The organism is Spirillospora sp. NPDC048824, from assembly GCF_043198455.1.
Taxonomy (GTDB): Bacteria; Actinomycetota; Actinomycetes; order Streptosporangiales; family Streptosporangiaceae; genus Spirillospora.
In genome coordinates this window covers 661,395-761,070 of the sequence record NZ_JBICUS010000001.1, presented here as the reverse complement: position 1 = coordinate 761,070, position 99,676 = coordinate 661,395, and the positions used below count along the sequence as shown (strand labels likewise).

Below are 99,676 nucleotides of genomic sequence, written 5' to 3'. Positions count from 1 at the left end.
TCACGTAGAAAGTGCTCCTTGAACTGGACTGATACGGACTTCGACACTCCACATCATCCCAGTTCAGGAGCATTTTTCTGTTTAGGCGCGCCACTCAACAGCCAGGCTTCGTGAAAGACCAGGGCTGGGTTCGACCTGCTGCTCGATGCCGGGAGGCTCCTGCCGCTGCTTGGGGTAGGGCGGCGTGGGCTCCGAGAGGGCCTGCGAATCCGTGGCTGGTTCTTTCCGGTCGTGCTCCACGTACGACAACCTCCTGGAATCTGCGGCGAAACTTGGCCCACTCGCTGGCTGGGACCAGGTTTCCCCTATGGCCTCGCACCAAACAGGCCGCGATTCACACGTCGTGGCAAATGTCGCCCTCCAGGTTGTTAACCGCTTACGAGGACTTGTGGGGCGGTGACCTTGATGCGGGTGCGGAGCCATTTTCCGCGTGTTTCAGCGGTCTCGCGGCATGTGCTGGCGAGGTTGAGAAGGTCGCGGTCGCGGGCGGCTTGAGCGGCCTGGACGAGGATCACCCAGGCGATCTCTGCTTCTTGCGCGCCGAGGTAGAGGTTGCGCAGGTCGCGGAGCAGCAGCATGCCGACCGGCTCGGAGCGGTCGGCCATCCGGGCGCTGGCTTTCCGGATGGGGTCCAGGAGCCCGGGGGGTCCGGCGACCTTCTGGCCGGAGGCTCCGTACCGGTCGGCGAACGGGGCGAGGCTCTCGACATGCTCGGCGCACTGCTGGGCGAGGGTGAGGCCGAGGTGGTAGAGGTCGTGCTCGACCGCGTGCCTGTCTGCGAGGCTGCGCAGCTCTTTGGCGAGATCGGCCTCGGCGTCCTGGACCTGCTCGATCGCCTTGTCGAGCTTCATGACACGCCGTCCTTGAAGGTCTCGGTGACGCCGTGGCCGCCGGTGGTCGCCGGGCCTGCTCCGGGTGGTGGCTCGGCTCCCGCGGTAGTCGGCGCGGGGGATGGCTCACCACCGCCATCTGCGATCTTCTCGACCCGTACGGCGGCCGTTTTGAACACCGGCTGTTTGGAGACCGGGTCCCAGTCGGTGATCGTCAGGTCGTTCGCTGCGCGCGGCCGTCCATCGGGCTCGGCGGCTTGGTCGCGGTCCCAGTGACCGTAGTGGAACGGGAGGAAGACGACGCCGTCGCGGATCCCGCTGACGCGCGCCCTGGCCTCGACCTGGCCCCGGGGTGACCGGATCCGTACCAGGTCGCCTTCGGCGATGTCGAGTCTCTGGGCGTCCGCCGGTGAGATCTCGGTCCACACGTCGGGAGCGGCGGCATCGAGTTGGCGGGCCCGCCCGGTCTTGGTGCGGGTGTGCCAGTGGTAGACCGAGCGTCCGGTGTTCAGCAGGAACGGGTACTCGTCGCCGGGCGGCTCATGCGGCGGTAGGTAATGCGCTGTCTTGAGGACGGCACGGCCGGCCGTCGTCATCGCCGCGTGGTCTTTGTACTCGTAGGCGGCGCCGGTGAGCATGGCGTGGCCGTAGTCTTCACAGAAGTCGCTACTGGTGTTGAACTGGTGGTCGGTGTAGAGGCGTTCGGTGCCTTCGGGAGCTTTGTCGTTGCACGGCCAAGGGATGCCGCTGCCGCCGCGGAGTTTGTCGTAGGACAGACCTGTGTAGTCGCAGGGACGGCCACGGGTCATCTCCTTGAACGCATCGAAGCATTCTTCGGGTGTGCGCCACTTCAGCAACGGTGCGCCGTCCTTGTCGGTCAACTCCAGGCGGCGCGCGTAGTCCAGGAAGACCTCCATGTCCGCGCGGGCCTCGCCTGGCGGCTGGACGGCCTTGTCCGACAGATGCACCGTCCGGTCGTGGTTGGTGTAGGTGCCGGTCTTCTCCCCCCACATCGCGGCGGGCAGGACGACATCGGCGAACTCGGCCGTCTCGGTCAAGAACGCGTCGCTGACCACGACGAACAGCCGTTCCTGCTTCAGGATCGAGCGGATCCGGTGCAGCTCCGGCAAGGAGACAGCCGGATTGGTTCCGACGATCCACAGGAAGCGGATCGAACCCTCTTCGGCATACCGGAACATCTGCATGACGTGCGTGGGCGGCGCCCAGCTCGGGATCTGGATGTCGTCGACGTTCCAGATCCGGGCGAGTTCCTGGACGTGCTCGGGATTCTGCCAATTGCGCATCCCGGCCAGATCGCCGTTGGCGCCGGTCTCCCGGGTGTTCTGCGCGGTCGGCTGACCGTTCATCTGGAAGACCGTGCAGCCGGGCCTGCCGATCATCCCGCGCAGCAGGTTGACGTTGTTGACCTGGCAGGCGGACGCGGTCGCCTGGTGCGACTGGTACACGCCCTGCAAACACGTGGAGACCAGACGCCGACCGGTGCCGATGACCCGGGCCGCTTCCCGGATGTCGTCTGCGGGGACACCGCATATCTCGGCGGCACGCTCGGGCGGATACTGCTTCACGACCCCTTCGAGCCCGCTGATACCGGTCGTGTGGTTCTCGATGAAGTCCCGGTCGACCCAGCCGTTGGCCAGCAGTTCGTGCTGGATCCCGTTCAGCAGCGCCAGGTTCGTGCCGCTGCGGATCGGCAGGTGGACATCCGCCTCTTGGGCGACCTTCGTCCGGCGCGGATCGACCACCACCAGCCGCGGCCGGTCGGGGCCCTGGAGCCGGTCGAGGATCCGGGTCCACAGGACGGTGTGCGTCTCGGCGATGTTGTGGCCGATGGCGAAGATCGTGTCGCATTCGTCGAAGTCGGCCATCGAGCCGGGATCGCCGTCGGTGCCGAAGGTCTCCTTCAATGCGAAATCGGCGGTTGCCGTGCACAGCCGTGTGTTCCCGTCCAGGTGCGGTGTCCCGATACCCGCCCGGACGATCAGCGAAAGCGTGTAGTAGTCCTCCAGGAACAGCTGCCCGGAGTTGTAGAACCCCATCCCGAGCGGACCTCGCTCGTCCAGGACCTCCCGCGTGCGGTCGACGACCAGGCCCATCGCCTCGTCCCAGCTCGCCGGACGCAACTCTCCGTCCCGCCGCACCAGCGGGTGCGTCAGCCGGTCTGGTGAGCTACCGGCCTGCCACCCGAACAGGCCCTTGGGCCCGAGCCGGCCGTGGTTGGCACGGTCCGTGCCGCGTCCCCGCACACCGACCATACGGCCCCCGTGAACACCGATGTCCATGCCGCAACCGTTCGAGCACAGCACACAGGCCGACTGGACCCACTCGACCTCGTCCTCGGAAACCCCCTCTTCGAGGTACTGGTCAACGCGGACGGGCCACGGCTCCCCCGCGCCATACGGCGTCCGCGCCCCCCAGATCTCGGCGACCCTGTCGGCCATTCCTGCTCTCCTCCGAGTCGATCCCGAACACCGAGCCCGGTGAGGACGTCACGCCCCGGGCAGCCACACATCGGAGGCGCAACTTCCCCGCTGCACGCCGGTCAAACGGCCGGTACCACTTCCCTCCCGAGCACATCGCGAAGTCGAGAGACGGCACGTGCCCAACCCTGCAGCCTCCGCCCACACCAACGCCGGTCCACTACCGGCAGCGAACAAGCCCGTCCCAAGGCCGCGAGCCCGTCGGTGACCAGCATGGGGATCTCAATGTCCTACGTGGGCTTGGCGGTTTCCCCCGCCGGACGACCGGTTGCTCCACTGGAGTCAGTCGGAGGGCGCCCCGGCCGGTTATGTGGTTGCAGCCGCACGGAGCAGGCGAGGGACGAGATCAGCGGCCAGGGGCAGGACTGAACTCTTCTGGCCCGGGAACCACTGGCCCTACGCGTGCCGGGCATCCGCAACCGCCAATCCGCTGAAGAGCCGATCCGCTGAAGGACAGAGATGCTCTGGCAGCCGCGATGGAGTTCACCAAGAGGAGAAGACGATGAAGACCCAAGACGCGACCGCGATCATCGACGACTGGCCCGAGGATTCGCGGGAAGCGGCACAGATCGTCCTCGACACCTACGGTGAGCCGGACGAAGCGGCCGAATCATTGCTTATCTGGCACCAGCCCGGCCCATGGAAGCGGGTGGAGGCGTCCCGGACCTTCCATGAGCACCAGTTCCCCGTACCCCACATCGACTCGGTGCTGTCGGTTCTCGACTACCGGGTTCCACCAGAGAAGTTCACCGCAATCGCCGAGTTCGACGGCAGCGTGATCGCCGAGCGTACGGCGGGGGAACTGTCCGCCCGCTGCCATGACGAACAGGCCAACTTCCTGGCGCTAAACCTGGTGCACGACATCGTGACCGGCGACAAGACCGTCGAGGAGGCCCGCCGCTACTACGCCAAGGAGTTCCTCGACGTCCGCCGCGGCCAGCCCACGCCCTACATGGACGGCCTACGCTTCACCCCGAGCACCGAACCCACCACTGACGCCGACGAGCGAATGCTGTCGGACCAGGACCTCGAGCAGGCCGCCGCGGAAGGGCAGTAGGCAGCACAACAGGCCTAGATCAGCTCCGGGCCCGGTGGGGACGTGCTCATCGCCGAAGCACCCGAGGCACGCGACGGCCTGCGGTCAGGATGATCTCCCGTCGTGACCATCCGGTTTCTCGTCGGTGGCTGAACGGCCACGCAGACCGTGCGGCACCTTCGGACAGCTCTCTGCGCCGAGCCCATGCGCGGCCGGCTGACCACCGACGGGTCCGAGCTCAACGGGATCGGTGGCCTGGTCGCTGTCGGTCTGCCCATGGAATGAGATGTAACGCAAGGTCCTCTCCTACGTCTGGCGCACCTCCACGCCGACCGGAGCAATGACGCCGCGGCCAGCGGCTCGTTGGCCAGTGCCCGCGATCTCACCGAACATTCGCGATCTCAACGCGCCGTTCAGAAAGGGTTGCGTGGCAGGTACACCACCTCGGCCTCTTCGGGAAACGTCTGTCACTTGGCGAGTGTCCCTAGTCGCTTCGGCAGGTGCCGCCGGGCCCAAAGGCGGTAGACGTGGTGGGTTTGCCGCTGCCGCGGCCGGGGAGCGTCCGGCACGATGACCAATCCCGCATCTCGACCTTCGGTCACCGTGAACCAGGTGGCCGCCGGAGATGTGCTGGTCGGCGACCTGCTGGGGCTGCCCGGGCACCCCTCCCCGACGGTGCTCGTGCGGCACATCGGTCCCATCAGCGAACCGATCACTGTCCATCACCGCGGGACCGCACTCAGGATCATCCCGGTCATGCTGACCTGGGAAATTGCCGGTTTGGAGCGGAGGGAAGGCGAGGGGGAGCCGGTGGTGGGACGGGTCTGGTTGACCATGCAGACCCGTGTCACCCGCCTAGCTGCGCCCTACGCCGGACACGGCGACTCTTAATTCCGCTGAGTGGCGGGGCTACTGTTCCCGGGGATGCTCGTTCTCGTCAGCGCCTTCACGGATGTCATCGGCTACAAGGTCCTTGAAGGGGCGAAGCTTGTCGTAAAGGCGCTTTGGCGGTACGGCCTTGTCCGCCTCGGGCTTGCCCAGGAGCCAGGTCGCGGCCTCGACGGCGGTGTCCCAGCCGACCTCGTCCGGGTTCTTTTCGTGATGGTGCTCGGCGTGCTCCTCGGCGGCTTCGGAAGCGGCCGGCGCGATCCTGTCGAGATAGACGTTGTGGAAGCCGCCGCGGTCTTCTTCGTGGTAGCTGATCTGGGCGCGATGGCCCTCGTACCTGTGGGCCTCCCGTCCTATCTGCGGGCGGAAGGTCGTGTACTCCGCACCATCGTCGTCCCGGACGACGTACCGGGTGTTGCCCGAGCGGCTCCGCACCTCCTCGACCTCTTTGACAAGAATTTCGGCTTTCATATACGCCGCCTACCCGAGCCGTTGAAGGCCATTCGCGCTTCTGAGGCTTGTCGACTACGGCCGGCACTCCCTGCTGGATGGCGACGTGGCGGGTGAACAGACATCGACCAGACGGGCATCACAGTGCTCTCCGCATCACCCGGCCGGGCCGCCGGTGTGGTCAGCCCTTGTCGCGGGCGTCGCGGATCATGTCGCGGACGCGGTCCATCATCGCGGCGGGCGGGCCGGCGAGCAGATTCTTGGTGGCGCTCTCGGTCCCGGGATGAGGGTGGGTGGGGGCGGTCGCCTCGGCGGCGCGGACGGCGGCGGCGAAGCCCTTGAGCTGAACCGGGCTGAACTGGCCGGCCAGCCGGTCGAACTCGTAGCGCTCCTCGGCGCGGGCGTGGGTCAGCACGTCGATGCGGAGCTTGTCGATCGACTTCAGGAACGCGGGGTCGTCGGTGTCCATGCCGTCCAGCTCGGACAGCAGTTCCTTGGCCTCGCGCTCTTCGGCCAGGCGGTCGTCCACGATCCCGTCGCCGCCGGGCAGTCTCCGGGCCACCGGGTGGACGATCTCCTCCTCGGCGGTCTCGTGCACGGCCAGCAGCCGGACCAGCGCCCGGAACGCCTCCTTGCGCTCCCGCCCTTCGGAGTGCATCACCTCGTCGAACAGGTCCCGGATCCGGCCGTGCTGCGCCTTCAGCAGGTCGACCAGGTCGGTCGTGGACGAGACGTCCGTCGTCTTGGTGCTCACAGGTTTCCCTCGCTTCGTCGATCGGTCCGCTACTGGTAGCGGTTCTGGCGCATGCTCGGGACGGGGTGCGGCCCCTCGGTCTCCAGCCGGTACTCCTCGCCGAACTTGTGCTGGTGGTCCTCCATGACCTGGTCGCTGGGCGGCCGCTCGGCGTTGATCTTGTCCTGGTACTCCTCGAACCGGCGGTGGGCCTCCTGGACGTAGCCGGTGCCCAGCGTCGTCCAGTCGATCTGGGTGGCCAGCAGCTCGCGGACGAGTTGCTTGTTCGGCTCGAAGGTGACCGGCTCGGGCAGCGACGGCGCCAGGACCTGTTCGGGGTCGCGGCCGTCGTGGCGGCGCATCAGGTCGCACGCGATGCGCAGGTGCTCCAGCTCCATGTTCAGGTGCAGTTCCCAGATGCCCTTGATGCGCGGGTCGGTCTCGGTCTGCATGAACGAGTAGTACAGGTAGCACTCGTTGTACTCGTGGTTGACCAGCCGTTCCCACCAGGTCTCCCCTGGGTCCACCAGCGACTCGTAGTGGGTGACGTGCTCCTCTTCGACCAGCCCGATCTCCTGGTAGAGCTGCCGGGCGATGGGCTCCATGTACATGGGGCCGACGTTCATGTAAAAGTTCATCGTCTGCTGCTCGGCCGCCATGATCGTCAGCGCGTGCAGCCTCGAGATCGGCGCGGCCGCCTCCCGATCGTAGGGCTCGCGGACGTTGTCGATCGGGTGGCGGTGATGCAGCCGCGTCGGCCGTCCCGGAATCGCCTCGGTGAGCTGATCGATGATCTTCTCGGCCTTGCGGTGCTCGATCATCTCGTACAGGTTGGCGTACCGGTACAGGTGGTCGAAGTCCTCCAGCAGCCCGAACTGGTAGGCCTGCTTGAGGTGGGGATCGGGCTCCTGCCGGGCGACCCAGCCGGTCAGGTCGACCGCGACCTGCTCGTAGGAGATCGTGGTCTCCAGCACCGACGCCTGGCCGGGCAGCAGCCAGTTGACGACCTTCTGCTGCTGCTGCTCGATGTTGCGGACCTGCGCGAGCTGCTGCTTGACCTCCAGATCCGGGCAGACCCGGTTGAAGTGGTGACTGAACATGATCGCCTCCACCTCGATGCCGTTCATCGCGATGATGCGGCACTTGGTGTAGGGATCGGAGGTGTCGGGATCGACGGGCGCGACGTCCAGCTGGCCCCAGTTACGCAGCTGGTCGTTCAGCGGGATACCGCGGTGTTCGAGCGGGTTGAACGCCACCAGGCTCACCCCTTCTGTGAGAGCGGATCGGCATGACGCTCGGGTGCGCCTACCCGGCACCACCCGTTCCGCACCTCCACAGCCGAACGACTTCAAGGTTTTGTCGCCTCCGTCCAACGGCTGAGGTCCGGCCTGCGAACCGGCCTCCCGCGACTCGTCGGCTACCCCTGGGGCACGGTGACCCTTCTGGTTCGAAGGCGGCGTGGGCCAGGCGACCTGGTTTGAAAGCCGGTCAATGGGAACCGGTGTTCGGTGCGATTCCCGGGGCTGCGAAGCCGTCTGAAACCTGTTGCCGGACGCCGATACCGGGGAGAGCGCCTCAAGCTGACGTTGAAGGCCGTCGTGGCGGCCTCCGTCGCATGGCTGGTGGCCAGATACCTTGTCGGTCACCCCCAGCCTTATTTCGCTCCACTGGCGGCGCTGCTCGGCGTGTATCCGACGGTGGCGTGGTCCCTCACAGAAAGCCTTGCCTACGGTGCCGGATTCGCCGTCGGTGCGGGCATCGCGATACCCGTCGGATTGTTGATCGGACCGAACACGTTCGGGATCGCCGTCGTCCTCTTCGTCGGGATGATGATCGCGGGCTGGCGCAGGCTCGGCGACCAGTCGCCGCAAGTCGCGTTCATCGCGCTGTTCGCGCTGCTGTTCGGGGGCCACCAGGTCGTCGATTATGTCTGGCCTCGTCTCGGCGATGTCGGGATCGGGCTTGCCATCGGACTGGCAGTGAACGTCTTGATCTTCCCCCCGCTGTACGTGCGGCGAGGCGAGTACGCCATCGCGGAAGCGCGGCACCCTGATCGACGCCATGGAGGCACTTGCCGAATACGTCGTCGAGCCCGACGAGTGGGGGCCGGTCTGGGATGAGCGCCAGTCGTGGCTGGTCACCGTCCAAGAGCAGGCACGGTATTCGGTCGAGCGAGGTAAGACGAGCCTGCGCGCCAATCCACGCGCGATGTGGTGGGGCTACCGGCTTCGCTGGCGCGAAGACTCGGATCAATGGTCTGCTCCCAGCCAGTTGAACAAGCTCGAACGCGATGTCGTACACACGCTCGATCGCCTGGACCTTTGCGTCTGGCTGCGGACGCGGACGAAGAACGCCTGCAGATCGACGTAGAGTTCCGGCGCGGCTACGCTGCCCTCCTCCGCAGGATCGCCGATCTCACGCGGATGCTCCCCGAGCCGCCGGACGAGGAGAAACTCGCCGAGGCCGAACGGATACAGGACGCGGTGGCGGGGCCCCGTCTCGGCCCGGGGGCGGATGTGTCCGGCCTCTGGGATCCGTACAGGAACTCTTGCGGCTCAGCCGCCAGCTGCTGGACCTGTTCCCCACTCACCAGCCCTGAGCCCGTTTTGTTCCGGTGCAGCCCGGCCATGCCCGCCGTCATCCGCACCGTGTGCCTCGGGCGCGAATCACCTGACACTTCGTCTACCGGCGACTTTGCAGTGACCCCTTTTCATCCTCGGGTGACCTCGTAGTTCTGTAGGACTGCGATTGCCTTGACGAGGTGGCCGGCCTTGCCAGGGCTGCAGCGGAGCTTGCGGAGCAGCTTCCATGACTTCAGTTGGGCGTTCGCGCGTTCACCGGGTCCGCGGAGCTTGGCGTGCGAGCGATTCGCCTGTTTCTGGGAGAGGGGCTTGTCCCGGCCCTTGTACGGGGTGATGACAACCTGGGCCTCGGCGCCTTGATATCCCTTGTCGGCCAGCGTGAGGACCCCGGCCTTGTCCAACTCGCGCAATATCCCCCACACGCGGGCGGCGGTCAGGTCGTGGGTGCGGCCGGGCAGCGCTCCCGAGGTCCACAGGATCGTCCCTTCGGGACCCGCGATGACCTGCACATTCATCCCATGGCAGCGGTGCTTGGCCGAGTAGTACGGCCGGTCGGCCCGCACCCGGTCGCACGCGATGAGCGTCCCGTCCAGTACCAGCAGGTGCAGCCCGTCCTTGGTCGCCTTTCGCAACGCCGCCGTCAGTTTCGGCGACCGCGCCGACAGCAGCGCCACCGCCTCCTCGACATACCGCCAGGCCGTGCTCGTCGACACCGCGAACCCGGCCCCGAGTTGGGCGAGGGGGTCCCCTTTGCGCAGGTGGACCATGACCAGCAGAGCCTGCTGCCCGGGGTTCAGTAGCCGCCAGGCCGACCCGATCGTCTTGCGGCGCCGCCGGATCAGCCCCGCCAGGTAGTTCAGCGTTGAACGCGACAAATCGACGGCGGCACGGTAAAACAGCATGCAGAGCCCCTGGTCCGGACGCGGTGGTTGTGGTGATCAACCCGTCTACCAGGGGTTTCTTTGCGTCATCGACCGAACGCCCACATCGCGATCATGCCGTGATCGGCGCTCGCCCAGACGGATGAAAAAGGGTCAGTCTTCGTTGTTTAGGCCCTCGGTTCTCGGCAATGTGTCGAAACACCTATAGGGGATTTCGTTCCCGTTGAACCGCAAGGCCGGTGTCTACGAAGAGGACGCCGCCGCACCCCCTGACGCTGCGCCGAAAGGTGCTTATATGCGTGTGCTCGGAATCAATGCGATCTTTCATGATCCGGCCACCGCGCCGTAGTCGCACTGACCGCGACCGAGGCGGTGCCGCCGGAGGCCGGGGTGCTGTCCACGCGCGTCGCCACGCTGGCGGACGCCGCGCGGACCCTGGCCGCCGACCCGCCGCGCGCCCGCCAGATGGGCAAGGAGGCGCGGGCCCACGCCGCCAAGCGGTACGGCCTGACCCGGTTCCTTCGCGACTGGCGGCGGACTCTCCAGGAGGTAACGCGATGAGGATAGCCATGATCTCCGAGCACGCCAGCCCGCTGGCCGCCAGGGGCGGCCCCGCGGACAAGGGGCTGGGCGGAGCCGACGGCGGCGGGCAGAACGTGTTCGTCGCGGAACTGGCCGCCGAGCTCGGCAGGCAGGGGCACTACGTCACCGTCTACACGCGGCGGGACGCGCCCGTCCCGTCCGGCCGGGTGCGGTTCGCCCCCGGCGTGAGCGTCGAGCGCGTCCCGGCGGGCCCGCCCGAGCGGATCGCCAAGGACGACCTGCTGCCGTGGATGCACGACTTCGGGCGCTACCTGGAGGAGCGCTGGGCCGCCGACCCGCCCGACGTCGCGCACGCCCACTTCTGGATGAGCGGCCTCGCGGCGATCCAGGCCGCGCAGCCGGCGGGGCCGCGGCGGGTGCCGGTGGTGCAGACCTACCACGCGCTCGGCACCGTCAAGCGCCGCCACCAGGGCGACAAGGACACCAGCCCCGCCTCCCGCGTCCGGCTGGAACGCGCGATCGGGCGGGCCGCCGACACGGTGATCGCGACCTGCTCGGACGAGATCGCCGAGCTGAGCGCGATGGGCGTCCCCCGCGACCACGTCCGGGTGGTGCCGTGCGGCGTCGACCTGAGCCTGTTCGCACCCGGCGGCGGCCCCGCCGGCCCGGCCGCGGGCCGGCACCGGCTCGTGGTGCTGTCGCGGCTCGTCGAGCGCAAGGGCGTCGACACCGCCATCCGGGCCCTGGCCCACCTCCCCGACGCCGAACTGGCCGTCGCGGGCGGGCCGCCGCACGGCGACCTGGACGGCGAGCCCGAGGTGCGCCGGCTCCGCCGGGTGGCGCGGGACGCGGGCGTCGCCGACCGCGTGGAGTTCCTCGGGCGGCTCGGCCGCGACGAGGTTCCCGCCCTGCTGCGGTCGGCGAGCCTGGTGCTCACCCTCCCCTGGTACGAGCCGTTCGGCATGGTGCCGCTGGAGGCGATGGCCTGCGGCGTGCCCGTGGTGGCCAGCGCCGTCGGCGGCCACCTCGACACGGTCGTGGACGGCGTCACCGGGACGCTCGGCCCCCCGCGCGACCCGGAGGCCGCCGCCGGGGCGGTCCGGGCGCTGCTGGACGACCCGGCCGGGCGTGCCGCGATGGGCGCGGCGGGCGGCGACCGGGCGCGCGGCCGGTACTCGTGGGCCCGCGTCGCGGAAGGCACCGCCGAGGTCTACCGGCACGCCGCCGCGCTGAGCGAGGTGGCGGCATGACGGCCCCGGCCGCGCACACCGGCACCGCGCGGACCAGGACCGCGACCGCGCAGGACCGGCGGCTGGAGGCCCTCGCCGAGGCCGCGCTGCGGTTCCGCGAGCACGTCCCCGCGATCGAGGAGTGGGGCCGCCACCTCGTCGGCGTGCTGCGCGGCGGCGGGCGGCTGCTGGCGTGCGGGAACGGCGGCAGCGCCGCCGAGGCGCAGCACCTGACCGCCGAGCTCGTCGGCCGGTTCGAGGACGAGCGGCGGCCGCTGTCGGCGATCCCGCTGCACGCCGACACCTCGTCGGTGACCGCGATCGGCAACGACTACGGCCCGGTCAACGTGTTCGCGCGGCAGGTGCAGGCGCACGGGCGGCCCGGCGACGTGCTGGTGTGCCTGTCGACCAGCGGCCGCAGCCCGAACGTGATCGCCGCGGCGCACCGCGCCCGGCAGCTCGGCATCACCGCGTGGGCCGTCACCGGGCCGGGGCCCAACGCCCTCGGCGGCGCGTGCGACGACGCGATCACCGTGCGGGCCTCCGCCACCGCGACCGTCCAGGAGATCCACCTCGCCGCGATCCACCTGCTGTGCGGCGTGGTCGACGAGGCCCTGGGGGTGAGACCATGACCGGCCCGCTGGTGGTCGCCGGCGACGTCCTGCTCGACATCGACATCGTCGGCAGCAGCAGCCGGCTCTGCCCGGACGCGCCCGTGCCCGTCGTCGAGCAGGCCGAGGAGCGGCCCCGCCCCGGCGGCGCGGACGCCAAGCTCAACCGCCCCGAGGACATGGCGGCGACCGTCGCGTTGGTGCTTTCCCAGACCCCCGGTGCGAGGTGCGGGAGATGGTCGTTTGCCCGTCACAGGAAAGGTCGTGGCCGTAGCGGTCCATGCGTCGGCAGACTGGGCGCTCCACCTCGGCGACCCGCTGACCGCCCCCTGCCTTACGGGCGCTGCGGCGCGGAATGCCCGACATGCGGATCACGCTCGCTGCACCGGCCCTCCTCAGCCCCACTCGCCCTCGATATCCGCACGGTCGATGACGTCCTGCCCACAGTCGGCCCGTGAGGCCCGCTTCCGCTCAGCGGGCCCTTGGACCTCGCGATCAACCTACTTGGAAAGAATAGGCTCAGGTCGTCCGGTCAGCGCGGCCTGCTCCCGATCCATGCGGCACGCTGGCGGAGCTACCTCGTCCCCCGGATCGCGCCGCACGGCTCAGGAGCTCATTCCGGCGCCCGCTTCATCGATGGCCTCGTCCAGTCGGGAGGCGAGTTCGACGTCCAGAGCGGTGACGGCTTCCACGGAGGCGGTGCGGACGGCAAGTTGGACGCCGTCGGCGCCGCGGCGTACTTCAGGTCCGCGGCCCATCTCCTCGCGGAGCAGGTCGATTCTGCGCAGCACCCGGTCGAGGTTGCCGGGTGGGAGTACGAGGGTCCGCCGTAGTTCGCCGGTATCGCCCGACCAGTCCGGGAGGGCACCCAGTGCGGCGTCCACCTCCTCGGGGGTAAGCGGCGCCTCCTGTCCGGCGGGGCCGGTGACACCGCCGCCCACCGCGGGAGGAGCGAACATCTCGCGGAGCTGTTCGGGCACGTCCAGCTCCGCGATCAGGTCGGGTTCCTGTTCGGCCAGCGCGGCGAGGACCGCCCGCACCCGAAGCCGCGCCTCGTCGGGCGGCCGATGCGCCAGCAGCGAGACGGCGCGGACGAAATCCGCCTCATCACCCTTGCGCACCTGCTCCTCGACGGGTAGGCGTCCCTTCAGCTGACCTGGCATCGCATCCATGAAGCGGTCCCGGTCGGGTTCATCGAGCGTGCGGGCCAGCACGGTCACGGTCGCCTCCGCGGCCGCTCGCGCAACCCCTGAGTCCAGCCCGGTCTTCTCCGAGACCTACTCCAGAAGATCCTGATACTTGACGGCCATACTCGGTCCCCCAACTCGGTAGGCCCTGGTCAGGTCCCTCAGCGATACCCGCCACCCCTGCTCCTACGCCCCAGCTCCCACTCGGCGACTTCGACCTGAAAGCAGTCCCAAGGCTCACGCCAGGAGATCCGGACCCAGGCATGTGCGCCGGGAGCACTGGCGCCGCCTCCGAAAGAGAGACGACTTTCAGGTCCGCTTCACCCGCGGGGCCACAAGAACTCGAAGCTTTGCCTGGTCAGTCGCTGCCGCGGCCGGACAAGCGGTCGCGGACCCGGTCGACGAGTCCGGCACCGGGAGCCAGCAGCTTGTTCAGCGGCGGCGTGTTCGGCGCCGAGGGGTGCGGGCGGGTCGGCGCCACACGCTTGGCGGACTGGACCTTGTCGCCCAGTTCCAGCAGCTGGTCGGCATCGGCGTGCTCGGCGAGCTTGGGAAACAGATTCCCTTCCTCGTCCTCGACGTGGGCGGACACGTCCTCGATGAGCCGGTTGACCAGCGTATTGAAGCTTTCGTGTGCGGCGTCGGCCTTTTCGAGCTCCTTGAGGATCCGCTCCACTTCGGCGTGCTCGGAGATCTCCCTGTCGGCGATCTGATCGCCGTCCGGCACGACTTTGCGGACCGCGGGATACAGGTAAGCCTCCTCGGCGATCGAGTGCCGGACCAGCTCGATGGTGACGTCATCGATGATTCGCCGCCGCTCGTCCGCGTCCGTCGCGGCCGACAGTTCGTCGAACATCTCCTCGACTTCACGGTGATCGTGCTTGAGAACCTCGATCACATCGCGCTTCTCGTCTCCCATGAGACCTCTCCCTCTGGTGTTCGCGCTCGGGCCGGGAGAACACCGCGTGCCGCGCCGTAGGGCCGGCAGGCGGCAATGACCTGCGGTGATCCACCGACACGGCACCTGGTACCCGAGCGAGCGAGCCCCACTCGCCTTCAGAAGACACGGATTCGTCGGTGAGCCAGGGGTACCAACGGGAAGGACGCAAGCACTACTGAGGGGGGATCATGGCGGACAACCCGTCGTTCATCGAGGTGCAGAAGTCCTTGGCCGGGATTGACTACCCGGCGTCCAAGGACGACCTCGTCAAATACGCGCAGCAGCACGGCGCCGAAGAGGGCATCGTGCAAGCGCTTCAGGCGATGCCCGACCGGGAATACGACGGGCCCAGCGGCGTCAGCAAGGAGATCACCAAAACCTCCTGACGCCCGACGTATCTCAAGCGGCCGGGGCCGGTTAGGTAGGCTCGACCGGCCCCGGGCACGGTCGCTGGACGGTCCCGTTACGGCGAGGAAGCCGCGGGTAGAGGCACCGGCATGGCTGATATCGGAGACAGCTTCAAGCCCGGAGAACGCGCACCGGAAAGCGGCTTCTACCAATGCGACTGCCCCAACTCCCACCGCTGGAGCACCGACGTGGCAGGCCACCCACTTCCACCGCTTCCACAAGGATGCAGCGGAAGCCAATGGACCCTGAAGGAACGCCGCCCCGTCGCATGACCATCACCGGCGGGCGACCACGTCCGCGAGGAGCCGAGGAGCCGCCGTGAACGCCGAGGGGGCCGACACAGCCGCGAAGGAGATTGACCAGCGGGATGCCACCCGGTCGTCGGCCTCAAGAACGAGGGCCTCGCCAGCGCACTAAGTGAGTGGCGGCCGTGGCCGGTCAGGTGGATGCGGGCCGAATCCACAGCCAGCCCGCACCCCGGACGGTCACCGTCAAGACGGGGCAACGCCTATGCCGTATCCGCTGATGGACCGAGTTCGTATCCGTCGAATGGCCTTCAGCAGATGATCGAGGCCTCGTCTTAGCCCGACACCGCCGTGCCGACGAGCGAGGCGCCGGCGCTGGGAGAAGCCGACCGGACCCCGTGAGCCGCTCTCCCGCAAGGGTATGCGGCTTCCCCGACTCCGACCACCCGCTCAAGGCGGGCCCGCGGGCGTGACGATACTGCGCTTGCCCACCCGACCCCCCGCCGTCCCGAACAGGCCGTCTCTTGCAAACCGGTGACTGCTTCTTGAGCTTCGTCGGTCCGGTACGCCGGGCACTGTATGCGGCCGGATCCACTACGGGACGGGCTCCCACGTCCCGCAGGCCAGTCCTCGTCTCAGCCCTCAACCAGCGCCTCGATCGTTAGATGCGCCGAATCTGGGGCATACGGTCCGTTTCGGCCCCGAAGAAGGACGACATGAACGCCGAGGCTCAGAGCCTCGGCCGGGCGCCTCGGCGCGCCGTCCGGCGAGCCGGGGACGAAACCCGAGACGAGGCACCAGATGCACAAGACCGACCCGGACGCGGACCGGGCCAGGAGGCGGTTCGAACGGGACGCGTTGCCCTACCTCGACCAACTCTACGCTGCGGCATTGCGGATGACACGCAACTCCGCGGACGCCGAGGACCTCGTCCAAGAGGCCTATGCCAAGGCCTACGCCTCGTTCCATCAGTTCAAGGAAGGAACCAACCTGCGGGCCTGGCTCTACCGCATCCTGACCAACACCTTCATCAACGAGTACCGCAAGAAGCAGCGGCGGCCCGCCGAGGCGACGGGCGAGACGATCGAGGACTGGCAGCAGGCGGAAGCGGCATCGCACAGTCCCGGCGGACTCAAATCGGCCGAGACCACCGCGCTCGAACACCTCCCCGACTCGGAGGTGAAACAAGCCCTCGGCGACCTGCCGGAGGAGTTCCGTATGCCCGTCTATCTCGCTGACGTGGAGGGGTTCTCCTACAAGGAGATCGCGAACATCATCGCGGTCCCCATCGGGACGGTCATGTCCCGGCTGCACCGGGGTCGCCGCCGGCTGCGCGCGCAATTGGAGGACTACGCCCGCCACCACGGCTTCGCCGCCTCCGCCTGATCCCCTTTCTGTCAGACCGCTGAGATGATCTTCTCCGGCCCACCGCTCTCGGGCGACAGCGGCCGGGCGTGCGCCGGGAGGGCGGTTACCCAAGTTCCGCCGCCCAGCCGCCCGCCGCCATATCGAGACAACCCACAAAAAAGACCTTCAGGTACGCCGGTGGCTGGCCACTCCGAGGAAGACCGCGGTCGGAGCTGTCAGCCTTCGCCGACCTGCACGGCCTTGGCGTACTGGGCAACACCTCTTTGAACTTCAAGGGCACAAGTTTCATCAACACGATGTCGGACCTGGTGGAGTTTAGCTAGACACACGGTCTCGACGGGATGGTCGTGGGCGACACCTGGTACGAACGGCGCCGCCTATCACCGCGTGGACCAGGCTGAGCCGCATCAGCCGACCGACCTGGTCGCTCTGTCGCCATCACCATGCGGCTTGCTCCTCGTATAGGTGAAGCGTGGAGTCACGCCCAGCCACCGCGCACGACGGCGCCCACACCGGCCTGGAACGGCTGGCCCGCCAAGGCACCGGGCGCCTGTTCGCGGCGATGGACTGGGCCGTCACTCCGGGACGCCCGCCCGCGCGCGGAGCGCGGCCGGGTCGAGCTCGGGTCTGCCTCCGGGACGGCCGACGGTGTCGGCGGCCGCCGCGACGGCGAGGCGGGCCGCGCGTTCCGGGTGGTCACCGCCGGCCAGAGACGCGATCAGCGCGGCGGTGAGGGCATCGCCGGCACCGGTCGTGTCGGCCACCGGCGTGTTCTCCAGCGGCAGGACCAGGTGACCGCCCCGCCAGACGAAGACGTTCCCCGACTCGATGGCCAGGGCCGCCAGCGACGGGCCGCGCCGGACGATGTCCGCCCCCAGGCGCACCGCCGCGTCGGCGTCGGTGAGGCGGTCCCCGGCCAGCATCTCTGCCTCCCGGGCGTCGGCGCGAACGAGATGGGCGGTGGCCAGCACCGCATCACGGTCCGCGCCCGACGGCGCCCCATCCAGCGCGACCCGCGCGTCTGCCGCGTGTTCCAGCGCCGCCTGCACCGCCTCCGGAGGTTGCTGCAGCTGGACGCTCACCCAGGCGGCCTCACGCAGGGGGTGTCCGGCCGCCGCGACGTCGGCGCCGGTGAGCAGGACGGGCTCCGGCAGGTCCTCCAGGTAGCGCCACCGGCCCGAACCGTCGACGACGTCCACGATCAGGCCAGTCTCCGCGTCCTCGCGCCGGACGACGTGCGACACGTCGATCCCGTCGCGCCGTGCTTGACCGAGCAGGCTCGCGCCGACGGCGTCGTCCCCGGCGACCCCGACCAGACCGGGCCGGACGCCCAGTTGCGCGAGAGCGACCGCCTGGTTCGCGCCCTTGCCGCCGAGCATCTCCCGGCGCCGCCGGACGTTCGCCGACTCCCCTGGGCCCGGGACATCATCGACGACAAGGACGAGGTCGCGGGCGATCTGCCCGACCACCGCGACGTCGATCATTGGCCCGGTCACGTGCCCGCCGACGGTGGGGCCTCGATCGTGAGGGCTTCGCAACGTCCGCCTTGAGCGGGCAGCGCGGTGTGGCCGGTCTTCTCCAGTCGCTGCTGCCCGTCCTGTATGTCCCGGAGGAGGACGTGCGCACGGGCGTCCCCGATCCAGTCCAGGACCGGATCGAGATCCTCCTCGTACTCCAGCGGGAGCGCCGCCCCACGGATGCCGTCGGCATCGCTCACCGCGATTCCTTCCGCTCCCCCTTCGGGCCCTCACCCCGCTCACTGGCACGCCGGGGTCTGCGCTTCTCGTCCATCTGGAGCTCGTCGTTCGCGCGCTCGCCGGCCTCGGAGTCGGCGGCGAACCCCTCGTTCTCCATCCGCTTGCGGATCTTCGCGCGCTTGATGTCGTACTTGTGACTTCCTGGGCGTGGCATGACGTCGCCCCCTTTCCCCTCGTCCTCCTCGCCTTCCCCGGATCCGGGAATCGATGCAGCCGGACGGGCCACCAGCATCAGCTTTCGTTCCCCGATCGTCTTTATCCCAGTCACCGCGATGCCTCCGATCGGCCGTCGTCCAGGTTGAACGAGCCGGTCGCCCGACCTCAGGCGCCAAGGTCTCTGGCCCTGTTGTCGAGGCGGTGCGCAATCGCATCGAGCCTGTCCTCGGAAACGGCGCCCCCGAAGAGTTCCGCCTCGATCTCGTGACGGCGGGCAATCAATACTCCGGCGTTGGGGACGGCACTTCCAACAGAAACGATGACACACTCACCGTTAGTAAAGACCAGCGCAGCTTCAGGATCCGGGGACTTCGCCAACTCCCGGACAATCTCCCGGTCAACGAGTTTCATGAGCGCCCCCTCGATGTCACCCGTCTATCGACGGGTATCCCTTCCCTCCACACGCAGACATTCCCGAACGGCCGTCTGCCTAAAATTCAAACGCCAAGGGCAGCGGGCCTTCAGTGCGACCACTCCAAGCGGGGGCACGAGGCCGTAATGAATACTATTGCCCTGATGGCTAATGCCAGCGGCCGCATCGGTCACCTGGGGATTCCCGGCGGTGGCCACCGTAGTAACGCGCAGAAACCGCCGGGACCCCCGGTAGGAAACGGTGCTGATGTGCGATTCGGACTCAGTCCTCGCGGCGTCGCTTGGAGCCGGGGACGCCGTACCCGGGCTTGGGCTCGGGAGAACTCTCCTGCTGCTTGCCCTTGTGGATGTCCTCCAGCCGCTCGGCGTGATGGTGCGGCTCATGCTTGGGCCTGGTATGCGGCTGCTTGGACGCACCTGTGGTCACGTGCTCAGCACTCGGCGTCGAGCCGTCGGCCCGTGCCTCGCGAGCCTTCGCCCGCCGCTGAGCGTCGTTCCCCTCCATCTTCTTGCCTGGCATGTGTGCTCACCTCCATTCGTTGGACGCGGCCCAAAACGCCCCCTACCCATGAATCCCCAGGTCTATCGGTGCCCGCAGGCTGTTGGGATGGCGGCGCGACGGCTGTGGACGACCTCGATCTACGACCGGCTTGTGTGTGATCCAGCCCGCCGGGGGTAGGCCGCCGGACGTGTCTCAGGTCGGCCGCCTTGCCCATCGGGTGCCGCCGTGTGGGCTGGTCCTGGCCATCGATACACCGCGCAGGCATCGGACTGGCGCCGGGGAAGGAGGAGTGATCATGGCAGGCGACGGACGCGATGTGATCAAAATTCTTACCCACGAGCATCGTGAGGTCGAGGACATGTTCGATGAACTGTCGGCCGCGACCGAGCCGGCCGAGCGGCGGCGGATCACCGATGACGTCACCATCGAGCTGGTGCGGCATTCGGTCGCCGAGAAGATGTATCTGTATCCGGCGGTGCGCCGGTTCGTGCCCGGCGGCGAGGAGCTGGCCGATAAGGAGATCTCCGACCACGCCGAGGTCGAGCGAATCCTCAAGGAGCTCGAACAGGTCGACACCGAGCACCAGAGCTTCACCACGCTGGTGCGGCGGCTCATCGACGACGTCTCCGCGCATGTCCAGGACGAGGAGGGCAACCTGTTCCCCCGGCTGACCGACAAGGCCACCGGCGATGAGCTGCGGGTGCTCGGAGAGCAGGTGCAGTCCGCCAAGCGCATCGCACCCACCCGGCCACACCCGTCAGCGCCGAACACGCCGCCGCTGAACAAGCTGCTGGCGCCCGGCGCCGGCCTGGTGGATCGCGTCCGCGATCACCTGTCCGGACGCGGACGTGGCTGACGCCGCCGTCCACGACACCGCCGTCCACGACACCGCCTTGCGCGACACCGCCTTGCGCGACACCGCCTTGCGCGACACCGACCCCAACGACCTCACCGCAAGCAGCAGGACTCGGGACGACACCATGACCGCCACGCCCACCGACCAGGTGAACCACACGGCGGCCGCTCCGAGGGCGGAGTGGCCCGCCAACCGGTTCGAGGATGCAGACGCACCTACCCATACGCTGCTGGAGGAACTTCACCGCTTGGGGCCGGACGATCCCCGCCGAGAGCAGCTGCGCACGGAGATCATCACGCTCAACGCCACCTTCGTGCGGGGCATCGCGCGCCGCTATGCCGGCCGCGGCGAACCCTTGGAAGATCTGGAGCAGGTCGCGTTCATGGGGCTGGTCCAAGCCATCAACCGGTTCGACCCGACCCGGGGCATCCGTTTCTGGGGGTATGCCTACTCGGTCGTGCTCGGTGAGGTCCGCCGCCACTTCCGGGACAAAACCTGGGGGGTGCGGGTCCCGCGCCGCCTCCAGGAGTTGCGGCCGCTGCTGCAGCGCGCCATCGCCGCCCTCACCGCCGAACTCGGCCGCTCGCCCACCACCACCGAACTCGCCGACCGGATCGGCATCGACCAGGAAGAGACCGTCGAGGCGCTGCTGGCCGCCGAAGGCTACCGGCCGCTGTCGCTGGACGCACCGGCCGGTGGACCCGCCGACACCGACCCCGGCACGGTCGGTGAACACATGGGCACCGACGACCCAGACCTGGAAGACATCATCGACGAGCACGCACTGCGCCCCCTACTGGCCCGGCTGCCTGAACGCGAACGCACCATCGTGCTGCTGCGGTTCTACGGCAACCAGACCCAGACACAGATCGCCACCCAACTGGGCATCTCCCAGATGCACGTCTCCCGGCTCTTGGCCACCACCCTGCAACAACTCCGCCACGGCCTGCTGGCCGGACCGTGACGCCGGTCCGGGAGTTGGCACAAGGGACCGGACCGGCGGGCGGGCGCCCGGAGACAGACACAGGCAGCACAACCCGGGCTTGTCGTGCGAACCCCCGATCAACCTGTTGACTCCCTGAATTATGTGGTGCGTCCCGTGGTCGTCCGGGGTGATCAGGTTTACGGTGCGGGCATGGGTGATCTTCCTATTCCGTCACCGGAGATGGTGCACGCCGCGCGCGCCCATCTGACCCGCCGCTTCGGGAAGGGAGTCGATGCCCTGTTGTGGCAGGAACACGATCACCCGCTGCCGGACGTGGACGCCGTCGCCAAGACGATCGCCGCGATCCGCGCTGTGCACGCCGACGGGCAGCAACCACCGGACCCCACCGACCTGGGCGCGGCCCTCCTGGTGCTACAGGCCGCGCGACTGGACATGGACCGGCTGGAGGCCGATCTGCTCGCCGCCGTGCACGAGGCCGGTTTGAACTGGGCGCAGATCGCCGCGGTGCTGGAGCTTCCCGACGCTGCGGCAGCCCAGGAGCGGTTCGAGAAACTGCGGCCGCGACTGGATGCGCCGGTCGACCAGGTCGAGCCGCCCAAGCCCGGTGCCGATTCCCCGGCGCCCAGTCAGCCGCAGGACGATACCCCCGACTGATCAGCGATCACGAGGAAACCACGTCCGGTGCTGGGCCAGCCCGACGCAGCTCCGCTCCCTGCGAGGGTGACGGCGGTACTTCGGGCTGAGGCGAACGGGCGGGTTAGACGGGTTGCGGTCTTGTGGTTCTGGTGGGCCGCGAGCGGGCGGCCCTGCTGGTGGCACTGCCGGTTGCCGGGGTGCTTACGGTTGGTCTTGGTCGCCGAGTCAGACCGGATCAGGATCAGGCTCAGGCGCGGCGTCGGAAACAGCAGGTAATGCTGAGCAGATGCGCAGATGGCGGTCCAGTCCGACCCTGTCCAGCAACTCGGCCAGCCAGGCACGCGGACGCAGCAGCACCAGTTACCCGCCGTCGGCGGCGGCGCGTTTCCACAGCCGGACGAAGGCGTTGATCCCCGAGGAGTCACAAAAGTCCACCTGCGACACCTCCAGCGCGACATGCGGCGGTGTGTCCTGCGCGATCAGCACGCCGACCTGGTCGAGCAACGCCGGAGCGGTGGCCCGTCCGCAAGCCGCTATCTCCGCCGGCCGTTCGCGTGCTGTCCGCAGACTCCCACACGCGGTGTCCATCGGCCGCGGTCCGACTGGACCCCTCGCAAGCCCTACTTTGGGGCTGGAATCAACTTCGGGATCAAGACGCCTACACCGAACGCAGCCCGCCACCGCCAGAATCCGATCCTCCTCGCGGGCCAGTGCGACACGACTCGGCACAGTCCCCGAACGCGGCGATGTCCGGCGGGGGGGCACTCACCCTCCCAGGAGTCACCCAATGTGGTGGAGTATTCTCACTTAGTGATGTGTGACGTCGGTGCCCCGGACACCGGCCATGAACGGCGCGAGGCCGCCGAGCTGGCCGCCATCGCCCGCGACATCCTGGCCGCGCTGACCCGTCCGCCCGCCGGGGCCAGTCCCGCCGTCCTGGCCGTTGTATGGCGGCAGGCCGCGCCCGCCTGCCGTCGGCTGGCCCAACGTGAAGTGCTGCGCGACACTCTCGACGCCCCGGGGGCGGCCGACCGCCGCCGGCGACTGGCGGAGATGGCGGTCCGCCTGGCGGTCAACGCCGAATGGGCGGCGGTTGTCTGCGATGGCCACACCACCCCGATCACCTCCCTGCCCTTCGCCGCGGCCCGTGACTGGGCTCGCGCCCGTGACGCGCTGCGCCACACCACCCTGGGCATCCTGCTGCATCTCCCGATCAGCCACGGCATCACGACCTGAACGCCTCTACCCGCGCGGTCATGATCAGGTTTATGGTGCGGGCCATGAACGATCTTCCTGTTTCTCGCCGGAGGCGGTGCAGGCCGCGCGGGCACACCTAGAACCGTTGGGTGGGGCCTACTGGGCAATGTCAGGCGCGTGACGTGGGTCTGCGGTGTCAGCCATATCCGTCCCGTTAGCACCGGTGTTGCGGTTGTCGGGTGTGGCGCCGGGTGAGGGGAGCCGCAGGGCCAGCAGTGCGACGTCGTCGGTGGACTCGGCGGCCATGCTGTCCAGGAGTTGATCGCACAGATTCTCCAGGGGATGGCGGGCCAGTGCGGTGGCGTGCTGGCGCAGCCGGGTCAGGCCTTGGTACAGGGGTTCGCTACGGCGTTCGATGAGCCCGTCGGTGTAGAGCAGGATGGTGCTGCCTGCGGGCAGTGCGCGGGTGGTGCTGACTCGTGGGCCGGCGTCGACGCCGAGGAGGGGACCGAGGGCGTCGTCGAGGTAGGAGGTATCGCCCTCGGGTGTGATCAGGAGCGGTGGAGGGTGGCCGGCAAGTGCCCAGTGCATTTCCCAGGGGCCGCCCTGTGGGCCGCTGATCAGGGCGTATACGCAGGTGGCGGTGATTTCGTCGTACAGAGCGTTGATCGCGGCGTCCAGGCGTCGGAGGATGTGGCCGGGTGGTTCCTGGCGGTCGCAGGCGATTCCGCGCAGCATGTTCCGCAAGTGGCTCATGGTGACGGCAGCACGGAGGTCGTGGCCGGTGACGTCTCCAATGATGAGGGTGGTGTCGCCTTGGGGCAGTAGGAAGCTGTCGTACCAGTCGCCGCCGACCTCGGCGGTGGTCGCTGCGGGGGCGTAGCGGGCGGCGATCTGCAGGTCGCCGGCGTCCGGCAGGTCGGGTAGCAGGGACAGCTGCAGGCGTTCGGCGATCCGCTGGGTCTCGTGGTGCAGGCGGGCGTTGTCGAGCGCCAGCCCGATGCGGTGCGCCAGATCCTCCACTAGCGCGAGGTCTTCCTCGGCCAGGGGCGGGCGATCTGCTGTGCGGACCACGGTCAACGCGCCCAGGACCTGCCAGCGTGTCCGCAGAGGTGCAACGATCATGCTGTCCACGCCGAGCTGGCTGAACAGCTTGAGGTTGTGGGCGTGGAAAGGGTCGGTGGACTGGCCGGGAGTGAGGAGGTCGGCAGCCGACAGCAGCATCGCCCCGGCACCGCTCAGCACCCGCGACAATGGCCCGACCGTGGACTCGGGCAGCGTCGGCAAAGGGCCGAGCAGACCCGCCAGCGGCGCCTCTCGGTCCATGTGGGTAATGCAGACCCGTTCCACGGTTCCGGTCTGATTCACCAGGTCCGCCACGCACCAATCCGCCAGTTGAGGCACCAGGATCCGGCACACTCGCCGAAGCCCCTCCACCGCATCAAGTGTGCCGACCAGCGCAGTGGCCGTATCGTTCAGCAGCGTCAACCGGTCCAGCGCCCGCTGCAACGCCGCATCCACGTCATAGTCATCCATGGACTGATCCCTGCCCGAGGATCTCTTCACACCCTCGGTTTGACACCGCCAGGGACCGCCGCATCATCTGCGCGTGGAAAGGGTGTGGTTGCGAAGTATCGCTTTGGCACGAGCATGTGTTCGCGTTCGGGTAGAGCGGCCAGCCGGGGCCGCAGCGCCTGGCCGTCCCCATGTGTGGTCGCATGCCGATGGCTTTTCGCCGGGGGAGCCGCTCGGGACATCGGCCATCGCCCGGGTAGAGGGCGGCCATGGACATTAACCATCCGCGGGCGCCCGACCGGATAGAGGTGACGTACCGGAACCTTCCGTGCGGGCGGATGCGGGCGCGAACGGTGGGGCAACCGGTGCCCGGCGTGCCGGAGGTCGTCCTGGTTCAGGGGATGGCGGTGTCGGACTACCTCATGCCCGCGCTGGCATGCCTGGGCGAATGGACGCGTGCGCACCTGGTGGACCTCCCCGGCCTGGCCGGCAGCGGCGATCCCCCGCACGAGCTGGACGTTGCGCAGTACGGCACGTCCGTGGCGCAGTGGCTGGACGCCGCCGATCTCGGGCCGGTGATTCTGGCCGGGCACAGCAGCGGGACGCAGGTCGCCGCGCACACCGCCGCGCAACGACCGAACGCGGCGGCCGCGCTTGTGCTGGCCAGCCCGACGGTCGACCCGATCGGGCGGTCGCTGGCGCGGCTGCTGCTGCGGTGGCGGGCGGACGCCCGGCATGAACCCGGCGATCTCAGCCATTCGCACCGGCCGGAATGGCTGCGCGCGGGCCCGCGTAGGCTGCTGCACATCGTCCGGGCCCATCTCGACGATCACCTTGAGGACGTCCTGGCCGAGATGCCCGTCCCGGTGCTCGTCCTACGGGGCCGTGAGGACCGGCTCCTCACCGCTGGGTGGGCGCGTGACCTGGCCCGGACGGCGCCCGACGGAAGATACGTTGAGGTACCCGGAGCGCACACCTTCGTGTGGCCCCACCCCGACGCGTGGTCGGAACCCATCAGGCGGCTGCTCGCATGACCACCGGGGGGCATGAAGTCCCCCGCCGGTGGTAGGGGACGGGGATGCCCTCTCCTGCACGCCAGGTCGCCGAGTTCGACTCGGCCACCGCGATGCTCCGCGTCCTGGCGCGGTGCTTGGACGGCCGCGACGCGCCCCTGCTCGGGATCATGCCCGGCTACCTCCAAGCGCCGATGTCGGCTCTGCTGCGCGCCGCCATCCGGTTACCGAGCCGGGTGACCGAGAAGGCGTACGCGATGTCGGGCTGGGCTGAGGCGCTGTCCCCGGGCCGCACCGGTGACATCCGTTCAGAGGCCCTGGCCGAGTGGATCGTGTCGCATTACCCGCGCCGCCGGTACCCCGCCGTGTTCATCGGCTCCTCCGACGGCGCACTGGTCCACCTCGCCGCCGCCCTGGGCGTCCCATGGCTTCCGCAGACCGTCCTGGTCCCGGTGCGGCGCCGCGGCGGCCACCCCGACGACTCGTGCGCGGGGCTGCGGCTCTCGGAGCCGGCCGGCCACGCCCTTGTCAAAGCCAACCCCGATCTTGTCCTGCACCACATGCACGACGCCAACCAGGACAGGCTCATGATCGCCGGAATGTCCTACTTCCGCGTCAAGTGGCGCCGCCTGCCCGCCGCCTACCGCGGCTTCCTGCGCGACTGCCTTGCCCCCGGCGGGACCATCATCGTCACCGACTGCGGGCTGCGCTGGCCCACAACCCGTATCGGCGAGCGCTATGTCTTCCAGCACGGCGCCTACGGCGGCATCACCGCCGAGGAGTTCCACGAAGGCAGCCCCCGCGTCACCGACTTCCTCGCCCGCAACGGCTCACCACACCGCACCTGGCACGCTCCCGCCCCGGACGGCGACAGCCCCGAAGCCGAATGGGGCTTCGACCCGTCCCTGCTGGCCGACCTGTCGGACTTCCCGGTCCACCGGCTGCGGTTCCCCGCGCCGCAGGCCCTCAGCCCGGCCGTCGCCGACCTGTACCGCGCCTGGTACCGGCAGCGCGGCATCCCCGACACCCGCATGTTCGCGTCGTGCTTCCTGCTCCTGGAGCCGTGGTGGACGCTGCGCACCGGCTCGGTCCCGTACTGGCTGACGTTCAACACCGAACCGGCGCGCCGGAACCTGCTCGAATACCTCGACGGCACCGACCCCTACGACGAGATCCGCATGACCCTGTTCTCCAACGGCGTACCCGCCCTGGGCCAGGCGCCGATCCAGGCCTGGCGCGAGGTCCTCACGCGAGCCCACGCCACCGGTACGTTCACCGGAGTGGACCCCGCCGCCTACCCCAGGGACTTCGCGGCGTTCGCCCGCATGCACCAGTCCCTCGCACGGGTGCGCCCCGTCTACCCCATGCCCGACCCGCTCGATCTCGATTTCGCCCTCGACTTCCTCACGCACCACTCGTAACCCACCCCGCCGTCCGTCAACCCTCCGCCCACGGCCCCACCCGATCACCGTGAACGGCCACCGGCCGTAGAGCCGGCAAGGCGACCCGGCGCCGCCGACTCCGGTATGTTCCGCTCGGCGACCAGCCCGGTCTCCTCTTCGGCACAGTGCAGGAAAGAACTGCTTGCGCGCGAAGCCCGACCTCCCCATGTGGCGGCGGTCAGCAGCGACAAGATGCGGACCAGTTCCCGCTCGTCACAGCCACAAAGAGCAACCACAAAGAAACAAGCCGGGCTGCTGGCTGCGGCCGCGCCCTTTTGACCCACGACAGTTCACCGCCGGTGAACCGGGCGCCATCCCTCCGCACGCGCGTCCGCAGGGAAAAGGCCCAGCCATTCGAAGGGAATTCGCGCCAGACCAGTACAACCGCACTCCCCCCGATACCCGAGCCCCAAAAACGAATGCCTACAAGTGCCTGGTTTGGGCATCAGCACCGTGGAGAACCGGCCGACTCCTCACACAGGCGGAACCCGTGCCGGTGCACTTCCACGAAGCCGAAGGAGGGCACGATGAACGAGGCAACCGGGCCGCTGGCCCTGGTCACCGGTGCGTCCAGCGGGATCGGCCGCGAGCTGGCGGCGGAGTTCGCCCGGCACGGCTTCCACGTGATCATGGCGGCCGAGAACGAAGAGATCGCGACCGCCGCGCGGGAGGTCGGCGAGCACGCCGAGGGCGGCACCACGCCGGTCCGGGTTGACCTGGCCCACCACGAGGGCGTCGAGGAGCTGTACACGGCGGTGGTGGCCACTGGACGGCCGCTGGACGCCGCGGCGATCAACGCCGGCGTCGGCGTCGGCGGTGACTTCGCCCGCCACAACGACCTGGCCGACGAGCTCAACCTCATCGACCTCAACGTCCGGTCCTCGGTGCACCTGGCCAAGCTCGTCCTGGAAGAGATGGTCCACCGAGGCCAGGGACGGCTGCTGTTCACCTCCTCGATCGCCGCCACCACGCCCGGCCCGTACCAGGCGACCTACGCGGCATCCAAGGCCTTCCTGTACTCCTTCGCCGAAGCGCTGCGCCACGAACTGAGCGACACCGGCGTGACCGTCACCGCCGCCCTACCAGGCCCCACCGACACCGCCTTCTTCGAACGGGCGGGCGTGCTGGACACCAAGCTCGGCCAGATGCCCAAGAGCGATCCCGCGGACGTCGCACGCGAGAGCTACCAAGCCCTCATGGCGGGCAAGGATCACGTCATCACCGGCTCGACGAAGAACAAGGCACAGGTGGCGGCGGCCAAGGGCATGCCGGAAACGGCAAAGGCCAAGATGCACGCCAGGGTCTCCGAGCCTGGCTCAGGCAACGCCTGAACCTCATTCGGTCCACAGACCATCTTACATGCACACCAACGACCAATCCTGCATATCGGTACACTGCCCAATCAATATAGGATTGATAATGGCGGGTAACCCCATAATTCATTGATGTTCCGAAGTGCCTTGTCGGAGCGGAAGCCGTGAATCCCGTGACGGGCAGCACTTCCGGAAAAGTGCCAAGACCTGCGATGGACAGATGCGTTCCAGGGCCGGATCTTCCCCGTCGCGGCCGGGCTTGCCTGCCCGAGCGATTACTCGGCTCGGTGCCGGGTAGCGGCACCTGTTGCCGGGGCTGATCTTGGCTCCGCCGCACGTGCGCTTGGAAAGGGAGAGATCATGGCCGCCACTACCGACCGCACCGGCACCAACGCCGGACCGGCCAGTCTCCAGTTGCCGGGGATCGTGCTAGGGGTCGGTCTCGGCGGCTTCGTCGACGGAATCCTGCTGCATCAACTCCTGCAGTGGCATCACATGCTCACCAGCACCAACACCGACAACATCGGCGTGAAGTACTACAACCCCCACACCGTCTCCGGACTGGAGATGAACACGGTATGGGACGGGCTGTTCCACGTGGTGTGCTGGCTGGCGGTGCTGACCGGCCTGGCCATCCTGTACTCGCGGGTGACCCACCGGCGCCGCCGAGTCTGGACCTCCCAGGTCCTGTGGGGATGGGTACTGGCCGGCTGGGGCCTGTTCAACCTCGTCGAAGGCATCATCGACCACCACATCCTTGGCATCCACCACGTGCATGGCGGCCCCCACCAGATCTGGTGGGACATCGGCTTCCTCCTGCTGGGCGCGGTCCTGGTGGCCGTCGGATGGCTGGTGCAGCGCACCGGGACGCCGTTCGACCCCGACCCCCCTGACACCGCCACCCGCCCACAGAGCGTGTGATGCACGATCACCCGCCACCCGCTCACCGGATGCCCGCACACAACGGCGGGGGGTGGGACACCGTACTCGCGGTGACCGGCGTGGTCGCTCTCGCGGTCGTCTACCTGCTGCTGGCACACCGCGGAACCGACCGGGCGGCCCGGCCCAGGGACCGGTGGCGCACGGCGATGTTCCTGACCGGATGCACCCTGCTGGCGGCGGCGCTGCTACCGCCGATCGCGCCATTCGCACACCACGACTTCTGCGGCCACATGCTCCAGCACATGCTTCTGGGAATGTACGCACCGCTGGCCCTCGTCCTGGGCGCCCCGATCACCGTGCTACTGCGCGCACTGCCGACCCAGCGGGCCCGGAACCTGACCGGCGTGCTGCGCAGCAGGCCGATGGCAGTGCTAGCCCACCCGATCACCGCACTGACGCTGAGCACCGGCAGCCTGGCCGTGCTGTACTTCACCCCGCTGTACGACGCCACGACCACCCGGCCAGCCCTGCACTGGCTGCTGCACGCGCACTTCGTGCTCTCCGGATGCCTGTTCGCCTGGGTCATCGCCGGACCCGACCCCGCACCATCGCGTCCCGGTGTCAAAGCACGGCTGCTCGTCCTCGGCGCGGCCATCGCCTTGCACGCCGCCATCGCCCAGCTGATGTATGGCGGGTTCTTCACCGACGTACACGCACCTATCGCCCAGGTCCGCGGCGGCGCGGAGATCATGTACTACGGCGGCGACATCGCCGAACTCCTGCTCGCCGCCGCCCTCGTCGCCAGCTGGCGCCCCGGCCGCCGCAACACTGCCAGTCGACCGCGCCCACAGCGCGCCCCCGGCGCCACTGCTCGATAACCCGCGATCGGAACATATCGACATCGCGGAACAGAACGCTACGCAACGCTGCCGTGCTCGGAGCCTGGTCGCGGTCCTCCAAGCTAGCGCCCTGACGCTGCAGTGGCCGATAGGCGGCGTGAGGCGTTATGAGCGAAGGGGCGATGGGTACCGCGGTGCTAGAAGGGGGTCGGGGGCGATGCCAGTGCCCGGCCCGCCCCGGTGGGCGTTGTTGCCGTGCGTTCTGGTTCCCCTATCTCTTGGTCGGGCCAGCTGCCCTAGCGGTGCCCGCCATGCTCCCTTGGTGCCCGTGCGTAGGCGCCGCAAGGTTTGGAGCAGGAGCCGGGAGACGTGCATCGGTGCGAATCGGGGGACTGTAGGCGTCGAAGACCTCGTCGGGGGTCGCGGGCAGATCGCAGGTTCGGTCAGATGATGGCCTGCGCTTGGCCAGTGTCGACTGGAGTCTTCGCCAGTGCCGACTGGGCTCGGACAGCTGGGGCATTCGTGAGGCCGTGACCTGGCGCCGTCCACGAGCAGCCGGCCGGAGTAGCTGATCAGCGGCCTTAGCAAGGCGCGCAAGGAATACCGCCGTTCGGGTCCGTTTCATACCGGTATGCCAAAGTGGGCGGGGGGCGAGCGTTGTCCCGGGTGGAGGTTGGGAGGGATTTCTCAACTCTGTTGTGGGCCGTGGCTGGTCCACAGCACTGTGGCCATTAGTTCGTCCAGTTCGGCCGGGTCGGTGGGCGCCGGATGGGGTTGATCCAGCAGGGCGGTCAGGCGGGCGACGTCGGGGTCGCGGGTGTTGGCCTTCAGCCAGCCGGCGCAGTCGGCCACCGCCGCCAGCAGCCGCTGCAGTGTCGGCGGTCCGATCCGGTCGGCTTGCCCGGGTCAGGTGGGTCAGCTGGTCTGGCGGCCGTCGACGACCAGGGCGGTGTCGGTGGTGAACGCGGCGTCTTGGGAGCACAGCCACAGCACTCCGGAGGCGATCTCCTCGGGGGTGCCGAGGCGGCCGATGGGTTCGTCGGCGATGAGTCCTTCGCGGCCGCCGGGGCGGGTGGCGCCGAGGTGACACCGGTCGGCTCGATGTGCCTATGGGTTTCCTACAGGATCGAGGCGGCCGGTTGCTCCGGCCTGTTTGACCAGGCGTCCCCAACCTTCGCGGCGCCCGAAACGCTCCGCGATCGTCTTTGGGTGTAGCTCTTGCTGAGTGAGTGTCTGACCTGGGTGTTTGTGGTTGCGGCTGGTTGATCGTGTGTTCGCCTTTTACCGTGGGTGCAGGCGTGGTGAGGCGGTGCGGCGATGGGTTCGTTGCTGGATGAGCTGGCGCGGCGTGAGGCCGGGGTCCGGCAGCGGATCGAGGAGCTCCGTGAGGAGATCGCCGGGTTGGAGTCACGGCTGGAGGCCGAGGAAGACCGATTGTCGCGGCTGGTGATCACGCGGGAGACGGTGGAGGAGATCCTGGGCGGGGCCGCGCCGGTGGCGGTGGCCGCGGGTGAGGAGGGCGAGGCCGTCGAGCCGGTCGAGCCGGTGGACGCGGCGTCGTTGGTGCGTGGTGTGGTGACGGTGCCGCCGTGGCGGCCGGGCATGTCGGTTCGGGTGTTGCCGCAGGCGTACCGGGATGCGGTGGAGATCATGGCCGATGCCGGCGGGGCGATGCGGGCCGGGCAGATCCTGGTGGCGATGGGACTGGCGGACGGTGCGGCCAAGCGGGAGGGGCTGCGGTCCAAGCTCAAGCGGCTGGTCGAGCGGGGATGGGCGGCCGAGGACGGTCCGGGGCTGTTCACGGTGACCGCACCGGTGGCCGGTGATCTGGCCGATGGGACCGGTCGAGGGGCCGGTGGCGGCATCGCCTCCTGACCGGGCGGGTGATTGCGGCGGGCTCTTCTCCCGGTCAGGTTCGAAGGTGCCAACCCTTTGACCGTTCCGCGCCGGGAAGAAGAGCCCTGTGATGGCACCGTACGACACGGCCGTCACCGCTGACTGCTTTGCGCAGCCGCGGAACACCTTCAACTGTCTGATCGGACAGCTCACCGATCCGGCGGCCGGGAAGCTCACGCATGACCACCTGGAGGAACTGCTGGTGGAGCAGGGCCGTGAACTGCAACGGCAACTACTGCAGGCGCACCTTGACCTACGGGCGCAGCGCGAGCGGCAGGCGGTGTCGCACGCTCGCGCAGACGGGGCGGGCGTGGTCGGTGCCGACGGCGTGATGCGGCGCCGGATGGAGCCGGGGCATCACCGGCTGCTGGCCACCGTGTTCGGGACGGTGACCGTCACCCGGTGCGCCTGGCGCGCCCCCGGCACCGCCAACCTGTATCCGGCTGACGCGGCACTGTCGCTGCCCGGCCGGCGGCACTCGGCCGGGCTGGCCCGCCTGGCCGTGGCCGAGGCGGTCCGCGGCTCCTACGACACCGCCCACACCACGATCACCGCCCGCTGCGGGCCGGTGATCGGCAAACGGCAGATCGAGGACCTGATCGTCGCCTGTGCCCAGGACATCGACGCGTTCTACGATCAGCAGACCCCGGTGCCGCGCACCCGCGGGGACCTGCTGGTGCTCAGCTTGGACGGCAAGGGCATCGCGATGCGCCCCGACGCGCTGCGCCCGGCCACGCGCAAGGCCGCCGCCCGCACCAAACGGGCGTTCCGGACCCGGCTGGCCGGAGGAGAGAAATCGGCGCGCAAGCGGATGGCCACGCTGGGGGTGGTCTACGACGCCGAGCCCGCACCCCGCCGCCCACACGACGTGATCGCCGTCCCCGGTGGGCGGCACGGAACCCGCCCGCCCCGGCCGGGACCATCCGCCGAACGCAAGTGGATGTGCGGTTCGGTGGCCGACGACCCCGACACCGTGATCGGCAAGGTCTTCGACCACGCCCAAGCCCGCGACCCCGCCGGCGCCCGGCCCTGGGTCGTCATGGTCGACGGCGCCCGCCACCAACTCGACCTCATCAACGCCCAGGCCGCCCGCCGCGGCATCACCATCCACATCATGATCGACTTCGTGCACGTCCTGGAACGGTTGTGGACGGCCGCCTGGAGCGTGCACGCCCCCGCCGACCCCGCCGCCGAGGACCGCGTCGCCACCTGGGCGCTCGCGCTCCTGGCCGGGCGGACCCACCAGGTCATCACCGACCTGGAACACCACGCCGACACCCTGCCCGGCCACCGGCGCAACGGCATCGACACCACCATCGGCTACCTGGCCAACAACGCCGACCACCTCCGCTACGACCACGCCCTCGCCAACGGGTGGCCCATCGCCACCGGCGTGATCGAAGGAGCCTGCCGCCACCTGATCGCCGACAGATTCAACCTCGCAGGAGCACGATGGGGCCTGCCCGGAGCCGAAGCGATACTCAAACTACGAGCCCTGAACACCAACCAGGACCTTGACCACTACTGGGCCTATCACCTACGCCGCGAACACGAACGCACCCACGACCAGCACGAATACACACTCACCGCCTGACCGACACGCTCACTCAAAAAGAGCTACACCCATCGTCTTTCCCGAGGGAAGGTCACCCGCCGCTGTGCGGTTGGCCAGCGCCCACTGCCATGCCTGGCGTTGCAGCCCCGAGACCGGCCGGCCGTGTCGCGGATGAGCCCGTGTCGCTTCTCCGGAATCCTCACCCGCTGCGACCTCGTCTGCGTTCCGTGTGAGGTTCGCAGCGCTGCTCGTCTGAGCGTCGTAGAAGTCATCCGGCGGATTCGATTGGTCCGTATGAGCTTCGTATGAAGCAACCTCTTCCTTCGTCAGGTTCGTATGAGGGCCCATATGAGTCCCATATGAGGCATCCAACTTCTCTTCCGCTTGCCGTGGGGACTCGTATGAGGCGGCCAGGACCTTCCGCTGCGAACCGTTCCTGTGCGAACCGTTCCGGACCTGGCGCATCAAGAGCTCATACGCTCCGATCAGAGCGCAACTCGGCCAGGCGGCAATCAGCCGCCCGACCACAGAAGGCTCGGCGACAGCGACGTTGGCCGCCAGGCTCGCGGCGCTGCCCAGCACCACCAGCGTCCACGGCAACAGCCCACTGCGGCGGCCCTGCCGCGAATCGACCAGCAGCGACATCGAGGCCACCACGATCATCCCGTCCACACTGACCGGCAGCAGCGCCGCCGTCCAGGAGGTCTCCCCGTACTGCAGCACAAGCTGATACATGTGCTTATAGGAGATCACCGCAGCGATACCGGCCAGCACGATGACACTGACCGTGGAGGCTGACCGGATCACCTGATCTGCAGGGGAAGTCTTTGCGCTCCCGCCATGACCGCTCAGCCCTCCGGCTCTTCGACCAGGGCGGAAAAATCGAGAGGGACGTAGCCGAGTGGTAGAACAATGGTGGGAAATTGGTTCGACTCCGGCCCCGGACACAATCCGCCTGTTGTGCAGGCTTCAGTCCCCTCACGAGACAGTGACCGGTGTTCACCCCCACCGCACGCTCCGGGCGGCCGAGCGCGGGGCATGCCACGGCCCAAGCAGCGCTGCCCCTACCCGGGTCCGACTCGTGATGGGGCCGCCTTGCACCACGGCCGACGGTCCGGACGGTGTACCACAACGACCCGTACAAGGATTCGGGCGGAATTCACAAAAGAGAGACCCGTGATAAAGATCGAACCCGCCAAGGTCCGCGGCGCCATCATCGGCGGTATCTACGCAGCCTGCCTGGTCGGCGTACCCACGTCCTGGTGGCTTCACCTCACCGGCGCGGATCATGCAGGCACGTTCCTCAAAGCCGTCGTGGTCTGCGCAGTCTTCGGCGCGATCAGCGGACGCGGCGCCGGCGCGCGGCCTCCGTTGCTGGGGCTCCGCGAACTGATCAAGTTCAGCATCGACATCGGTGTCGTGAACTATGCCGCGACCTTCGGGCTGCTGCTACTGGCGGCGACCCCGCTGACCGACGCGCTCGTCCTCAGCTTCAGTAGCGCCGCCTCCGTGGTCATCGGTTTCACCGCCGACCACTGGTCTCGGCGCCGGTTACCTCGCTGCACCGCCCGTCAGGGGCGGCCAGCACCGACCTGCGGGGGTCTCGGCGACAACGTCGAGGCCCCCGACCCTTTAGTAGCGCCGAGCCGCCCGGCAAGACCTGCCTGCTTGACCAAGCGCCCCCAACGTTCGCTTCGCGAAAACTGACGTGCGATCACCTTCCCAGGCGGAAGGTCTCCTTCCGTCGTCCGATTGGCCATTGCCCAAAGCCACGCGCGCTGTTGAAGATCAAGATTTTCCCTATCGCGGGTGCGTTGCGTCGACTGCCTTGCCTGTGCGCTGTCGCCCGCATCAACGGGATGAAGCCCCTCTGAAGAACGTATGAGTTCGAAAGCGCGCACCCTACGAACTTCCTCTGAGTTCTCACCTGGGCCTATGTGATCCGTCATAGAGGCAGTCGAGGATGCCGTAGCGACGCGTGGCGCTTTGTGAGATCTCCCAGCCAACCTGTGAGTTGCCTCGGAGCCAGCGTGAACGTTGTCTGAGGCTGCGGTGCCGGACTCGGCGTCCGGTCCAGCACCGTGACGGACCTGGCGCATCAACAGCTCGTAGGACCCGATCAATGCCGCCGATGGCCAAGCCGCGATCAGCCTTCCCACCATCGAGGGCTCGGCCACGGCCACGTTGGCGGCCAGGCTGGCGGCGCTTCCGGTCACCAGCAGTGCCCACGGAAGAAGGCCACTGCGCCGCCCCTGTCGGGAGTCAGCCAGCAAAGTCATGGAAGAGACCGCGATCATCCCGTCCACCGACACCGGCAGGAGTGCCGCTGTCCAAGAGGTCTCGCCGTACTGGCGGACCAGCATGTACATGTGTTTGTACGACAGCACTGCCGCGATCCCGGCCAGCACGATGACGCTGATGGTCGTCGTCCACCGGATCGCCCGATCGCTCCAACCCTCAGTCACTGCCGTTCCCCCTCCCCCGCGGCTTACCAGGTAGGGAGAACCGCTCTTCCACGATAAGAAGCCTGGTCGAGCTTGTTCCCATGTTCTGCGTGCCCTGCAGGGGGCACCTCAGATGATCTCGGAAAACCCCGGTTGACCAGGCGCTTCGCCAGGCACCGGGGTTTGTTGCGTATGCAGCCATGTGCCAGCGGAAGCCGCCGATTGTCACGGTTCCCGGAACATACGCGGAACGCGGTTGAGGCCATCTGCCCAGGTCACCCCCAGCAAAAGAGCCCCGGTGCGGAACCGGGGCTCTAGGTTAGCGGCGCAGCGCCGCATCCATCCGTTCGAACCAGTGTCGTTCTTGGCGTGCTTTCCGGAGTAGTAGGGGCGGTCGGCCCGGACCCGGTCGGTGTGGATGAGCGTCCCGTCCAGCACCAGATGGGTCAGCCCGTCCCTGCTCGCCTTCCGCAGCGCCTTCGCGAGCTTGGGTGAGCGGGCCGACAGCAGCATGACGGTCTGGTTCAGGCGACGTGATTGTGGTGATCAACCCGTCTACCAGGGGTCTCTCTGTGTCAGGCTCCCAACCGACGCATCGCGATCATGCTGTGACCAGCGGACTGCCGCCACAGGGATGAAATGGGCTCACTACTGTCGTTCGTGACCACCAATCCCGCCCGAGCCGCCGGATTGGAATCGCGAAAGGGACACATCGGCATCGGAGCCGACGCTGAGCCGACGCAGACCTCGTCGTCATCGATCCCGACATGAGAATCGAGCACGTGATCGCGTGGCAGGCATCTGGTCGACCACGGCCGCCCGACCATCACGTCCCTTTTCGAACAGGGCGCCGGATGACCGCCACCACGTGGCCGAAGTAGCTGTTCAGCTCTCGGGCGATGCCCAGCGGGGTATCCGCGGTGGGCGCTTCCCACAGCGCAGGCGGGTCGTCGAGCCGTGTGTTCACGTCGGCCCCGGCGGCCACGAGCAGTTCGATGGCGCCGGGTGTCATCGGCTGCCCGTGGTGTCGCCCCGATTGCGTGTCCGCCTGAGAGAGCGCGACCCGCTGGAGTGGAATCCGGCGGTCACGGGTTCGGTGCGGTTCGAGACCTACGCCCGGGTGCTCAACGAGGCCGTCACCGGGATGATCCACTCGGCTCTCGGAGCCGGCGCCATGCGGGAGATCGCCTACGACATCGCTCTGGGCGACCTCGGAACCGTGGCGGTCGCGGGTCTGCGCGCCGCGACCACCGGCCTTCCGGGCCTGACCGCCACCCCCGGCCGGACCGGGGTGTGCCGGGAACGGCCGACCGCCCGGCCGGCGGGTGCCGCGAATCGATGACGCCCGCCCCGCGCCGGCGCCCCCTCAGCCTCGCCGGGCCCGGCGAGGCTGAGGCGCAAGGCCGAGGCGCAGCTGCGGCAACTCGTCGGTGACCGCATCGAACGAGAGGGACGGCGGCGAGATGCCGCTGCGCGGGGGGACGGGTTCGGTGAGCTTGCGGGTGACGGCCGTCAGCAGCAGGCGGGTGCCGTGCCGCGTCTTGTACAGTTCGTCGCCCGGCCCGACGAGAATGGCGAATCCGCCGGTGGTCTGATAAGTCGACACCTCGTCGTTGAGGATCTTGTCGAGACGGTCGGCGAGGAATCGCAGCACCATCGTGGCCCGCTCGCCGTCGAGCGTCGCGAGTTCCCCCACGTGGACGGTCACCATTGCCCAGTAGCCCTCCCGCCCCGACGCCAGGACGCGGTGCAGGGCGCGCTCGTCCGGCAACCCGATGCGCCGGTCGCGAGGGATCCCGCGGACGGTCCTGATGGGAACGACGCTGTCCAGCAGGGCGCTCCCGGCCCTTCGGAGTTCCAGCATGAGACTCTCCAAAGTGTGCTGTCGCAGGTCGGACGCTCACTCCCCCGCCATGCCTTCGACGCCGGGCGGCTTCCCGCGACGGTGATGTCGTGGGGACCGTCCGGCTGACACACCATCTGTCAACACCGGGTCACCGAACCTCCGAGGCCGATCGAGGTCCGGCTGCCGGCCGCGCCGGTGCTGTCAGGTCCAGTGGCGTCAGATGTCGAGCTGTCCGATTCGATGCCGGACGAACTCAGTGGTGGTGCTGGTGCACGACCGCGTGTCCCTTGCCACGGGACATCATCCAGCGGTTGACCGGGGTCGTGAGCAGGAACGCCACGAGGAGCGCGAAGGCCAGCGCGCCCCAGAACAGCGGGCTTGCCAGGCCGGTGTGCATGGCCCCGGGGACGGCGAGCATGACCCCGTTGTCCAGCACCTCCATGACCGCGATCGATATCGTGTCGGCCGCCAGGGCGACCCTGAACGCCGCGCCCAAGGGCAGGCCCGCCTTGAGGACGCCGCGCATGGTCAACGCGTACCCGAAGACGAACGCCAGGAAGACCGCCAGGACGATGGTGGGCAGGTTCGGCCAGCCGAGCGCCGTACCGATCACCATGCCGAGCACCTCACCGATCGCGCACCCGGTCAGGCAATGCAGGGTGGCCTGAGCCGCCATGCCCCAGCTCACGCCGCCGCCGGTTCCGTGGTGCTCGTGACCTGCACGCTCATGATGGTGGGCGCCGTGTTCGGAACCCGTCGCGGACGGCGGTGGAACATGCCGGTCATGCGTGCTCATCCGGAATCTCTCCCATTTCGGCTGACGGCCGGGTGATCGGTGTATCGGGGTGGGCGTCGTCGCCCGTCCGCGTCGGGTGTCGACGCGGACGGGTCCGGTGTTCAGCCGCGGTAGGTCTCCAGGAGCCGGAGCCAGACCTCGCTGAGGGTGGGGAACGACGGGACGGCGTGCCACAGCCGGGAGATGGGGACCTCGGCGGTGATGGCGATCGTGGCCGAGTGGAGCAGTTCGGCGACGCCCGCCCCGACGAAGGTGGCGCCGAGGAGCGTCTCGCGGGCCAGGTCCACCACGGCCCGGGCGCGGCCCCGGTAGCCGTCGGCGTGCAGGGCGGCACCGGCCAGACCGCCGAGGTCGTAGTCGACCGCCCGTACCCGGCGCCCGTCGCGGGCCGCCTCCTCCAGGGTGAGGCCGACGGACACGGCTTCGGGGTCGGTGAAGACGACCTGCGGTACGGCCCGCTCGTCCGCGGTGGCCACGCTGCGCCCCCAGTCGGCGGTGTCCAGCGGACGGCCGGCGGCGCGGTCGGCGATCACCTCGCCGAAGACGCGTCCCTGGTACTTGCCCTGATGGGTGAGCAGCGCACGACCGTTGACGTCCCCGGCCGCGTACAGCCACCCGTCCGGGACACCGGCCGCCAGGCCGGTGGAGTCCACCTCGACCGGCCGGCCCGGTTCCAGGCCGACCGTGTCGAGCCCGAGGTCGGAGGTGGCCGGCACCCGGCCGGTGGCGAACAGCACCTCATCGGCGGTCACCGTCTCGCCGCCCTCCAGCGTGAGCGTCAGCGATCCGACGCGGCGCACCGCGGTGACCGACGCGCCGAACCGCACGTCCACCCCCGACGCCCGCAGGCTCTCGGCCACCAGTTCCCCGGCGAACGGCTCCATCCGGGGCAGCAGCCGTGATCCGCGCACCAGATGCACCACTTCGCTGCCGAGCGCCCGCCAGGCCGTGGCCATCTCACACGCCACCACGCCGCCGCCGACCACGGCCAGCCGCGGCGGCACCCGCGGGGACGCGGTCGCCTCACGGCTCGTCCAGGGACGGGCCTCGGCCAGTCCCGGCAGATCGGGCAGTGCCGCACGGGTGCCCGTGCACACCGCGACGGCGTGCCGGGCGGTCAGCACCCGCTGCCCGCCCTCGGGAGTGCGCACCACGACGCGCTTGGGTCCGTCCAGCCGGCCGTACCCGCGTACCAGGACCAGTCCCGCGCTCTCCACCCAGCCGGCCTGGCCGTCGTCCTTCCAGTGCGCGGCGAACCCGTCCCGGCTCCTGAGGACCGCCGCCGCGTCCAGCCGTCCGCCGACCGCCTCGCGGGCGCCGGGCAGACGCCGCGCGTCCGCCAGCGCGGCGGCCGGGCGCAGCAGCGCCTTGCTGGGCATGCACGCCCAGTACGAGCATTCCCCGCCGACCAGATCGGCCTCCACGACCGCGACGCTCAGCCCACCGGCGTGCGCCCGTTCCGCCAGGTTCTCCCCCGTCGATCCGGCCCCCACCACCACGACATCGAACTCGTCCACAACGCCTGCCTCTCGTTCAACGCGACCTGCTGGTCGTGCATCTTCCTTGGAGTCCGTGCACCGGGCGTCCGGTCACCGTCATCGCCGCCGGCCCCGACCACGCCGCCCGGTCGCCGGGACGGCGGGTGCGGCCGGTGCCGGGGGGCGGTCAGTGGCGGACGACCGGCCAGTCGATGTCGGTGCCGGCGGCCTTGTTGAAGTAGTTGGTGAAGACGTTGAGCGCGACGTGGCCCACGACTTCGGCGATCTCTTCGTCGGACAGTCCCGCCTGGCGGGCCTGCTTGACGTCGGTGTCCTCGATGCCGCCGCGGGTGCGCAGCACGGTGGCGGCGAAGGCCAGCACGGCCTCGGCCTTGGGGTCGCCGGCGCGGCCGCCGCGGGCCGCTTCGGCCTCGTCCTGGCTCAGCCCGGCCAGCTTGGTGCCGATGTAGGTGTGCGCGGAAAGGCAGTAGTCGCAGCCGTTCTGCTGGGCGACCAGCAGCGCGATCCGCTCGCGCACCGCGGCCGGCAGCACGCCGCCCGACAGCGCGCCGGAGAACTCCAGGTAGGACTTCAGCACCGCGGGGCTGTTGGCCATCGCCTTGGTCATGTTCGGGGTGACGCCCAGCGCCTTCTGCACACCGGCCAGCAGCTCGGCGGCCTGGGCGCCCGCGGTCTCCGGCTGGATCAGGGGAAGTCGGGACATGGTCAGGTCCTTTCAAGCGGGGGATCGGGAACCGGTGAGCACCGGTGATCTCAAGCTAGAACCGACACAACTCCCGACACAGGGACCGAATACGCCACCGACAGGACCAAACCCGCCATCGCCTCTCGCGCCGCGGACAGCCGGGCAGCCTGGACGGGCGTGCCTTACGCGGACCGGCCCTCGCGACACCGGCGATGGCCGGGTCACGGCCGTCACCAAACCGCTTACGTACACGCTCGTACATGCCGAGCACGGCGGCGATTTGAGGGGATGAGTGGTCGCGGCCGGTTCGGCCGGCAGGCGCTGGCCGGGTCCTTCGGTCAAGTGCGGTGGAGATAGCCCCCAGCACCCTGCGTGGATCAGACACGCCAAGGAATGCCATGTAACTTCGCGCTCCGTGATCGTCCCTTGCCATGCCTCCTACCTCGAAGGCGCCGTACCTCTCAATGAGGGCGACGAAATCCGCAGGCAGGGCAGTGCCCAGCTCGATGAAACACGGCGAGCCGTCGATGCTGGTCGATTCATCGGCCGCTGGTCTTCCGTGCGGGCGGTCACCGGGTCGGCGCGGTCGAACCACTCGGGGCGGATCGCAGTCCGCCCCTGTGCTCGGACGGGCCCGTTCTTGCGGTGGTGGCCGGTGAGGAACCCGAACGCGAGCGGACTCCAGGTCAGCACGCCCATGCTCTCCCGCTCCGCAACCGGGAGGACGTCGCGTTCGGCGCCGCGGGCGAGCAGGTTGTAGGGCGGCTGTTCGGTGCGGAACCGCATCAGCCCTCGCTGCTCGGCCACCCGGTGGGACTCGACGATCTCGAAGGCCGGGTACGTCGAGCATCCGAAGGTACGGATCTTACCCGCGCGGATCCGCTCCGGCGTCCTCGCGGGCGACTGCTCGCCCTAACGCGTCCCGGCGCGGGTCAGGCGGGGTCGAGCCGGTAGAAGCGCCACAGGTCGTGGTCGATGGGCAGCTCGGTGCAGCTTCCGTAGCCCGCCTCCTCGGCATACCCGCGCACGACGTGGGGCCGCAGCACGGTGCCGGCCTCCACGGCGGTGCCCTCGGCCCGTGTGACGGGCAGGCAGTGCAGGACGCTGACCGCGTAGTTCAGCCGTTCCACCAGGTCGCCCGGGGCGGTGAAGTGCTCGGCCACCTTCTCGTCGCCGATCAGGACCGCTCCGCCGGGGGCGAGCCTGTCCCGCGCCGCCCGCAGCACCGCCACCGGATCGGCCATGTCGTGCAGCGCCTCGAACACGCACACCATGTCGTAGCGTCCGCCGGCTCCGGGGTCGGCGGCGTCCCCGAGCGCGAACGTCACCCGGCCGTCCAGCCCGCGCCCGGCGGCGTTCCCCGACGCCTCCGCGACCGATGCCTCGTCGAGGTCGATGCCGTGCACGCTGGCGGACGGGAACGTCTCGGCGAGCGTGATGGCCGACCAGCCGGTGCCGCAGCCCAGGTCGAGAACCTTTCCCGGGCCGCCGGACAGCCGCGCCGCGATGTCCGGCATCGCCGCGACCCAGTCCGCCAGGCCCGCGCGGAACATGGGCCGGTTGAGCCCGCCGATGCCGTGCCTGGTCCCCGCCCCGTAGGCGGCGTACGGGATGCCGCCGCCGGACTCGAACGCCCCCGCCACCTCCGGCAGCACCTCGGCGATGGACGCCACCATCCCGGGCAGCGTCCCCACGAAGAACGGGCTGTCGGCTTCCAGCAGCGCCTCGCCGGCGTCCGCGGGCAGCGCGAAGGCGCGTCCGTACGGATCATGGTCGTCGGCAGCCACGGTGAGCATGCCGCTCACGCCCTGCTGTTCGAGCCATTCGCGCGCGTAGCGCGGGTGGACGCCGGTGGCCTTGGCCAGGGCGCGGGCGTCGGCAGGGCCCTCTGCCAGCGCCTGGTACAGCCCCAGGCGGACGCCCAGCGCGACGTTGAGCATCTCGATGGTGGTCACCGCGTCCGCCATCAATCGCTCGGTGATTTCCTCGGTCGCCATTCTTCCTCCCCGTGTCGGTGGATCCCCCGCATCCTCCGGGTGGCGCCTCACCGCAGGCTCACACCGCGCCCACACCGGTCTTACCCAGGCCTTACCCCGGTCGGGACCGCCCGATCGCGGACACGAGCCGGGTGGGTGTCGATTTGGGGGCGGGGCGTTCGTGTAGGGGGTGAGACGTCGAAAAAGGGAGTGTGATCACGATGGGTGAGGTCCGGACGCTGGTCGGCGGGCGGGGGCTGGTGGAGTCGCCGCGCTGGCACGGGGACCGGTTGTACTTCTCGGACTGGTCCGCGGGCGAGGTCGTCGCCGTGGGCCTGGACGGCGGCAGCGAGGTGGTCGCGCGGGTGGAGTCGCTGCCGCTGTGCACCGCCTGGCTTCCGGACGGGCGGATGGTGATCGTCTCGTCCGCCGACGGGCGGCTGCTGCGGCGGGAGCCCGGCGGGGCCCTGGCCGTGCACGCGGAGCTGGGCGAGCCGGGGTGGAACGACATCGTGGTGGACGGCCGCGGCAACGCCTACGTCAACCGGATCGGGTTCGACGCGATGGCGGGGGACGAGGTCAAGCCGGGTTTCGTCTTCCTGGCGGCCGCCGACGGGTCCGTGCGGGAGGTGGCCGGCGACATCGGCTTCCCCAACGGGATGGCCGTCACGCCGGACAACTCCACGTTGATCGTCGCGGACTCCTACCGGAGCGCCCTGGTGGCCTTCGACGTCGGCGCCGACGGGGGGTTGTCGAACCGGCGCGTCTGGGCCGACCTGGGCGAGGGCGCCCCGGACGGCATCTGCCTCGACGCGGAGGGCGCCGTCTGGTACGCCGACGTGCCCCATCAGCGGTGTGTGCGCGTCGCGGAAGGCGGCACCGTCCTGGACGTGGTCGAGCTGGACCGCGGCGGGTTCGCCTGCGCGCTGGGCGGCCCGCAGGGCACGACGTTGTTCGTCGTGGCCGCCGAGTGGCGCGGCATGACCGAGGAGAACCCGGTGGCGCCGGGAAGCGGCCGGGTGCTCGCGACCGAGGTCGATGTTCCGGGTGCGGGCTGGCCGTGACCGTCAGCGGGTGAGGCCGGGGTGCGAGGCCCAGCCCCCTTCGAGGTTCTCGCGGGTGATGCGGGCGAGTTCTCTCCGGGCGAACGGCGTTCCTAAGTGGAGCGGACGGCCCTCAACGATTCCTTCAGCGAACTCACCGTGCTGAAGACGGCCGTGGGCTCGTAGCCGCAGTGGGCCATGCAGTTGGCGCAGCGGGGGTCGCGGCCCCGGCCGTAGGACTCCCAGTCGGTCTCGTCGAGGAGTTCCCGGTAGGTCTGGGCGTAGCCGTCCGACATCAGGTAGCAGGGACGCTGCCACCCGAACAGGGAGTACGACGGGATCGCCCAGGCCGTGCAGGGAAAATCGATCTTGCCTTCCAGGAAGTCCAGGAAAAGGGGCGAGTGGTTGAGCCGCCACCGTTTCCGGTTCCCTCCTGAGAAGGCCTTGGCGAACAGTTCCCGGGTTTCCTGGACGCCGAGGAAGTGCTCCTGGTCGGGTGCCTTGTCGTAGGCGTAGCCCGGAGAGATCATCATCTCGTCGACCTTGAGGTCGTCGTTGAGGTAGTTGAGGACCTCGATGACGGTCTGCGGGGTATCGGTGTTGAAGAACGTCGTGTTCGTCGTGACGCGGAAGCCGCGGCGCTGGCATTCGCGGACGGCCGCGACCGCGTCGTCGAAGACGCCCTCCTTGCAGACGGACTCGTCGTGGCGTTCCTGGAGCCCGTCGACGTGCACCGCCCACGCGAAGTAGGGCGACGGCGTGAACTTGTCGAGCTTCTTGGGGATGAGCAGCGCGTTCGTGCACAGGAAGACGAACTTCCTGCGCCTGACGAGTTCACCGACGATCTCGTCGATCTGTGGGTGCATGAGCGGTTCGCCGCCCGCGATGGACACCATGGGCGCGCCGCATTCCTCGATCGCGGCGACGGCCTGCTCGACGGGCATGCGCCTCTTCAGCACATCGGCGGGATGCTGGATCTTGCCGCAGCCGGCGCAGGACAGGTTGCAGGCGAACAGCGGTTCCAGTTCCACGATCAAAGGGAACTTCTTTTTGCCGCGCAGCTTGTTGCGGAGAATGTAGGTCCCGATGCGAGCGCTCTGGCGTAGCGGCATGCTCATGGTGTCCCGACCTCCTTTGGCGAGATGGATTCCGTGGCCTCCACATAGCGGCCCAGGGCGCTGATCGGGAACACCAGCCGGTAGAGGTGGTAGTTGATGTAGAAGTCGCCGGGGAAACCGGTGCCGGTGAAGTGCTCCTCGTCCCAGTTCCCGTCCGGGCGCTGATGGTCGACGAGCCACCGGACGCCGCCGTCCACGGCCGCGGTGCGTTCACCCGCGGCGAGCAGCGCCAGCAGCGCCCACGCCGTCTGGGACGCCGTGGACGCCCCCCGGCCGATCCAGGACGGGTCGTCGTAGGAGCGCAGGTCCTCGCCCCAGCCGCCGTCGTCGTTCTGGTGCCGTTCCAGCCAGGCCACGGCGCGTCGGATCGCGGGCTTGTCCGGGCGGACGCCGGCGGCGATCAGCGCCGGCACCGCGCTTCCCGTCCCGTAGACGTGGTTGGCTCCCCAGCGCCCGAACCACGAACCGTCCGCCTCCTGGGCCTTCAGCAGCCACACCACGGCCCGTTTCACGACGGCCGTCTCCGCGAGGCCCTCCCCGGAGAGCGCTTCGACGACGTGTGCGGTGACGTCCGCGGACGGCGGGTCGATGACCGCGCCGAAATCGCAGAACGGCAGCTTGGTGCACAGCTCGCGGGTGTTGTCGGCATCGAAGGCGGCGAAGCCGCCGTCGCGGGAGGCCATGCCGGTCAGCCAGCGGACGGCGCGTTCGATCGGCGCCGCCGCGTCCGGGACGTCGGCCCTGCGGAGAGCGAGGATCGCCTCGGCCGTGTCGTCGGTGTCGGGGTAGCAGTCGTTGTCGAACTCGAAGGCCCAGCCGCCCGGCGGGACGCCGGGCCGCCGCACCGACCAGTCCCCCGGCCCCCTGACCTCCTCGCCGACGACCCAGGCGGCGGCCCGCACCATCGCGGGGTCGCCGCCGGGCAGGCCGGCGTCGCCGAGGGCGTTCATGGCCAGGACGGTGTCCCATACCGGCGACTGGCACGCCTCCATCCGCCGGCCCTTCTCGTCCCGGATCGTGAACCGGTCGAGCCCGGCGAGGCCGCGCTTCATGACCGGGTGGTCGAGGCCGTAGCCGAGCTCGTGCAGGGCCATCAGCGAGTACACCCACGGCGGCTGGATGCCGCCCCAGCAGCCGTCGGCCTCCTGGCGGGCGATGATCCAGTCGGCGGCACGGCGGAGCGCGGCGGTCCGCAGCGGGCGCACCGGCCGCTTCTCGTACACGTGCAGGACGCGGTCGAGCGTGTCGAACACCCGCCCCCAGCCCTTCGCCTCGTGCGCGGGGCGCACACCGCTGCGCAGCTCCGGCAGGTCGAACGGCAGGGCCCGGACGGGACGCAGTGACCCCAGAACCGTCAGCGGGACGATCGTCTGCCGCGCCCAGCAGGCCCAGTCGTAGACGTTCAGCGGCACCCGGCTCGGCAGGAACATCAGCTCGGGCGGCATGACGGGCAGGTCGTCCCACGACCACTGCCCGAACAGCGCCAGCCAGATCCGGGTGAACACGCGGCTTCCCTCGATGCCGCCCGCCTCCCGCACGTGCGCGGCGGCGCGCCGCATGTGCCCGGCGTCCACGGGGTCTCCGGCCAGCCGCAGCGCGACGTACGCCTCGATCGTCGTGGACAGGTCGGGCGGGCCGCCGTAGAAGTTCGCCCACGTCCCGCCGGGACTCTGCCGCGACCGGATCCAGCGTGCCGCCTCCCGGGTGTCGCCGTCGGAGCCGACGCCGAGGAACCGGCGGAGCAGCAGGTCCTCCGCGTCCATGGTCACGTTGGTCTCCAGCTCCGCCTTCCACCAGCCCTCCGGCGACTGGAGGCCGAGCAGGTGGTCGCGGGCCGCCGCGGCGGCGGCTGCGGCCGCGCCGGTGAGTCCGGGGACTTCGGTCGTGGTCATTCGCGCTCCTTCTCGCGTTCGCGTGCGTGCGGGGGGGCAGTGGTCCCGGGAGGTCGGCCGCTCACCTCGTCCGTGCTCGTGGACGTTCTCCGGTTCGTGCTCGGGTCGTTCAGGTGCCGGCGGACGAGGCGGGCCGCGCTGAGGCCGCTGCGCACGGCTCCCTCCATCGTGTCGGGCCAGCCCGTGTCGGTCCACGCGCCGGCGAGGAACAGCCACGGCAGCCGTGTCGCGGACGCGGGACGCAGCGCGCCGCTGCCGGGGCTCTGACGAAACGTGGCGTGCCGTTCCCGCGTCACGAAGAAGTCGGTGACGCGGGCGCGGCGGGCCGCCGGGAACAGCCGCTCCAGTGCGGGCAGGTAGACCTCCCGCAGTGCGGCGGCCGGGGTGTCGATCCAGCGGTCGGCCGCCGACACCGAGACCGCGAGGTACTGGCCGCCGGACGGGCCGTCCCCACCGGCCAGGCCGCTGACGCCGGTCCGGTCGAACACCCACTGGACGGGTGAGCCGACCGCCGCGGCGAACGCCTCCCGCATGACCGGCCGGTCATAGACGACGTGGACGTTGACGATGGGGCTGGAGCCGAGGCCCGCCCAGCCGTCCCGGTCCGGGCACGCCTCCGCGGGGACGAGCGCGGCCGCCGCCCGGTGGGGCACCGCGACGACGACGGCGTCCGCGCCGGCCGGCGAGCCGTTCACCACGAGCTTCGGCCCGGCCTCGATCGCCGACACCTTCGCCCCGAGTCGGATCCGGCCGCCGCCCCGCTCGATCTTCCACGCCGCGGTCGTCCCGTGCAGGTCGCCGAGCGGGACGGACGCGACGCCGATGTCGGCGGCGTCGGACCGTCCGAGCAGCGCCGTCTGGCACACCATCGCGGCGGGGCCGAGCGCGGCGTCGTCCAGGCCGGCGTTGAGCGCCGCCGTGACGAACAGCTCCCAGAGAGCCTCCCGGGCCCGGGGCCGCTGCCCGTGGCGGGCGAGCCAGCCGCCCATGCCGACCCCGTCGAGGGACGGGTCGCCCGGGTCGAGGCGGTCCAGCGCCAGCGACGCGCGGACGGCGCGCAGCCGGTCGGCCGGGGACAGCAGCGTGTAGCCGGCGAGCGCGGGCAGGAAGTGCAGCGGGCCGGGCGCCTTGGCGCGGCGGAGCCGTCCGCCCGGCCCGCCGGGGGTCAGGACGCGGACGTCGAAGCGGTCCTGGACGCGGACCCGGTCCAGCGCGTCCAGCCGCTCCAGCAGCCCCCGGTACGCCGAGCAGCACTTCAGGAAGATGTGCTGGCCGTTGTCGACGGTGAGGCGCCGCCCGGCCGACTCGCGTTCGAAGGAGTGCGCGGCGCCGCCGAGCCGGGGACGCGCCTCGTAGATCGTCGTCCGCAGGCCCGCCTCCTGGAGGGCCAGCGCCGCGGTGATCCCCGCGAGACCGCCGCCGACGACGGCGACATGGCCCGCTCCGGGTGCGTCGAGGCCCCCGGCGGCGCTCATCGGTGGATTCCCGACAGCGCCTTCGCGGACACGGCGGCCTTCTCCCACGCGGGCAGGGACGTGCGCGCGTCCAGCGCGGCGACGGGGTCGGCCGTGATGCGCCTCAGCAGGCGCCGGTAGATGCCCGCCATCGCACCGGTGCAGGCGGCGCTGCGGCGGTCGAGCATGGGCAGCAGCCTGAGCCCGGTGGCGTACCACTCCTGCGCACGGGACGCCTCGAACCGGACGAGGGACGCGAGCCGTTCCGGCGGATCGGTCCACCGGCCCGCCTCGTCCCGGTGCAGCGTGCACCCGAAGCGGGCCAGGTCCTTGGCGGGAAGGTAGACGCGGCCGTTCTCCCCGTCCTCCCGGACGTCGCGCAGGATGTTCGTCAGCTGCAGCGCGACGCCGAGCGCGTCGGCGCGCGGCACGGCCGTCCCGGGGGCGGAGGTCCCGAACACGCCGAGCGACAGGCGGCCGACGGTCCCGGCGACGCACCGGCAGTACCAGAGCAGGTCGTCGAAGGTGTCGAAGACGCCGCCGCGGACATCGGCCTCGCAGCCGTCGATCAGCTCCCCGAACGCGTCCAGCGGGATCGGATGGCGGCGTGCCGCGTCCGCCAGCGCCACCAGCACCGGATCGGACGGATGGGCGCCGGGGTCGGTGAGGTGCGCGCGCTCGTCCGCGAGCTTCGCGAGCCTGTCCGCGGCCGGCGCCCGATGGTCGTCGCCGATGTCGTCGATCCGGCGGGCGAAGGCGTAGACGGCGCTCAGCGCCCGCCGCTTCGGCGCGGGAAGCAGGCGGATCCCGTACGAGAAGTTGCGCGCCTGCGTGCGGACGACGTTCTCGCAGTGCCGGTAGGCACCGGCCGGCGCGGATTCGGCCAGGTCGTCGGCCATCTCGTCATCTCCTTCCCAGAGTCCGCGACCACTCGGCCAGCAGCCGCGCCTTCCTCGGCCGTGGCGGTGCCCCCAGGACGTCGTAGGCCCCGCGTTCCAGCGCCGACAGCGCCGCGAGTCCGCCCGCGACGTATCCGGCCACCGCGACCCGCGCGAAACCGCGGAGCCGCCCGGTGAGCACGGCGCCGTCGGCCAGCATCCGCCCGGCCCGTCCCGCCTGGAGGGCGAGCACGCCCCGCAGCCGGGTCGGGGTCACGGCGGCGCCCAGATCGCTCTCCTCGCATCCGAATCGGCGCAGGTCATCGCCCGGCAGGTAGATCCGCCCGTTCCGGTAGTCCTCCCCGGCGTCCTGGCAGTGCTCGATGATCTGCAGCGCGGTGCACACCCGGTCGGACAGTGCGAGCCGGTCCGGGGTGGCGGCGCCGAACACGTGCAGGACGATGTGCCCGACCGGATCGGCGGACAGCGCGCAGTAGCCGACCAGGTCGTCGAACGTGCCGTACCGTGAGACGGCCTGATCCTCGCGGTTGGCCCGCAGCAGCCGGCGGAACGGGTCGGCCGGGATCGCACGGGCGGCGACCGTCCCGGCCAGGTTGCGCATCGCCGGAAGCTCCGGCGCCTCCCCCGCGTAGATCCGGTCGAGGTCGCGTTCGACGAGGCTCAGCAGGGCGGCCCGCTCGCCGGGGGGCGCCTCGTCGCCGATGTCGTCGACGAGCCGGGCATAGCCGTACACGTTCAGCAGATGGGCGCGGTGCCGCGCCGGGAGCAGCCGCGTGGCGACCGGGAAGTTCTCCCGGGCCTGGAGCTCGTTCCGGGACCGGCGTTCCTCGGTCTCGTTCCACAGGCGGGTCTCGTTCCACAGACGCTCGCTGACGGACATGGTGTTCCTTCGAGGGCGGCGGCGTGGGGCGTCAACGATGCCCGGTAACCGGGTGGCCGACCGGCAAACATGGGCGTCGTCGCGAGCCCCTGTGGCCTACGTCCCCGAACCGCCGCGCCACCTCTCCCGAATATGCGTTATTTATGGGAACAGGCCGGAAGTGGTCAGCCGTGGATATGTGATCGTCGAACGGAACGGGACACTCCGTGCACGCGGAGAGTCAGTACGTGCCGAGGATCCCGGCGAGAATCCGCGGCGTGTGCTCGGGCGGGGCCGCCTCGGTCACCAGGGTGTTGAAGACGTGCCAGTGCCGCTCGATCTCAGCCCGCCGTACCGGGTAGACGGCGCTGTTGGCCCGCTCCAGGTAGACCATGTCGGGCAGGCCCTGCTGAGGGAACCGGACGAGGGTGAGCGGCCCGTCGCCGGCGACGCGCCCGCAGATCCCGAACGGCGCGATCTGGACGGTGACGTTCGGCCGCCGGCACAGCTCGACGATGTGCCGGATCTGGGCCCGCATCGTCTCCGGGTCGCCGATCGGACGCCACAGTGCCGCCTCGTCCAGCACGACCCACAGGTTGAGGGGACGCGGGCGGCGGCGCAGGACGCGCTGGCGCACCATCCGGAACTCGACCCGCCGCTCGACCTCCGGCTCGGGGCTGACGCGGCGGATCAGGGCACGCGCGTAGTCCTCGGTCTGCAGCAGGCCGGGGACGAACTGGGCCTCGAACGTGCGGACCAGTCTGGCCGCCTGCTCGGCGCTCAGGTAGGGCCGCACCCACGCCGGGACGATGTCGCCGTCAGCGGACCACCACGGACGCGCGGTGGTCCGCTCGGCGAGGGCCAGGAGCGTCGCGCGCTCGTCGCCGTCCGCGCCGTAGAGGGTGAGGAGGGCGGCGACGTCGGCGGGCCCGCACCCCGAGCGGCCCAGCTCCATCCGCCCGATCTTGGAGCTGGATCCGCGGATTTCCCGCGCCGCGTCCCTCCGGCTGATGCCGGCGGCCTCCCGCAGCGCGCGGAGCCGCCGGGCCAGGAGCATCCGGGGGACGAGCGGGTCCCCCTGGGCGTCTGTGGGCTGTCTTCTACCGGTGATCGTGACGGAGGCCAAGGGGACTCCTCATCGGGGGACAGGCGCGGACGAACGCCTCACTATACCTTTACGCATTGCGCCGGACACGGAACGGTGAGCGACGTGGTGGCTCCGCGTCAGGGTTTGCGCGCCACCGCGCAGAGGGTCGGGAGCTCCTCGCCCTCGACGCCGACCTCCGGGCGCCACGCCGCGCTGGTCACGAGCCCCGGCTCCTCGATCTCCAGGCCGTCGAAGTAGCCGCGGATGAACTCCGGGCTGCGCAGCCGGAACGGGATGGCGCCGGTCTCGTCGTAGGCGCGCTGCGCCGCGTTGAACGCCTCGTTGGTGTCGTTGGAGTCGTGCAGGATGAGGTAGCTGCCGGACGCGAGCGGCTCCATCAGCCCGCGGACGACGCCGATCGCCTCGTCCGGGTCGACGATGTGGCCCATGACGCCGATCAGCATCAACCCGACGGGCCGGGACAGATCGAGCAGCTCCGACGCCCTGGTCATGATCGTCTTCGGGTCGTGGAGGTCGCAGTCGATGTAGGCGGTGCGACCCTCACCGCTGCCGGTCAGCAGGGCGCGGGCGTGCGCGAGGACGAGAGGGTCGTTGTCGACGTAGACGACCTTCGCGTCGGGGGCGGCGCGCTGGGCCATCTCGTGGGTGTTGTCGAGGGTGGGCAGCCCGGTCCCGCAGTCCATGAACTGGCGGATGCCGCGCTCGGCGGCGAGGTACCGGATCGCGCGGTCCATGAAATAGCGGCCGGCGCGGGCGATCGGCACTATCCCCGGATACAGCGAGAAGTACTGGTCGCCGGCCACCCGGTCGATCTCGTAGTTGTCGGTGCCGCCGAGCCAGTAGTTCCATATCCGGGCCGACTGCGGAACGTCAGTATTGATCTTCGTCTCCGGCGCCTGTTCCGGGCCGTGGGGGGCATCCGTCATCGGGTCTGACGCTCCTTTCACCGGTACGGCTCTGTCACTCGCACGCGTCGCTTACACGCGTCCTTTACACGGGCGTCACGGACCAACCTAGACCCGCCGATCCGGGGCGGCCAGAAGAACGCGGAATTCGGGCCTGTCCGCATTCCCATTGGGGACATTCCCGTTCGGGGACACTAATGAATACGCGAAGCGGACGTGACGCCGATCCGACATTTACCGCTATTTCGCAACATTCGGCCGATTCGGGCGATCCAGCCGATTCGGGCGATTATTCGGCTCAGCGCGCCACCCAGACCGCTATCGCCAGCGCCACCCGGTCGTCGAACCGGAGCGGGTTGCGGCCCGTGAGCGCCTCGATCCGGGCGAGCCGGTGGCGGAGCGTGTTCGGATGCAGGTAGAGGGCGCGGGACGTGGCTCCGACCGCGCCCCCCATGTCGAGGAACATGCGGAGCGTCTCGGTGAGACGGGTTCCGTGCGCGGCGTCGTACTCGCTCAGCGGGCGGGCGATCTGGTCGACGAACGGGGCCAGCTGGTCCGGGGTGAGGCGGCCGAGGAGCGCCTGGAAGGTGGCCAGATCGGAGGCGTGGACGATGCCCCCGGTGCGGCGCGCGGCGTCCAGCGCGGCCATGCTCTCGGTCAGCGACACCGGCAGGAACTCCAGGGGGCCGGGGCTGCCGACGCCCGCCGGTTCCGACCACGCGTGCTCGTCGTTGGTGACCAGGATGGCCGTGTCGCCGTCCACGCCGAGGAGACCTGGAAGATCCCCCTCCATCGCGTCCATCGCAATCGCGAGAAGCGACTCGTGATCGAGCCCGGCCTCGTCGATCCGGGGGCGGAGCACCTCCGCGGACGCGAGCCCCTCCCGGACCATGCGCAGCAGCCGCCCGATCTCCTCCCGCTCGTGCCGCTCGTCGTGGGTGGACGCGAGCCGTTCGGCGAACCACTCGGTGAAGCTCAGGAACGGAACCTCGGGCGGGACCTCCACGAGCGGCAGGGCGAGGCGGTCGCAGGCCCGGCACAGGGCCTCCGGAGCGGCGGCCGTCACGTCGCCGACGCCGTAGCCGATCGCGCTGGCGCGGCTGGCCTTGGCGGACCCGGCGAACGTGACGCACGCCTCGTCGTCCCGCAGTGACGCGCCGACCGTCAGGACGATCTCGTTGCCGCGCAGGTAGGGGCCGGGATCGAGCAGCTCGGTGGAGTGGGCCCAGCGGATCGGCCGGTCCAGGCCGTCCTCTCCGGCGACCAGGCGCAGCCGGAAGCGCGGCACCTCAAGGAGCTGCCGGACGGTGAGGCGCAGCACCGCGGGATCGCTGGTCACAGCCTCAGCCTCTCACCTCGATCCTGCGGTGGCCCGTGATCATGACCGTGTTTTGGAGAAGGGCACGACAGCCCGGGCATCGCACGGTGCATTTGGCCAAGAAATCACCATGGCCCTTGTCACCAGGGGTTATGGCGGGTTTGCCTGATGTCTTCCCCACCTGTTCGCCCGGCTGTTCGGAGGTCACATGCGGGAGCGAGTCGCACTCGTCACCGGAGCGGCGAGCGGCATCGGCGCCGCGATGGTGCGCGAGCTGGCCGGGCGCGGCTGGACGACGGCCGGCCTGGACCTGGGCCCGGCCGACGACGCCCATCACTCGGTCGGCGTGGACGTGTCGGACCCGGCGCAGGTGACCGCCGCGGTCCGGCGGATCGAGCGCGAGCTGGGGCCGATCGAGACGGCGCTGTGCGCGGCCGGGCACTACGCGATCGTGCCGGTGCTCGACATCGCCTGGTCCGAGTGGCAGCGGATGCTCCGCGTGCACCTGGGCGGATTGGTCAACGTCTGCAGGGCCGTGACGCCGGGAATGACGGAACGCGGCCGGGGCAGCGTCGTCGCGGTCGCGTCGGAGCTGGCCATCGGCGGCGGGGACGCCGAGGCCCACTACTCGGCGGCCAAGGGCGCGGTGATCGGGTTCGTCCGGTCGCTGGCGGCCGAGCTGGCGCCGTCCGGCGTGCGGGTGAACGCGGTGGCGCCCGGCCCGACCGACACGCCGCTGCTGCCGTCCGACTCGCCCTGGCGCAGGCCCGCCTACCTGCAGACCCTCCCGGCGGGGCGGCTGACGACCGCCGAGGAGGTCGCGCTCGCCGCCGCCTACCTGGTCGAGGACGCGACGTTCTGCGCCGGCGAGATCCTGTCCCCCAACGCCGGGGCGGTGATCTAGATGACGGTCGCGCTCATCACCGGCGCCGGCGGCGGCCTCGGCACGGCCGTCGCGCGGCGGCTCGCGGCCGGCGGGCACCTCGTCGCCCTCAACGACCATCCCGACCGGGACGTGGCCGGTCTCGCCGCCGAGCTGGGCGGCGTGACGGCGCCGGCGGACGTGTCCGACCCCGAGGCCGTCGAGGCGATGGTCTCCGGCGTCGAGCGGCAGGCGGGCGAGCAGATCGCGGTCCTCGTCGCCGGGGCCGCCCGCCCGGCGATGGCGCCGTTCGGGGAGCACGACCTGGACGACTGGTGGCGGATCATCGACGTCAACCTCGGCGGGACGTTCGCGTGCGTGCGGTCCGTCCTGCCCGGGATGGTCGAGCGCGGCGGCGGCCGGATGGTGCTGATCTCGTCCGAGTGGGGGCTGATCGGGTTGCCGGGCGCGACCGCCTACTCCGCGTCCAAGGCCGGGATGATCGCGCTCACCAAGTCGCTGGGCCGCGAGCTGGGCCCGCTCGGCATCACGGTGAACGCCATCGCGCCGAGCGCGATCGACACCGCCCACCTGGAGGTGGACGCGAAGGCCGCCGGGGTGAGCGTCGACGAGATCCGCGCCCGGTACGCCGACCGGGTGCCGCTGGGCCGCATCGCCGCGCCCGAGGAGGTCGCCGAATCGGTCGCGTTCCTCGCCGACCCCCGGCTGCCGACGCTTCTCGGGCAGGTCCTGCACGTCAACGGCGGTACCACGATGGCCCGCGCGTGAACCGGCGCTCATTCACGGGTGCCGATGGCGCCGGCGATGTGAGACTTCACCCATCGAGCACACCGCCGACCAGTGCGCCTGGCTCTTCTACACCTCCGACTGGCATATCCAGATCCACCCCTCGATGGACGTGGGCATAGCCGCGCTCCGACCGGACCGTCGGACCGTCGCGATCCTCGCCGCCACCGACGCGGACTGAAAGGTTCGACGGACCGGCGATTTCGCCGATGTTCGCGGGGCGGGCGCCTGCCGACAATGGCGGCGTCCTGGAGCCGGCCCCCCGGCTCCACCCCCGTTCTGGAGCCGTTCCCCCCGGCTCCATCGCGAACAGGAGCGAATCGACGTGCTATCCACCCCCAGGCTCGCGGCGAAAATGGTGTTCGCCGCGGCGCTGACCGCGGGAGCCATCGCCGTCCCGCAGACCGCGCAGGCGGAGGACAATCCGTACGAGCGCGGTCCCGACCCGACGGAGTCGAGCGTCGAGTCCCCGCGCGGCCCGTTCTCGGTGTCGGATGACAGCGTCTCGTCGTGGTCGGTCACCGGCTTCGGCGGCGGGACGATCTACTACCCGACGACGACCTCCGAGGGCACGTTCGGCGCGGTCGCGATCGCGCCCGGGTTCACCGCGGACCAGTCCAGCATGTCGTGGTACGGGCCGCGGCTCGCCTCGCAGGGCTTCGTCGTCTTCACGATCGACACCAACACGCGCTTCGACCAGCCCGACAGCCGCGGCCGGCAGTTGCTGGCCGCGCTCGACTACCTCACCGAGCGCAGCAGCGTCCGGAACCGGATCGACTCCTCCCGCCTCGCGGTGATGGGGCACTCGATGGGCGGCGGCGGAACGCTGGAGGCGTCCCTCGACCGCCCGTCGCTCCAGGCGGCGATCCCGCTGACACCGTGGGACCTGAACAAGAACTTCCGCAACGACCAGGTCCCGACCCTGATCATCGGGGCCGAGAACGACTCGGTCGCGTCGGTGACCACGCACTCCGAGCCGTTCTACGAGAGCATCCCCGCGTCGTCGGAGAAGGCGTACCTGGAGCTGAACAACGCCAGCCACTTCGCGCCGAACACCTCGAACACGACGATCGCGAAGTTCAGCATCTCCTGGCTCAAGCGGTACGTGGACAACGACACCCGCTACGACCAGTTCCTCTGCCCCCCGCCGAGCCGCAGCAGCGACATCTCCGAGTACCGCGACACCTGCCCGAACTCCTAGCCGCCACCGCCGCCTAACGGCCGGGCCGCCCGTTGCCTCCCCGCACGGGCGGCCCTTCGCCGTCCTCGGGGCCGATGCCGTGCAGGCGCAGGGCGCTCAGCGCGAGAACGAGCTCGACCAGGTCGCGCGGGCGGGCCAGCGTCCGGCCGGTGAGCTGCTCGATCTTGCGGAGCCGGTTGAGGACGGTGTTGCGGTGGCAGAACAGCCGGTCCGCGGCGCGGGCGGCGGAGCCGTCGCAGGCCAGCCAGGTCCCGAGCGTCGTCAGCAGGACGTCGCGGAACGCGGGGTCGACGTCCGTGAGGCCGCCGAGCGCGACGTGCCCGAGCCGCCCGGCCAGGCGCGGCTGGGACAGCACGAGGGCGTCGGGGAGGCGGCGGTCCAGGCGGGCGATCTGGTTGCCGGGGCCGCGGCAGGTGCGCAGGGCCAGTTCGGCGAACCAGCGGGCGCCGCCCAGTTCGGCGAGGGAGCCGACGACGGGGCTGACGCCGGCGTGCGAGCGCGCGTAGGGGCGGACGGCGTCGACGAGGTCGTCGAGTTCGGCGGCGCCGAGCGCGACGAGCGCCACCTGGGCGTCGGTGCGCAGCCGCCAGATGAACCGCATCCCGGCCGTGTCGCCGGGGCGCCGTTCCGCGCCGTCCCCGAACCCGCTCTCCGCGCCGAGCATGACGACGGCGTAGCGGCCGGTCGCGGGCAGCCCGAGGACGGACGTGGCGGTGGACAGCAGCCCGCCGTCGGCGCCCTGGCCGTCGAGCAGCGCGTCCACGATCGCCTGGACGCGTTCCTCGCTGCGGCGGGCCAGCGCGAGTTCGGTGCGGTGGTAGGACGCGGCGGCGGCGCCGGACTGCTGGTCGATCGTGTCCCAGGTGCGGGTCGCCTGCCGGATCAGGGTCGGGACGTTCTCCGGGTCGTGCCGGTCGACGACCTCGACGACGGCCTCCCAGAACACCTTCCCGGCGAGCCGGTAGGACCGCAGCAGCTGGTCGAGCGGCTGTCCCTGGTGGGCGCGGCGCTGCCCGAGCCGCTGCGCCCATTCGAGGTCGGCGCGGCCGCGGCCGGGTTCGAGGATCGTCTCGAAGCCGTGCCCGAGCCCGGTGTGGCACATCTCCCACACATCGCGGGAGAACGACTCGTCGCGGTCGACGCCGTCGCCGGACAGGATCTCGGCGGTGAGCCGGTCGGCGAGGTCGGGCAGGCGGTCGGTGAGGCGCAGCACCGCCTTGCGCATGATCTCCCGGTCGGCCCGGTGGTCGGTGCCGCGGTCGGCGCCGCGGTCGGCGCCGCGGTCGGCGTTCATTCCGCCGGTCGTCCCGACCCGTCCTCCCATCATCGTGGGCCACCTCCAGCACAACGCGGGGGCCTCATCGTGCCATTTCGGGCACCTACCGGCCATCGTCCGGCGGCCAGACTGTGCCGGGGCACAATCGGGGCCCGCTCTGATTGCACCCCGTCCCCGAAACAGAACGGCGCTCTGGACCCGTCCGGGGGGTGCGTGCTGACCTATGGGCCCGCCCCCTTTTGAGGCCCCGTCCAATAGGTTTCATTGTAGAGGCTCGTTCTAGAGGTTTGTTCTAGTCGAGACCCCGGTCCGGTCGAGGTCCGCGCCTGGCCGAGCCCGCCCCCCGGCGAAGCTCCCAAGAGAGGCTCACACCAGGCGAGGCCTCGCACCGGCCAAGGTTCGTTCCCGCAGAGGAGGACCGGCATGGCACAGGCACACCCACCCCAACGGATCCACGGACGTGACCGCGAACTCGCCGCCATCGGCGAGACCCTCGACCGTGCCCGCGACGGGCACGGCGGCTCCCTGGCGATCGTCGCGGACGCGGGCATGGGGAAGACGACGCTGCTGGAGGCGGCGGCACGCCGGGCCGCGCCCGGCTTCCGGACGCTCGGCACCACCGGCGTCGCGCGCGAGACGACCGTCCCGTACGCGGGGCTGCACCGGCTGCTCCGGCCGCTGTCCGGCCTGATCGCGGAACTGCCGCCCGCGCACCGGGACGCGCTCGGCGCGGTCACCGGCGGCGACGCGCGGCACGGCACGCCGTTCGTCCTGTACGCCGCGGTGTGCGAGCTGCTGAGCCGGGCGGCCCGGGACCGGCCCGTGCTGTGCCTGGCCGACGACGCCCAGTGGCTCGACCGGGTGTCGCTGGAGGCGCTGGCCTTCGCGGCACGCCGCGTCCAGGACGAGCCGGTCGTGGTCCTGTTCGCCGCACGCGGCGACCGGCGGGACCCCGACGGCCTCGCCGGCATCCGGCGGCTGCGTCTCACGCCCCTCGACGAGGACGCCGGCCGCCAGGTGTTCCACGATGCGCTCGGGGACGCGATGGGCTGCGCGGTCCCGCACGGCTCGACCTGCGGTGACCTCGCCGAGGAGATCGTCGACCTCGCCTGCGGCACACCCCTGGCGATCCGCGAACTCGCCGCCGCGCTGACCCCCGGGCAGCTCTCCGGCACCGCGCCGCCGCCCCGCTCGCTCCCCGCGGGCAGCGTGCTGCGGGACCTGCACCGCCGCCGCTACCTCCGGCTTCCCAACGGCGCCCGGCGGCTCGTCCTCATGGCGGTGGCGGACGAATGGCTCAACGCCGCCACCGTCACACGGGCCACCCGCACGGACGGCGTGCTCGGCGGAGACCTCGGCCCGCGCGACCTCGACGCGGCCCGCGCGTCCGGGCTGCTGCGGTTCGAGGACGATGCGGTGACGGTGCGGAACCGGCTCGTCCGGTCCTCGCTGTGGGCCGACGCGTCCCGCGAGGAACGCCTCGACGCCCACGCGCTGCTCGCCGAGGTCCTCGTGCACGAATGGCAGCGGCCGTGGCGGCTGTGGCATCGCGCGGCCATGACCGGCGAGCCCGACGACCGCCTGGCGGGCGAGCTGGCGGCCGCGGCGCGGGCGTCGCAGCAGGCCGGCCGGTACGCCGACTCGTGGCGGGTCTGGCAGCGCGCCGCCGCCCTCACCGCCGACCACGCCGCCCGGACGGACCGGCTGCTGTCCGCCGCCGGCGACGCGTGGAGGAGCGGCCGGTCCCGGCGCGCCCGCTCACTGCTGCGGCAGGTCCGCCCGTTCACGTGCGCCGAGACCCGCGCCGCCCACGCCGGGCTGCTGCGCGGCGAGATCGAGGTGGCGACGGGATCCCCGGCGACGGCGGTCCCCATGCTCCGCGACGCGGCGGAACGGCTCGTCGGCGGCGACGCGGACGCCGCGGACGCCGCACTGACCGCGCTGATGTGGGCCGCCGAGGCCGCCGACGCGGCCGGCGACCACCGCGCCTACCTGGAGATCGCCGACCGTGCCGCGACGCTGCCCCGCGTCCCCCTCGGCGGCCATGCCGGGGCCGGGGTGCGCGGCGAGTTGATCCGCGCCCATCTCGCGGGCGTCGCCGCCACGATCCGCGGCCACTACGCGGAGGCGGTGGAACGGCACGGACGCGCCGTCCTGCTCGGCGCGGAGGTCACCGACCCGGCCGCGCAGGCGTGGGCGGCGCTCTCGGCGTTCACGCTCGGGGACGGGCCGTCCACCCGGACCCTCGCCGCCGGGGCCGTGGCATCCGCCCGGCGGGCCGGCAACGTGCCCATCGAGTCGTACGCGCTGGTGATCGCCGGACGCTGCGAGGCGCTCCTCGGGCACCCGCCGTCCCCCATCGCCGCCTGCCACGACGGGCTGCGCCTCGCCCGCGCGACCCGGCTGCACGCCCACGCGGCCGAACAACTCGCCACCCTCGCGCTCACCGCCGCGTTCAACGGCGCCGAGGACACCGCGCACGGGCACCTGGAACGGCTCACCGGCGCCGCCGACCGCCGCGGCCTCACCCGTGCCGCCGCGTTCGGCTCCTGGGCGCCCGCCTGCCTGGACCTCGCCGCGGACCGTCCCGCCGACGCGGCGGCCCGTCTCCGCCTGCCCGGCGGCGCCGGGCTCGCCCACCCGCCCGCACGGATGATGGCCGTCCCCCACCTGGTCGAGGCGCTCGTCCGCGACGGCCGGCGGGGGCATGCCGCCCGCGCGTTCGAGCACTACCGCCGCTGGACGGACGGCCTGAACGGGACGGCACGCGCCCCGGGCCGCACGGCGCTCGCGCGGCGCTGCCAGGCGCTCCTCGCCGACTGCGACACCGAAGCCGAGGAGCACTTCACCGAGGCGCTCCGCCTCCACGAGGCCGCCGACGCCGTGTTCGACCTGGCCCGGACAGAGCTGCTGTTCGGCCACCGGCTCCGGCGCGACCGCCGCCCCCGCGCCGCCCGCGAGCACCTGCGCGCCGCGCTGCGGATCTTCGAGCGCTACGACGCCGCCCCGTGGACCGGGCGGGCCCGCGCGGAGCTGCGCGCCGCCGGCGAGACCATCGCGCCGCCGCCCGTCCTCGAACCGGCCCCGGCGGCCGGCGCACGCGAGATCGGGGCGGACGGCGGCCCGGGCACCGCGACCGCGACGCGCACCGGCACCGGCACCGGCACGGCGAACGGCTTCGGGAAGCTGACCGCCCAGCAGGCCCACATCGCCCGGCTGGCCGCCGAAGGCGCCACCAACCGCGAGATCGCGGCTCGTCTGCTGCTCAGCCCGCGGACCATCGACCACCACCTCCGCAACGTCTTCACCCGCCTGGGGATCCGCTCGCGCGTCGAACTGGCCCGGCTGATCCGCTGACCGCCGGACCGGCCGACGCCACGGGTGGCCGGTCAGCGGACGGTCTCGTACTCCTCGGTCTCCTCCGCAGCGTCCCGCTTGCCCTTCTTGTTCTTCTTCCGGGCACGCTCCTCTTCGTCCATCGCTTCCTCGTGCGTCCGGACGACCTCGCTGTCGTGGATCTCGCCCCGCCAGCCCTCGACCTCGTCCTGGCGAGTGAGCGACTGCGTCATCACGTACCGGCGGAAATGCTTGAGCTCCAGCCGGACGCGGCGTCCCTGGGCACGCCAGAGGTTGCCGGTCCGCTCGAAGAAGCCCTGCGGGTGGTACTCCAGGACGAGCAGGACGCGGGTCAGGTTCGGGGACAGCTCGTGGAAGCTGACCGTCCCGTCCACGTGGCCCTTGGACCCCTTGGACCGCCACACGAGGTGCTCGTCCGGGACCTGCTCGACGATCGTGGACTCCCACGTCCGGCTCGACCAGAAGATCTTCGCCTTCCAGTTCAGCTTGTTCTCGTCGGCCTGGTCGACGCTGATGACCTTCTTCATGAAGGACGGGTAGTCCTGGAACTGCGTCCACTGGTCGTAGACGAGACGGCGCGGGGCACCGATGTCGGTGTGCTCGACGATGTTGGTGACCTTCACCTTCTTGCCGCCACCGCCCTTGCCGCCGCCCTTGCCTTCGTCCTCGCCCTCCTCGTCGTCCTTGCCGCCGCCCGGGATGGCGCCGCCGACGGTGTCCTTGAGACGTCCGAACACGCCATGGCCGTTCTTCTCACCGGCCTGCTCGTCGGACTCGTTCTTCGCCTCGCTCTTCTCCGAGGCGTTCTTCTGCCCGGACTTCTGCCCGGACTTCTGCCCGGGCTCTTCCGGGTTGGACGAGCCTTCCGCGCCCCGGCGGCCGCTGAGCGCCCGGCCCGCCGCGACGGCCGCGCCCGCACCGAGCAGGACGCCGCCGGCCGTGCCGATGGCCCGCCCGCCCGGCAGGCTCTTCACGATCCCGCCGCCGCCGGGGAGATTCTTGGTGATGTTGCTCAGGCCGGGCATCCGCTTGCGGCGCCCGCCCGGCAGTCGTTTGGCGATGTTCCCGACGGGCAGCCCGCCCAGCCGGCTTCCACGTTTCATCATGTGTTCCTCACTTGGGGGTTGTGACGGTCTCGCCGTCGCGGATCTCGCCGCGCCAGCCCTCGACCTCATCCGGACGGGTGAGCGACTGCGTCATCACGTGACGGCGAAAGTGCTTGAGTTCGAGGCGGGCACGGCGCCCCTGGGCGCGCCAGAGGTTGCCGGTCCGCTCGAAGAGGCCGACCGGGTGGTACTCCATGACGAGCAGGACGCGGGTCAGGTTCGGGGACAGCTCGTGGAAGCTGACCGTCCCGTCCACGTGGCCCTTGGACCCCTTGGACCGCCACACGATGTGCTCGTCCGGGACCTGCTCGACGATGGTCGACTCCCACGTCCGGCTGGACCAGAAGACCTTCGCCTTCCAGTTCAGCTTCTCGTCGGACTCCTGGTCGACACTCTCCACCTTCTTCATGAAGGACGGGTACTCCTGGAAGAGCGTCCACTGGTCGTAGACGAGACGGCGCGGGGCGCCCACGTCGGTCTGTTCGACGATGTTGGTCGGCCTCCCCCTTCGTCCACGCCCGAAGATGCGGGCGAGGGTCTCCTTCAGAGCCGTCCAGCCGAAGCTCAGCAACGCCCGCAACGGGGACTTGCCCTCGTGCAGCGCCCTGACCCCGGCCAGAGCGGCCTTGACGAGCGGACCACCCTGCTCGGCCTTGGCCGTGAGGTCCCGGACGGCGCTCTCCAGCCGCCGCTCAAGCCGCTGGACGATCCCGCCCACGACCCGGCGGCCCAGGCGCCGTACCGACAGCGCGGCCAGGGCTCCGCCCGCACCGACGGCCAGACCCGTCCGGAAGTTCATGTCGTATCCACCTCATCGTCCACTCACGTACGGCGCCGCATTACCCGGTCAAGCAGGGGCAAAACAGGCCGCAGGCCAGCGGGAGGCCGGTCGAGCCGCCGGGAGCCACCGCGACGACACCGCCGGCCGGGCGGGATAACGTCTTTCAGGCAGGTGAAGCCGGCCCATCGGCAAGGAGGGCAGGATGCCATTCCCGTTCTTCAAGCAGACAATGCGAATTCTTTCGGCATCGAGTGACACCAATGGCGTGCTCGGCGCCGTCGAAGTGGCGGGTCCGAGAGGGTCCGTGCCCCCTCTCCATGTGCATCGTCGCGAGGACGAAGCGTTCTATGTCCTTGAAGGTGACTACAGCGTCTTCGTCGGGGACGACGTGATCCCGGCGTCTCCGGGCACCTGGGTCTGGGGACCGCGAAACGTGCCGCACGGCTATCAGATCCATTCGGAGCACGGCCGCCATATGAGCCTCGTCATGCCGGGAGGCTTCGAGGCGTTCTTCGAGGAGGTCGCGGCGATCGCGACGCCGGACGCCGATCCCCAGAATGAGATCAGCAGACTTACCGAAATCGCCGCCCGGTACGGCGTCGAACTCCTCGGCCCCGCTCCGGCACCGGACTAGCAGGTCCGCGCGGTGGCCGGCGTGCGCGGCGCGGGTGGCCGGTCGCCCCTTCGTACGTGTTGGCTTACCGCATGGAGCACCCCTAGAGTCCGGTGGCCGGACTACCGGAAGGGGTGGCATGTCCGAGTCTCCGGGCGCGGCCGGCCAGAGTGACAAAGGGCTGCGCAGGACACGTGAGCGAACTCCATTGCAGCATGCGCTGATATGGGTGTGCCTCGCCGCGGTCTCGTACGGGCTCACGCTCACCGTGATCAGCGACACGTTCTTCTGGTTCGCGATCCCGGGATTGCTGGGTCTCCTCACCGCCGTGATGCTGGCCTTGCATGTGGTGTTGAACAGGTCGCCAGAGAACGATTCCAAGGATCTGGTGAAGCGCTATGCCGCGGTCCTGCTGGTCGCCGTCGTTATGGTGGCCGGGCCGATGGCGGTGGACGTCCGCTACCTCTATCCGTTCGTGGGGATAGGGATGATGACCTTCATCGTGGCGACGAAGACTCTGTTCGACCGGAGGCGCGCGGCCTGAACCGCGCCGGTGGGCGGCGGATTCAGCGGGTCCGGCTGAGTTGCATCGCTTCCCCGAGCCGGGCGAGTTTGTGCGGGTTGCTGACCGCGTAGATGCGGGTGATCCGTCCCCCTTCGATGACCAGGCTGACCGCGGTGTGGAGTTCACCTTCGAGATCGATCCGGAGTGCGGGGGCGCCGTTGAGCCACATGGCCCCGATGCGGGCGCCGGGGGCGAGCCTGGGGACGCCGGCGAGCAGCCTGGACACGCGCTTCGCGCCCCGCACCGGTCGCCGGACCGTTCGCACCAGCCCGCCGCCGTCGGCGACCAGCACCACGTCGGGGGCGAGGACGTCGAAGAGGCCTTGGAGATCACCGGTCTGGATCGCCGAGCGGAACCGCTCGACGGCGGCCTGCTGCTCGGCCCGGCTCACCTCCATGCGGGGGCGGCGGTCCGCCACGTGCTGCCGGGCCCGGCGAGCGATCTGCCGGACGGCGGCCGGGGTCTTCTCCAGCGCGGCGGCGATCTCGTCGTAGGGGGCCTGGAAGACCTCCCGCAGAACGAACACCGCCCGCTCCGCCGGGCCGAGCGTCTCCAGCACCATGAGCATCGCGATCGAGACGCTCTCGGCGAGTTCGACGTCCTCGGCCACATCGGGACTGGTCAGCAGCGGCTCGGGCAGCCACTCCCCGACGTAGTCCTCCCGCCGCCGCGCCAGCGTGCGGAGCCGGTCGAGTGCCTGCCGAGTCACGATCCGCACCATGTAGGCCCGCGGATCGCGGACCTCGGCCTGGTCGACGGCCGCCCAGCGCAGCCACGTCTCCTGGACGACGTCCTCGGCGTCCGCCGCGGACCCGAGCATCTCGTAGGCGACCGTGAACAGCAGGCTGCGGTGGGTGACGAAAGGGTCGTCGCTCATGCCGGAGAGGTCACGTCCCTCCTGTCGTCGGCGGCCTCGACATGGAGACGCCGCACGCCGCCGTTCTGTGACAGCCGAGCGTATTCGGTCGCGGGACTTCGGCAAAGGTCCGGCTCGAGCGGCCGGGTCGGGGCGCTAGGAGTTCGTCCACACGGCGGCCGGCCCCCGCGCCGAACTGGAGGTCCTCGGCGACCGTCCGGCCGCACGCACCGGGGACGCCGACCCCCTGAAGCGGCTGACCCACAGGAACTGCAGGTCGTGCGGCTCGCGGCGGCCGGGCTCAGCAACCGCGAGATCGGCGCGCAACTCTACCTGAGCCCCCGCACCGTCGGGCATCACCTCTACAACGCGTATCCGAAGATCGGTGTCACCCGCCGTATGGAACTGGCGCGCCTGCTATCGATCACATGACTTAACCGCACCGCGGCGCCGGTGCCGCGTGCCCCTTCCAGAGCCAACCCGGATACGCGCATTCCCGCTCTGACCAGTGACGTTCGACACCCGTTCCCCGACTGATGCGGGCTGTCGGGTGGGGGCATCTGGGTCGGGATGGAGAACGAGCAGGACGGCCGGGACCGGGCCGGTAGGCCGCGCGGCTCACATGCGGGCGTCGAAGCGCCTGCGAAGCGGCTCGTAATCGTGTTCGGGAAAAATCTCCGGAAGGATGGTGAGGTAGAGCTCCAAAGCGTCGACGACGCGAGGATGCTCACGCAGAATATTGACGTCGGCGAAAAGGTACTGCCACTCGTGGGCGCCTGCGGTGAGCAGTACCGAGTCGAGGTAGCCGGTGTAGTCGATGTCCAACGGATCGAGCCGGTGTTCACCCGCATCGTAATACCAGACCTTCGTGTCCGCGCCGAGAGACAGCGGGCGGCGTTCGGGTACGGAGATCAAGACGACCGATCCCGACCCGGCGTGCGGCTCGAAGTCGATGGTGTAGAGGTCTGCCAGTTTGGCGTACTCCTCGGGAGGCATCGTCCAGTCGTCGGGACGCCACCCGTTCACCGCCCATTCGGTGATGTTCTGAAGGCAGAACTCGCCGCCGCGCGTGCTGTCGGCTGTCAGCCGCCACACGACGTGCAGTTTCTTGGACGGGAAGTACAGGCGGCGGAAGACCCGGTCCAGGTGAAGGTCATACTTCTCGGCCAACGTTGCGAACACGAGGTCGGCCCCGATGCCGTCCAGCACGTCCTCGCCGGACTCCTGGTGTTGGACAGAGACGAGCGGGCTTGCCACCAACTGCTCAACGACGCGGACATAGCGTTCCTGGTGCGCCGCCCCCAGGCGCAAGGGGCCCGACGCTAGCGGCCCACGCGTTGGCAGGACTTCGACTGTTCACTTGGAGCCATCCTGTCGCGTGGCGTGCGTCGGTTGGTTGGCGCGCAGCTCGGCAACCTTCTGTCCAGCAACGCCTAGGACGGCGAAGCTCTTTTGCAGGCGCGTGCGGGCGGCTGCGGCTCAGGGTGTGATGATGAGTTTGCCGCGGGTGTGGGTGGTGCGGCTGGCGTCGAAGGCGTCACCCACCTGGTCCAGGGAGAACGTGTCGGCCACGTCCACCTTGAGGGTGCCGCGGTCGGCCAGGGCGGCCAGTTCGGCGAGCTTGGTTCCGTTCGGGCGGACCCAGATCCAGTGGCCGCCGTGCTTCTCCACCTCGTTGTCGGCGACGGAGACGTGGCGTCCATCCGGCTGCAGGACTGCAAGCGTCGTGTCGAGCTGGCCGCCGGCGAAGTCAGCCACCGCGGAGACGCCGCTGGGCGCCAACTCCCCGACGCGGTCGGCCAGCCCCTCGCCGTAGGTCACCGGCTCGGCGCCGAGTTCCCGCAGGTAGTCGTGGTTCTTCTCGGAGGCCGTGCCAATGACGCGGGCACCCCGCTCCCGTGCGAGCTGGACGGCGAGGCTCCCGGTGCCGCCGGACGCCGCATGGATGAGCAGCACGTCGTCAGGGCGGACCTCCAGGCGGTCCAGGGCTCGCTGCGCGGTCATCCCCGCGAGGGGCAGGCCGCCCGCCTGGTTCCAGTCGAGCGCGGCGGGCTTGCGCGCCACGTCGTCCGCCGAGACGGCGACGTACTCCGCGAACGTCCCCGCGCCGACGACGTCCTTGCGGGCGTAGGACATGACCTCGTCGCCCGGCGCGAACTCCGGCGTGTCGGGGCCGAGGCCGCGCACCACGCCGGCGACGTCCCAACCCGGGATGACGGGGAACACCGCCTCCATCATTCCGTCCAGGCCACCGGCCATCACCTTCCAGTCCACCGGGTTGACCCCGGCCGCGCGCACCTCGATCAGCACCTGGCCGGGGCCGACCTTGGGATCGGGCACGCCACCGACCGCCAGGCGCGAGTTGTCAGGGGAGAACGAGTCGTAAGTGACGGCACGCATGCCACCAGCCTGCCTCCGCGCCCACCTTCTAAACTCGCCGGGTATGTACGCGTAAGGAATTTCCTACACTTGACATGTAGGAGAAATCCTACATATCGTCGTGAGCATGAACATCACACATGTGCGGATGCTGACCGTGCCGGTCTCCGACCAGGACGCCGCCAAGACCTTCTACGCGGACACACTCGGGTTCGAGGTCATCTCGGACCAGTCCACGGGGCCGGTCCGCTGGCTTCAGCTCGCCCCCAAGGGCGCGGAGACGAACGTCGTCCTGGCGAACCACATGCCCGGCATGGCGCCGGGCGGGGTCCACGGGCTGATGCTGGAGACGTCCGACCTCGACGCCGACTGCGAACGGCTGCGGCGCGCCGGGGTGGACGTCGACGGGCCGCAGGATCTGCCGTGGGGACGCCAGGCCGCGTTCACCGACCCCGACGGCAACGGCATCGTCCTGGCCGAGGCCGAGGGCTGAGGGCCGAGGTGGCGAGGACCGGAGAGGCGAAGGCCGACATGGACGTCTTCGCGGCGCTGGCGAGCCCCGTCCGCCGGGAGCTCACCGCACTGCTGCTGGACGGGCCGCAGCCCGTGAACGACCTGGCATCCCATTTCGCGATGAGCCGCCCGAGCGTCTCCGAGCACCTGAAGGTGTTGCGGGACGCCGGGCTGGTCAGCGAGCGGCGCAGCGGCCGGCAGCGCATCTACCGGCTGGAGGCGGGCCCGCTGCGCGACCTGTCGGAGTGGCTCGGCCCCTACGAGCGGTTCTGGCGGGAGAGGCTGTCCGACCTGCGCGAACTGCTGGACGAGGAGGACGACCTGTGACGCCGGTCATGGAGAACCCGGGGAGCGGCATGAGCGACGAACGCGCGGCGATCGAGGTGGACGAGTTCCTGCCGCATCCGCCCGCCAAGGTGTGGCGGGCGCTCACCGAGCCGGACCTGCTGGCCCGCTGGCTCATGCCGAACGACTTCGAACCCGTGGCCGGGCACCGCTTCACGTTCGCGACGAGACCGATCGCCGGCATCGGCTTCGACGGGACGATCGCGTGCCGGGTCCTCGACATCGACGAGGAGCGGCTGCTGCGCATCAGCTGGGGCGGCGGCGGGCTCGACACGACCGTGACCTGGCGGCTCGTCCCCGAGGGGCGCGGTACCCGGTTGTTCATCGAGCACGCCGGGTTCGATCTGGACGACCCCGTGCACGCCTTCGCGTTCCGCGGCATGGGCAGCGGCTGGCGCACCCACGTCATGCGCTCCCTCCTGACCGCGCTCGACGGACTCCGGCCGCGACCGGTCAGCCGACGGGCTCCAGGGGCGGCGGGCCGGACTGGTCGCTGAACTGGGTGCGGTACAGGTCGGCGTAGCGGCCGCCGGCGGCCAGCAGTTCCTCGTGGGTTCCGCGTTCGGCGATGCGGCCCTCCTCCACGACGAGGATCAGGTCGGCGGCCCGGATGGTGCTGAGGCGGTGGGCGATGACGACGGCGGTGCGGCCGTCGAGGGCCTCCGCCAGGGCCTCCTGGACGGCGGCCTCGGAGGTCGAGTCGAGGTGGGCGGTGGCCTCGTCCAGGATGACGACGCGCTGCCGGGCCAGGAGGAGGCGGGCGATGGTGAGGCGCTGGCGTTCGCCGCCGGACAGCCGGTAGCCCCGTTCGCCGACGATGGTGTCGAGCCCGTCCGGGAGGCCCTGGATGAGGGTTTCGAGGCGGGCGCGGCGCAGGACGTCCCACAGGTCGTCCTCGGTGGCCTCGGGACGGGCGAGGAGGAGGTTCTCGCGGATGGACTCGTGGAACAGGTGCCCGTCCTGCGTGACCATGCCGAGCGTGTCGCGGATGCCCTGGAAGGACAGGTCGCGGACGTCGACGCCGCCGAGGCGGACCGTGCCGGAGTCGACGTCGTAGAGGCGCGGCAGGAGCTGCGCGATCGTCGACTTCCCGGCGCCGGACGAGCCGACCAGCGCGACCGTCTGGCCGGGTTCGGCGCGGAACGACACGTCGTGCAGGACCTCGACGCCGCCGCGGGTGTCGAGGGTGGCGACCTCTTCGAGGGAGGCCAGGGACACCTTGTCGGCGGACGGGTAGGCGAAGTGGACGCCGTCGAACTCGACGGCGACGGGGCCGTCCGGGACGGTGCCGGGCTCGGCCTTCTCGGCGACGAGCGGCTTCAGGTCGAGGACCTCGAAGACGCGCTCGAAGCTGACCAGGGCGCTCATCACCTCGACCCGCGCGCTGGCGAGGGCGGTCAGCGGCGCGTAGAGGCGGGTGAGCAGGAGGGCCAGGGCGACGACCGCGCCGGCGTCGAGGCTGCCGCGCAGGGAGAAGTAGCCGCCGAGGCCGTAGACGAGCGCGAGGGCCAGCGCGGACACCATGGTGAGGGCCGTGATGAAGACGTGCTGCACCATCGCGGTGCGGACGCCGATGTCGCGGACGCGGCGGGCGCGGGCGGCGAACTCGGCGGACTCGCGGGCGGGGCGGCCGAACAGCTTCACCAGCGTCGCGCCGGGTGCGGAGAAACGCTCGGTCATCTGCGTGCTCATCGCGGCGTCGTGTGCGGCGGCCTCGCGTTCGAGGCGCGCCAGGCGGGTGCCCATGCGGCGTGCCGGGAGGACGAAGACGGGGAGCAGGACCAGCGCGAGCAGCGTGATCTCCCACGAGATGCGGACCATCACGGCGAAGGTCAGCAGAACCGTCACCAGGTTGCTGACCACGCCGGAAAGGGTGTCGCTGAAGGCGCGCTGCGCCCCGATCACGTCGTTGTTGAGGCGGCTGACCAGGGCGCCGGTGCGGGTCCGGGTGAAGAACGCCACCGGCATGCGCTGGACGTGGTCGAAGACGGCGGTGCGCAGGTCGAGGATCAGCCCTTCGCCGATGCGGGCCGACAGCCACCGGTTCGCGAGGCCGAGGCCGCCCTCGGCGAGCGCGAGGAACGCGATCAGGATCGCGAGATTGACGACGGTGGACGTCGGGGAGTGCTCGACGATCGCGTCGACGACCTGGCCGGCCAGCACGGGGGTCGCGACGGCGAGGACCGCCATCACCACGCTGAGCAGGAGGAACAGCGCCAGCCGCCGGCGGTGCGGGCGCGCGAACCGGCCGATGCGGCGCAGCGTCGCCTTCGAGAAGGGCCTGCTGTCGCGCGCGTTCATCGCGTGGTGCAGCGACATCCACGCGGTGACTTCCATGTCCATGACGAATCCCGTTGATCGTTAGCCTGGAGGAGCAAGCATGCGACCTCAACGACGGTTGAGGTCAAATCGCCACCCGTGACCAGGGTCGCGCAGGGGTACGACATTTTCGAGGGAAGGGCGGCACGTGGACATCGGCAAGCTCCGGACCGACACCCCCGGCTGCGCAAGAGTGGCCCACCTCAACAACGCCGGCGCCGCGCTGCCGCCGCGTCCCGTGATCGACGCGGTGGCGGAGCACTTCACGCTGGAGAACACGATCGGCGGATACGAGGCGGCGGAACTGAACGCACCGGCCGTCGAACGCTTCTACGACGCGGTGGCAAGGCTGATCGGCGCGCGCGCGGACGAGATCGCCTACGTGGAGAACGCCACCCGGGCCTGGGACATGGCGTTCTACGCGATCCCCTTCGCCGAAGGCGACCGCATCCTCACCACGACGAGCGAGTACTCCAGCAACACCATCGCCTACCAGCAGGTGGCGGCGGCCAAAGGCGTGAGCGTGGAGGTCGTCCCGGACGAGGCCGACGGGACCCTCTCACTGGACGCGCTGGAAGCCGCACTGGCCGAGGGCGACGTCCGGCTGGTGTCGCTCAACCACATCCCCACGCACAACGGGCTCGTCAACCCGGCCGCCGACGTCGGGCGGCTGTGCCGGGAGCACGGCGTCCTGTACCTGCTGGACGCGTGCCAGTCGGTCGGCCAGCTCACCGTGGACGTCGGCGAGATCGGCTGCGACATGCTGTCGGCGACCGGCCGCAAGTTCCTGCGCGGCCCGCGCGGGACCGGGTTCCTGTACGTGCGGCGGCAGATCGTCCCGACCCTCGAACCCCCGTTTCTCGACCTGCACGCCGCCGCCTGGCAGGCCCCCGACGCCTTCGAGATGCGGGAGGACGCACGGCGCTTCGAAACATGGGAACGGTACGTGGCCGGGCAGATCGGGCTGGGCGTCGCCGCCGACTACGCGGCCGATCTGGGGATCACGGAGATCGAGGAGCACGTGACCGGGCTCGCGTCCGTGCTGCGCCGGAAACTGGCCGCCCGGCCTGCGACGACGGTCCTCGACAAGGGCGAACGGCCGTCCGGCATCGTCACGTTCACCGTGGACGGCCACGACCCCACCGCCATCAAAGCGGCCGCAAGGGATCGCGGTGTCAACGTCAGCGTCGCGATCCCCCGCGCACACGGATACGACCCGGACACCGTTCCGGCCGCCGTGCGGGCCTCCGTGCACTACTACAACACCGAAGACGAACTGGACCTGCTTCTGTCCGTCCTCCCCTGACCGGGGCGGGCGGGCTCAGGCGTTCGGGCGGGCGGAGCTGATGTCGGCGAGCGCCGATACCTCGTCCCTCTCCATCGCCAGGTCGCCGATCGACACGATGCCGACCGGGCGGCCGTCCTCGATGACCGGGAGCCTCCGCACCGCCCGCTCCCGCATGACCTGCGCGGCCTTGTCCAGCGGGTCGTCCGGCCCGACGGTCGCGGTCGCGGTGCTCGCGATGCCGCCGATGTTCAGCTGCGTCGGGTCACCGCCGGCGGCGAGCCCGCGAATCACCAGGTCGCGGTCGGTGACGAGCCCCAGGAGTTCGTCGCCGTCGGCCACCAGCACGGCACCGATGTCCTCATCGCGCATCGCTCGGGCCACGGTCACGATGTCGAGTTCCGGAGACACCGACGTCGGCGAACCGGTCATGATTTCGCGGATCTTCGTTGCCATACAACGCTCACTCCTTGAGCCTCGTGGGTCGTCGCCGGGGGCCCGGGATGACTCGGCCCTACCCGGCAGGGACGGGCTCACTCATCGCTCACTCCCGGAACGGCGCGAACAGCCGCTCGGCGGCCGCACGGTCCCACGCGAGCCGGTCACCACGGCGAGGAACTTCTCGAACCGCGCGGGATTCGTCCGCCGCTGCTCCTTGACCTCTCAAGCGAACCTTCTCGCTAAACTGCGCATCCTTCAATAAGCACGGGGTTTGCCGGGGAGACCGCTCCGTCTGCCGGAGGGAACCAGTCGAGAAGGGTCGGGCCATGGACGACGCCAAGGGGGAACCGGTGACGTCCGGCTCCGAGGACAAGCGCGAACCCGCGCGTACCGCCACCGCGGAGTTCCGCCTGCCCGCGAAGGTCTCCTTGACCAGACCGGACATCCCCATCCGCCGCTCCGCCAAGCCGAAGGGCGACTCGTCCGGGGGATCCGCCTCTCCCCCGACGGGCCCGTGGTACGTCAAGCTCCCGAAGCCCCCCGAGGACAGCGTCGCAGAGGACGCCGCCGAGCCCGGCGCGCCCAATCCCGACGCGGCCGATCCCGGCACGGCCGAGCCTGACGCCGCCGAGGACACCGCGGCCGGCGCCCCGCCCGCCGCCGAGGACGAATCACCACAAGCCGCCTCCCCGTCCAAGGCCCCGCCCAAGAAGGACGCGCCTCCGTCCGGTGGGACCGGCCCTACACGGGTTGAGCGCCTACCGGTCCTCTCCTCCCACGCCCCGCCACCACAAGCCCCACCACCCCAGACCGCGACTCCGCAAGCCTCACCACGTCAATCCGCACCACGTCAATCCTCACCGCCGCAGCCCGCGTCTCCGCAGCCCGCGTCTCCGCAGGCCGGGGCTTTGCAGGCTGTGCCGCAGGAGCAGGCTCCGGTCGTCCGGTCTTCGGGTCAATGGACCGTGCCGTGGGACGGGGCGGCTCCTCTCGCTCCCCCGGCTCCGCCTGCGGCGCCGGCCGCGGAGGAGACGGGGGCCAAGCGGGGGCGGCGGGGGCTCATCATCCTCGTGGCCGTGTTGGTGCTGGTCGCCGGGGTCGTCACGGGGCAGCTCGTCCGGCCGGTCCCCGACCCGGCCGTTGATCTGGCCATCACCTCCAGTCACGCGTTCTCGGGGCAGGCCCCGGCGCTGCCGTGGCCGTCCGGAGGGCAGTCGGTCGTCCACGTGGACGGGCTCGGGACGATGGGCTCGTCAGGGGGGTCGGCGCCGACGCCCACCGCGAGCGTCGCCAAGGTGATGACGGCGTACGTGTATCTGCGCGAACACCCGCTGAAGCCGGGTGAGGCGGGGCCGGTGATGACGGTGTCGCCGCAGGCGGCGGCGCAGATCCCGATGCGCAAGCAGCGCGGGGAGTCGATCCTCGGCGTGACCGCGAACCAGAGGCTGACACAGCGCAAGGCCCTGGAGGCCCTGCTGGTCATCTCGGCGAACGACGTGGCGCATGAGCTGGCGCGGTGGGACGCGGGGAGCGACCAGGCGTTCGCGGCGAAGATGAACGCCGCCGCGCAGTCGCTGGGTATGACCGGCACCCGCTACACCGATCCGAGCGGCTACGACTCCACTACGGTGAGCACGGCCGCGGACCAGGTGAAGCTGCTGCGGGCGGCGATGCGGATCCCGGCCTTCGTGGAGATCGTGAGCAAGCCAGCATATGTTCCGGACGACGGCGGAGCGACGCGGCAGGGCGGCAACTACCTGCTGGGTCAGTACGGCGTCATCGGCGGGAAGACGGGGTACACGGACGCGGCGGGCGGGAACTTCGTGTTCGCGGCGCGCAAGGACGTCCAGGGCGTGAGCACCGTGATCGTGGGCGCGGTGATGGGGCAGCAGTCCCCGTCGGCGGCGGGCGCCGTCGACGCGGCGCAGCAACTCGTCATCGCGGCCGAGAACGCGCTGGTCGCGGCGACCCTCGCGCCGAAGGGCGCGAAGGTCGCACACGTCGACGACGGGCTCGGCGGCATGACGCCGCTGCGCGCCGCGTCCCCGGTGACCGTCGTCGGCTGGCCCGGGCTGACCGTGCCGGTCGGCGTCGAGGGCGATCCCCCGCGCCAGGCGGGCACCGGTGAGCGGGTCGGCACCCTGACGGCGGGCGCGGCGAAGGTTCCGCTGGAGCCGGCGCGGACACTGGACGAGCCGTCGATCATCGAGCGGCTGATCCGCCTCGGCTGAACCGCCCGTGCCGGGAGTGGGCGTCAGGCGTATGGGACGTCAGGCGTAGAGGACGGACAGGAAGCGGATCAGCAGGGCCTCGCGGGTGGCGGGCGGCAGGGCGTCCAGGATGGCGTTGACCACGGCCATCTCGGGTTGGGCGGTCGCGGGTTCGCCGCCGGCCAGGTCCACGCCGACGGACGCGAGGAGCCCTGCGAAACCGGCGTCGTCGATGCTGTCGAGGTCGAGGCCGGCGAGGGCGTCGACCAGGTCGGACGGGACGTCGGGCGGTCCGGCGGCGCGGGCGGCCTTGGTGGCGTCGGCGAGGGCCGCCAGCAGCGGTTCGATGTCGCTGACGCCGGTCAGCGTGAAGTGCAGGTTCGGCGGGATGTCCTGGTAGGACAGCTGCGGCTGGAAGAACCAGCCGCGTGACCGGGCCTCGTCGGCGATGACGAACACGTCGAGGCCGGGGTCGGAGGACGCGACGGCGACGAGCGGGGCTACGGGCTCGCCGAGGACGCGCAGGCCGGGGATCTCGGCGACGCCGGCGATGAGGCGTTCGGCCGCCTTCATCGCGTTCTCCGCGAGTTCGCGGTAGCCCTGGGCGCCGACGGCGTTGAGGGTCGCCCACGCGGCGCCGAGCGGGCCGGCGCTCTTGCTGCTCTGGACGGTCGCGTTGATGATCGTGTAGCCGGGCCATTCGGCGGCGGCGAAGTAGGCGCGGCGGCGGAGCGACTCGTCCGCGAACAGGACGACGGAGGCGCCCTTCGGGGAGTAGCCGTACTTGTGCAGGTCGCAGGAGAGGGACGTCACGCCGGGCACGGACAGGTCGAACGGCGCGACGTCGCGTCCCCCGTCCCGCAGCCAGGGCAGGACCCAGCCGCCGACGCACGCGTCCACGTGGCAGGGGACGCCGGCGGACGCGGCGATCGACGCGATCTCCGGGATCGGGTCCATGACGCCGTGCGGGTACGAGGGGGCCGAGGCAACGACGAGGACGGCCCGCGGGGTGAGGGCGGCGGCCGTCGCGGCGGGGTCGGCGCGGAACGACGCGTCGACGGGGACGTGCACGACCTCCATGCCCAGGTAGTGCGCGGCCTTGTGGAACGCGGGGTGCCCCGTCGTGGGCAGCACGATCTGGGGTTTCCCGTCGACCGGGCGGGCGTCCCGGGCCGCCTTGACCGCCAGCATGATCGACTCGGTCCCGCCGCTGGTGAAAACGCCGGAGCCGCCGCCGAGCTTGTCCGCGACGACGGCGACGATCTGGCGTTCGAGGGCGACGATGCTGGGGAACGCGGTGGGGTCGAGGCAGTTGACCTCCAGCATCTCCAGGTAGGCGGTGGCGGCGAGGTCGTGCACGGCCTCGCGTCCGGTGTCGTAGACGTAGGCGGTGACCTGGCCGCCGCGCACGGGAAGGTCGGCGTCCCGCAGCCGGGCGAGTTCGGTGAGCAGTTCCCCGGCCGGGCGGCCGTTCTCGGGCAGGTGGTCAGACGGCATGGCGTTGCGGTTCCTCAATGCTTGTGTGGGCGGCGGCCAGCCGGCGGTACGCCAGCAGCAGGGGGATGCTCAGCAGCAGGAGCAGGGCCGGGACGAGCGTGAAACCGGCGGTCAGGCCGGTCAGTGCCGACCCCGGCTGGACGACGGGCGTGTCGAAGACATTCTGGGGGGACGACCTCCCAGCGACAGCATCACGATCGGACGATTTGAACGAGGAGACGGCGAGGATCAGCGCGAAGATGCCGGGACCGAGGGCCAGCGCGCCGGTTTCGGCGGCCGTCCAGAGGCCGGTGAAGGCACCGGACTGCGCGTGGCCCGTCCGCCCCGCGTCGGCGTGGACGGTTTCGGGCAGCAGCGCGAGCGGGAGCAGCTGGACGGCCGCGTAGCAGACGCCGATCAGGGCGCTCAGCGCGAGGACGCCGCCCACCGAGGTGATCACCGGGTACAGCGCGGCGGCCGCCCCCGCGAACAGCAGCAGCCCCGCCAGATAGCAGCCGACCTCCCCGTACCTGCGCGACAGCCGGTGCCACATCGGGACGGCGAAGGCGCTCGGGCCGACCATGCAGACGAACATCGCGGAGGTGAGCCCGTAGTCGTCCAGCCGGTAGGTCGCCACGTACGGCGCGCCCGCGAGCATGATCGCGACGGCGAGGGTGCTGGTGACGTAGGCGCCGAGCAGCATGAAGAACGGGCGGTTCCCGCGGGCGGTGCGCAGCGCGGCGACGAGCCCCAGCGGGCGGGGCCCGGGGCGGGACGGGATCCAGCGGTTCGCCAGCGTGCTCGCGATCATCGCGGCGCCCATGGCGAGCCCGACCACGGCCCCCATCAGCGCGTACCCGGCGCGTCCGCCTCCGCCCGCGTCCGCGAGGGCCGGGGCGAGCCCGCCGGCGACCAGGATGCCGAGGGTGAGGCAGACGACGCGCCAGGCCATCGCGCGGCCCCGCTCGGACGGCTGCGCGGAGATCTCGGCGGGCAGCGCCACGTAGGGCACCTGGAAGCAGGCGAAGGCGCTCGCGGCCAGCAGGAACATGATCCCGGCCCACGCGGCGGCGAACCCCGCGGATTCGACCGGCACGGCGAACATCGCGGCGAACAGCAGCGGCAGCGTCACGGCGCCGAGCAGCAGCAGGCGGGTGCGGCGGCCGGTCCGGACGGCCTCGCGGTCGCTGGCGGCGCCGACGATCGGGTTGAGCAGGACGTCCCACGCCTTGGGCACCACGAGGACGACGCCGGCGAGCGCGGCGGACACGCCGAGCACGTCGGTCAGGTAGAACAGGAGCAGCAGGCCGGGGACGGCGGAGAAGACGCCGGTGCCGACGGAGCCGATGCCGTAGCCGAGGAGGCGGCGCCGGGGCAGCGCAGTGGTCATCAGGCGTCCGGGCCGGTGGGCAGCCCGATCGCGTTGGAGACGAGGCGGCGGAGGTGGGCGCGGAACCGCGCCACTTCGCGGGGATCGTCCAGGCCGCGGCGGTGCCCGTCGGCGTCCATGACGCCGCCGGTACCGAATCCGTGGGTGCACCAGACGACCGTCCAGATGACGTACTCGACGTCGACGTCGTCGGGCACGACCTTGCGGGCGGCTGCGCCGACCAGGTCGAACTGCGGCCTGACGAACTGCGCCTCAAGGTCGATGAGGTCCCTGGCGTCCGACAGCCAGCGGTGCATCCACAGGGCGGGGATCTCCGGGTTCTCCACGCAGAAGTCGATGTAGCGGTCGAGGAGCTGCAGAATCCCGTCGGGCTCGGAGCCGATCTGCGCGATCGCGTCCTCCAGTGCCGCGCGTTCGGCCTGGTGGGCACGTTCCACGACGGCGAGGTACAGGTCCCGTTTCCCGCCGACGTGGTAGGCGACGGTGGCGACGTTGAGCCCGGCCGCCTCGGCGATCATGCGGGTGGAGGTGCCGTCGTAGCCGAGCGCGGCGAACAGCCGGGTGGCCGCGTCGAGGATGCGTTCCGGGGCTGCGTCGCTGCTGGTCATACGGCCAAGCTAGGCGGTGGCCCGCCCCCCGGTCAATCGATTGATTGAGACTGCTCGGGTGCGGTGAGCCAGACGGTCAGCGCCATCTCCATCTCCAGCCGCGTCTCCGGCGCGTGCAGCCGCCCTCCGAACAGCTCCTCCAGCTGGTGCAGCCGGTACCGGACGGTCTGCGGGTGGACGTGCAGGCGGTGCGCGACCTCCGTGGCGTTGAACCCGTTCTGCAGGCAGGCCAGCAGCGTGCGCATCAGCCGCTCGCGATGCCGCGGCCGGACCACCTTCAGCGGCGCGAGCCGCAGTTCGGCGACGGTCCGCACCAGTTCCTCGTCCTGGAACATGATGAGCGCCGGCATGTGGTCGGCGCAGCGGATGAGCCCGTCGGACGGCAGAACGCCGCGGCGCGCGAGCGGCAGCGCCTCCCGTGCCCAGCGCAGCGACTTGGCCGCGTCCTCGACGCGGACGGTGGGGCCCATCGCGGCGACCCAGTCGCGCAGCGCCGGATCCAGCATCCGGCCGCGTCCCGGCCCCTCCGGATCGGGGATGATCAGGCACGGTTCGCGGCGGTTGAGGTCGGCGAGCACGTCGGGCGGCAGCGACGGGTACGAGAAGGGCTGCTGCCTCCGCTCGTACAGGACGACCGCCGCGACCGTCCGGGGGACGCGCCACTGCGCGAGGCGCGCCAGGTCGGCGATGGCCTGCGTGGCGGCGGGCGGTTCGGCGAGCAGCAGGTCCAGGAGCCGGCGGCGGCGGTGCTCCAGCTCGCCGGCCTCCTGCTCGCGCGCCTTGGTGTAGCCGTCGGTGGCGGCGCGGGCGATCTCGTCCAGGAACGCGAAGATGGCTTCGGCGATGCTGGCGAGCGTGCGGCGGGAGATGTTGTAGTGCTCCGACTCGGCGGCGAGCCGGCGCCAGGCGACGCGGGCGCCGAGCCGCAAGGACGTCTGCAGGATGTCGAGGTTGCGGCCTTCGCGGGCCTCGGCCCAGCCGATCTCCCGGTAGACGGCGGCGACCGGCTCCCACGAGCTCTCCGGGTCCATGATGAGGTCGACGAACTGGCGCAGCGCGCCCTCGACGGCGAGGCGCACGAGCCGCGCGTACTCCTCGTCCTGCGGGCGGGAGTACTCGGGGATCCCGGCGAGGATCTCCCCGATCATCTCCTCGGCGAGGGCGTCCAGATGGGGCCGGAACAGGTCGGACAGCTCACTCGGAACACCGGCCCATGGCTTGAGTGGCGAGCGCTCCCCAAGCGTCGAGCGCTCCCCAAGCGTCGTGGTCACCGTCGGCACCTCCCCCGCCCCCTCGGTGTGCGGGGCTCTCCGGAAGCTACCGATGACGGATCGGGCGGGGCTGCACCCCCGTGTGAACAATGCTTGGGGATGCTTGTCACCTGGGTGACAATTCGTCCGCGACCCCCGCCGGGAACGCCGGGCGGCGGGAACGCCGGACGCCGCGGGAGGTCAGGCGCGGCGGGTGCCGGGCGCGGCGAACACGGCGACGGCGCCGAGGCCGAGGTAGACCAGGCCCGTCGCGTACCGCTGCCGCCGCCGGAAGACCGGACGAGCGCGCAGCCATGTCCCGATGGAGCCGGCGGCGAGGGCGTATCCGATGTCGCTGACCAGGCCGATCAGCGCGGTCGCGACGCCCATCACCAGGATCTGCAGCGGGACCGCGCCCGCGCCCTGGTCGACGAACTGGGGCAGGAACGCCAGGAAGAACAGCACGACCTTCGGGTTGAGGATGTTCACGAACATGCCGTCGAAGTAGACGCGGTGCAGCGGCTGCGGCACGGGTTCCGGCTCACCGATGTCGTCGCGGCTGCGCAGCGTCCGGTAGGCGAGGTAGACGAGGTAGGCGGCGCCCGCGTAGCGCAGGAGGCCGAATGCGGTCGCGGACGCGGCGACGACGGCCGACAGCCCGGCCGTCGCGGCGGCGACGTGGACCAGCGTGCCGGTCTCGACGCCGAGCGCGGACGCGATGCCGGCCCGGCGTCCCTCGCCGATGCTGCGCGTGGTGATGTACAGGTGGTTGGGGCCGGGGATGGCGACAAGCGTCAGCGCGGCCAGCAGGAACAGCAGCGGATTCGTCACAGGAGCACGCTAGGGAACGTGGTGGTCCATGCGACAGGTCCAATCAGGCCCACGGAAAGTGGACCATCAGGGGGCGGTGGCCGCGGCGAGCGCACCGGCCAGCACCAGGCGGCCGGCCGTGCGGACCATCGTGGCGACCTCCTCGGCCGGCCGGCGCAGCGACGCCAGGCTGATCAGCGCGGAGAGCAGGATGTGGCCGAGGACGACCTCGACGTCGTCCCGCTCGGGCACCGGGTCGCCGATCGCCGTCGAGAGCCGGTCCCGCAGGAACAGGAACAGGATGGTGCGGGGGTCGTCGACGCTGGAGTCGTCCGAGGTCACCGCCTGGATGATGGCCGAGGTCAGCGTCGGCTCCTCCGCCGCCACGTACACGATGCGCTCCAGCATCGCGGTGAGCCGCTCCAGCGGGGTGCCGCCGACCGCGAGCGCGTCGACGTCGTCCATGACCCGGTGCGCCCAGGCCGCCGCGACCTCGGTGAGCAGGTGGTCCTTGGTGGCGAAGTACCGGTAGACGGTCGCGCGGGCGACGCCGGCGCGGTCCGCGACGTCGTGCATGGTGACGGCCGCGTAGCCGCCTTCGAGCGCGAGCCCGCGCGCCGAGTCGATCAGCCGTTCCCGCCGCGCCTGCTGATCCTTGCTCAGCGTCCGCGTGACGGTGAACCGCATGTCGCCGCTCAAGACGTCCTGCCTTTCCGCGTCCCCCGCTGTGCCGTGGCCATTCCCCATTCTCCCGTACATCCGCCTCGAACGCGTACATCAGGGGCCTTTCGCCCTTCCGGGCCCTCGCCCTTCCGGGCAACTTCCCCTTGCCGACCCCCGTGACCCTCACGCCTCGCTAGCGGACGGCCGCGGGCGGCCGGTCGCGGTGCTGGCACAACGCTCAGCTCCGGCGGGCAACACGGCTCACCCTTGAGCAATCCGCTCAACTACGGTCACAGCATCTTGCACGACGCTCACCTATGGCGGCTCAATGAGTCCGATCGACGGTGAGAGGGGCCAGACCATGACCGGACGCACACGGGCACCGCGGTCCGCACTTCGTGACCGGCTCGAGCTGGAGCGGGGCCGGATCGCGATCGGCGGGGTGCACGCGCTCGTCCGGCTGCTGCTCGACCAGCGGCGCGCGGACGCGCGGCGCGGCTGGACGACGGCCGGGTTCGTGTCCGGGTACCGGGGATCGCCGCTCGGCGGCCTCGACCAGCAGCTCATGCGGGACGCGAAGCTGCTGGAGGGCCACGACATCCGGTTCGTGCCCGGCGTGAACGAGGAACTGGCGGCGACGGCGGTCTACGGGTCCCAGCTCGTGGAGCACCTGCCGGGGCCGCGGTACCAGGGGGTGTTCGGCCTCTGGTACGGCAAGGCGCCCGGCGTCGACCGTTCGCTGGACGCGTTCAAGCACGCGAACTGGCTCGGCACGTCCGAGCGCGGCGGGGTGCTGGCGGTGGTGGGCGACGACCCGTCCGCCAAGTCGTCCACGCTGCCGTCGGCGACGGAGGGCGCGCTCGCGGAGGCGTTCATGCCGGTGCTGGTCCCGGCGTCGGTCGGGGACGTGCTGCGGCTGGGCCGGCACGGATTCGAGATGTCCCGGTTCAGCGGCGCCTGGACCGGCTTCAAGGTCGTCACCGATGTCGCGGACTCGCACGAGGTCGTGGACGCCGCCCAGGTACCCGATCCGGTGCTGCCGGAGTTCGCGTGGCGGGGCCGCCCGTGGAAGCCGACGCGCAGGCCGGGCGTCGACCTGAAGGACACGACGTCCCTGGAGACCGAGGTCCTGCAAGGCCGGCTGCAGGCCGCGACGGCCTACGCCGCGGCGAACGGCCTCGACCGGATCGAGGGCGCCGCCGGCGACGCGTCCATCGGGCTGGTCGCCGCCGGGCGCACCTACCTTGAGCTGCGCGAGGCGCTCGACCGGCTCGGCCTGGACGACGCGGCCCTCGCCCGGCGGGGCGTGCGGCTGCTGCGGCTCGCCATGATCTATCCGCTGGACGGCGGCCGGCTGCGGGAGTTCGCGCGCGGGCTCCGCGAGATCGTCGTGGTCGAGGAGAAGCGCGCGTTCATCGAGACGCAGATCCGGGACGTCCTGTACGACCAGGCGGAACGTCCCCGGGTGTACGGCAAGAACGGGCCGGACGGCACCGGTCTCGTCCCGCCCGACGGGGGCCTGGACGCAGACCGCATCACCAGGGCCCTGGCCCGGCTCCTCGCCGACCGCGTCGGCGAGGAGCACCTGGACCTGCGCGACCCGGTGCTGCGTCCCCGCAAGCCCCGGATCGACCTGCTCGCCCCCGCCCGCACCCCCTACTTCTGCTCGGGCTGCCCGCACAACCGGTCGACGGTCGTCCCGGACGGGTCGGTCGCCGCGAGCGGCATCGGCTGCCACGTCATGACCGTGTTCACCGACCGCAGCATCGGCACGACCCAGATGGGCGGCGAGGGTGCGATGTGGGTCGGGGCGGCCCCGTTCAGCGACACCGCCCACATGTTCCAGAACCTCGGCGACGGGACGTTCTTCCACTCGGGGAGCCTCGCCGTCCGGCAGGCCGTCGCCGCCGGGACGAACATCACCTTCAAGCTCCTCTACAACGCGGCCGTCGCGATGACGGGCGGGCAGGCCGCCGACGGCGGCTCCGACCCGGCCGCGATCACCCGGATGCTGCACGCCGAGGGCGTCGCGGAGATCGTCGTGGTGGCGGACGATCCGTCCCGCTACCCGCGCGGGACGGACTGGGCGCCCGGCGTCCGGGTCCGCCACCGCGACGACCTCGACACCGTCCAGCGCGAGCTGCGCGAGGTGCCCGGCGTGACCGTGCTGCTGTACGACCAGGCGTGCGCGGCGGAGACGCGGCGCAAACGCAAGCGCGGGCTCCTCCCGGACCCCGAGAAGCGGGTGCTGATCAACGAGGCGGTCTGCGAAGGCTGCGGCGACTGCGGCGTGAAGTCGAACTGCCTGAGCGTGGAGCCGGTCGAGACGGAGTTCGGGCGCAAGACGCAGATCAACCAGACGTCCTGCAACAAGGACTACTCGTGCGTGGACGGCGACTGCCCGTCGTTCGTCACGGTGATCCCGGGCGGGCGGAAGGCGGCCGGCCCGTCGCTGCCGGAGATCGGTGCGCCGGCCGAGCCCGCCGCGCGGCCCGTGTCCGCGGACGTCCTGCTCGTCGGCATCGGCGGCACGGGAGTCGTGACCGTCAACCAGGTCCTCGCCACCGCCGCGCTGATCGACGGGCGGTACGCCCGCGCGCTCGACCAGACCGGGCTGAGCCAGAAGGCCGGCGCGGTCGTGTCGCACCTGCGGATCGGGGACGCCACCCGGGACCGTCCGGGCATGGTCGGCGCGGGCGGCGCCGACGCCTACCTCGTGTTCGACTCGCTGGCGGGCACGTCGGAGACGAACCTGCGCCGCTGCGCGCCGGGCCGCACCGCCGCGATCGTGTCGACCAGCGAGGTCCCGACCGGCCGGATGATCACGGATACGGCGGCGTCGCTGCCGCCCGGCGCCGCGCTCGTCCGGCAGATCGCCGACCGGACCGATGCCGGGCGCCTCGTCGCGTTCGACGCCCTGGCGCTGGCCGAACGCTGGTTCGGGAGCACGACCACGGCCAACTTCGTCGTGGTCGGCGCCGCGTACCAGTCGGGGCTGCTGCCGCTGTCGGCGGACGCGATCGAGGAGGCGCTGGCGCTGAACGGCGTGCAGGTGGAGGCGAACGTGCAGGCGTTCCGCGCGGGACGCCGCCTCGTCCTCGAACCGGGCTGGGCGGACGCGGCCGAGCCGGCCGCGCCGGCCGCGTCGCCGGCCTCGCCGGACAGGCCGCTGGACAGGACCGCGCGGGACGCGATGCGCCTCGTCGAGGGGTCGGGCGCGGACGGCGAGCTGGCCCGCGTCCTGCGGATCCGCGTCCCCGACCTGGCCGCGTACCAGAACCTCGCACTGGCCAGGCGGTACCTGGACACCGTCCTGGGCGTCGCCGCCGCCGAACACGCGGCGGGCGCCGCCGGGCAGCGGCTCGCGGTCGCCGTCGCACGCAACCTCTACAAGCTGACGGCGTACAAGGACGAGTACGAGGTGGCCCGCCTGCACCTCGACCCCGGCCTCACCCGGCGCGTCGAGGAGCAGTTCGGGCCGGGCTCCACCGTCCGGTACATGCTGCATCCGCCGATGCTGCGGGCGATGGGGCTCGACAAGAAGATCGCGCTCGGCCGGACGGCCCGCCCGGCGTTCCGCGTCCTGCGCGCGATGCGGCGGCTGCGCGGCACCCCGCTCGACCCGTTCGGCCCGGCGGCGCAGCGCCGCGCCGAACGCCGGCTGATCACCGGCTACCTGGCCGTCGTGCGGGAGCTGGCGGCCGGGCTGACCGCCGGGCCGGACGGCGCCGGGGAGCGGCTCGACGCCGCCGTCCGGATCGCGGAGCTGCCGGACATGATCCGCGGATACGAGGACGTCAAGACCGCGAACATCGCCCTCTACGAAGAGCGTCTGCGCGAGCTGCTGGCCGAGTGGCGTGCCGAGCGCTCCCCGGCCGGAGTCTGATCGAACCCCCGTCACCGGACGGCGCGTACCACCGGGCAAGCCAGGGACCACACCTGGCCAGGATGTGCGACGAGGGTTGGTTCGCGTGGAATCGGGCTTGCGGCTGACGGAACGCTACCGGCTGGTGGAGCGCCTCGACCACGGCGGTGCGATGGAGGTCTGGCGGGCGTGGGACGAGCTGCTCGGCCGTCCCGTCGCGGTGAAGCTGCCGGCGGTCGCGCACACCGATCTGCACCGCATGTTCCAGAAGGGCGTCAACCGCGCCGCCGGTCTCTCGCACGCCGCCCTGGAGACCGTCTTCGACAGCGACCAGACCCGCGACGCGTCCGGACGCCTCGTCTCGTACGTCGTCACCGAGTTCCTGGACGGCGAGCCCCTCGCGGAGCGGCTGCGCCTCGGCCCGCTCACCGCGTCCGAGACCATCGAGATCTGCGCCCAGGTCGCGGCGGCGCTGGAGGCCGCGCACGCGGCCGGCGTCACGCACTGCGACCTCGGACCCGGCAAGATCATGCTCGTCTGCGGCGAGGTGAAGGTCGCCGACACCGGCATCGGCGGGATCGTCCGCGGCGCCCGCGGCTCGCCCGGTCGCGGGAAGGCCGCCGACCCCGGCCGGGCCGCGGCCGACGAGACGAGGGCGGTCGACGTCCGCGCGCTCGGCGCCGTCATCTCCGCCTGCCTCCCCGCCGGGACGTCCGGGGAACTCGCCTCGCTCGCCGCGCGCTGCGCGGGCGCGACCGCCGGGTACGGCCCGACCGCGACGGAGATCGCCGACCTCCTCGCCCGCGACGACGAGCCGCCGAACGCGGTGTTCACGACGGTGCGGAGCCAGGCGCCGTCCCGCGACCACCGCACCAGGGCGTTGCGTCCGCCCCCGCACCCGCCCGCGCGCCCGCGCCGCCGGGGGGCGCGGCTGGCGGCGCTCGCCCTCGTGGTCGCCATCCCCGTCACGGGCGCCGCCGCGATCCTCGTCTCCGCGCCGCGCACCCCGGTCACCGTCCCGCCGCCGCCCGCGAGAGCGGACCGGACGGCGGCGCCGGCGCCCGAGCGCGGCCGCCGCGCGGCCGAGACCGGCGTGGCCGACGCGCTCGGACGGCTGCGCCCGATCGTGAGCCGCGGCTACACCTCGGGGGAGATCCGCTCCGACGTCGCCATCGACCTCAACAACGTGATCACCAACCTGGAGAACGATCTCACCGCCGACCGGGACGTCGACGTCGACCGGCGGATCGACCTGCTCCAGGCCAAGATCGTCACGCGCCGGCGGGAACGCGGCCTGTCCCCGGATCTCGCCGACGAACTGAACCGCATCCTGGCAACGATCCAGACATGACGGACGAACAAGACACCGGCGAGTGGCGGAGCGAAGAACTCCGCCCGGAGCAGCTCCGCCCGGAGCAGCTCCGTCCGGAACCACGCCGCCCGGAACGCGGATTCCACCTGCCATGGCTCGCGCTGATCGGCGTCGCCGCCACGATCGTCGCCGCGACCACCCTCGTCATCGGGATCGGCGACTCGCTGGGAGACGACCGCCCGGCCGGCCGCCTGCTCCCCCTCCAGGCGGCCTCGCCCCCGCCCTCGTCGGCGCCCCCGTCCGCGTCCCCGTCCGCGTCCCCGTCACCGGCGGATCCCGACCCTGAGGACTCCCCCGCCCAGACCCGCGAACCCGGCTCCCGCATCCACGAAGCGCTGCTCAGGCTCCGCTTCTCCGTGGACGAGGCGGTCGAGGAAGGCGACGTCCGCGACGACGTGGGCATCGACCTCGCCAACGTGATCGAGCGGATCCTCGACCGCCCCTGGTCCCCGCCCGAACGCCGCCGCGCCGACGTGGCCTACCTGCACCACAAGATCGACACCCGCACGCGGGAGGGCGGGATCTCCGGCCACCGCGCCGACGAGTTCCACCTGATCCTGGACCACGCCACGAACTAAGACCGCCCCCTGCGCGGCGCCCCGCCCCGACCCGGCCCGGACCCGGCTTGGTCCGGCCCGGTCAGACGCAGCCGTCGAACTGGGGGATCTCGATGATCGACAGGTCGAGGCCGGGGGTGCCGCCGAACCATTTGTCCATCAGCCTGGCGGCCGTCCCGTCCTGGTACATCTGGGTGATGGCACGGTTCAGCGCCTCGCACCCGTCGGGGTCGCCCTTGCGCAGCCCGATCCCGGTGTTCTGCTCGCTGATCCGGGCGTTCACCAGCCGGAACCCGTCGCCCGCACGCCGGATCAGCCCCGCCAGGATCACGTCGTTCGTGGTGATCGCGTCCACCGTGCCCGACTTGATCTTGGCCATGCACTCGTCGTAGTCCTTGGCGGGGACGAGCTTCGCGGTCATCCCGTGGATCGCGAGGAGCCGCCTGGTGGGGTCCGCGCCCTCCACGGCGCAGAACCTGCGTCCCTTCAGTTCCCGGACGCCGTCGATCCCGCGCTCGTCCGAGCGCACCAGCACGTCCTGGAAGGACATGTAGTACGGCCCCGCGAAGGCGATCTGCGTCTTGCGCTCCGGCGTGACCGACAGCGTGGCGAGCACCAGGTCGGCGCGTCCGGAGGTCAGCAGCGGTATCCGCTCCGCCGCCAGCGCCTGGACGAACCGCGCCTTCTTCCCGAGCCGGTCGGCCACATAGTTCGCCACGTCGATGTCGAACCCCTCGAACCGCCCGTCCGGCTGCCGGAGCCCGAGCCCCGGCAGGTCCGGGCGGACGCCGACCACCAGCGTCGACTTGTCGAGGATCGACTCCCGCTCACCCTGCCCGCACGCCCCGAGCAGCCCACCCGCCAGGACGACCGCCGCCAGCACCCGCGCTAAAGCCACGCCGAACCTCCAGAGCGTTCTCATCCCGGCGCGCGGGGCTGAGGTCCCGTCTCCAACGAGGCAACCTTAGAGCGCGGGCGCCCTGGCCGGACAGTGCGGCGGCGATCACTCCCAGGACGAGGATCCCCGCGATGACGGCCGCCGTCATCGCCAGGCACGGCCGCTATCGCCGGAGGCGCCGGCGGCTCATTGCGCGCGGGGCCCGAACTCGACGCAGCAGTAGCCGGAGTGCGGGGCGAGCGTCGCCTCGATGGACGACGCGCCGAGGCCGTCCACCATGCCGGCGAGGAAGGCGTGGTTGACGCCGCACACCAGGGCGGGATCGTCGCCCGCCATCGGGTGGAACGGGCAGTTGCGCAGCCGCAGGCGCGTGGGCGCCTCCCGGTCGGGTTCGAACCCGTGGCGTTCGAGGATCTCCGCCGCGCAGGTCAGCGCCCGCTCGGTACCGAGCCGGCCGCCCCGGACGGGACGGCTCTCCGCGGCCCCGAGGGCGCGGCCGCGTTCCGCTGCGGCCCGCAGCGCGGCGGCCTCCCCGCTCTCCCCCGCCTCCTGGCCCCGGACCGCGTCCAGCAGAATGCTCGCGAGCAGGCCGTGCTCGCGCGGCGGGATGCTGACCCGCACGTCGACGCCGGACGGCTCGTACACCTTGGGCGCCCGCCCGACCCGCCGGACCCCCGCCGGGCTGGCGTAGTGGGCGCGCAGCAGCCCCGCGTCGACGAGCTTGTCCAGGTGGAACGCGGCCAGCTTCCGGGAGATCCCGACGCTGGCGGCCGCCTCGTCCCGCGTCACGGGCGCCTTGGCCGAGCGGATGAACGCGTACATGCCGCGCCGCAGGTCGTCGCTCAGGATCGCAGCGGCCTCCAGCGCGGAGGAGTCTGAGGTCACCGGATCAGCCTAGCGCGCGATCACCATAACACCTAGAAATTTGGTCAAAACCGGGCGACACACTGGATTGAGCCGGGGCCATTGACGTATGTCTGCTATAACACCAATACATGTTGGTGAAATAGGAGGTCGTCATGGACGATCCGCAACACCGCGCCAAGCGGCCGGTGAGCACGCTCGCCGGGAGCTACGGCCACCCACTGCATCCGATCTTCGTGACGGTGCCGGTCGGGGCCTGGGTGGGCAGCCTCGTGTTCGACGTCGCGTCGCACCTGGTCGACGACCCGGCGTCCGCGGCCCAGGGCTCGCTGTGGCTCATCGGCCTGGGAATCGCCGGCGCGCTGGCCGCCGCCTCGGCCGGGTTCCTGGACCTGCTCGCCATCCAGCCCGGCACGCGGGCCTTCCGCACGGCGCTCGTCCACATGTCGCTGAACCTCGCCGTGACGTTCGCCTACGTGGCCGCGTTCGGCTGGCGCATGGGCGACGACACCGTCTCACCCGCCCAGATCGCGCTCTCGGCCGTGTCCTTCGCGGTACTGGGCGTGGCCGGGTTCCTCGGCGGGAAGCTCGCCTACCGCTACGGCGTACGCGTCGCCGACGAGAACACCCAGGCCGAGGGCTTCGCCGTGGACGAGCAGCCCCCGGCGAGCAGTCACGAAACCGAGCAGTCCTGAACACGGATCAGTCCTGAACACGGAGGAATCATGAGCGTCGCCGCACTCGTCACCTGGCTCGTCACCGCGCTGGGCGGCTTCTACATGCTGGGCACCTGGATCGCCCGCGGCGGGGCGAGGTCGGACGGCTCGTCCCGCCTTCCCGTCCCGGTGATCTTCGGACACTTCCTGCTGGCCGCCGCGGGCCTGGTCGTGTGGGTGATCTACCTGTTCGCCGACACCGCGGCCCTGGCCTGGACCGCCTTCGTCATTCTGCTGCCGGTCGCGCTGCTCGGCTTCGTCATGTTCGCCCGCTGGCTCGCCGTGACCCGCGCGCCCGCCGTCCGCACCGCCGCGGGCGCACCGGGCGCGGCGGCGGCCGACGTCCCGGCCGAGCGCGGCTTCCCCATCCCGGTCGTCCTCGGCCACGGTCTCCTCGCGGTCGTCACGCTGGTGCTCGTCCTCCTCACCGCCTTCCAGGCATAGCCGCCCGGCGGCCCGGCAGGAGATCGCCGCGTCGCCCTTGGCCGCGGGTTCTGCAGGTGCCCGAGGCCAAGGGCGACGCGATCAAACGGGACTTCCGGACGAACCGGACCTTGCGGTCCGGGTCAAGGCTTCGTCCGCAGCCCGGGTTCCCTGGTTATGAAGTACCGGCGACCACTTCCGTTTCTGTGTCGGGGACGGTGGGCGAGGACGGCTGCGGGCTGCGCGGGGTCATGCCAAGGGCGGCGATCGCGGCGATCACCATGAACCCGCCGACCATCAGCCAGGCGTTCACGAAGGCGTTGTGGGCGTCGGCGTAGCCGGCCGGGGTGCCGAGGACGGCGACGGCGAGGCTGACGCCGAGGACGGTGCCGATCTGCCGGCTCATGTTCACCACGGCGCTGCCGGTGGCGTAGCGGTGGGAGGGCAGGTCGACGGCGGCGGCCGAGAGGATCGTGGGCAGGGCGAGGCCGACGCCCGTGCCGCCGATGAGCCAGCCCGGCAGCAGCTCGGTGGTGTAGGCCGGTGCCGGGCCGAGGCTCATCGCGATCAGGACGACGCCGAACGCGCAGAGCATGCACCCGACGGCGGTGATCAGACCGACGGGGACCCGCGCGGCGGCCATCTTGCCGGCGACGATCGCCATGACCGGGACCATCAGCGGGCCGGGCGCGACGGCGAGCCCGGTCTTGATGGCCGAGTAGTCCCAGACCTGCTGCATCCACAGGACGCCGAGCAGGAGGTTGGCGGCGAACGCGACGCTGAACAGCAGGACCGTCGCGTTCGACCAGGAGAAGGTGCGCACGGCCAGCAGCGACGGCTCGATGACCGGGGCGGGGTGGCGCAGGGAGCGCAGCCAGAACCAGGCGAGGGCGAGGAGGGCGCCGCCCACCACGACGGTGGTCTGCTCGCCCGGCCACTCGTTGACCTTCACGAGGCCGAGGGCGAGGGCGGCGATCGCGAGGGTGAGGACCGTGGTGCCCGGCAGGTCGGGGATGCGGGCCGTGGCGCCCTCACGGGAGTCGGGGACGTACCGGAGCGCGAGGAGCGTCACGGCGATCCCGATCGGGATGTTGACCTCGAACACCCAGCGCCAGGACAGGTCGACGAGGACGCCGCCGACCGCCGGGCCGGCCGCGGCGGCGAGCGCGGCGGAGGCGGACCAGATCCGCACCGCGCCGCCCCGGCGGGCCGCCGGGTACACCGACAGCAGCAGCCCGAGGCTGGTGGGGATGAGCGCGGCGGCGCCGGCGGCCTGCAGGACGCGGAAGCCGACGAGCGACCAGAGGTCCGGCGCCATCGCGCAGGCCTGGGAGGCGACGGTGAAGACGACGAGGCCGGCGATGAGGGTCGGCTTGCGGCCGTAGCGGTCGGCGAGCCGGCCGAGCGGGACGAGCAGCGCCGCGAAGACGATCGCGTAGGCGTTGAGGACCCAGGACAGGTCGGCCATGGGATGACCGGCGAAGTCGTGTCCGATGTCGGTGAACGCGACGTTGACGATGAACAGGTCGAGGCCCGCCATGAAGGAGGCGACGGAGAGCACCGCGAGCACCGGCCGTGGGCGTACCTGACTTTGTTCTCCCATAGTCAGGGAGGCTAGCGAGCAGGCTGACTTTGGTCAAGCAAAGTCAGAAGGTTTATAGTGGACCCGTGACAATCGCACTTGAGGGGCATTTCGCCGACCGCGACGCCTGGTCAATGCAGAACTGCCCGGTCGCGAGGACGCTCGCCGCGCTCGGCCCGCCGTCGGCGGTGCTGGTGCTCAGCGAGGCCTACTTCGGGACCAACCGTTTCGGCGACTTCGTCCGCAACCTCGCCATGACCGAGTCCGCCGTGACCGCACGCCTGCGCCACCTCGTCAAGGCCGGCCTGCTCAGCCGCGAGCCCTACCAGGAGCCGGGGCAGCGCACGCGCTACGAGTACCACCTGACGAAGATGGGCCAGGACCTCGCGCCCACCCTCGTCGGGCTCATGGAATGGGGCGAGACGTACCTGCCGGGCGACGAGGGGCGCCAGGTCATGCTGACGCACGCCGGCTGCGGGGAGGCGGTCACGGCGCAGGTCAGATGCGCGGACGGCCACGACGTCGGGGTCGACGAGATCATCATGCGCCCGCCGATGCCCGGCGACGACCCGAACGCTGCCGGCCCGAACGCTGCCGACCCGAACGCTGCCGGCCCGAACGCTGCCGGCCCGAACGGCGGCGGCCCGGCCCGCGCCGGCCAGGCCACCGACCGCCCGTCCGGCTAGTTCTCCGGGGTCGGGGCCGGGGTCCGCCAGGACCGGGTGCTCGTGGACGGCGGGCCGCCGGCGAGCCGCAGCGCGTGCTCGACGAGCGCGACCAGCACCTGCTTCGCCGACACCGTCCGGCGCGCGTCGCACAGCAGGACGGGCACGTGCGGGTCGATGTCCAGCGCCATCCGGATCTCGGGCGGGTCGTAGCGGTCGGCGTCGTCGAAGCAGTTGACGGCGACGACGAACGGCGTGCCCTTCTGCTCGAAGTAGTCGATCGAGGCGAAACTCGCCATCAGCCGCCGCGTGTCGGCCAGCACGACCGCGCCGAGCGCCCCGCGCGACAGCTCGTTCCACATGAACCAGAACCGCTCCTGGCCCGGCGTCCCGAACAGGTAGATCGCGACGCCGTCGCGCAGCGTGATGCGGCCGAAGTCCATGGCCACGGTCGTGGTCGTCTTGGAGCCGAGGCCGTCGAGGTCGTCGACGCCGACGCTCGCGTCGGTCAGCGCCTCCTCTGTGCGCAGCGGGCGGATCTCGCTGACCGCGCCGACCATCGTCGTCTTCCCGACGCCGAACCCGCCGGCGACGAGGATCTTCAGAGCGACGCGCGGGCCGTCCGCCCGCTCGTCGTGGCCCTCGCCTGCATCCGTGGCGTCGGGCGGGGGGTCAGAGCGCGCGGAGTTCATCGAGCACCCTCCTGAGCAGGTTCGCGTCGGTGTGCGGCTGGACGTAGGTCTGCCCGGACGGCGTGGACCACCGCTGGACGTCCACGAGGCCCGAGTCGAGCAGGTCGCCGGCCAGGACCCGGATCACGCCGAGCGGCAGGTCCAGGTCCGAGGCCAGGTCGGCGAGGGCGTGCGGGCTCCGGCACAGCGCCAGCAGGCGGCGCTGGTGGCGCGACAACCGGGCCGGCTCGGCGGGCCGCCGGCCGGTCGCGACGAGGATCGCCACGATGTCCAGGGGCTCGCCGCGGGGCTGGGTGCGGCCGCGGGTGACCGCGTAGGGGCGGACGATCGGTCCGGCGGCGGCGTCCAGCCACCGTTCCCGGCCGGGTCCCCGCGGGTCGCCGGGCATGTCGGTCGGGTCCATCGCGGGTCACCTGGGTCCGGGCCCGGGCCCGGCCCGTCTGAGACCCGTGGACAGCTGCCGGCCGACGCGCTTGACCAGCATCGTCATCTCGTAGGCGACGAGGCCCGCGTTGGCGCCGACCTCGCTCAGCAGCGCCAGGCAGCTGTTGGCACCGGCGGGGACGACGAAGAACAGGCCGTCGTCCATCTCGATGAGCGCCTGCCGGACCTCGCCGGACTCCAGCTGCGGCTTGGCCCCGATCGCGAGACTGTGGAACCCGGCGGCGAGCGCCGCCAGGTACTCCGCGTCCTCGCGGCCGACGCCCCGGGACATGCCCATGACGAGCCCGTCCCGCGACAGGACGACGACCTTGCGGATCTGCGGTACCCGGTCCACGAGATCGTCGAGGAGAAAGTTCAGCTCGGCCGCGACTCCCTGCTGGGTCATGATCTTCCCTCCATGGCGTCCGCGGGTCCCTCGTCCTCGTCCCTGCCGCGGAGCCATCCCGCCTGCAGGGAGGCGAACAGGTCCCGGGACGCCTCCGCTGAACGTTCCTCCCAGGTTGCGACGGCGTCGTCCTGGGCCGATGGCGCGGCGAACGGCTGCTCGTCGCGGAGTTGCGGCGCCATGTTCCCGCCGCGCACGCGGCGCGGCAGCGGGGCGCGCCCGCCGGGCCCCGCCTGGGCCTGCGCCTCACCGAACGACGCGGGCGCCGCGTACCCGGGCCCGCCGCCCGGGTCCTGGCCGTACTGCCCTGGACCCGGCTGCCCGGAACCCGGCTGCCCGGAACCCGGGTGCCCGGGACCCGCCGCCTGGAACGGGCGCGTCGCGTCGAACGGGGGCGGCGCCTGCCCGTAGGGCGGCGTGCCGTACGCGGACGACGGCGGGGTCCCGTACGACGGCGGGGTCTCGTACCCGTCGTACGACGGCTGATCCTGGAAGGACGCCGGTGCGTTGAACCCCACCGTCGCGTCATGGCCCGGCGGGTCCTCGAAGGACGCCGGAGTCTCCGGTGTCGCCGCGTCGTAGTCCGGCGCGGACGCGTCATAGGCGGCCATGTCATAGGTCGGCACGGACGTGTCATAGGTCGTCGGCGCGGCCGTGTCATAGGTCGGCGCGGCCGTGTCGTAGGGCGTCGGTGCGTTGAGCATCGCCGTCGACGAGGGCGCCGTCGGGGTGGGCCACGACTTCACCGAGCCGTTCCCGGATGCGCCGTTCTCCTGGACGGGCCTCGGCCGGCCGACGGGAACATCGGCGCCGGCGGCGCCCTCATCGTCGTCGGGCTGGTCGGCGTCCACGATCAGCTGCCGCGGGATCAGCACGACGGCGCTGACGCCCCCGTACAGCGACGGCTGCAGCGCGACCCTGATGCCGTGCCGCCCGGCGAGCCGCGACACGACGAACAGGCCGAGCCGGTCGGTGACGGCCAGGTCGAACTCGGGGGGCCGCGACAGCCGCAGGTTGAGCGCGTCCAGTTCGGCCTGGTCGAGCCCGATGCCGCGGTCGATGATGTCGACGGCGAACCCGTTGGCGCCCATCTCGCCGCGGACCAGGACCTCGGTCGGCGCGGGCGAGAACACGGTCGCGTTCTCGATCAGCTCGGCGAGCAGGTGAATGATGTCGGCGACGGCCTCGCCGATCACGGCGGCCTGACCGGACATCACGACGACCTCGACGCGCGTGTAGTCCTCGACCTCCGCGATCGCGGCGCGCAGCACGTCCTCGACGTGCACGGGACGGCTCCAGCCGCGGCCCGGGGACGTCCCGGACAGGATGACCAGGCCCTCCGCGTGCCGGCGCATGCGGGTGGTGAGGTGGTCGAGGCGGAACAGGTCCTCCAGGGCCTTCGGGTCGGACGCGCCGCGCTCCATCTCGTCCAGCATGCGGAGCTGGCGGTGCAGCAGCGACTGGCTGCGCCACGCGACGTTGAGGAACACGCGGCTGATGCCCTGCCGCAGGTACGACTCCCGGACGGCGGTGTCGATCGCGGTGTGCTGCACCTTCGTGAACGCGTCGCCGACCCTGGCGACCTCCCGGCTCTTGCCGATGACGAGCGGCGGCGCCTCGGCGGCCACGTCCACCTCCTCGCCGCGTCTCAGCCGGGCCACGACGGCGGGCAGCCGGTCCTCCGCGAGGTTCAGCGCGGCGCGCTGCAGGCCGCGCAGCTCACGCGACAGGCTCCGGGCCGCCAGCAGCGACAGGAAGATCGACGCGACCACCGCGAGCAGCCCGAACCCGCCCGCGAGGACGAGCCGCATGATGATCTGCTCGCCGATCGGCTCGGCCAGCTCGTTGAGCGCCAGGCTCGCCTGGGTGACCTTCTGCGCCCAGGCCTGCGACAGCAGCTGCGTGGTGGCCTGCCACTGCGCCGCCTCGGGCGGCAGCCTGTTGTCGTCGGCGTTGACGATCGCGGTCTCGGCCGCGCGGAACCGCTTGTACTCGTCGGTCGCGGCGAGCTGCTGCAGCGGCCCGCGGATCTGGTCGTTCAGGTCGGCGAGGCCCGCCTCGAACAGCCGCCGCCCCTCGGCCGCCCACTGCACGAACGCGGTGTGCTCGGCCGGGGTGAGCCGCCCGTTGCGCGCCATCGCGGCGGTGACGAGGGAGTCCTCCCGCAGCATGGTGGCGCGGGCGTTGCCGATGCTGATCAGCGCGCGGCCCTGCGTGAGGATGGCGACGTCGTTGACCGTCACCAGGCCGTTGAAGACCGTGATGACCTCGTCGAGGACGGCGCTGTAGGCGTTGATGACCTCCAGCGGCTCGGCGGACCCGGAGTCGACCTGGGCGCGCAGCCGCGGCAGCGTGTCCAGGGCCCTGATCGCGACGGCGAGCCGCTGCTTGGTCTCGGGCTCGGCGGCGTCCCGCGCCTCGGGCGACAGCGCGGTCTTGCGGAAGGACGCCTCCACGGCGCTCACCCGTTTGCGCTGGCCGCCGAGCTTCTTCGCGGCCTCGGCGTCGCCGGTGCTGAGCGCGACGACGCTGAGGGAACGTTCCGCCTGGAGCTGGTTCACCAGGTAGATGCCCGGAAGGCCCATCTTCTCGTACGTCGTGGAGAAGTCGTACTTGTCGAACGCGTCGCCGAGCGTGATGTTCGCGGCGAACGCCCACAGGGCGATGAGGGACACCAGCGGAACCAGCAGCAGGGCCGTGATCCGCAGGCGGATGGGACGTCTCCGCCGGCCCTTGCGGGCGGGCGCGGCGTCGGGGGGTTTGCTGTTCGAGGCGGCCGCGTAGGGGTCCGCCGGCCGACCTTCGGCGACCATCAGATCACAACCTCATGCGGGGGACGGGCCGCGGTTGAGCGCCCGTGCTACTCGGTCTGGGTCTGGTCTTGCGCTCGTGCTGGTCGATGCCGCCTGCAAGGCCGCCGTGCAGGGCGGCCGCTCGGGCGCGGGTCAGGCCCGCGCTTCGTCCATGGCCGCGCGGGCCACCAGCCCGCGGAGCCGGCTGGTGATCATCGAGACGGCCTGTGCGTGCCCGCGCACGGCCTTCTCCCGCGTGGTGTACTGCCCGATGTCGGCGTGCATCGTGGTGTCGGAGACGATCGTCTGCCACAGCAGCGGCCGCCCGTTCGCCGCGAACCCGAGATCGATCACGGTGAACCAGGTCGAGACGACCACGACGACGGCGCCGACGCGGATGACGTCCTGCGCGAGCAGGCGTCCCCGCACGTCGAGCAGCAGGCGCTGGGCCTCCTCCGCCGTGGCGCGTCTCCCGTCCGAGCGGTAGTAGTCAACGGACATGGCGCGCCTCCCATCGCGGAACCGGGGTCTGCGAGGGGAAGGGTCAGTGTCCGGAGTGTTCGTCCCGCGGCCAGGCCCGTATCTCGCACCAGACCGACTTGCCGGACGGGGTGTGGTCGGTGCCGTGCCGTTCGGCCATGACCGCGACGAGGAACCAGCCCCGTCCCGTCTCCTCCATGAGGTCGACCGGGCGCTGCCGCGGGACGGCGGTGCTCGGATCGTGCACCTCGATGCGGAGCCCGGTGCCGGCGCGCAGCATCTTCAGGCACAGCGCGGAGCCGGGGATCGTGGCGTGCCGGACGGCGTTGGTGACCAGTTCGGAGACCAGGACCTCGGCGTCGTCGGCGACGTGCTCGATGCCGGAGGCGGTGCCGACGGACCGGCTGAAGCGCCGCGCCCGCGGTACCGACGCCCGCTCGGCGGGCAGTGTCAGCTCGCCCAGCAGGGTCGTGGCGGGCTCCTCGACGGCGGACGGCCCGTGCGGTGTGGTGCCGTCGTACGTGGACGTTTCGTACGTGGACGTTTCGTACGGGGACGGGTCGTGCGGGGACGGGGCCAGGGTGCTAGGGAGTTCGATGGTGTGGTTTTCGCCCGACATGATGGACGCCTCCTTGACTAAGGCGTGTTGTCCCGATCCAGCCCTGCCGGGGTGCGGGGCTGGGGAGGGCGCGGGGGGTTGGTGCCGGTGCCGCCGCCGTTCGGGCATGCGGCGGCACGGTGCCGGAGGGGATGCGGGCCGCCGGTGCGCGGTGCACTTCGGTCATGACGGCTCGCCCCCCTCGGCCTGGGTGCCCGCCCGGTCTCGCAGCAGCCGGGCGGTACTGGTGAACCATTCGTAGTTCTCCTGCTCGAAGCGCAGGCCGCGCAGGCACGTCAGATACGGGCCCACGGGGGTACCGGTCCGCAGGAACGTCTCCTCGTCCAGGTCGCCGCGCAGGTGCTTCAGGGTGTGCTCGAAGACCTCGACCTTGGCGGCGGAGGCCACCGCCCGGTCCTCGAGCTGCGCGATGACGGACTCGGCGGAGATGTGGTCCACGGCCTGCACCATGACGAGCAGGTTCTCTCGGATGATTCCTGGCTTGGCGGGGGACGTCGCGAACCGCTCGAGTTCGTCGACGCCGGCCGGCGTGACGGTGTACACCCGCTTGTTGGGGCGGTCGTGCTGGATGATCTGCCGTCCGCTGATCAGGCCTTCGGTCTCCAACCTCGACAGCTCCGAGTAGAGCTGCTGCGGTACGGCATGCCAGAAGTTGGAGACCGACAAATCGAAGATCTTGGCCAGCTGGTAGCCGCTGTACTCGCCATCGAGCAGCGCCGCCAGCACCGCGTGACGTAGCGCCATCGGCCTTCTCTCCCCGCCTTGACTCAGGGTTGTGCCGACGGTAGCAGACAACGACATGATTAGTCATGCTTTTGACTAGGATTGGTTAGGCGCAGCGCGGCGACGCCCGGTTCGAGGTCGCCGGCCAGCTCGGTGATCTCCCCGCTGAGGAACGCCTCCCGGGTCAGGCGGCGCTGCATCTTCCCGCTCGTGGTCCGCCGCACCGTGCCCCGCCCGGACAGGACGACGCTCAGCGCCGGCAGCTCGAACGCGCGGGCCACGCGGGACTTGATGAGGGACGCCAGCTCGTCCAGCGGTGTCCCGGCGGCGGCCCTGGTACTGACCTCCTGGACGATGACGACCTGTTCCCTGCCGTCCACATCCCCGCCCTCGCCGGGCGGGGTCTCCGTGACGAACGCAGCGCCGACGAGGGCGGCGGGGTGGGCCGCCTGCGCGGTCTCCTCGATGTCGTGGGCGTGGATGTTGCGCCCGTTGACGATGACGAGGTCCTTGATCCGCCCGGTGACGTACAGCTCGCCGTCGGCGAAGAAGCCGAGATCGCCCGTCCGGAGGTAGGGGCCCTCCCCGTCCGAGGTGCGGGCCTCGAAGCCCTCACGGGTCTCCTCCGGGTTGCGCCAGTAGCCGCGGGCGACGCTGCCGCCGCCGACCCAGATCTCGCCCACACGCCCCTCTGGCAGCCGTGCACGGGTCGCGGGATCGACGACGCGGACGTCGAGGGCGATCGGACGTCCGCTGCTCACCAGCCGCCGCACCCCACCCCCTCCTTCACGTTCACCGCCGCCCGGTTCGTCGCGCGGGACGGCGGTGTCGCGGGTGAGGGCCTCGGCGTCGAAGTCGCGGACGACCGGGCCGCCGCCGATGGGCGCGGCGGTGATGAGGAGGGTCGTCTCCGCCATCCCGTAGCACGGCATCCACATCTCGGGGCGGAACCCGATCGGCGCGAAACGCTCGGTCACCCTCTCCAGGGTCGCGGCCCGGACGGGCTCGGCGCCGTTCTTGACCACGCGCAGGGACGACAGGTCCAGCCCGTCCATCTGCCGGTCGGTGACGCGGCGCAGGGCCAGCTCGTACCCGAAGTTCGGCGCGACCGTGATCGTGCCCCGGTGGCGGGTGATCATCTCCAGCCACAGCACGGGACGTTTGATGAACGTGATCGGCGAGGTGAAGACGTAGCGGCAGCCGAGGTAGAGCGGCTGGAGGAACTGCCCGACCAGGCCCATGTCGTGGTAGTGGGGGACCCAGCCGACCCCGACGGTGTCGGGTGTCCCCTCGATCCGCCGTTTGATCTCCTCGCCGTTGCTCAGCAGGTTGCCGTGGGTGACCATCACGCCCTTCGGGGCGCTGGTGGACCCGGAGGTGTACTGCAGGAAGGCGAGGGTTCCTGGGCCGAACTCGGGGGCCGTCCAGCCGCTCGGGTCGCCGCCGCCATCGTCCTCGGCGCCCTCCCCGGCGCCCTCGGTGTCGAGGCAGTGGACGCGTCCCCTCAGGCCGGCGTCGTCCAGCCACCCGTCGAGCGTCCCGCGGTGGGCGGTGTCGGTGAGGATCAGTGCGATGTCGGCGTCCTCGATGATCCGGCGCGTGCGTCCGAACCGTCCCGCGTCCAGGTCGGGCAGCGGCGCCGGGACGGCGACGACGCGCGCGTACAGGCAGCCCACGAACGCCGTCAGGAACTCCAGACCCTCCGGATACAGCAGCAGGACGGCCCTGTCGCGCAGGCCGCGCGCTTCGAGCCGGCAGGCCAGCGCGCGGGCCTTGCGGTCGAGTTCGGCGAATCCGAGCACGTTCTCCTTGTACTTGCGGCCCGGTTCCTCACTGATGAAGGTGAACGTCCGGTCGTCGCCGTGCTCCCGGATGTTCTCCCGGACGAGCGACACGAAATCCCTGTGTGCGTGCACGCGTCATCACTCGTCCTCTGCCAGCGACAGCAGGGAGAACCAGCGACGCTCGTCGAAGCCGCGGAACATGGCCTCCTCCAGCGACGGGAGGAACTCCTCGGACAGGACGGTGTCGGGCTGTGCGCGCTGCAGCAGGCGCTGCAGGCACAGCACGAGCCACTGCCCTTCGCCGAACGCGCCGCCGAACTCGTGCCGGTTGTGCAGCCACGTGAGGCAGCACGAGATCATCGCGTGCAGCTCGCAGTACCGCTTGGCACGTGCCAGCGCCGCCACCGAACCGGTGTCGCCCTCGCTCGCCCGGATGCCCTCGTCCACCTTGGCGCGCAGGCCGCCGATGCTGGACAGCAGGTCCTTCAGCTCCG

101 protein-coding genes and 3 pseudogenes (1 of these 104 running past the window's edge) are annotated in these 99,676 nt (G+C 70.9%); 42 read left to right on the top strand and 62 right to left on the bottom strand.

The features are described from left to right. Nucleotides 1-368: 368 nt before the first annotated feature. Together ACGFIS_RS03540 and ACGFIS_RS03535 are read right to left on the bottom strand one after the other, a co-directional pair. A complete protein-coding gene (locus tag ACGFIS_RS03540; protein WP_392912647.1) occupies nt 369-851 on the bottom strand; it encodes a hypothetical protein in 483 nt (160 codons plus the stop codon). Then, nucleotides 848-3,289: a molybdopterin oxidoreductase family protein gene (locus ACGFIS_RS03535; RefSeq protein ID WP_392912645.1), complete on the bottom strand. Its 2,442-nt coding sequence runs from the start codon at nt 3,287-3,289 to the stop codon at nt 848-850. Before ACGFIS_RS03535 ends, ACGFIS_RS03540 begins: the two co-directional genes overlap by 4 nt. Nucleotides 3,290-3,830: 541 nt before the next feature. Here ACGFIS_RS03535 and ACGFIS_RS03530 point away from each other — a divergent pair. Both ACGFIS_RS03530 and ACGFIS_RS03525 read left to right on the top strand, forming a co-directional pair. Further along, nucleotides 3,831-4,385 (top strand): hypothetical protein, encoded by a 555-nt coding sequence (locus ACGFIS_RS03530; protein ID WP_392912643.1) that lies wholly within the window; start codon nt 3,831-3,833, stop codon nt 4,383-4,385. A gap of 549 nt (nt 4,386-4,934) precedes the next feature. Next, nucleotides 4,935-5,255, top strand: a complete 321-nt coding sequence (locus tag ACGFIS_RS03525; RefSeq protein WP_392912641.1) for a hypothetical protein — start codon at nt 4,935-4,937, stop codon at nt 5,253-5,255. Nucleotides 5,256-5,273: 18 nt separating this feature from the next. Here the strand turns inward: ACGFIS_RS03525 and ACGFIS_RS03520 are convergent, their stop codons facing one another. The 3 genes from ACGFIS_RS03520 to ACGFIS_RS03510 all read right to left on the bottom strand — a co-directional run bounded on the left by ACGFIS_RS03520 (nt 5,274) and on the right by ACGFIS_RS03510 (nt 7,691). Then, nucleotides 5,274-5,723, bottom strand: coding sequence for a hypothetical protein (locus ACGFIS_RS03520; RefSeq protein WP_392912639.1), 450 nt, complete (start codon nt 5,721-5,723; stop codon nt 5,274-5,276). 160 nt (nt 5,724-5,883) lie between these two features. Further along, nucleotides 5,884-6,456 (bottom strand): hemerythrin domain-containing protein, encoded by a 573-nt coding sequence (locus ACGFIS_RS03515; protein WP_392912637.1) that lies wholly within the window; start codon nt 6,454-6,456, stop codon nt 5,884-5,886. 29 nt (nt 6,457-6,485) lie between these two features. Next, nucleotides 6,486-7,691, bottom strand: coding sequence for a hypothetical protein (locus ACGFIS_RS03510; protein WP_392969288.1), 1,206 nt, complete (start codon nt 7,689-7,691; stop codon nt 6,486-6,488). A 330-nt stretch (nt 7,692-8,021) separates the two neighbouring features. Here ACGFIS_RS03510 and ACGFIS_RS03505 point away from each other — a divergent pair, with 330 nt between their 5' ends. Next, on the top strand, nt 8,022-8,555 hold the full coding sequence (locus tag ACGFIS_RS03505) for an aromatic acid exporter family protein (RefSeq protein WP_392969285.1): 534 nt from the start codon (nt 8,022-8,024) through the stop codon (nt 8,553-8,555). Continuing rightward, nucleotides 8,497-8,805, top strand: a complete 309-nt coding sequence (locus ACGFIS_RS03500) for a hypothetical protein (protein ID WP_392912662.1) — start codon at nt 8,497-8,499, stop codon at nt 8,803-8,805. The genes ACGFIS_RS03505 and ACGFIS_RS03500 overlap by 59 nt, the downstream gene beginning before the upstream one ends. A gap of 340 nt (nt 8,806-9,145) precedes the next feature. Here the strand turns inward: ACGFIS_RS03500 and ACGFIS_RS03495 are convergent, their stop codons facing one another. After that, nucleotides 9,146-9,919, bottom strand: a complete 774-nt coding sequence (locus ACGFIS_RS03495) for a transposase family protein (RefSeq protein WP_392912631.1) — start codon at nt 9,917-9,919, stop codon at nt 9,146-9,148. A 369-nt stretch (nt 9,920-10,288) separates the two neighbouring features. On the opposite strand from ACGFIS_RS03495, the gene ACGFIS_RS03490 reads away from it, so the two are divergent. The 3 genes from ACGFIS_RS03490 to ACGFIS_RS03480 are packed head-to-tail and all read left to right on the top strand — an operon-like array spanning nt 10,289 to nt 12,302. Beyond that, on the top strand, nt 10,289-10,459 hold the full coding sequence (locus ACGFIS_RS03490; protein ID WP_392912629.1) for a hypothetical protein: 171 nt from the start codon (nt 10,289-10,291) through the stop codon (nt 10,457-10,459). Further along, nucleotides 10,456-11,691: a glycosyltransferase gene (locus ACGFIS_RS03485; RefSeq protein ID WP_392912626.1), complete on the top strand. Its 1,236-nt coding sequence runs from the start codon at nt 10,456-10,458 to the stop codon at nt 11,689-11,691. The genes ACGFIS_RS03490 and ACGFIS_RS03485 overlap by 4 nt, the downstream gene beginning before the upstream one ends. Continuing rightward, nucleotides 11,688-12,302: an SIS domain-containing protein gene (locus tag ACGFIS_RS03480; protein WP_392912623.1), complete on the top strand. Its 615-nt coding sequence runs from the start codon at nt 11,688-11,690 to the stop codon at nt 12,300-12,302. Before ACGFIS_RS03485 ends, ACGFIS_RS03480 begins: the two co-directional genes overlap by 4 nt. A 584-nt stretch (nt 12,303-12,886) precedes the next feature. On the opposite strand, the gene ACGFIS_RS03475 is transcribed toward ACGFIS_RS03480, so the two are convergent. The 3 genes and pseudogenes from ACGFIS_RS03475 to ACGFIS_RS03465 form a co-directional block, all read right to left on the bottom strand. Beyond that, nucleotides 12,887-13,240 carry a 4a-hydroxytetrahydrobiopterin dehydratase gene (locus ACGFIS_RS03475; protein WP_392912657.1) on the bottom strand — a complete coding sequence of 118 codons (354 nt, stop codon included), beginning with the start codon at nt 13,238-13,240 and terminating at the stop codon, nt 12,887-12,889. A 33-nt stretch (nt 13,241-13,273) separates the two neighbouring features. Continuing rightward, nucleotides 13,274-13,546, bottom strand: a pseudogene (locus ACGFIS_RS03470) (DUF2267 domain-containing protein); the annotation flags it as partial. A 280-nt stretch (nt 13,547-13,826) separates the two neighbouring features. Further along, complete coding sequence (locus tag ACGFIS_RS03465) at nt 13,827-14,387, bottom strand: hemerythrin domain-containing protein (RefSeq protein WP_392912621.1); 561 nt, start codon at nt 14,385-14,387, stop codon at nt 13,827-13,829. 209 nt (nt 14,388-14,596) lie between these two features. Here ACGFIS_RS03465 and ACGFIS_RS03460 point away from each other — a divergent pair, with 209 nt between their 5' ends. Both ACGFIS_RS03460 and ACGFIS_RS03455 read left to right on the top strand, forming a co-directional pair. After that, a complete protein-coding gene (locus ACGFIS_RS03460; RefSeq protein WP_392912618.1) occupies nt 14,597-14,794 on the top strand; it encodes a DUF2795 domain-containing protein in 198 nt (65 codons plus the stop codon). A 1,068-nt stretch (nt 14,795-15,862) separates the two neighbouring features. Next, complete coding sequence (locus ACGFIS_RS03455) at nt 15,863-16,447, top strand: sigma-70 family RNA polymerase sigma factor (RefSeq protein ID WP_392912616.1); 585 nt, start codon at nt 15,863-15,865, stop codon at nt 16,445-16,447. A 557-nt stretch (nt 16,448-17,004) separates the two neighbouring features. Here ACGFIS_RS03455 and ACGFIS_RS03450 read toward each other — a convergent pair. The 5 genes from ACGFIS_RS03450 to ACGFIS_RS03430 all read right to left on the bottom strand — a co-directional run bounded on the left by ACGFIS_RS03450 (nt 17,005) and on the right by ACGFIS_RS03430 (nt 19,294). Further along, nucleotides 17,005-17,925, bottom strand: a complete 921-nt coding sequence (locus ACGFIS_RS03450; protein WP_392912614.1) for a PfkB family carbohydrate kinase — start codon at nt 17,923-17,925, stop codon at nt 17,005-17,007. Beyond that, nucleotides 17,922-18,146: a hypothetical protein gene (locus ACGFIS_RS03445; RefSeq protein WP_392912612.1), complete on the bottom strand. Its 225-nt coding sequence runs from the start codon at nt 18,144-18,146 to the stop codon at nt 17,922-17,924. Before ACGFIS_RS03445 ends, ACGFIS_RS03450 begins: the two co-directional genes overlap by 4 nt. Beyond that, on the bottom strand, nt 18,143-18,340 hold the full coding sequence (locus ACGFIS_RS03440; RefSeq protein WP_392912610.1) for a hypothetical protein: 198 nt from the start codon (nt 18,338-18,340) through the stop codon (nt 18,143-18,145). Before ACGFIS_RS03440 ends, ACGFIS_RS03445 begins: the two co-directional genes overlap by 4 nt. 167 nt (nt 18,341-18,507) lie before the next feature. Beyond that, nucleotides 18,508-18,753, bottom strand: a complete 246-nt coding sequence (locus ACGFIS_RS03435; RefSeq protein WP_392912607.1) for a hypothetical protein — start codon at nt 18,751-18,753, stop codon at nt 18,508-18,510. A gap of 283 nt (nt 18,754-19,036) precedes the next feature. Then, entirely contained in the window at nt 19,037-19,294 is a 258-nt protein-coding gene (locus ACGFIS_RS03430; protein ID WP_392912605.1) for a hypothetical protein, read from the bottom strand. 277 nt (nt 19,295-19,571) lie between these two features. Here ACGFIS_RS03430 and ACGFIS_RS03425 point away from each other — a divergent pair, with 277 nt between their 5' ends. The 3 genes from ACGFIS_RS03425 to ACGFIS_RS03415 all read left to right on the top strand — a co-directional run bounded on the left by ACGFIS_RS03425 (nt 19,572) and on the right by ACGFIS_RS03415 (nt 21,732). Beyond that, nucleotides 19,572-20,132 (top strand): hemerythrin domain-containing protein, encoded by a 561-nt coding sequence (locus tag ACGFIS_RS03425; RefSeq protein ID WP_392912603.1) that lies wholly within the window; start codon nt 19,572-19,574, stop codon nt 20,130-20,132. Beyond that, nucleotides 20,125-21,096 (top strand): SigB/SigF/SigG family RNA polymerase sigma factor, encoded by a 972-nt coding sequence (locus ACGFIS_RS03420; protein WP_392969282.1) that lies wholly within the window; start codon nt 20,125-20,127, stop codon nt 21,094-21,096. Before ACGFIS_RS03425 ends, ACGFIS_RS03420 begins: the two co-directional genes overlap by 8 nt. Nucleotides 21,097-21,267: 171 nt before the next feature. Beyond that, nucleotides 21,268-21,732 (top strand): hypothetical protein, encoded by a 465-nt coding sequence (locus ACGFIS_RS03415; RefSeq protein WP_392912599.1) that lies wholly within the window; start codon nt 21,268-21,270, stop codon nt 21,730-21,732. Between the two features lie 342 nt (nt 21,733-22,074). Here the strand turns inward: ACGFIS_RS03415 and ACGFIS_RS03410 are convergent, their stop codons facing one another. Continuing rightward, on the bottom strand, nt 22,075-22,302 hold the full coding sequence (locus ACGFIS_RS03410; RefSeq protein ID WP_392912597.1) for an STAS domain-containing protein: 228 nt from the start codon (nt 22,300-22,302) through the stop codon (nt 22,075-22,077). Between the two features lie 225 nt (nt 22,303-22,527). On the opposite strand from ACGFIS_RS03410, the gene ACGFIS_RS03405 reads away from it, so the two are divergent. Then, nucleotides 22,528-22,950: a hypothetical protein gene (locus ACGFIS_RS03405; RefSeq protein WP_392912595.1), complete on the top strand. Its 423-nt coding sequence runs from the start codon at nt 22,528-22,530 to the stop codon at nt 22,948-22,950. 117 nt (nt 22,951-23,067) lie between these two features. On the opposite strand, the gene ACGFIS_RS03400 is transcribed toward ACGFIS_RS03405, so the two are convergent. Next, nucleotides 23,068-24,447, bottom strand: coding sequence for a PP2C family protein-serine/threonine phosphatase (locus ACGFIS_RS03400; RefSeq protein WP_392912593.1), 1,380 nt, complete (start codon nt 24,445-24,447; stop codon nt 23,068-23,070). Between the two features lie 344 nt (nt 24,448-24,791). Here ACGFIS_RS03400 and ACGFIS_RS03395 point away from each other — a divergent pair, with 344 nt between their 5' ends. From ACGFIS_RS03395 to ACGFIS_RS03375, 5 genes are all read left to right on the top strand, one after another. Continuing rightward, on the top strand, nt 24,792-25,460 hold the full coding sequence (locus ACGFIS_RS03395; RefSeq protein ID WP_392912591.1) for an alpha/beta fold hydrolase: 669 nt from the start codon (nt 24,792-24,794) through the stop codon (nt 25,458-25,460). A gap of 44 nt (nt 25,461-25,504) precedes the next feature. After that, a complete protein-coding gene (locus ACGFIS_RS03390) occupies nt 25,505-26,860 on the top strand; it encodes a hypothetical protein (protein WP_392969279.1) in 1,356 nt (451 codons plus the stop codon). A gap of 548 nt (nt 26,861-27,408) precedes the next feature. Continuing rightward, nucleotides 27,409-28,212, top strand: coding sequence for an SDR family NAD(P)-dependent oxidoreductase (locus tag ACGFIS_RS03385; RefSeq protein ID WP_392912587.1), 804 nt, complete (start codon nt 27,409-27,411; stop codon nt 28,210-28,212). 342 nt (nt 28,213-28,554) lie between these two features. Continuing rightward, a complete protein-coding gene (locus tag ACGFIS_RS03380; RefSeq protein WP_392912585.1) occupies nt 28,555-29,115 on the top strand; it encodes a DUF2243 domain-containing protein in 561 nt (186 codons plus the stop codon). Between the two features lie 71 nt (nt 29,116-29,186). Further along, nucleotides 29,187-29,954, top strand: a complete 768-nt coding sequence (locus ACGFIS_RS03375; RefSeq protein ID WP_392912583.1) for a cytochrome c oxidase assembly protein — start codon at nt 29,187-29,189, stop codon at nt 29,952-29,954. Nucleotides 29,955-30,602: 648 nt separating this feature from the next. Here ACGFIS_RS03375 and ACGFIS_RS03370 read toward each other — a convergent pair. Next, nucleotides 30,603-30,767 (bottom strand): hypothetical protein, encoded by a 165-nt coding sequence (locus ACGFIS_RS03370; protein ID WP_392912578.1) that lies wholly within the window; start codon nt 30,765-30,767, stop codon nt 30,603-30,605. Between the two features lie 63 nt (nt 30,768-30,830). After that, nucleotides 30,831-30,962 carry an SDR family oxidoreductase gene (locus tag ACGFIS_RS03365; protein ID WP_392912655.1) on the bottom strand — a complete coding sequence of 44 codons (132 nt, stop codon included), beginning with the start codon at nt 30,960-30,962 and terminating at the stop codon, nt 30,831-30,833. Nucleotides 30,963-31,232: 270 nt separating this feature from the next. On the opposite strand from ACGFIS_RS03365, the gene ACGFIS_RS03360 reads away from it, so the two are divergent. Continuing rightward, the gene (locus tag ACGFIS_RS03360; protein WP_392969276.1) at nt 31,233-31,790 is read left to right on the top strand and encodes a hypothetical protein; all 558 of its coding nucleotides are present in this window, start codon (nt 31,233-31,235) and stop codon (nt 31,788-31,790) included. Nucleotides 31,791-31,881: 91 nt separating this feature from the next. Continuing rightward, nucleotides 31,882-33,405 (top strand): ISKra4 family transposase, encoded by a 1,524-nt coding sequence (locus ACGFIS_RS03355; protein WP_392969273.1) that lies wholly within the window; start codon nt 31,882-31,884, stop codon nt 33,403-33,405. 9 nt (nt 33,406-33,414) lie between these two features. On the opposite strand, the gene ACGFIS_RS03350 is transcribed toward ACGFIS_RS03355, so the two are convergent. Next, on the bottom strand, nt 33,415-34,140 hold the full coding sequence (locus ACGFIS_RS03350; protein ID WP_392969271.1) for a DUF2637 domain-containing protein: 726 nt from the start codon (nt 34,138-34,140) through the stop codon (nt 33,415-33,417). A 402-nt stretch (nt 34,141-34,542) separates the two neighbouring features. On the opposite strand from ACGFIS_RS03350, the gene ACGFIS_RS03345 reads away from it, so the two are divergent. Further along, the gene (locus ACGFIS_RS03345) at nt 34,543-35,073 is read left to right on the top strand and encodes a hypothetical protein (protein WP_392912659.1); all 531 of its coding nucleotides are present in this window, start codon (nt 34,543-34,545) and stop codon (nt 35,071-35,073) included. A gap of 386 nt (nt 35,074-35,459) precedes the next feature. Here the strand turns inward: ACGFIS_RS03345 and ACGFIS_RS03340 are convergent. The 3 genes and pseudogenes from ACGFIS_RS03340 to ACGFIS_RS03330 all read right to left on the bottom strand — a co-directional run. Next, nucleotides 35,460-35,831: pseudogene (locus ACGFIS_RS03340) on the bottom strand (DUF2637 domain-containing protein); the annotation flags it as partial. Between the two features lie 348 nt (nt 35,832-36,179). After that, nucleotides 36,180-36,344 (bottom strand): annotated as a pseudogene (locus ACGFIS_RS03335) (IS5/IS1182 family transposase); the annotation flags it as partial. Between the two features lie 292 nt (nt 36,345-36,636). Further along, on the bottom strand, nt 36,637-36,822 hold the full coding sequence (locus tag ACGFIS_RS03330; RefSeq protein WP_392969268.1) for a hypothetical protein: 186 nt from the start codon (nt 36,820-36,822) through the stop codon (nt 36,637-36,639). Between the two features lie 24 nt (nt 36,823-36,846). On the opposite strand from ACGFIS_RS03330, the gene ACGFIS_RS03325 reads away from it, so the two are divergent. Further along, nucleotides 36,847-37,152, top strand: coding sequence for a hypothetical protein (locus ACGFIS_RS03325; RefSeq protein WP_392912572.1), 306 nt, complete (start codon nt 36,847-36,849; stop codon nt 37,150-37,152). Between the two features lie 24 nt (nt 37,153-37,176). On the opposite strand, the gene ACGFIS_RS03320 is transcribed toward ACGFIS_RS03325, so the two are convergent. From ACGFIS_RS03320 to ACGFIS_RS03295, 6 genes are all read right to left on the bottom strand, one after another. Next, entirely contained in the window at nt 37,177-37,674 is a 498-nt protein-coding gene (locus ACGFIS_RS03320) for a hypothetical protein (RefSeq protein WP_392912570.1), read from the bottom strand. 235 nt (nt 37,675-37,909) lie between these two features. After that, nucleotides 37,910-38,452, bottom strand: a complete 543-nt coding sequence (locus tag ACGFIS_RS03315) for a DUF4396 domain-containing protein (protein ID WP_392912567.1) — start codon at nt 38,450-38,452, stop codon at nt 37,910-37,912. A 101-nt stretch (nt 38,453-38,553) separates the two neighbouring features. Next, nucleotides 38,554-39,969 (bottom strand): dihydrolipoyl dehydrogenase family protein, encoded by a 1,416-nt coding sequence (locus ACGFIS_RS03310; RefSeq protein ID WP_392969264.1) that lies wholly within the window; start codon nt 39,967-39,969, stop codon nt 38,554-38,556. Between the two features lie 148 nt (nt 39,970-40,117). Beyond that, nucleotides 40,118-40,654, bottom strand: a complete 537-nt coding sequence (locus ACGFIS_RS03305) for a carboxymuconolactone decarboxylase family protein (RefSeq protein ID WP_392903609.1) — start codon at nt 40,652-40,654, stop codon at nt 40,118-40,120. Between the two features lie 420 nt (nt 40,655-41,074). Continuing rightward, entirely contained in the window at nt 41,075-41,515 is a 441-nt protein-coding gene (locus ACGFIS_RS03300; protein ID WP_392969314.1) for an aldo/keto reductase, read from the bottom strand. A gap of 53 nt (nt 41,516-41,568) precedes the next feature. Further along, entirely contained in the window at nt 41,569-42,633 is a 1,065-nt protein-coding gene (locus ACGFIS_RS03295; protein ID WP_392912563.1) for a class I SAM-dependent methyltransferase, read from the bottom strand. 200 nt (nt 42,634-42,833) lie between these two features. Here ACGFIS_RS03295 and ACGFIS_RS03290 point away from each other — a divergent pair, with 200 nt between their 5' ends. Beyond that, nucleotides 42,834-43,676: an SMP-30/gluconolactonase/LRE family protein gene (locus ACGFIS_RS03290; RefSeq protein ID WP_392912561.1), complete on the top strand. Its 843-nt coding sequence runs from the start codon at nt 42,834-42,836 to the stop codon at nt 43,674-43,676. 92 nt (nt 43,677-43,768) lie between these two features. Here ACGFIS_RS03290 and hpnH read toward each other — a convergent pair whose 3' ends face one another. From hpnH to ACGFIS_RS03250, 8 genes are all read right to left on the bottom strand, one after another. Continuing rightward, on the bottom strand, nt 43,769-44,773 hold the full coding sequence (gene hpnH, locus ACGFIS_RS03285) for an adenosyl-hopene transferase HpnH (RefSeq protein WP_392969261.1): 1,005 nt from the start codon (nt 44,771-44,773) through the stop codon (nt 43,769-43,771). Further along, nucleotides 44,770-46,665 (bottom strand): squalene--hopene cyclase, encoded by a 1,896-nt coding sequence (shc, locus tag ACGFIS_RS03280; RefSeq protein WP_392912556.1) that lies wholly within the window; start codon nt 46,663-46,665, stop codon nt 44,770-44,772. Before shc ends, hpnH begins: the two co-directional genes overlap by 4 nt. Beyond that, on the bottom strand, nt 46,662-48,140 hold the full coding sequence (gene hpnE / locus ACGFIS_RS03275; protein ID WP_392912554.1) for a hydroxysqualene dehydroxylase HpnE: 1,479 nt from the start codon (nt 48,138-48,140) through the stop codon (nt 46,662-46,664). The genes shc and hpnE overlap by 4 nt, the downstream gene beginning before the upstream one ends. After that, the gene (hpnD, locus tag ACGFIS_RS03270) at nt 48,137-49,018 is read right to left on the bottom strand and encodes a presqualene diphosphate synthase HpnD (protein ID WP_392912552.1); all 882 of its coding nucleotides are present in this window, start codon (nt 49,016-49,018) and stop codon (nt 48,137-48,139) included. Before hpnD ends, hpnE begins: the two co-directional genes overlap by 4 nt. 4 nt (nt 49,019-49,022) lie before the next feature. Continuing rightward, complete coding sequence (hpnC, locus tag ACGFIS_RS03265; RefSeq protein ID WP_392912550.1) at nt 49,023-49,898, bottom strand: squalene synthase HpnC; 876 nt, start codon at nt 49,896-49,898, stop codon at nt 49,023-49,025. A gap of 220 nt (nt 49,899-50,118) precedes the next feature. Next, on the bottom strand, nt 50,119-51,003 hold the full coding sequence (locus ACGFIS_RS03260) for a helix-turn-helix domain-containing protein (RefSeq protein ID WP_392912548.1): 885 nt from the start codon (nt 51,001-51,003) through the stop codon (nt 50,119-50,121). A gap of 98 nt (nt 51,004-51,101) precedes the next feature. Beyond that, nucleotides 51,102-51,911: an SAM-dependent methyltransferase gene (locus tag ACGFIS_RS03255; RefSeq protein WP_392912546.1), complete on the bottom strand. Its 810-nt coding sequence runs from the start codon at nt 51,909-51,911 to the stop codon at nt 51,102-51,104. 277 nt (nt 51,912-52,188) lie between these two features. Next, on the bottom strand, nt 52,189-53,229 hold the full coding sequence (locus ACGFIS_RS03250; RefSeq protein WP_392912544.1) for a PucR family transcriptional regulator: 1,041 nt from the start codon (nt 53,227-53,229) through the stop codon (nt 52,189-52,191). A gap of 187 nt (nt 53,230-53,416) precedes the next feature. Here ACGFIS_RS03250 and ACGFIS_RS03245 point away from each other — a divergent pair, with 187 nt between their 5' ends. The 4 genes from ACGFIS_RS03245 to ACGFIS_RS03230 all read left to right on the top strand — a co-directional run bounded on the left by ACGFIS_RS03245 (nt 53,417) and on the right by ACGFIS_RS03230 (nt 56,078). After that, nucleotides 53,417-54,112, top strand: a complete 696-nt coding sequence (locus tag ACGFIS_RS03245; RefSeq protein WP_392969258.1) for an SDR family NAD(P)-dependent oxidoreductase — start codon at nt 53,417-53,419, stop codon at nt 54,110-54,112. Then, entirely contained in the window at nt 54,113-54,859 is a 747-nt protein-coding gene (locus tag ACGFIS_RS03240; RefSeq protein ID WP_392912538.1) for an SDR family NAD(P)-dependent oxidoreductase, read from the top strand. A 10-nt stretch (nt 54,860-54,869) separates the two neighbouring features. After that, nucleotides 54,870-55,058 carry a DUF6183 family protein gene (locus tag ACGFIS_RS03235; RefSeq protein WP_392912651.1) on the top strand — a complete coding sequence of 63 codons (189 nt, stop codon included), beginning with the start codon at nt 54,870-54,872 and terminating at the stop codon, nt 55,056-55,058. A 174-nt stretch (nt 55,059-55,232) separates the two neighbouring features. Then, nucleotides 55,233-56,078: an alpha/beta hydrolase family protein gene (locus tag ACGFIS_RS03230; RefSeq protein ID WP_392912649.1), complete on the top strand. Its 846-nt coding sequence runs from the start codon at nt 55,233-55,235 to the stop codon at nt 56,076-56,078. A 13-nt stretch (nt 56,079-56,091) separates the two neighbouring features. Here the strand turns inward: ACGFIS_RS03230 and ACGFIS_RS03225 are convergent, their stop codons facing one another. Next, nucleotides 56,092-57,405: a PucR family transcriptional regulator gene (locus tag ACGFIS_RS03225; RefSeq protein WP_392969255.1), complete on the bottom strand. Its 1,314-nt coding sequence runs from the start codon at nt 57,403-57,405 to the stop codon at nt 56,092-56,094. Nucleotides 57,406-57,777: 372 nt separating this feature from the next. Here ACGFIS_RS03225 and ACGFIS_RS03220 point away from each other — a divergent pair, with 372 nt between their 5' ends. Beyond that, nucleotides 57,778-60,711: an AAA family ATPase gene (locus ACGFIS_RS03220; RefSeq protein ID WP_392912533.1), complete on the top strand. Its 2,934-nt coding sequence runs from the start codon at nt 57,778-57,780 to the stop codon at nt 60,709-60,711. Between the two features lie 32 nt (nt 60,712-60,743). Here the strand turns inward: ACGFIS_RS03220 and ACGFIS_RS03215 are convergent, their stop codons facing one another. Both ACGFIS_RS03215 and ACGFIS_RS03210 read right to left on the bottom strand, forming a co-directional pair. After that, entirely contained in the window at nt 60,744-61,817 is a 1,074-nt protein-coding gene (locus ACGFIS_RS03215; protein WP_392912531.1) for an SRPBCC family protein, read from the bottom strand. A gap of 7 nt (nt 61,818-61,824) precedes the next feature. Further along, on the bottom strand, nt 61,825-62,616 hold the full coding sequence (locus ACGFIS_RS03210) for an SRPBCC family protein (RefSeq protein ID WP_392912529.1): 792 nt from the start codon (nt 62,614-62,616) through the stop codon (nt 61,825-61,827). 184 nt (nt 62,617-62,800) lie between these two features. On the opposite strand from ACGFIS_RS03210, the gene ACGFIS_RS03205 reads away from it, so the two are divergent. Both ACGFIS_RS03205 and ACGFIS_RS03200 read left to right on the top strand, forming a co-directional pair. Further along, complete coding sequence (locus tag ACGFIS_RS03205) at nt 62,801-63,232, top strand: cupin domain-containing protein (protein ID WP_392912526.1); 432 nt, start codon at nt 62,801-62,803, stop codon at nt 63,230-63,232. Nucleotides 63,233-63,350: 118 nt separating this feature from the next. Further along, entirely contained in the window at nt 63,351-63,755 is a 405-nt protein-coding gene (locus ACGFIS_RS03200; protein WP_392912523.1) for a hypothetical protein, read from the top strand. 22 nt (nt 63,756-63,777) lie between these two features. Here ACGFIS_RS03200 and ACGFIS_RS03195 read toward each other — a convergent pair whose 3' ends face one another. Next, a complete protein-coding gene (locus ACGFIS_RS03195) occupies nt 63,778-64,653 on the bottom strand; it encodes an RNA polymerase sigma-70 factor (RefSeq protein WP_392912521.1) in 876 nt (291 codons plus the stop codon). A gap of 258 nt (nt 64,654-64,911) precedes the next feature. Between ACGFIS_RS03195 and ACGFIS_RS03190 the strand changes: the two genes are divergently transcribed. Next, nucleotides 64,912-65,064, top strand: coding sequence for a helix-turn-helix transcriptional regulator (locus ACGFIS_RS03190; RefSeq protein WP_392912519.1), 153 nt, complete (start codon nt 64,912-64,914; stop codon nt 65,062-65,064). A gap of 186 nt (nt 65,065-65,250) precedes the next feature. Here ACGFIS_RS03190 and ACGFIS_RS03185 read toward each other — a convergent pair whose 3' ends face one another. Both ACGFIS_RS03185 and ACGFIS_RS03180 read right to left on the bottom strand, forming a co-directional pair. After that, entirely contained in the window at nt 65,251-65,943 is a 693-nt protein-coding gene (locus ACGFIS_RS03185; protein WP_392969252.1) for a hypothetical protein, read from the bottom strand. A 168-nt stretch (nt 65,944-66,111) separates the two neighbouring features. Beyond that, on the bottom strand, nt 66,112-67,032 hold the full coding sequence (locus ACGFIS_RS03180) for an NADP-dependent oxidoreductase (RefSeq protein ID WP_392912513.1): 921 nt from the start codon (nt 67,030-67,032) through the stop codon (nt 66,112-66,114). A 106-nt stretch (nt 67,033-67,138) separates the two neighbouring features. Between ACGFIS_RS03180 and ACGFIS_RS03175 the strand changes: the two genes are divergently transcribed. The 3 genes from ACGFIS_RS03175 to ACGFIS_RS03165 are packed head-to-tail and all read left to right on the top strand — an operon-like array spanning nt 67,139 to nt 68,366. Beyond that, the gene (locus tag ACGFIS_RS03175; RefSeq protein WP_392969249.1) at nt 67,139-67,504 is read left to right on the top strand and encodes a VOC family protein; all 366 of its coding nucleotides are present in this window, start codon (nt 67,139-67,141) and stop codon (nt 67,502-67,504) included. 8 nt (nt 67,505-67,512) lie between these two features. Next, on the top strand, nt 67,513-67,851 hold the full coding sequence (locus tag ACGFIS_RS03170) for an ArsR/SmtB family transcription factor (RefSeq protein ID WP_392912509.1): 339 nt from the start codon (nt 67,513-67,515) through the stop codon (nt 67,849-67,851). A gap of 29 nt (nt 67,852-67,880) precedes the next feature. Beyond that, a complete protein-coding gene (locus ACGFIS_RS03165) occupies nt 67,881-68,366 on the top strand; it encodes an SRPBCC domain-containing protein (RefSeq protein WP_392969246.1) in 486 nt (161 codons plus the stop codon). On the opposite strand, the gene ACGFIS_RS03160 is transcribed toward ACGFIS_RS03165, so the two are convergent. Further along, entirely contained in the window at nt 68,323-70,212 is a 1,890-nt protein-coding gene (locus ACGFIS_RS03160; RefSeq protein ID WP_392912505.1) for an ABC transporter ATP-binding protein, read from the bottom strand. The two genes, ACGFIS_RS03165 and ACGFIS_RS03160, sit on opposite strands and share 44 nt — an antisense overlap. 124 nt (nt 70,213-70,336) lie before the next feature. On the opposite strand from ACGFIS_RS03160, the gene ACGFIS_RS03155 reads away from it, so the two are divergent. Then, nucleotides 70,337-71,494 carry an aminotransferase class V-fold PLP-dependent enzyme gene (locus ACGFIS_RS03155; protein WP_392912503.1) on the top strand — a complete coding sequence of 386 codons (1,158 nt, stop codon included), beginning with the start codon at nt 70,337-70,339 and terminating at the stop codon, nt 71,492-71,494. A 15-nt stretch (nt 71,495-71,509) separates the two neighbouring features. Here ACGFIS_RS03155 and ACGFIS_RS03150 read toward each other — a convergent pair whose 3' ends face one another. Further along, nucleotides 71,510-71,929, bottom strand: coding sequence for a CBS domain-containing protein (locus ACGFIS_RS03150; RefSeq protein WP_392912501.1), 420 nt, complete (start codon nt 71,927-71,929; stop codon nt 71,510-71,512). Nucleotides 71,930-72,240: 311 nt separating this feature from the next. On the opposite strand from ACGFIS_RS03150, the gene ACGFIS_RS03145 reads away from it, so the two are divergent. Further along, on the top strand, nt 72,241-74,145 hold the full coding sequence (locus tag ACGFIS_RS03145) for a hypothetical protein (RefSeq protein ID WP_392969243.1): 1,905 nt from the start codon (nt 72,241-72,243) through the stop codon (nt 74,143-74,145). Nucleotides 74,146-74,184: 39 nt separating this feature from the next. Here the strand turns inward: ACGFIS_RS03145 and ACGFIS_RS03140 are convergent, their stop codons facing one another. The 6 genes from ACGFIS_RS03140 to ACGFIS_RS03115 form a co-directional block, all read right to left on the bottom strand. Further along, nucleotides 74,185-75,621, bottom strand: a complete 1,437-nt coding sequence (locus ACGFIS_RS03140; protein WP_392969240.1) for a pyridoxal phosphate-dependent decarboxylase family protein — start codon at nt 75,619-75,621, stop codon at nt 74,185-74,187. Next, a complete protein-coding gene (locus ACGFIS_RS03135) occupies nt 75,611-76,990 on the bottom strand; it encodes an MFS transporter (protein WP_392969237.1) in 1,380 nt (459 codons plus the stop codon). Before ACGFIS_RS03135 ends, ACGFIS_RS03140 begins: the two co-directional genes overlap by 11 nt. Then, nucleotides 76,990-77,598, bottom strand: coding sequence for a TetR/AcrR family transcriptional regulator (locus tag ACGFIS_RS03130; RefSeq protein WP_392912493.1), 609 nt, complete (start codon nt 77,596-77,598; stop codon nt 76,990-76,992). Before ACGFIS_RS03130 ends, ACGFIS_RS03135 begins: the two co-directional genes overlap by 1 nt. Before the next feature lie 32 nt (nt 77,599-77,630). Beyond that, complete coding sequence (locus ACGFIS_RS03125) at nt 77,631-78,869, bottom strand: PucR family transcriptional regulator (RefSeq protein WP_392969235.1); 1,239 nt, start codon at nt 78,867-78,869, stop codon at nt 77,631-77,633. A 180-nt stretch (nt 78,870-79,049) separates the two neighbouring features. Then, nucleotides 79,050-79,679, bottom strand: coding sequence for a LysE family translocator (locus ACGFIS_RS03120; RefSeq protein ID WP_392912488.1), 630 nt, complete (start codon nt 79,677-79,679; stop codon nt 79,050-79,052). Nucleotides 79,680-79,745: 66 nt separating this feature from the next. After that, nucleotides 79,746-80,357 (bottom strand): TetR/AcrR family transcriptional regulator, encoded by a 612-nt coding sequence (locus ACGFIS_RS03115; protein WP_392912486.1) that lies wholly within the window; start codon nt 80,355-80,357, stop codon nt 79,746-79,748. A 325-nt stretch (nt 80,358-80,682) separates the two neighbouring features. Here ACGFIS_RS03115 and ACGFIS_RS03110 point away from each other — a divergent pair, with 325 nt between their 5' ends. From ACGFIS_RS03110 to ACGFIS_RS03100, 3 genes are all read left to right on the top strand, one after another. Further along, entirely contained in the window at nt 80,683-84,207 is a 3,525-nt protein-coding gene (locus tag ACGFIS_RS03110) for an indolepyruvate ferredoxin oxidoreductase family protein (RefSeq protein ID WP_392969232.1), read from the top strand. Nucleotides 84,208-84,292: 85 nt separating this feature from the next. Next, nucleotides 84,293-85,537, top strand: a complete 1,245-nt coding sequence (locus ACGFIS_RS03105; RefSeq protein ID WP_392969229.1) for a protein kinase — start codon at nt 84,293-84,295, stop codon at nt 85,535-85,537. Further along, on the top strand, nt 85,534-86,136 hold the full coding sequence (locus ACGFIS_RS03100) for a hypothetical protein (protein ID WP_392912480.1): 603 nt from the start codon (nt 85,534-85,536) through the stop codon (nt 86,134-86,136). Before ACGFIS_RS03105 ends, ACGFIS_RS03100 begins: the two co-directional genes overlap by 4 nt. 61 nt (nt 86,137-86,197) lie before the next feature. On the opposite strand, the gene ACGFIS_RS03095 is transcribed toward ACGFIS_RS03100, so the two are convergent. Both ACGFIS_RS03095 and ACGFIS_RS03090 read right to left on the bottom strand, forming a co-directional pair. Next, complete coding sequence (locus ACGFIS_RS03095) at nt 86,198-87,013, bottom strand: glutamate ABC transporter substrate-binding protein (protein ID WP_392912478.1); 816 nt, start codon at nt 87,011-87,013, stop codon at nt 86,198-86,200. A 186-nt stretch (nt 87,014-87,199) separates the two neighbouring features. Continuing rightward, the gene (locus ACGFIS_RS03090) at nt 87,200-87,898 is read right to left on the bottom strand and encodes a helix-turn-helix transcriptional regulator (RefSeq protein WP_392912476.1); all 699 of its coding nucleotides are present in this window, start codon (nt 87,896-87,898) and stop codon (nt 87,200-87,202) included. A gap of 134 nt (nt 87,899-88,032) precedes the next feature. Between ACGFIS_RS03090 and ACGFIS_RS03085 the strand changes: the two genes are divergently transcribed. Continuing rightward, nucleotides 88,033-88,572, top strand: a complete 540-nt coding sequence (locus ACGFIS_RS03085; protein WP_392912474.1) for a DUF2231 domain-containing protein — start codon at nt 88,033-88,035, stop codon at nt 88,570-88,572. 30 nt (nt 88,573-88,602) lie between these two features. Continuing rightward, nucleotides 88,603-89,037: a hypothetical protein gene (locus ACGFIS_RS03080; protein WP_392912472.1), complete on the top strand. Its 435-nt coding sequence runs from the start codon at nt 88,603-88,605 to the stop codon at nt 89,035-89,037. Between the two features lie 154 nt (nt 89,038-89,191). On the opposite strand, the gene ACGFIS_RS03075 is transcribed toward ACGFIS_RS03080, so the two are convergent. Continuing rightward, the gene (locus ACGFIS_RS03075) at nt 89,192-90,619 is read right to left on the bottom strand and encodes an MFS transporter (protein ID WP_392912470.1); all 1,428 of its coding nucleotides are present in this window, start codon (nt 90,617-90,619) and stop codon (nt 89,192-89,194) included. 65 nt (nt 90,620-90,684) lie between these two features. Between ACGFIS_RS03075 and ACGFIS_RS03070 the strand changes: the two genes are divergently transcribed. Beyond that, nucleotides 90,685-91,284 (top strand): winged helix-turn-helix transcriptional regulator, encoded by a 600-nt coding sequence (locus ACGFIS_RS03070; RefSeq protein ID WP_392912468.1) that lies wholly within the window; start codon nt 90,685-90,687, stop codon nt 91,282-91,284. On the opposite strand, the gene ACGFIS_RS03065 is transcribed toward ACGFIS_RS03070, so the two are convergent. From ACGFIS_RS03065 to ACGFIS_RS03025, 9 genes are all read right to left on the bottom strand, one after another. After that, nucleotides 91,281-91,955: an ATP/GTP-binding protein gene (locus ACGFIS_RS03065; RefSeq protein WP_392912466.1), complete on the bottom strand. Its 675-nt coding sequence runs from the start codon at nt 91,953-91,955 to the stop codon at nt 91,281-91,283. The genes ACGFIS_RS03070 and ACGFIS_RS03065 overlap by 4 nt on opposite strands. After that, the gene (locus tag ACGFIS_RS03060; RefSeq protein WP_392912464.1) at nt 91,936-92,358 is read right to left on the bottom strand and encodes a DUF742 domain-containing protein; all 423 of its coding nucleotides are present in this window, start codon (nt 92,356-92,358) and stop codon (nt 91,936-91,938) included. The genes ACGFIS_RS03065 and ACGFIS_RS03060 overlap by 20 nt, the downstream gene beginning before the upstream one ends. A 6-nt stretch (nt 92,359-92,364) precedes the next feature. Continuing rightward, nucleotides 92,365-92,784 (bottom strand): roadblock/LC7 domain-containing protein, encoded by a 420-nt coding sequence (locus ACGFIS_RS03055; RefSeq protein ID WP_358451622.1) that lies wholly within the window; start codon nt 92,782-92,784, stop codon nt 92,365-92,367. After that, complete coding sequence (locus ACGFIS_RS03050; protein WP_392969225.1) at nt 92,781-95,597, bottom strand: nitrate- and nitrite sensing domain-containing protein; 2,817 nt, start codon at nt 95,595-95,597, stop codon at nt 92,781-92,783. The genes ACGFIS_RS03055 and ACGFIS_RS03050 overlap by 4 nt, the downstream gene beginning before the upstream one ends. A 132-nt stretch (nt 95,598-95,729) precedes the next feature. Next, nucleotides 95,730-96,077 (bottom strand): hypothetical protein, encoded by a 348-nt coding sequence (locus ACGFIS_RS03045; RefSeq protein ID WP_392912457.1) that lies wholly within the window; start codon nt 96,075-96,077, stop codon nt 95,730-95,732. A 43-nt stretch (nt 96,078-96,120) separates the two neighbouring features. Then, a complete protein-coding gene (locus ACGFIS_RS03040; RefSeq protein ID WP_392912455.1) occupies nt 96,121-96,675 on the bottom strand; it encodes an ATP-binding protein in 555 nt (184 codons plus the stop codon). A gap of 162 nt (nt 96,676-96,837) precedes the next feature. Continuing rightward, nucleotides 96,838-97,419 (bottom strand): PadR family transcriptional regulator, encoded by a 582-nt coding sequence (locus ACGFIS_RS03035; RefSeq protein ID WP_392912453.1) that lies wholly within the window; start codon nt 97,417-97,419, stop codon nt 96,838-96,840. 59 nt (nt 97,420-97,478) lie between these two features. Then, a complete protein-coding gene (locus ACGFIS_RS03030) occupies nt 97,479-99,314 on the bottom strand; it encodes a fatty acyl-AMP ligase (RefSeq protein WP_392969222.1) in 1,836 nt (611 codons plus the stop codon). Between the two features lie 6 nt (nt 99,315-99,320). Further along, nucleotides 99,321-99,676, bottom strand: partial view of an acyl-CoA dehydrogenase family protein gene (locus tag ACGFIS_RS03025; protein WP_392912448.1) — the final stretch only. The gene runs 1,381 nt beyond the window's last position; only the last 356 of its 1,737 coding nucleotides appear in the window; its start codon lies beyond the right edge, outside the window; it ends in the stop codon at nt 99,321-99,323.

What these genes read in the sequence shown, in the direction of transcription:
- ACGFIS_RS03440 (WP_392912610.1), bottom strand. Translation starts at nt 18,340, where the DNA reads ATGCCACGCCCAGGAAGTCACAAGTACGACATCAAGCGCGCGAAGATC.
- ACGFIS_RS03535 (WP_392912645.1), bottom strand. Translation starts at nt 3,289, where the DNA reads ATGGCCGACAGGGTCGCCGAGATCTGGGGGGCGCGGACGCCGTATGGC.
- ACGFIS_RS03255 (WP_392912546.1), bottom strand. Translation starts at nt 51,911, where the DNA reads ATGACGGATGCCCCCCACGGCCCGGAACAGGCGCCGGAGACGAAGATC.
- ACGFIS_RS03175 (WP_392969249.1), top strand. Translation starts at nt 67,139, where the DNA reads ATGAACATCACACATGTGCGGATGCTGACCGTGCCGGTCTCCGACCAG.
- ACGFIS_RS03240 (WP_392912538.1), top strand. Translation starts at nt 54,113, where the DNA reads ATGACGGTCGCGCTCATCACCGGCGCCGGCGGCGGCCTCGGCACGGCC.
- ACGFIS_RS03415 (WP_392912599.1), top strand. Translation starts at nt 21,268, where the DNA reads ATGGGTGATCTTCCTATTCCGTCACCGGAGATGGTGCACGCCGCGCGC.
- ACGFIS_RS03085 (WP_392912474.1), top strand. Translation starts at nt 88,033, where the DNA reads ATGGACGATCCGCAACACCGCGCCAAGCGGCCGGTGAGCACGCTCGCC.
- ACGFIS_RS03225 (WP_392969255.1), bottom strand. Translation starts at nt 57,405, where the DNA reads ATGATGGGAGGACGGGTCGGGACGACCGGCGGAATGAACGCCGACCGC.
- ACGFIS_RS03410 (WP_392912597.1), bottom strand. Translation starts at nt 22,302, where the DNA reads ATGGACACCGCGTGTGGGAGTCTGCGGACAGCACGCGAACGGCCGGCG.
- ACGFIS_RS03195 (WP_392912521.1), bottom strand. Translation starts at nt 64,653, where the DNA reads ATGAGCGACGACCCTTTCGTCACCCACCGCAGCCTGCTGTTCACGGTC.
- ACGFIS_RS03080 (WP_392912472.1), top strand. Translation starts at nt 88,603, where the DNA reads ATGAGCGTCGCCGCACTCGTCACCTGGCTCGTCACCGCGCTGGGCGGC.
- ACGFIS_RS03040 (WP_392912455.1), bottom strand. Translation starts at nt 96,675, where the DNA reads ATGTCGGGCGAAAACCACACCATCGAACTCCCTAGCACCCTGGCCCCG.
- ACGFIS_RS03460 (WP_392912618.1), top strand. Translation starts at nt 14,597, where the DNA reads ATGGCGGACAACCCGTCGTTCATCGAGGTGCAGAAGTCCTTGGCCGGG.
- ACGFIS_RS03160 (WP_392912505.1), bottom strand. Translation starts at nt 70,212, where the DNA reads ATGGACATGGAAGTCACCGCGTGGATGTCGCTGCACCACGCGATGAAC.
- ACGFIS_RS03290 (WP_392912561.1), top strand. Translation starts at nt 42,834, where the DNA reads ATGGGTGAGGTCCGGACGCTGGTCGGCGGGCGGGGGCTGGTGGAGTCG.
- ACGFIS_RS03035 (WP_392912453.1), bottom strand. Translation starts at nt 97,419, where the DNA reads ATGGCGCTACGTCACGCGGTGCTGGCGGCGCTGCTCGATGGCGAGTAC.
- ACGFIS_RS03390 (WP_392969279.1), top strand. Translation starts at nt 25,505, where the DNA reads ATGCCCTCTCCTGCACGCCAGGTCGCCGAGTTCGACTCGGCCACCGCG.
- ACGFIS_RS03060 (WP_392912464.1), bottom strand. Translation starts at nt 92,358, where the DNA reads ATGGACCCGACCGACATGCCCGGCGACCCGCGGGGACCCGGCCGGGAA.
- ACGFIS_RS03065 (WP_392912466.1), bottom strand. Translation starts at nt 91,955, where the DNA reads ATGAACTCCGCGCGCTCTGACCCCCCGCCCGACGCCACGGATGCAGGC.
- ACGFIS_RS03055 (WP_358451622.1), bottom strand. Translation starts at nt 92,784, where the DNA reads ATGACCCAGCAGGGAGTCGCGGCCGAGCTGAACTTTCTCCTCGACGAT.
- ACGFIS_RS03330 (WP_392969268.1), bottom strand. Translation starts at nt 36,822, where the DNA reads ATGACACCCGGCGCCATCGAACTGCTCGTGGCCGCCGGGGCCGACGTG.
- hpnC (WP_392912550.1), bottom strand. Translation starts at nt 49,898, where the DNA reads ATGTCCGTCAGCGAGCGTCTGTGGAACGAGACCCGCCTGTGGAACGAG.
- ACGFIS_RS03435 (WP_392912607.1), bottom strand. Translation starts at nt 18,753, where the DNA reads ATGAAACTCGTTGACCGGGAGATTGTCCGGGAGTTGGCGAAGTCCCCG.
- ACGFIS_RS03220 (WP_392912533.1), top strand. Translation starts at nt 57,778, where the DNA reads ATGGCACAGGCACACCCACCCCAACGGATCCACGGACGTGACCGCGAA.
- ACGFIS_RS03430 (WP_392912605.1), bottom strand. Translation starts at nt 19,294, where the DNA reads ATGCCAGGCAAGAAGATGGAGGGGAACGACGCTCAGCGGCGGGCGAAG.
- hpnH (WP_392969261.1), bottom strand. Translation starts at nt 44,773, where the DNA reads ATGAGCATGCCGCTACGCCAGAGCGCTCGCATCGGGACCTACATTCTC.
- ACGFIS_RS03135 (WP_392969237.1), bottom strand. Translation starts at nt 76,990, where the DNA reads ATGACCACTGCGCTGCCCCGGCGCCGCCTCCTCGGCTACGGCATCGGC.
- ACGFIS_RS03150 (WP_392912501.1), bottom strand. Translation starts at nt 71,929, where the DNA reads ATGGCAACGAAGATCCGCGAAATCATGACCGGTTCGCCGACGTCGGTG.
- ACGFIS_RS03305 (WP_392903609.1), bottom strand. Translation starts at nt 40,654, where the DNA reads ATGTCCCGACTTCCCCTGATCCAGCCGGAGACCGCGGGCGCCCAGGCC.
- ACGFIS_RS03245 (WP_392969258.1), top strand. Translation starts at nt 53,417, where the DNA reads ATGCGGGAGCGAGTCGCACTCGTCACCGGAGCGGCGAGCGGCATCGGC.
- ACGFIS_RS03380 (WP_392912585.1), top strand. Translation starts at nt 28,555, where the DNA reads ATGGCCGCCACTACCGACCGCACCGGCACCAACGCCGGACCGGCCAGT.
- ACGFIS_RS03485 (WP_392912626.1), top strand. Translation starts at nt 10,456, where the DNA reads ATGAGGATAGCCATGATCTCCGAGCACGCCAGCCCGCTGGCCGCCAGG.
- ACGFIS_RS03400 (WP_392912593.1), bottom strand. Translation starts at nt 24,447, where the DNA reads ATGGATGACTATGACGTGGATGCGGCGTTGCAGCGGGCGCTGGACCGG.
- ACGFIS_RS03360 (WP_392969276.1), top strand. Translation starts at nt 31,233, where the DNA reads ATGGGTTCGTTGCTGGATGAGCTGGCGCGGCGTGAGGCCGGGGTCCGG.
- ACGFIS_RS03495 (WP_392912631.1), bottom strand. Translation starts at nt 9,919, where the DNA reads ATGCTGTTTTACCGTGCCGCCGTCGATTTGTCGCGTTCAACGCTGAAC.
- hpnD (WP_392912552.1), bottom strand. Translation starts at nt 49,018, where the DNA reads ATGGCCGACGACCTGGCCGAATCCGCGCCGGCCGGTGCCTACCGGCAC.
- ACGFIS_RS03500 (WP_392912662.1), top strand. Translation starts at nt 8,497, where the DNA reads ATGGAGGCACTTGCCGAATACGTCGTCGAGCCCGACGAGTGGGGGCCG.
- ACGFIS_RS03045 (WP_392912457.1), bottom strand. Translation starts at nt 96,077, where the DNA reads ATGTCCGTTGACTACTACCGCTCGGACGGGAGACGCGCCACGGCGGAG.
- ACGFIS_RS03180 (WP_392912513.1), bottom strand. Translation starts at nt 67,032, where the DNA reads ATGCGTGCCGTCACTTACGACTCGTTCTCCCCTGACAACTCGCGCCTG.
- ACGFIS_RS03540 (WP_392912647.1), bottom strand. Translation starts at nt 851, where the DNA reads ATGAAGCTCGACAAGGCGATCGAGCAGGTCCAGGACGCCGAGGCCGAT.
- ACGFIS_RS03075 (WP_392912470.1), bottom strand. Translation starts at nt 90,619, where the DNA reads ATGGGAGAACAAAGTCAGGTACGCCCACGGCCGGTGCTCGCGGTGCTC.
- ACGFIS_RS03530 (WP_392912643.1), top strand. Translation starts at nt 3,831, where the DNA reads ATGAAGACCCAAGACGCGACCGCGATCATCGACGACTGGCCCGAGGAT.
- ACGFIS_RS03100 (WP_392912480.1), top strand. Translation starts at nt 85,534, where the DNA reads ATGACGGACGAACAAGACACCGGCGAGTGGCGGAGCGAAGAACTCCGC.
- hpnE (WP_392912554.1), bottom strand. Translation starts at nt 48,140, where the DNA reads ATGAGCGCCGCCGGGGGCCTCGACGCACCCGGAGCGGGCCATGTCGCC.
- ACGFIS_RS03200 (WP_392912523.1), top strand. Translation starts at nt 63,351, where the DNA reads ATGTCCGAGTCTCCGGGCGCGGCCGGCCAGAGTGACAAAGGGCTGCGC.
- ACGFIS_RS03050 (WP_392969225.1), bottom strand. Translation starts at nt 95,597, where the DNA reads ATGGTCGCCGAAGGTCGGCCGGCGGACCCCTACGCGGCCGCCTCGAAC.
- ACGFIS_RS03145 (WP_392969243.1), top strand. Translation starts at nt 72,241, where the DNA reads ATGGACGACGCCAAGGGGGAACCGGTGACGTCCGGCTCCGAGGACAAG.
- shc (WP_392912556.1), bottom strand. Translation starts at nt 46,665, where the DNA reads ATGACCACGACCGAAGTCCCCGGACTCACCGGCGCGGCCGCAGCCGCC.
- ACGFIS_RS03520 (WP_392912639.1), bottom strand. Translation starts at nt 5,723, where the DNA reads ATGAAAGCCGAAATTCTTGTCAAAGAGGTCGAGGAGGTGCGGAGCCGC.
- ACGFIS_RS03315 (WP_392912567.1), bottom strand. Translation starts at nt 38,452, where the DNA reads ATGAGCACGCATGACCGGCATGTTCCACCGCCGTCCGCGACGGGTTCC.
- ACGFIS_RS03230 (WP_392912649.1), top strand. Translation starts at nt 55,233, where the DNA reads ATGGTGTTCGCCGCGGCGCTGACCGCGGGAGCCATCGCCGTCCCGCAG.
- ACGFIS_RS03425 (WP_392912603.1), top strand. Translation starts at nt 19,572, where the DNA reads ATGGCAGGCGACGGACGCGATGTGATCAAAATTCTTACCCACGAGCAT.
- ACGFIS_RS03295 (WP_392912563.1), bottom strand. Translation starts at nt 42,633, where the DNA reads ATGGCGACCGAGGAAATCACCGAGCGATTGATGGCGGACGCGGTGACC.
- ACGFIS_RS03465 (WP_392912621.1), bottom strand. Translation starts at nt 14,387, where the DNA reads ATGGGAGACGAGAAGCGCGATGTGATCGAGGTTCTCAAGCACGATCAC.
- ACGFIS_RS03475 (WP_392912657.1), bottom strand. Translation starts at nt 13,240, where the DNA reads ATGTTCGCTCCTCCCGCGGTGGGCGGCGGTGTCACCGGCCCCGCCGGA.
- ACGFIS_RS03140 (WP_392969240.1), bottom strand. Translation starts at nt 75,621, where the DNA reads ATGCCGTCTGACCACCTGCCCGAGAACGGCCGCCCGGCCGGGGAACTG.
- ACGFIS_RS03110 (WP_392969232.1), top strand. Translation starts at nt 80,683, where the DNA reads ATGACCGGACGCACACGGGCACCGCGGTCCGCACTTCGTGACCGGCTC.
- ACGFIS_RS03525 (WP_392912641.1), top strand. Translation starts at nt 4,935, where the DNA reads ATGACCAATCCCGCATCTCGACCTTCGGTCACCGTGAACCAGGTGGCC.
- ACGFIS_RS03385 (WP_392912587.1), top strand. Translation starts at nt 27,409, where the DNA reads ATGAACGAGGCAACCGGGCCGCTGGCCCTGGTCACCGGTGCGTCCAGC.
- ACGFIS_RS03480 (WP_392912623.1), top strand. Translation starts at nt 11,688, where the DNA reads ATGACGGCCCCGGCCGCGCACACCGGCACCGCGCGGACCAGGACCGCG.
- ACGFIS_RS03215 (WP_392912531.1), bottom strand. Translation starts at nt 61,817, where the DNA reads ATGATGAAACGTGGAAGCCGGCTGGGCGGGCTGCCCGTCGGGAACATC.
- ACGFIS_RS03210 (WP_392912529.1), bottom strand. Translation starts at nt 62,616, where the DNA reads ATGAACTTCCGGACGGGTCTGGCCGTCGGTGCGGGCGGAGCCCTGGCC.
- ACGFIS_RS03205 (WP_392912526.1), top strand. Translation starts at nt 62,801, where the DNA reads ATGCCATTCCCGTTCTTCAAGCAGACAATGCGAATTCTTTCGGCATCG.
- ACGFIS_RS03455 (WP_392912616.1), top strand. Translation starts at nt 15,863, where the DNA reads ATGCACAAGACCGACCCGGACGCGGACCGGGCCAGGAGGCGGTTCGAA.
- ACGFIS_RS03320 (WP_392912570.1), bottom strand. Translation starts at nt 37,674, where the DNA reads ATGCTGGAACTCCGAAGGGCCGGGAGCGCCCTGCTGGACAGCGTCGTT.
- ACGFIS_RS03355 (WP_392969273.1), top strand. Translation starts at nt 31,882, where the DNA reads ATGGCACCGTACGACACGGCCGTCACCGCTGACTGCTTTGCGCAGCCG.
- ACGFIS_RS03165 (WP_392969246.1), top strand. Translation starts at nt 67,881, where the DNA reads ATGAGCGACGAACGCGCGGCGATCGAGGTGGACGAGTTCCTGCCGCAT.
- ACGFIS_RS03405 (WP_392912595.1), top strand. Translation starts at nt 22,528, where the DNA reads ATGTGTGACGTCGGTGCCCCGGACACCGGCCATGAACGGCGCGAGGCC.
- ACGFIS_RS03130 (WP_392912493.1), bottom strand. Translation starts at nt 77,598, where the DNA reads ATGACCAGCAGCGACGCAGCCCCGGAACGCATCCTCGACGCGGCCACC.